The sequence below is a fragment of the Caballeronia sp. Lep1P3 genome (genome assembly GCF_022879595.1).
Taxonomy (GTDB): domain Bacteria; phylum Pseudomonadota; class Gammaproteobacteria; order Burkholderiales; family Burkholderiaceae; genus Caballeronia.
Map to the genome: position 1 here is coordinate 112,471 of NZ_CP084269.1, position 110,300 is coordinate 222,770.

Below are 110,300 nucleotides of genomic sequence, written 5' to 3' on the forward strand. Positions count from 1 at the left end.
CGCGTGATGTCGAACTCTTTCTTCGAGAGCCAGAACCGCGTGCCGGTGAGCCTGCCGCGCGCCAATGCCACGGTCTGCATCGCCGAATACGCCTTCTGCAGCACGTAGATGGAGTTGGTCGGCAGCTCGATCAGCCCAAGCCCCTTCACGTCGGGAACTGCAAACAAGAAGTTTGCGGTCAGGTTGCACTTGCGGTCCTGATACTGCGGACAGACGTGAGGATCACAGACGCCATCGGGAATGTCGTCGTCTTGCCGGTGAACGACCAGTCGGCCGCCGAAGGATCGACGCGCCCGCTGTGCACGTGCGTTACGCTCGACCGGCGCGTACGTCTTGCAATAGCGTTTGCCGTCGCGGTCGTACTCCGAGAAGTACTGTCGCCCGGTAGTCGTGTACGCGGCCATCTGATTTGGCACGTTGCGCAGCCAGTCGTCGAACGCAAACATGATCGGGAAACGGTAGAGCCGCAATCCTTGCCCGCGATCCTCGCCATACAGCCGCAGGATTTCGTCGGCCGTGTCCGGATTGGAGAAGTCGGAGCGTCTGCAAACGAAGTAGTCGACGTTTCGCGGAATCAGCGCGTTGCGCAGCTTCAGCGAAGTTTCGAGCAGCTTGCCGATGGCTTCGAACGACTCGCCCGCTGCCACCATGTCGTTGTACAGCTTGACCGCTTTTTCGTTGGACTGGTGCGCCCGCGTGAGCACTTTGATGCCGGGCCGAATTTTGCCGATCGTAGGCGGGCGAATAGCTCGTTCTTCAACGAGGCTACGCGGCGCGTGATCGAACATCTGAACAACTGCATTCATGACAGTTTCCTTGCAAGAAAGAAGATGGCGTTGGTCCGCAGTGATTCGGCCTGAGATTGCATCTCTCGGGCTGCCGCACTGCCGCGACGTTCGCTGATATGGGAAATGAAGACAGAGCGCTCTGCGTCGCTGAACATCGCGACCCGAGCTACTTCGCACCGCTCACGCCAAACGGGGGACGTGGTGTCCGCCTGCTCGCGCTCGGTATTGATTTGATGCGTGATGGCCTCGGCGATACGTTGATTGAGGCGGTCGGGCAACAACATAGAACAGCACCTCCGTTGAGAAATTTCCGGCCGCAGGAAGCGACAGGCGAAAAAAAAGCCCGCTCCCGTGAGGGAGCGAGCTTCTTGAAATCGATATAGAGACCTACGCGCCACGTCCCTTCCGGGGACGTGGCGTGCAGGGAGCGGCCGGCATAAGCCGGTGTCGCTCGGTCAGAGAACGTAACGTCGTTCTCGCGCAGCATGGTCACGCCGCGCAACAGCCCTTTTCGGATTTACTTCCGCCGCAGGAATCACGGATCAGCCAACTTCGATCGTTCTACCCAGATCAGGCTCTGGAGAGAGAACACCCGAAAACCCGGGTTCGAACGATGTACCGGCGCAAATGAATGCGGCTCAGGTACGAGTATCACGGCTGAAATTGGGGAGTGTGTAGCGAGCACACTCAGCACAAGAAGATTTCCACACCGGTAGCTATCCGGTCGGAGCATGCCAACGCGCGAGGCGGGCACGACTTGCAGAAAAAAGATGGACTCCGGGCTTGGAGTCGAGGTCGATGCGTCGGTGACGCGGGGAATGGAGTTGAGTATCCGGGTTATCGACGCGAGCGTGCGGGTGAAAGCTCACGAATTTGACCTAGCTTTCGCCGTCTTGACTCTTGCCTAAACAATGAAAATCTTATGTGAGAGAGAACACAGACATACCGAAACCGATCATGGCTGGTACCGACATGGAAGCACCTGAAGACGGATTAAGACCAAGCTCACCTCCGGTCGCGCCGACTGGCGAGAGCGGTCTTCGGCGGCTCGACCGCCTGACCAACGACAGCCGGCTCGCGCGAATCCATGCGGATACACTGGCTAAGACCGAACTGCCATACCACTCGGGATTCGCACGTGAGTTTTTGCGGGGCGACTTCAACTTTGCAGCAGCGAAGATGACCGTCGCTCGCGGCGGCAAGCTCATCGCTATCGAATCTGAATTTCGAGTGGCCGAGGGCTGGTTCCGCAAAGCAATGTCTTGGGCCAATGAACTGCCCAAGAGGCAGACTGCGACGTATCCGGAGATAGTGACGCTCGAAATCAAGCACGCGATGTCTGGACGATTGGTACGCCTGCTGACTATCTATGACCAGCTCTTCTTACTGACGATGGGCGCACTTATCGCTCGATCGTTGGGCTCGGAAGCTCGCCAGAGCACCCTCGATGCCGCTCAGACGCGGATTCGCAAGATCGCCTATCTCTGTATTTTCGACAACGATCGCTTTGCCCCCGAAGGTGTGTTGCTTCCCGACCCTGGTCAAGCCCACTAAACCGTCTTGAGCGCGCGCATGCGCTCTCTGTCTTGACTAGCGGCAGCGCTGGTTACGCTCGACCTAATGCAACGACGAGAGGACCTCACATGGACCTACGCGATATTCAGCGACTGCACGCACAGTTCGCACCCGACTCAATGACCATCGATCTGCCGCGGCAGATTGCTGCGCTTCCGGCGCCGGCGGACTTGGCGTCTCAGGACAAGGCGCCCTCTATGAAGGTGCGCCTGCCGAAGGCAGCGCCCACCGCCCGCCAAACGCTCGTTGCGGTGGCCGTCGCCGCTGTGGTCGGTATGGCAGGAATGGGAGCCGCTTCCCTCTTCAAGTCGTTCGGCGCACCGTCGGCCCACCGCGCCGCTCGCTCGGATTCCGGTGCAGGCAAGCTCGCCGGAACCGAGCAACCAACTGCAACAACGACGCGTCCGATCGACGCGGAACCGCCTCATCCGGTTGCCGTGGCACCGATGCTCACCGCGAAGGACCTCGCTCCGTCGGGGGTTGGCTTGACGGCTGACCAGTTCAGAAATTCGCTCGGAAGCAACGCTCCCGCCGTTGGCGCGACCCCTTCTAAGTTGGCCCCGGTTTCGACGGAGGAGCAGCGAGCGGCGGTGTCGCCGATTCATCAAGCCCGTCGTGACGCGGACACGACACAGCAGCCTGCAGCCAACTCCCTCGCGATGAAGGCGGCCGCACCGGCAGCGCAAAGCGCTGCGCAGCAACCGACGACGTCGGCCACGACGGCAAAGCCCGCCGCGACGACGCAAGCCACAGACGGCGCGACGACCGAGACCTCCACGCCGTCGCACTCGCACAGCTACCGCCACCACGCAAAGCGCGCGCGCGACGAGCAGACCACGGACTCCGACGGCGCAGCCGCATCGAATAAGAAAGCGGCACCCGCGACCCGCGGCGGGTCGAACGAAGTGCAAATGTTCTAGGAATCGACACACCATGAAAACCGAACTCAACATCACGCTTATCGCGCGCGGCTGCGCCATCACCGGCGACATGGTCGTGGATCACGGCATTTCGTCTTTCGGCCTGCTCGACGGCGGCATCATCTCCACGCAGGGTCTGCTGCACATCGGCGAAGGCGGCCTCGTTAAGGGCAGCGCACAGGGCGAGCACGTTCGCATTGACGGGCGCGTTGACGGCGATGTGCACGCGCGTGGCTCGCTGGAAATCAACGGCCAAGTCTCGGGTGACATCTTCTACTGCGGCACGATCCGCCTCGGTCCGCGTGCGTCGCTCAACGGCACGCTCAAGCGCGTCGCCAGAATGCTGACGATTGAGGCCGATTCGACGCCGGACGAAGGGCCTATCGCCGGTCCGCGTTTGGACGACACGAAGGGCCAGGAACGCACGGAATCGAACGTGACGGAGATCTCGCGCGCCATCGCCTGAGCCCTGAATAAGCGTGATGATTTGCCGATAACGGGTCAAAGTCCCTAAGAACCCTGATAATGAAACCCGTCGAACCGATCTTCGATTTCGTCACTAAGACGTGGGACGCGGCAGCGCAAGAAGCCGCGTTCGAAGGCCATTGCTTTTGCATGCTCGACACTGGCCGGCTTGTGAACAGCCATGCGATGACAGCCGGCACGCCGCACTGGAACCGGCCCGCGTACAAGTCCGTCGTGACGTACAAGATGGCTATGCGCCAATAACCGTAGGGTTTATACTGATCACGTCTCCTCCATGTCTCGACCGATATGGATTGCAGCCCGCCTTGAGCGGGCTTTTTTTTGGCTGTAGCCACGAGAATCAGCGTTTCATCTGACGTTGAGCGACTATGCGGATATGCCGACCGCTTTCGCCACGGCGTGCACATGGACTGCAAGCACTTTCACTCTTCGACTTCACTGACTGAGGCGACCATGCCTGACACCGTCCCGAAGCCTGAGCACGAGTTCCTCAACGCGCTCCGCAAAGAACACAAGCGCGTCTCAGTTTTCCTGGTCAATGGAATAAAGCTGACAGGCCGCATCGAGTCCTTTGATTCGTACACGGTCTGTCTGAACGCGGCGACGGGCCCGCAGGTGATCTTCAAGCACTCCATCTCGACGGTCAGCGAGGACCGCGGTCGCCCTCAGAACTCTGAGCGCCACGAGCGCCCTGATCGGCGCCCACGCCCCGGGCAGAAGGTGCCATGAATAGACACGGCACCGAGAGTAGCCGAGGCGGATCAATCGGCGCTCGAGAACCGTGGCAACAGCCCAATCACACTCTTAGGCCGCCGCCGCTACTTGCTGAAGTTGAGCTTCGACGACAAAACGAGACTCGAAATTTTTGGACGTGCCCGAGATCATCAGGGATTCACGTGCGCGCGTCATCGCGACATAGAACAGACGACGTTCCTCCGGCTCCGTCGACTTCGCATCAGGGACGATCGTCTCTTCGCTGCGCGCGATCCACACGTGATCCCACTCCAGCCCTTTGGAGCTGTGCATCGTTGTGAGGATGAGCGCGCCGGGCGTCGGCTCGTTGTTATCCTGACGCAGGAAAAGAAGCCGCTCAGCGAAGCTGCCCGACAAGCGACAGAGGACTTCATTCGTCGCCTCGATCGCGCGAATTGCAGAATCCTTCTTCGCGTACTTCAGCATCCATTCAGCGACGCCTGAGAGCGTCAGCGAATAAAACTTCCGATCGCACAAACTTTGCCATTCCGCCAGCCGCTTCATGAACTCACGGTAGTTCGTCGCGACGTCCTCGGGCAATCCCAGCTCGACTAACTCGGCGCGGCCCTTCTGCGTCAGTTCCGCGCCGATCTCGGCATGCAATGCGCGCAAATGCTGCGCGGTCAGGCCCAGGTGTGCGAGAACGGCGTCAAGACCGGTGTCCTTGATGCGCTCGACAATCTCGAGCAGGTTGCACATGAGCGCGCCCTCGGGGCGGCTCAGCACCGATGCGCCGGATGCGCGGTAATACTTGATGCCGTGAGAGCGGCAGACGGATTCGAGCGGATCAAGGATGCGGTTGGTGCGCGCAAGGATGGCGCACGATTGTCCTTTGGCGAGCAGTGGCCCCAGCACCTCGACTGCAGCGGTCGCTTCTTCGTACTCGTCCGGGTGCCGCGATGTCAGGACGCTCCCGCCCGGCCCCTTCTCGGCGCGCAGCACCTTCGCAATCCGGTCGACGTTATTGCGGATCACTCGGTCGGCCGCGCCGAGAATCTCGGCACGACAGCGATAGTTGCTGCCGAGCACGACCGGCTTCGCGTCAAACGCTTCGATGAACGATTCCATGCCGCGATAACCCAGCGCCTCGCGAAACGCGTAGATGCTCTGGTCATCGTCGCCGACGACGGTCACGATCGAACCGGCCTTTGCATGAAGCTCGATCCACCTGTATTGCAGCGGGTCGGTATCCTGAAACTCGTCAACGAGCAGATAGGTGAACGCGTACGGGGCGATGGTTCCGTTTTCCATCCCCTCCACGGCGAGGCGCAGCATGTCCTGGAAATCAATCTTACCGTTGCGGGCAAGCGCGTCCTGATAGGCGTGGTACAGCTCGCCGTCGGCAGTGTCCGGATCGCACCGCCCGAAATTGGTTTTGATCTTCTCGATCGTTGGAATGAGGTCTTCTGCCTTCCCGTCGCGGCCGAGTTCCTGCATCACGCGGATGAGCATACCGAGCCGGTCACCATCCGAGGCGATATCGAGCGCACGTGCACCGGGGCGCTTCAGTTGCTTGAAGGCGAGCGAATGGAAGGTGCCCGCGATCAAGCGCTTCTTCACGGATTCGCCGGCGGCCGCCAGGATGCGCTCCCGCAGTTCGAGCGCGGCGTCCTTGGAGAAAGTGACGGCGCCGACCGTCGCGGCGCTGTCTTGCAGCAACAGGGCCGCTTTCGTGGCGATCGTTTTCGTCTTGCCCGCGCCCGGGCAGGCGATCGCCACGCAATGCTGGCGCAACTGGGCGACTTCCCGTTGCTGGGGATTGAGTTCGGCCAGCATCGCGCCTCCTTAGTTGCCGCGGACCGTCGTCATCAGCTTCAGGTGCGTCATGTACCCGCGAATGCCGAGCGGATTGAAGCGCTTGAGGAAGTTGACTGCCTCGTCGTCCACGTCGGACTGGTCGCGGATGCCGTTCCAGACCATGAAGTCGAAGTGATCCATCGTGCGGTCGAACTTCATGATGGCGCTCAGCACGCGCATCGAGAAGCGCGAGTACGCCTCGACCTCGATGTCCATTGCGGGCATCGGAATGGTGGGCTCGAACACGAATTCCTTGTTGGCGCGAAGCTCCGCTTCCTTCTGCTGCCGGAAGCCTTCGGCGACGCGCAGTTGCTCGTCCACGTAGCTCTCGATGCCTGCGAGCAGCTTTTCGAGCGCACTGTTGACCACTTCCTTGTCGCTCTCGCCGAACGTCGAGCGGCCGAAACGCTGCATGTTGATGCTCATGCGGTTGATGTACGGCCACCACTGCTCGAACAGCGGCTTCAGGCGGGTATGGTTCAGCCGCACACGGGCGGTCACGACTGCTGCGCCGGAAAGCTGGCGGTCCAACAACTGACGGCCGATCTCACGGCGGCGCTTGATGATCGCAATACGCTCGGCCGCAGGCAAGTCGCGAAACAGCTTGCGCGTCTTCGCCACTTCCGCGCGCTTCATCTGCGCGTCGTCGGACGAGATCACGCCTTCCTTCTGGAGGCGATCCGCATCCGCCTCCATCTGCGTCAACTCGCGCTCAAGCTCTCCGTCGTCCGCGCCGTCGGTCGTGAGCGGCGCGTCGACCGTACCTTGTTCAAGTGCGCTCAGCGCGACTTTCTCTTCACTGCCGGGTTCGACAACCGTGCTCATTCGCCATTTCTCCTGTCTGGACCGCATGGGTCCCGTTTCATCGTGGGTGATCAGGCAAGCAAAGCGCGTTGCCTATGGGGTCCATTGTTGCGGTCTGGGGCACCGGTCAACGTCCGAAACAGCGACTATTTCGCGCGCCTTTTCGACGACGGACGCTAGTGGGGAGCACGTTTGCGCGCAGTGCCCGGTAGGGCATACACGCACGATACGGTCATCCGCGCGTTCAAGAATGGAGGTCGGTGAGAGCAAAGACCGGCCGGCTCGGGGCGAGACGGCGCTTCCCGGAGGGAGCGCTCAGGAGGGAGTGCTGGTGGCTGGGGACCGTATCATGATGAAGCCCTTTCCCCACAAAGACGCTGTATTTTGCGAGCTTTCCGGGCTTCGCCTTACTCTTTGCTTTCTACCGCGCAGATTGGAACGACTCCGCTGCTTTCCACAGTAGTGCGCCTAGCAGCGCTGCGGCCGCGACCCAGTATCCCGCCAGCACGGGTAACGGGGCAACGAGCACGGCCAATAGCGTGCCGAAAACCAGCAAGAGGCCGTGGCTGGCGAGGTGGAAAGACAGTGGGCTGACGAAGCCCGCCGCCGAGGCTTTGATCTTTCGCCTAGCGGTGCCATCGATGAACATTCCGATCGCAAAAAGGATTGTGCCCACGATCCACAGCTTCATCACCAGCGCTCGAAAGACGATTCGATAGACGAGCAGCCAGAAATTCTCGGTCCACGTATCCGCGAAGCTGGAAAAGCCTCCGTCGTTCATTCCGCCGACGCTCCCCGACGCATTCAATGTCCGGTGAAGCAGGCCTGTATCAACGAACGCATGGCGAAATATTCCGTTTGCCCGGCTCACAGCGGCATCAACCTTCTGCTGCCCAACGGTAGCCACCAACGACTGAGTCTCGACGTCCGGCACCTCGAATAGCTTCCGGTCGGGCACCGCAGGCATCACGGCGATTGCCAACACCGGGACCAAGAGAAACCAGATCTTCAGGTGCGAACCGAAGCGGCTAGCCATGTAGCACCTTTACTGCCGCCAACACGGGTATCAGAGCTACGGCGAACAGCCCGCACCAAAAGAGCGCGGGGCGATACTCAGCGATGGTCGCCAGTGCGTAGCAACGCGCTCCGGCGCCATGGGTGAACTCTTCGGGCACGGCAGCGTTCGCATCGCCGTCGAATGCCATGGCGGTCTCGAGTGCTCGCTTTGCCGTGCGGAAATCAGTCTGCGACAACTTCGCTATTATCGTAACGGTGAGCGACATCGTATTCCTCGAAGTAGCGGCGGAACGTCTCGCCGTGCAGCACGCGGGATGCGAGCTGGAATGCTGCGGTACGCTGCGTGATATGGTCCGGACAGCGCTCGTCGACCATTTCAAGCTCGTGGTCGGGATGGCGCTGCTCAAACGCGGTGATCGCCTCCACCATCGGGCACCACACTTCAACCTTCTCGCCACGGCGCGCAATGTAACGACGCGCGTAAAGTGCCTGGGCCGGCTCAAAGAGACCTTGCATGAATGCCACGTACGGTTCGCCGTTGCGCTTGGCCCGCCTGTAGCTGTCGAGTGCCGATTCAATCATCTCAGCAGCCAACGGCCGCTTGTCTCCCATGAATCGTTCGCCGATGAAGTCGGCAACGCGGGAGCACGCGAGCTCGAGATCCGGCGACACGTTGAACACCGGCATGAGCCGGTGCGACAGCTTGTGATCGCGGATGATGTGTTTGTATGCAGCGGACATAGTTTTAGGTTTAGCCTTCGATGATGGGAATTCGACCCTGATACACGGCACCTCCCGAGATGCGCATGAAGTACTGCAAGTTCGGCAAGCTATGGAGGAGGCGAACCGGGATCAATGGCACCTTCTCAAGCTGAAGCGAGCGCGATTGCGAGCCGCTGAATTCCAGTGCATGCGCCTCTGTAGTCGTGTTCAAGCTGTTCGAGACGTTCACCACGCGGATCGCGGTTTCGCCGACCTTGTCGGAGAACCACTTAGCAGTATCTGAGTCCTCCAGTCTGAGGACAATCTGGTTGTTCAGGTTACCCAAAACCTGCAGCATTTTTGCTGCGTTTCCGAGTTTTGCTTCTAGGTCGGCGCGCGCCTGAAAAGCGACAAACGCCTTGAACCCGGCCCCGCGTCCCTTGTTGAGGATCTGAATCACCTGCTCGTTGATGGCCTCGGCGATCTCGTCGATGATAAGCACGACGTCGGGCTTCTCCGCGTAGAAGTTGTAGATCGCACCGCACACCGCCGCGACGTCAGACAGCGCCATTGAGGCGATCGCTTTCTGCACGATGTTGTTCGACAGGGAATCCAGGCCCATGTAGAGGACCGCCTTCTGCTTGATGATCTTGTCGATGTCCCATATTTCACGCTCGTCCTCGAAGTCATCTGCCTTCGGTGCGAGCATCAACCCGGTTTCCCCAGTCGCCAGCATCTGCAGCAGCGGCAGCGCCGAGGCGATGATTTTCATATAGTGCTCGCGGTCGTGGGTGTGCGTCGCGATCAATCCGTCGATCGTCTCGTGCCCGCGATCGTGAGCGGCAAACCGGTCGAGATAGAGCTTGACCATCCCGTCGACCATTGACGCGTCGTTGCGACGCTGAGCGTCTTTGACCGTCGCCGTGACTGTCAACTCTTCCCAGTCCGTCAGCCCGTTTTCGATGAAGAAGCGACGCAGCCCGCGCTCCAGAAGGTTGGAAATCCCCGACTGCGCGTACTTGAGAATCGATCGGAGGTTGGGCTTGTCGCCGACGTACAGCTCGCCCTTCACGGCGCGGTCGATGAACAGAAACGCGAAATCCCGGAACTGGCCTTCCTCCATCAACTGCGCAATCCGCGACGGAATTTCAGACGGCTGCGACCAGTTTTCCAGCGGGTTCAGGCGAATCGACTCGTGCGGTTTGGCCTGATTGAAGTAGAGGAACTTGCGGCCGGTGCGGGCGCACTCCTTCTCGACGCGCTTTTTCCACTCGTCGTCGTTTTTGGGGTCGACGATGATAAGAACGTCTTTGGGGTTATGGATCACCTGCGTGGAAATGACTTCATACGTCCGGGTCTTGCCCGCGCCCGTTGTACCGGCCACGAGCGTGTGACCGCCCATTGCCTTGTAGTGAAACGGCACCTTCACCTTCTGCGGCTCCATGCCGTGGATCCACGATGATCCCTGGGGCATGCGATCCCGGATGCTGTCGCTCGGTCCGAACAGCCGTTCAATGCGCGCCTCGACGGTCCGACCGATCTCGGTTTTGGGCAGCCACTTGGGCAACGACGGAATATCCGTCACCGGCATGCGAAGAATCTCGTGGGCGATCTGCGTATGCTTCTGCGTCCATTCGTAGCCCGTGCCCAAGTACATCGAGTCCGCTTTTTGCCGCATCGTCTTCTGCGTGGCGAGCAGCTTGTCGATATGGATCTTGCTGAGCCACTTCGTGGAAATCGCCATTCGAAAGCTCAGCGCCTTCCAGATTTGCAGTGCGCGTATCGAAAGCAGCAGCACACCCGCCAGAGCGAATGCCCAGCCGTACGGCATCCCCGAGACTAGGATTCCAACGATGACCACCGGCCAGACGACGAATGGCCTGAACTCGTAGATGGGTCGGAAGTGGTTGACGTAGCTCATGCCGCTGGCCGCTCCATGATGAGACGCCCTGCTCGCTCAACGATGCAGATATCGGTGCCATGAGCGCGCATGAGTAGCTGCCGCTTCTTAAGTTGCTCGACGAGCGTATCGCTCGTCATGCCGTACGCGCCGACGAGGCGCTTTTGCACGGCAAGCCCTTTTTCTTCCCAGGTGACCTTCGCCTTTCCCGATGCGACGTCGCCCGCGAGTGCCTTGAAGAACTCTTTCATCATCGCGGCACCCGGCCCCAGCACCTCCGTTAGTTCCTCGTCTGACGGCCCGGTTCGGCTGCCGGTGCCACGGCCGGTATGAGCTACCGCAGGATCGATCGCTGCCGGGCGTTGTGGCGCAGGGGTCGGGCGTGTGGAGGACTCATTCGTTGCGGCTGCATCGCCCGGTGCTTGGCCGCGCTCCAACGCGTCACGCAGCGACTGAGACAATTTAGGCGGCACTCCCGAGACCTGCTGGTCAGCCGAGTTCGTTGCGGCGGCGCTAGGCCTCGCGGCCGCGCTGGGCGTTGTCGAAGCCGGGGCAGTTGAGGCCGCCATGTCGCCGGATTCCGGCGCTGGCTGCCGATGTGTCTCGTTCGGAGACGTCTCGCTGCCTGCCGCGGTCATCGATTGAACAAACTGCGGCTCGAGCGCGAGGGCGACATGCACGGCGGACGGAACATCGTATTTGACCGGCGCAAACACCGCCTTCTGCGCTTTGCGCTCAAAGTCCACGGCAACGTCCATCGCCTGCCGTACCACTTTATGAACGAGCGGCTCGTAACCTTGCGGACTGCGCTCAGGATTGATCGCGTTGAAAAGGTCGTCAAGCACCCCGATGTCAAACCCCGAGAGCAAATCCGGCGCGATGACAGTCTGGGCGAACATCGCGGTGCGCATCCGCTCGTTCTTGAGCGGCGCTGCTCGCCGTTCCACCGTGTATTGGCCGCCGCCGAGCCACGCGCCGAATGCGCCGTGTGCCGCCGGATTCCACTTCGACCGGTCGGACAGGCGAATCATCTCGAAATGACGGAATGGCTCGTCAAGCAGAGAACACGCAGCCGCCAGGAAGACCGCATAGTTGTATTGCGGCTCGAGCCGCCGCCGCTTGTCGGACGTGAGGTCCGCGGCGAACTTCTGCGCACCGGCCAGCCGCATCGCATAAAACGTTGACTCGATCGTCGCCCGGAAAGCACCGCCCGGCTCACAGTGCAGCTCCGGCGTGAGCGGCATGGAGGAGAACCAGCTAGCGCAGCGGCGCAAGACGGACACCCACTTCCGTGCGAATTCCGCTTCCGTGCTCTCATTGGCGCACTGGCGAACGAGCTCAATGCGCTTATGGTGCGTCGCGAACAAGTCTTCGATCGCGATAGCTTCGTGAGCGATTGTCATGGAATGAATTTGCTCGCCAGCTTCAAAGCGCCAGTACCGGTCGCCGTCGCACCGCCACCGAAGATCGTTGCCAGCTTCGGAATCTCGAAGGACAGCAGCAGCACGAACACCGCCAGGTCGAAGACATACGCCCCGTTGACGGTGGTAGATCCGCCTACGTGGGTCGCCTTGCTCACCGCGTCTGAAATGGACGTCCCGACAAGCTTTATCAGGACGGCCACCACAACGGTGTACATCCCCGCGCTGATCATCCAATCGAGCCACTTCTTAAAATAGCTGCGCGTGTACGACGAGAAGCCGAGCGCAATCGCAATCGGGCCAAGGACGATACCGACGGCGGCCTGAATCTGGCCAATCGCGGTGTAATAAACGAATATGATTGATGCGAGAACCATGAGCATCCCCGCGAAGGCGAGAACGATGACATCGGTCAACAGCGCAGGAATGTCCCACAGCTTGACCGTCTTTAGCTTCGCCGTGAGCGCGTCGATGATGGTCCCCGCTAGAGAGGCCATCTGGGAGCCCACCGACCCGTTGTCGGAATCGCTGATATGTGCCGCCAACTGCTCAAACCACGTCCAAAAGCCAGCCGCCGACGACGTGTAGCCAAGGTACAAGGCGACGAAGATGCCGAGGACAGCCACTTCCTCGAACAGGTCGACCCAAGCGGAAATCGGATGGTGGGTTCCGGCGAACCTCACTCCGACGAGAACTAGCGAGATAACGCCCAGGCCCCACGCGAACTTGTTGGCCTCGCTCATCACGTTGGAACTTGCATCCACTGCCGTCGTGACGACGTTGCCGAGCAGGACATGGATCTGCTGTGCGGCGCTGCTTGCCCCCTTGCTAAAGTCGCCCGCCTGGCTTGCCAGCAGTGCAGCCGAGCTAGTCGACGACGCCGGCACAGCGGGGGCCGCTTGCGCCATTGCGCGGCTAGAAGTAAAGCCGATGCAGCAGATCACCGCCAGAAAGACGAGGAGCGACCTCATGAGCGAAATTGCTGATCGCTCCATCATTGCCCCAGCACCTTCGAAGATCCGATTTGCGCGTCGAATGCAGCGCGTTCCCTGTCCTGTTGCGCCTTGATGGCCGCCTGACTCGCGTTGTTCGCCTTCTGATCGGCGACTGCCGCCGAGTCTTTGACAGCGTCGTTGCGTTGCTTGGCCGCCATCATCGTCAGAAGGTCGCTGTTCTGACTGGAGATGATGTCCAGCATGTGCGTGGTCAACTGAGCGGTGGCCTGCATCGTCGGCGACATGTTCAGTTGGTCCTGAATCTCCTGCCGGCGCTTGGCGAGCGTGCTCACATGCGAGATGACGTCGTTGCCCTGTTGGAAAAGTTGCTTCGCCGTCTTGTCGTTGTTCTGCAGTAGCGTGTTTTGGTCCGTGAACCACTGGTCGGCGGTCTTTCCCGATTGCGTGATCAACGCCTGCACCTTGTTCGCGTACTCGGCGTTGCTCTGCAGGCCACCGTAAAGATCCTTCAAAGCGTCGGTGTACTTGCTCAGGCTCGAGATGTCGCCTGTGATGCTTTTGAACTGCGCAAGCATCGCGGCCGGATCGAGGTTGGTCGCCTGCTTGAGCTGGTTAAGCATCATCTGGTACTGATAGACCAGATTTGAATCCTGATAAACCTCACCCTTCACGGCGGCCGCTGCCGTCATGGTGTTTTGAATGAAGTTGGATGCGTCGAACACAGGCATGTTTGCGTAGGTCTGCTGGACGAGACCAATCGTCAACACACCGGTTGCGGCGACGCAGCGGAGCAATTTTTTCATCATGGCGGTACCTTGCTGATAGAGCGTTAAGCGTTGACGAGTACGTCGCGCACGTACTCCTCCTGCCACTGTGGGCTGCCGGACTTGACGTGCTTGTCGAGAAGCGCTTGCGCGCGGCCGTCCGAGCGGAGATAGGCGAGCGCTTCTTTCGGGAACTGGGCCTGCAACATCCGGCTTTGTTTGGCCGTCACCCACAGGTAGTCGCGATTGGGCACCGCATCGGAGATCATCTTGATCTGATGCGGCGTGAGGCCGAATACATCGCGGTACAAGCCTTGGTTGTTGATCGCGTCGCTGTTTGGCAGGTAGATGATGTTCGGGATGTTCTCTTTCAGAATCTCGAAGTTCGGCACGCGTGCGAGCTGCCCAAGCGACTGCGTGGCCATCACCAGCGCCGCGTTGAGCTTCCGGATCGTCACCGCCCATATTTCGAGGCGCGCGTAGAACTTAGGGTAGGTGAAGAAGAACCCTGCCTCTTCGATCTCGATCACCGTGTAGCGCTTGCCGTCGAGGATCTGTGCGATCCGGTAGAACGCGTAGTCCATGAATAACGCGGCGGCCACCGGGAAGTTCTGGAACAGGTCGCCCATCTCGATTGACAGGTCGTCGGAGATGGCGAAGCCGTCCTCGGCGTGGTCGAAGAACTTGCCGTTCTTGTTGCCCTCGGTCCAAACCTGCAACCGCTCACGCAAGTCCGCGGGCAGCAGCGTAATCAAGCTCGACAGACGCCACTTCTCAGGCGGGAACCCCAGCGCCAGCGTCTTGATCCGGTCGTAGATCTCGGTCTGTTGCTGCGGCGTGCAGGTGTAGTCCTCGCCCTCGATGGCAAGCTGCACCCAGTCCGCCACGTAAGACCAGTGCTTCTGGTCGCCGATCAGCGAGAGCGGATTAACTGAGGTCGCCGCCTCGAATCGCCCCGTGGCATCGATGAACCGGCCGCCGCCGAGCAGCGTCGGGATACGGGTCGAGCGGTCCTTGTCGAAGCGGATGCGGCGCGCGCCGTGGCGTCCCGTCTGCGTCATCAAGTAGTTCAGAAACACCGACTTACCCGCGCCAATTGGACCGACGACAAGTGTGTGCGCCTTGCCGCCCGGATGGTGCAAGTCGAAATACTGGAGCGTGCGATGTCGGGTAGGCAGGCAGGTGAGCGGACCAGTTTTGATCCCGGACTGCTGCGTGAGCCACTCGTTGACCTTCGAACCCTCGCCCACACTGCACAGTGGGGCGATGTCGGAGACGGCAGGCGTCTCGACGAATTGCAGGCGCTTTTGCTGATCCCAGCGACCCGGCAGCGTCGCGCTCCACGAGGCGAACAGGTTCGTCTTCTCGAGAATTACGCCGAAGCCAGCGTTGCCGATGACGCCAACCACCTGACGCGTCGCGTCCTCGCACTCTTCCGGCGTGCTCCCATAAACGACCACCGAAATATTGGCGAAGCCGTACTGCTGGCCTTCGGCGTCCAGCTTTGCGAGCGCGTCACCCGCCTCCTTCGCCAAGATCTCACGGCCTTCGTCGTTTTTCTGCTCTTCCTTCGTTGCCCACTGCTTGAGGATGGCGACCGGGTTGAAGGCCGCGACCTTGTAGAAGCCGCGAATCTTTTTGATGTACGCGCTCGCCCGCGAGGTGTCGAGGAAACGGAACATCACGCAGACGTCCAGTTCCGCGTCTACCTGCGAGAGGACGTCGAGAGCCGCTTCCTGAAAGCCCATCCATTCCTTGATGCCGATGATCCGCGCGTACACCTTGCCGTGCGCCGATTCGAACATCAGTTCCGTGGCGCCGATCGTGACTTCCGTCTCGGTCAGGTGCGTGTCGAGCATCGTGACCGGATAGCGCACGCGGCGCTTGGGCGACGACGGATTCGCGCGCTGATGCAGAAACGACAGAACATTCTGAAGCTGCAGCCGTTTCATCTTCAGGCGCGTGACACCGCCAACAAAACCGTCGATCACCGACTCGAACCGCTTGATCTCATTTTGAACCTTCGTGAGGTCGAACGCGAAGGCGCTGCGCGCGAGAATCGTGTCTTTCACCGCTTCGAACATCGCCACGGCCAGGTTCTTGCCGCCGACTGTCATGTGATAGCTGATCTTGTCGAAGATCCGCGAGATTCCGGTTTCGGGCGTGAATGCGAGCGCGAGCGAGTGCGAGTTCTTGAAGTACTTGCCGCTGCCGATGATTGCCTGATTGATCGCGTCGACGCGCGCATCGGCCTCCGACGCGAAGGTGCCGTCCATGCCACCGCGCACGCGCCGGTGCGACATGCGCCACCACCCGGTCACGCGGTGATCGAAGTTACGGCACGCGTGATCGAGGTTGTCGCGGGCGGCGGTGATGTCGCCGGGATTGGGCGAGTCCGCGTCGATGCCTTCGAACTCGAACACGGTCAGCAACGACCCGTCCTTATCGAGCACCAGTTCGGGCGTGACCATCGTCGCCCACGGCGCGATCTCCTGCACCGCGCGCTTCGTGAACATCATTTTCAGCATGGAAGGTCCTGATCAAACCCATACGGGCGCTTGAAGCGCGCGCTAAAACGGCTGCTCGGCCCCGGCTCATAGACGTCCGGGTAGCGGTTGTACACCAGCATCACGATTCGCCACCACGGGTCAGTCGAGCTCTTCCATCGCAAAAACACATGCACCACCACGCCGACAAGGAGAAACCCCGGTGTCCAGCTCGTGTAGGTGAGCAGCGCCGTCATCGTCCCGTTGAAAATGGCGAGCCCCCGGTCTGCCCCGCCCATCTGGCGCGGCAGCGAAAGGCCCCGACTAACCTTGTGTTGGCGCATATCAGCAGGCGTTGGCCATGTGGAAGTGGCTCTGCATGATCGGCACGGCCACCGACGCGATACCGAGGCCGACGAGCACCACCGAGAAGGTCTTCGCGATGTTGCTTTCCGAATTGGCCACCGCGACGCCGCCCAGCGTGATGAGCACGATGCCGATGCCATAGAGATACGGGCCGCTGATCAGGTTGCTGATCGTGCAGATAATGTCGGTCAAACCCGTCAGATTCGAAAAATCGCCCGCTGCCATTGCCGCAACGGAGACGACGCTCAGAAGTGCGCCGACCAGCATGGACTTGCCCGGACGCAGACGTTTTGCCACCGTCGCGGCTCTGTTGAGTACCTTCTTGCCCTTCATTTGATGCTCCCGTTAAAAAACGCGTTGTAGGTCGTAATCGTTGTTTTTGAATCCCCGGATTTCGAGGATCTCGGAGACATGCCGCATCTCGCCGGTGCGCTTGAAATGCACGACGTAGTTGAAGCAGTCAGCGATGTTTTTGCGCATGTCCTCCAGCTCCCACCGCGATCCGGTCGGGATGCCGAGCATGGCGAGCGATTCGAGGCGGCTCAGCGCCGTGCGCCCGTTGTTTGCGTGGATGGATGCGAGGCCGCCATCGTGGCCGGTATTGAGCGCCTGCAGCAGGTCATATGCTTCGCCGCCCCGGACTTCGCCAACGATGATGCGGTCGGGGCGAAAGCGCAGGCACAGCGCGACCAGCAGCTGCGTCGTCACGTTCGTGTCGGCATTGGAGAGCAGCCGCACGCGGTTGGGTACGTGCAGCTTCAGTTCCATCGTGTCCTCGATGGAGATCACGCGTTGGTCGGACGGGATCTGTTCGATCAGCGCGTTGAGGAACGTGGTCTTACCTGCTGACGTGCCGCCGGCGACGAGGACGTTTTTGCGTGATTGAACGAGCGCGACGAGCGCGCGCATGAGCGCCTCGTCTTCGATGCCTTCCTCAAAGTGAATGGCTTCCGCGAACTCCGGCCGAGCATTCGCGGCCGAGAACGCGCCCATGCTCACGTAGTCTGAGAGCGTCAGTTTGGACTCGCGGTGCTTCCGGATGCTCAGCGCATGACCGTCGATTGAGGTCGGGCTCATGACCGCCGCAATACGCAGGTTCTGGTGACCGGCGTTGATGATGCCCTTGTCGCTGCCCGCCTTCGCCGACTTCTCAACGGACGAGGCGAGTGAGTGGATCGCGCCTTCGAGCTGTTCCGGGCGCAGGTCGATGTTTTCGCGTGTCATCACGCCACGACGCTCCACCCAGACGTTGCGGTAATCGTTAATCATGATTTCCGCGAGGTCGGGCGATTCCAGCAGCTCGCGCAGCGGCGAGAGCGCATGGAAAAACATGCGCACGGCTTCCGCTTCGAGCGGGCGCAGTTTCAGCAGTGGGTTATCGGCAGACTCGGACACGCGATGCTCTAAGGGCGATCTAACATGTCGGGTATTGTTGGCGTTGCAACGTACCTGCGGATCCGCAAAAGACGCCTCAAATTCATCGGCTTTTAGGGTATTGCCAGCTATCGCCCCCGGTAATTAGCTCCTGGCCTGCCAGAAGGGCCAAGTGAATTATCATGATGAAACGCATTTGCCAGAAAGACGCTAAAAATGATGCAGCTTTCCGGCTACTGCCCGCGGCGAGTGACTGTTAAGCATTTCCCATCGTCCGCGGCGGCCGTTGCTCGTAGCGTTACGCGCCTGACATTTCACGTGTCGCCGTCGCCCGCCGTGAGCCGCTTTGTTCGTTATTCCCGCCCTGAGTCATCGGCGATGCGCATCGGAAAACCAATCAAACCCCTTCCCCACCCAAATTGCGACTATTGCGGCAATCCAGCCGTCCTTGCGCGCGCAGGCGACGACGCCTACCCTTACCGAGATGACCACGGCCCGCTGTGGCTCTGCCAAAACTGTCAGGCGTGGATCGGCGTGTTCCCGCGCAGCACGCGAAATGTCCCGCTCGGACGCCTTGCCGACGCGCGCCTTCGGGAACTGAAGGCGAAGCTCCACGCGGCGCTCGAACCGCTGGTGGCGGCGAAGGTCCGCCGCGACGGCTGCAACGTGTTCGAAGCGCGCGCGAAAGCGATGAAATGGCTCGCTGACGAGATCGGCGCCGACGTCGAGAAGTGCTCGATTCATACGCTCAACGCGGACCAATGTGAGCGCGCGATCGCTGTTGTCGAGCGTTTCCAGCGCGCTCGCACCGCTAGCCCTTCAGAACCGGCGTGGGAAGATCGTTAACACGGGCAATCAACCAAACGTTTGCTATGTCTCGCAGCCTTCCGTTCCAGCGCTCCTCTCAGGCAGCCCGCGCGCGCCTTAACAAAGCGCAACTGCTCCCGATCCCGCGCGCCGTCGCCGGTGACCTCGCGCTTCGTGCCCACCTGTCGTTGGAAGCCATCCGCGGCGCGTGCGACCACATCGGTCCCGCTCAGCACATCACCGAAGTCGTGTTGCTCGGCAAGTTTCTCAGCGAGGCGGGCCACGGCGAGTTTTCGCATGAATCGCTGCTGGCGGCCGACCGAGCAATGGCCGAGGTGTTCGAGGGCGGCCGGGAGAACGGAACGTGGGGGGTGTCGTCGGAGTCAGCCTTTGCGCTGCTGGCTGCGATCGTCAGCATGTACGACCGGCAACTCCATAGCGCGACGCTCGGCGCGCTAACCACGGCAAGCGACCGTCTGGAACGGTTCAAAAGCGGCGAGGCTTACCAGCCGCTGCAGAAACGCCGGGCCTGAGCCTCGCGCGCAGTCGAAAAAAAAAGCCCGGCAGATGCCGGGCTTCGTTTTTCAGGGAATGCCCGACCAAAGCCGGGAACTAGCAAATAACCTCCATCGTTTCGCCAAACGGCGCTTTCCGCGCCCGTGTCAGAGGCGTGGTTGACGCCCACAGCACCGGGTAGTGCGGCGCGACCGTCGGGAAGCGCCCAACCATATCTGTCAGATAGACCAGAAAGGCAGGGTTCATACCGTCTTCCGCGACTCGATTGAACGGGTCGACGAACGCCGTCCCGCCCCCACCACGCACGGGCTTGATCTCTGGCGAGTCGCCTCGCTCGAAGATCTGCACCTGCGTGACGCGCGTGTCGCAATCCATCACGACCAGTCGCGCGGGCTTCAACGAGTGGAAAACCGCGAGGATCTCCGCGTCAAACTGCGCCTGCGTCTCGTCGAACACCGAACCGCTGGAGTCACGCACGAAGACCGCGTCGCCGATCGCCGGTGTATGCAGCGCGGGCAGATAGAACCCGAGATGCAGATACCGGCGGTTAGGCGCCGCGAAGCTGTAGTCCGACGGCGACGACTGCTGGGCAAAGCGATGCAGCACCGCGCGCCAGTCAACGATAGGCCGCACTGCCTCGCCCGCCATCGCCTGCAGGTCACCGGGAAGCTTGCCGCGCATCGCGGCCGCTTTCGCGGCTTGCGTGACGGCAACCTTCCACTCCGCCTCCTTTACCGGCTTGTCCGGACATTTGTAGGGCCGCACTTCGCCGAAAGAGCCGGGCTTCGCTGGCTGGGCGGCGGGCGACTGTCCCGGCGCGGTGCCGTTCTGGCCACCGGGCTTCGGAGTCTGCCCGCCGTTCGGCTGCTGCTGGTCTTGCGGACCCGGCTGCGGCTGCTGCGGCGGCTGTTGCGGCGGCTGATTCGGCTGCGGAGGCTGTTGCTGCTTTTCTTTCGCCTCCTGCGTCAGCAAACCGTAGACCTCCTCGGCCGACTTGCCCGTATAGCGGGGATCGACTAGCGCCCCTTTCGGCAGAACCATGCCTGACGACAAGACGATCGGGTTGATCGCGTAGTCACAGGCATCGTTCCATCGGTCGGGATCACGCGCGCCCTGACGCCAGCAATGGCCGTTGGCCACGTGCAGCACTTCATGGGCGACGACACCCCTAACTTCAAGGTCGCTGAGCGATTCCATATACGTCGGGTTGTAGCCTAGCGTTTCGCCATCCACCCAGAACGTCTTGGTCGACGGATCCTCGCGAACGTTCAATCGGAGCGCGAGCGCCCCGAAGAAGGGTTGCGAGAGCACGAGCTCGGTCCGCTGCCGGGCAATGCGCGGATGGACCGCGCTACTGCCCAACACCACATCGTTGCGGTCCATGACGCCCCCTTACGCGACGAGGCGCAGTTGGCTCGCGTGCGCCGATTCGACTTCCATCGGCTCCGGCTGCATGCCCATGAACGCGGCCATCAGCCCTTCAATCTCCTGTGCCTTGCTGGCCACCTGAGAACGAAGCACGCGGGAGTCTTTCAGTTCTGCGCCCGTGTGCACGGCCAGATGCGTCTTGGCCTGCTCGAGGATATGCGTGAGCTGCGGGTCGTTCGCGAAGTTGAGCTTCGGCAGCAACGCGCAGAGCTCCCGCACGTTGTTGGCGACGTCGAGTCGCACGTTGCCCGTCGCGTACAGCCGATTGGCCATTTGCGACACGGCTTCGTACAGACGCCGCACCAGGTCCTCGTTCGCGGTTGTGATCGAGGCCAGAACGTGCTGGTCCAGTTCGCTCTTGAGCGTGTTCAGCACGTTCGCCGGCAACTCGACGCCAAACTGGCTGGCGTCGGGAAACGGCAGAACGGCCATCTTCACGCCGAACTTCGTGGACAACTCAGCGAGGGTCGGATAGTCCGCCTCGTTGAACAGTCCGTTCAGTTCTTCGCGAGCCGCCTCCTTCAAGTTCAGGTAGTCGGTGAGGAACACGGATACCGCCAAGTCGAACTCGTCTTTCAACGAGCGCATCTTTTCGGCGAAGTCCATGTAGACCATCGTCGGCAGCAGCCGCACGCCCAACTGATCGTACTTCAGGGTGTGGTCGTAGAAGTACGAGCGGATACGGCCGGCGAGCGTCACGACTTCTGCGAAGCTCGGCGCATGCTCGGGCAACAGGCGTTTATTGAATCTGCCGATGCCCTTCGCGTGGTGCTTGCTCTCGACTTCCTGCGTCACCTTGCCGTCGAAACGGCGGGCAACCCAGGTGGAAATCGTGACCGAGCAGAGCATGACCTTCGATTGGATGGAAGTGATGTCCATGAGAAACCTCGTAGAAATGGAATGGATGAAGCAAAACGAAAAAGGCCCTGTGCGTCCGAAGACACGACAGGGCCAACATGGGTGATGCAGAGAAAGCAGATGTGTGGGGAAAGCGTCTTACTCGCCGCGGATGATCTTGCCGATCTCCCCGCCTTGCGCGCCGATGAAGGCATACGAGTTTTGGATCTGCGGCGTGCGTTGGACAGCGTCTCGCACCAGCAGCGCCGCGAACTCGCGGTGCCCTTCACCGATCAGACGCTCGGTGTAGCGCACGACGCGATCGAAGTTGTTTTCGTTCGCGCGTGCCGCAAGCGCTGCCGCGATCGCATACAACGCCGAAGGCGTCGTCGGGATCATGGCCGTATCGGGCGCGAGAAGAATCGCGTCCGGGTTCGGCAGCTCGCGGAAGATCTGGAGGAACGCGACCAGTTCCGTCGCGGCACCCTCTCCGACCGAACCGGCGTAGGAAATGTGCTCCAGGTGCTTGGGGACTACATCCATGGTTTTCGCCACGAACCCCCAGCTACGCGGGCTCGGCGCGTTCTCGATATCGCGCGACGTCTTCTGCACGGACAGCAAGTCCGGACGGAAGCGCAGGAACGCGATGAGCGCGGGCGGGATGTTTTCGCGCACGGCCCACTGCGTCCAGTCGTCGATGGTCGGCTCCAGCTCGACCACCGTGGCGAAACGCGAGATCACCGGATCGAGAATCCCGGAGACACCCGCGTTGTCGGTCCGGCGGTTCGTGGCCGCGAGGAACGTGACCTGCGGCGGCAGGACGTGCTCGCCGACGCGCCGCGCGAGCAGCAACTGCATCTTCGCGGCTTGCACAGCGGGCGAGGCCTGCCCGAGGTCGTCCAGAAACCAGATCAGCGGGCGTCTGGCCGTCATCGCACGTTCCAAGTCCCCGAACGGCAGGAACTTGGCGGTCGTGCCATCGGGCGAGGGAAACGGCAACCCTTTCGAGTCGGTCGGATCCTCGACCACCGGGTGGCTGATGAGCAGTTCGTGATCAGTCGCGTGCGCGGTCTGTTCGACGATGTCGCTCTTGCCGATGCCGGGGCGGCCAGTGATGAGCACCGGCAGGCGCTTCGGCACGTACAGCGAGAGGAGTTCGGTGAGTTGAGCGGGCGTGACTTTCATGATGGCTTCCTAGGAGAAGCCCCATAAAGACTACGCCCGTAGGGACGTGGTCCCTGTGGGGCAAGATATGAAAATGCCGGCTTGTAGCCGGCTGGGTCGATGCGTCAGTGACGCGGGTGATAGATGCAGTGTAGGGGTCGGGCGATCAGTCAATCCGTGCAAAGGTCACTAATTCATAGTGCCTTAAGCCATATCGACGGCCGACGCGACGAAAAAAAACCCGGCACGTAGCCGGGTGGGTTGAAAGTGAGTTAGCTTGCGCGCTGTTCAAGCGCCACGCGCGCATAGGCGAGCGTACCGTCGTTGGCGCGAAGCGATACCTGCAGATGCCGGATGGGGTCAGCGAGCTCATAACGCACGCTAGTGCCCTGCCGCACGCTCACGATCTCCGAGAAGCCTTCGGCGATCGTCCGCTCCACCCACTGCGCGCCGGTCACGACTGCACCGTCTTGCATGCGGATGCGCGACATTTCGGCCGCCTCGCGAGCGCGTGCAACCTCGCGGGCGACGCGCCTTGCCTCGCGTTGCGAGACCGACAGCGCTTCCCACTCTGCTTGCTGTGCGGCGTCCATCCCCGCCAGTTGGAAGATGCCCCGGCGCCGAGCCGCAGCTCGAACGCCGATGAGCTTGATGCCGAACACCTCGCGGACCGCTTGCTTGGTCGCGCGGTTGGCGTCGTCTGGCCGGTCCAGGATGCTGAGGAGATAGGACATGTCGGCCGTCTGCACTGCCTTCGCAAACTCATTGGCGAAAGTGTGCGTTTGCCTGCCGTGTTCGAGAATGGCCATTTGCGAGTCCAGTTGGAAGCGACGGGCGCTGATGCTGCCTGATTTCCGCGCCTTTTCGAGCTCCGCTAGCCGGTTGTCACGCGCGCTGTCGGCGAGCGTGCGCCGCAGCACTTCCGCAAACTGGCAGGTCGGCAGGCCGACATCGACGGGCTTCAGGTACACCTCGGGCAAAGGATGCGCTTCGAGAATGCCCTTCGCGTACAGCAGGTCGTCGACTTCGACCGTCGTTGGCGAGTGCGGCACGAGACCCATCAGCATCGCGAGCAGCGCGGCATTGTCAGAGGTGATCGCCTGCTTCGAATGGCGCATCACCGTTGCGAGCGGCACGAGCTTCGCAAGCGGCAACGCACCACGCAACTCCGGCACCCCGAGAAGCGGCTTGGCCCATTGCAAGTCGGAATCGAACTTCGACAACGAAGCGTAGTCATCGATCACCGCCTGCGGAACGGGCTTGCCCGCCGCGAGCGCGTAGGCCACATGAACCTCGTGCCGACCGTTGCTCTGTCGATTGTCCAGAACCGGGCCCGCGTAGCGAAACCCGAACCGGCGTTGCGACTCGTCTTGCAGCAGCTCGAACAAGTCCAGCCCGCGACGGCCGGTCTTAGCCGCCTCTTCGTTGGCTTGTGCCACCTGATCAGACGAGAACAGATACAGCGGCTCGCGCGCCAGATCAAAAGCCAGATAGAGCAGTTGCCAGTGCTCACGCCGCATTTGCCACGGCTTGAGCGCGGCGAACGACGGTCTGAAGTAGGCCGCGTCGATTTCGTCGATCAGCGACAGAAAGAGGCTCGTCGCCGTCCCGGGCCGACGAACGGTCAGTGTGCCGTTATAGCGAGTAACGGATACAGGGTGGCTGAAGAACGTGAGCGCGATCTCTGCCGCGTCGACTGCTCCGACGCGCGTGTCGTCTCTCAGAAAACGCAGCACTTCGAGCATCGTACTGAAGGAGTGGGCGAAGCCCGAAAAGGAAAGCTGATACATGGTCGATTGCCTCGGAAAAATTGCGGGCAATCGCTCCCTGTCGGGTCGATGCCCGGCAAGGGTTAAGTGCGCCGAATGGGCGCTGGATGAAGTTGAGAAGCTGTTACGCCGCGTCGATTAGACGGGCAATCAGACGAGCGAGCGACCACGCGTGGTCAGTCGAAAACACCTTCGCGCGGAGCAACGGCATGATCGCGTAGGTTCGGTCGAGCGAGTCGCTAAGCTGCGGTCGGCTGATGAAGTCGACATGAATAAGCCAGCCCTCGCTGTTTCCGATGCACACGGAAACGGAGATTCGTTCGTATGACGACGGCTCGGGCCACGGTCTGCTGTGGCGCGCTCCGTACATGGCTTCGTTAGCGTCGTCCTGCAGGTTCGCGTGACAAAGCCACTCCGGTTCGAGCTCCGTTCCGCGCATGAAGCGGCACAGATCCTGGAAGACCTGATCGACCGTCTTGCCGTCGGTGTCCAGCCGGGCGACTGACCTAATATCGACTGCACCATCGGCGGTGATACCGTTGGTGACAGCGCCCGACAGCACATCTGCGTTTGCTTGAGACATAACCAGCTCCTGAAAATAAAAAGCGCGCCCGAAGGCGCGCCAGAAAAGGAAAACGGTAAAAAAAACCGCGCCTCGGAAGGTGCGGTTTCGTCTTTGGACTCAGCTTGCGCTGCGTCGAATCATTTGCCCCACTCGCGCTCGCGATCGCGCTTCTGTCCATTGTGGTTGGTCCACATGAAGAAGCCCGCGATGGAGAGGCCAAGTACTACCGTGAAGATGGTCGCGCCCACGTCATTCTCCTTTCATATGTAAGAAGCCGGCATACCACAATACTACTCCAAGCCCGACAAGAGCGGCGGTCCCGACAACGGTCGGCCCATTCCAAGCAGCGGACGAATGTGCATAGCCAACGGCGCCGCCGATGGATGCCGCCGACAACGTGTGCAGGTAACGGCCATTCTGCTGCCGTTGATCCTTCGACGGATTAGCAATTGCGTAAAGTCTATCGCCCAGTCCGGGGCCCAGATCACGCGGAACCGGCACGACGTAAGTTCCGTCCGGATGGGCAGTCACCGGCAAGACATGGCCCTTATATTCCAAGGTAAACGACGGAGAACACTCGGACTCCTCCATCTTGCTGAGTAGCCCAAGTACGCGCGGCGCGAGATGAACCTGACCTGATGTTGGATCGAGCGTAACCCGGTCCACGATCGTGGTGCCGGAGCTGTACTCGATTTTCACTTTCGCCAGCTTCATCGACGACCTCCGCACTTCAGATCAATGCCGCCGGCCAAACGTAGGCCGTCCAACATCGCTCGATAGCCCGCGGGCGTTTCGAGTTGCGTCAGGGCGACGTGGTTCTCACCACCGCCCGTCAGGTCGGAGCGGCCGCGCCGGGTTCTGAAGCTCAGCGCGACACCTGAACTTTCTTGACGCTCGAGAACGTCGACAAACAACGTCTCCGTGCGCAACGACACCCGTACCGCGGCACCGCCGCGGCGCGTATCGGTGACGATTTCGTGAGCATGCGCCGGAAGACGCAAGTCCTGAGCAACACGTCGCAGAACGCGCGCCGCATGACGTTGCAGAGCCGCTTTCGCGCCTGCATTGGCACTACTGCGGTCCGCATAGAACACTCGGGGAAATTTCATGATTGCCTCATTGCAGACGAGGCAGGTCCCTTGCGGGGGAGCCTGCCCCGCAAGGGTTGGCGCGGTTTTCACCGCGGATTCAAAAGATGCGTACTGCGATGCCCGGTTAGACGAATCGCGCCTTGTAAGCGTCGAGCGCAGGCTTCAAGCGTATGAAGCTCGCGTCGCCGTAACCGTCGCTGATTCGCCCAACCTCGGCGAACATATGCGGCCGCGCGCCCGATGGGTTGAACTCCGGGTGAGACACGATCGCCGTAAACTCGTCAACGTCGCCCGCTTGCGCAGCGACTTCCACCGGACGCATCCCGTAGAAGTTTTTGCCGTTCACATCGTTGGTCGAAGCGTCCCAGCCGCTGGTCTGCCCGTGGGTGATCAACTGATAGTGGTTCATTGATGGTTCATCCAGTCGGTCAAGCCGTTGCCGCCAGTTAGTGGGTAATCCGGTAGCCGGACCCATTTGAGACGAGAAACACCTGCTGACCAGCAGCGAACTGCTGATCGTCGACCTGTGTAACGACCACGGTCTGACCGTTGGCGCGACGAAGGAAGACTTCGACACCGCTGTGGCGAGACATAGCCGCGCTTACGCGCTGAGCCACCAACCCTGAAACCGAGCCGGAAAGCGCGCCAGCGATATAGCGGCCACTACCGTTGCCGATGACTTGCGAGCCCAGGAAGGCACCTGCCGCTGCGCTGACGATCGATGCAATGCCCGACGAGCCCGAATTGCTCTCGATGGTGATCGGACGCACGCGCAGGATGGTTGCCTGCTCGAACTGGCCGATGCGTTGAACGTCGTAGCGCTGGTAGGTATCCGGTGAGCCGAAGTCCGCCGTGGCGCAGCCAGTCAGAACCGAAAGAAGCATCACGGAACAGAAAAACTTGATCATGGATCACCTCGATTGAATGTGAGGCAATCCATTCCCGAAGGGGCTAGTTTGCCCCAAAGGGAAGAGAAGCGGGAAGTACGCAGCGTCAAGCTACGTGAGTCAGTGGGTGAACGAGGCGATTGCCGTCGAGACGTACACAACGACAACGAGAAACGACAGCATCTTCCAGGCTTCCGCGTCCTGCTTGGCGTACCAGGCGAGGCTGCTGAGAGCGTGTTTGATCATCGGAAACATGGGCAACTCCTGAGAAAGGTAGGAGCCGCCCTCGATGGGCGGCTCCCATCAAGGAAAGATTTGGATCTGAAGAAACGGCGTCCAGCGAACTGCACTGGACGCGTCATTTACGAAGACCTACGAGGCGGTATGGCTGAGGTGATGCAGTCTGACACGACCGCTTTGCACCAAATGCCGTTCGGCTTGATGGTTGAGCGAATAGTCCCAATCCACCATCGCCGTGCCGTCGCTCCACACCGAATGAATGCGTCCGGTGTAAAGCTGCGGCGGGTTGGCCTCGACGTCTTGACCGACCACACGCTGATTCGCCATGAAACCGTTCTTGCTGGAAACTTTGACGACAGGTGCGAGATTCCGAGACATAGACAACTCCAAAAAAATAATGGGAGCTGTCTCCCGGAGGGATAGGCTCCCAACGGGACGAAAAAAGGCGACCAACGAGGGTCGCCTAGAAGATTGCCGTCATAGACGGCTGGAGAGAAAATGGTCCTCCAGCACGCTGGAGGGGTAGGTCGATGCGCAAAAGCGCGGGGAATGGAGCCAGTCTACGGAGTCCATCGCGCAGTCCAAGTCGGAAAGCTCAGTAAATCGCTATGCCTTTCGCTCCAATACGGCGACGAACACTTCTCGGGCGGTCGCTTCCCGCGCGACGAATCATCGGGAGCGGGGCCGGCAGCACGAAGCCGGGACGAAAAAAGCGCCAGCTCCATTTCTGAAGCGGCGCTAGAAAGTCCGTCGCAAATCCGAGGGCCGTCGACGAACCTGAGAGAGACGCCATTCTAGCCATCGATACCGTAGCCGATGCGTAGAAAAGGACGCTAAAAAGCGTCGCTATTCGAAATAGACACGTTCCCAATACGGGAAGCAAAGTGAGAGCATTCCGACAGACGCGTAAGGTGCAAGGAGACGCTGGTAGCTGCGCACTTCCCAGGGCGAAGAAAAGGCCACCCAGGGACGCGCCCTGGATGGCCTCAGTTTTCTTGTTTTTGTATTGTCTGGTCTCTCAGCACCCTTATTAGCGGGTAGGGTCAATATAAACTGACAAATAAAAACCGACTGTTGGATAGATCACTTTTCTGTCTCATGCGATCGTTCTCTTGTGCATCGGAGATTAGCAACTAAGCTATTACTGCGTGTCCTCTTGGCTGTGGACGCGCGCTGTTGTAGATCACATCCAGCTAGCCCGCTGTCGTTCGGCGCGACGCGGGCTTTTTTTCGGGTAGCCAGTCTCGGAGCCCCGCCCAGCTTGACTTTGCGCTGTAGCTGCGAAGATGAATCATCTACCTCGATTCTTTTCTTCGACCATGCTCCAGACCATCGACCTGTCCTCGCTTCGCACCCGTTCAAGCGCCTACCTTCCGGCGCGTGCCCGCGACGTCGCACTTACCCCTGAGGTGGCGTCGCTGCTCACAACGGACGCTGTGGTCGCTATCGGCGTGAGCGGCGGCAAGGACAGCGTCGCCTGCGCACTCGCGGTCGCCCGCCACCTTGACGCCATCGGCCACAACGGACCTCGTATCCTTGTTCATTCCGACCTCGGCCGTGTCGAGTGGAAGGACAGTGGTCCCGCCTGTGAGCGGCTTGCCGCTCACCTTGGCTGGGAGCTGCTCACGTTGCAACGGAAAGCCGGTGACATGCTCGCCAGATGGGAGAAGCGCTGGTCGAACAACGTCGAGCGCTATCGCGATCTCTCCTGCGTGCGGCTGATCCTGCCGTGGAGCACGCCGTCCATGCGCTTTTGCACCTCAGAATTGAAAGGAAGCCTAATCAATTCTGCGCTGAACAAGCGTTTTCCGACGCACAACATCGTTAGTGTCACCGGTGTGCGCCGTCAGGAAAGCAATGCTCGGAGCAAGATGGCTGTCGCCGCCCCGCTCGCTCCCCTGTCGACCAAGGGCCGTACCAGTGTGACGTGGAATGCGATCATCGAATGGACCGTTGACGAAGTCTTCACTGAGATTGCTGCGGCTGGACTGGCGCTGCATGAGGCGTACACGGTCTACGGCGCGTCGCGCGTCTCATGCGCGTACTGCATCATGAGTTCGCTCGACGACCTGCGCGCCGCGGCAAGCTGCGCTGACAACCACGACGTCTATCGAGAAATGGTGCGCCTGGAAGCTGAATCGACGTTCGCCTTCCAAGGGCAACGGTGGTTGGCCGACGTCGCGCCAAATCTCCTGCCGCCTGAACTGGCCGCGGACGTCGCGCGTGCGAAGGCTGCCGCCATCGAGCGCCAAGCGATCGAGGCGGAGATTCCTGCGCACCTACTCTTCTCGTCTGGGTGGCCGACGGCGCGCCCGACGCCCGACGAAGCGGAATTGCTCGCGAGCGTGCGCCGCCGCGTCGCCCAGACAGTTGGCATCGAGGTCGGCTACACCAGCGCGGCCGACGTTATGCGCCGGTACGACGAACTGCTGGCACAGCGGCAAGGCGCGGCCTCTTCTCCCGACGCAAATGCCACCGCACCCGCAGCCGCGTCAGTCCCGGCGCAATCGAGCTTCGCCTTCTAGCGGGCGAAAAAAAAGCCACGCCCCGAAAATCCGGGGCGTGGCGTTGATCAAAACAGCACTAGGCGAGGCACAGCGAGAGCTGAACGTCGGCCGCAAAGAATGCAGGATCCGGCTCGGCGCCTGCGCGCGTGACCGGCACCTCCCACTGAAGTTGCGCATCGCTGAAGGAACCCAGACCGCACAACAGCCGGTCTGTGTCTTCGCGATTAAGCAAGTCGCCGAACGCAAAGCTGAAGACAGCCGGCGCACATGCGTCCTCAGCCACAAGGCCGAGCGTTCTCGCAAACTCGTCGGCGCGGCGAACCTTCCACTCCTCCGTGCCTTCGGGCGCACGCGTCACGGTGATGCGCGTCGCCGAAGGAACCTGCGGGGCGTTGCTCACGGCGTCGCGGAACGCTGGAATCGCCTTCTTGGCGAACCCCGGCGCTTCCATCTCCACCGGATAGGCAACCTCCGTGACGAACGAACCGACCGCGCTGTACTGCCAGCCAGCGTGACGCCACGGAGCTGCACCCATTGCAACCAACACATTGTGCTGGTCGATGGAATGACACCGCACCTCGGGCATCCGCTCCATCGCCGTCTTCGTTGTGGGCGGCACCGGCACTTCGATGTGTGCGGTCCCACAGTCGTACTCCTTGAGCACTCGCCAAACGCTGAGCGGCCCGCTGTTCCCATAGATCGAGAGCAGCAGGTCGATGTCCGCGTGCAGCGAAACGCTCAAGCTGCCCCCGACCAACTCATCGATGCGAGACTCGAAGCCAGCGCGGATCAGCGAGAGCCGGACATCGTCCAGCTGCGACTCAGGCACCGCCGAGTAGCATGAGGAGCCGACCGTCAGATCGATCGCCCGATCCCGAAGCAGCGTGGGCTTGGCGAGTTCACTTCTCCAACTCGCTATGTAGTTCTCGGGCCGGATTGATCCGTTGCGGCTTCGGAGCATCCCGCCTTCGCAACTGGTCGCATGCGAGAAGATGCGGCGCATCACCTGCGCGTAATTGCCCAGTGCCACCGCCGACCAGTGGTCGGTATGCGGATAGACGTTCGACTCATAGCCACGTTCGAACAACGCGTAGATCCACTCGCCGTCGGCCTTTTGCATTGCGCCTGCGCGCTTACCCGTCAAAATCGAAGAACCCATGTTTTGCTCCAGTGATACGCGGAGCAGCCCCAACGGGCTGCGTACCCGCTGAGGTGAAAGAGAACCGCTCCGCGAGGGAGCGGTTAATGCTGTTACCGCAGACGCGGCATAACGGAGAAGGCCGTCAAGCACTGCATGCAGCACATGACAAAGCCGAGCCAGGCGCCGAACGCTACGCCGAACAGGACGCCGTGTGCGCCGAAGGCGACGCTTGCGCCGATGACCACCACGACGCCGCGCGCAAGGTGCGACATCAGGAAGCGGTTCACGACCCAGTCGCATGCACGGGCAAAGAACCCTGGGCGGGCGCGGTCTCGCTGACCGGCCACCCGCCATGCCAGCGAGGTCGCCAGAACGCCAAGGACCGCGGCCATGATTCGGCCAATGCCCGATGCGTCGTGCAACAAGTGCTCGTACGCGAACCTGACGGCCATGCCGACGTAGCCCGCCGGCGGGAGCAAATTTGCGGCCGTGGCGACAACAAAGGCCGCACAGCACCACCAGCGCTCTTGCCACAACGCCGCCGCCACTTTGAGCGGTGCCGAAAATACGATTTCAATGTCTTCCGACATTCGGATACTCCTGTTGAGGTTGTCGTGCCCGTTGAGCACGAGAAAAGAAAATGCCGACCCCTTGCGGAGGTCGGCAGTGATGGAACAGCGACTACCTACGCAGCGAGCTTGGCCTTGCGGCTCTTCCTCGCTTTCTTCACGGGCGGCTTCGGGACTTCGTACCCAAAGCGCGCCCACGCGGCCGGATCCAACGGAATCGGATTTGTGCGCCCCGTTGCGAGGTTCACAAACACGCCCGAGAACGGCACCGCGCCGGTTCGAAACATGGTCCAGAGCATGTTGAATGCTTGGACGGCGATCGCCTGATTGATGACCAGCGACTGCTTGCGCAGCGCCTCTGCCATCGAACAGGACGGAGTCTCGTCTTTCGCATCGAGCTTCGCGTCGATCAATTCCGGAAACAACTCGCCCACATGCGGCAGCCGTTCCGGATGTTTCAGCGCGTAGCTCTTGCCACAGACCTGACCGATGACAACTTGGCCGCGATCCGTGTCGTTGCCGCAATCGAGGTAATACGCCCCGCTGTGCTGGGCTGCGCCAACAATCGCGGCCCGAGCAGCACGCGTATCGACGCAGCCAATCACGAGATCGACGTTGTAGAGCGGCTCGCCCGGACCGAATCGCCGGGTTTCCGCCCGCCAGTTCGTGCCCATCAGTGCGTTGAGCCGATTGACGATGAGCGAGGCTTTGTACTCGCCCACGTCGTTCGGATAGAAGCCCTGCCGGCCGACGTTGGTCGGGCTGACGGTGTCGTCATCGAACACGGTGCAGTCGATGCCGCCCGGGTGCCCCAGTTCCAGCATCGCGTGGTGCAGCCGCGCCAAGCTCGGGAGCACAGCACTTCCGGTGCCGCCCGCGCCTACTACGACCACATTCCAGCTTCGCTCGAGCATCCGCGAAGGAAGTTGATGTCGGATAGTCCCGTTCATGCAACCTCCTGCGCGCGAGCCGCCGCGTACCAACTGCTCGGCACGCGTTCGACGTTCTCGAAGATGCCTTTGGCACACAGTCGCATCGCCATACTCGGCACCGAGGACGCGCAATTGCCGACGACGAAGGCGAACTTCGTCTCGTGTCGGTCGTCTTCGTTGTCTGTCGGCGAGAAGTACGCGGGATGCGCGCCGTGCGAATGGCAGTCGATCACCCGCAGTTCGCTCGACAGAAGATCCGGCCGCTCGTACTTCAGCGACCCGGTCCCCTGCGACAGCACCTTCACAGGCGCGAGGCGAAACTGCTTCGTCTCGACGTTCCAGACGATCCAGGCACCGGTTTCCAGCGGATGCGCGGCGCGTGCCATCGCGACGAACTCGCCGATCAACTCGGGCGGCACCGCACCGCAACGCAACTCGGTCGACTCTGCCACTTTCCCGTAGGGGATTGCGGTCGGGACCGTGTAGTGCGCAATGCGGCGAACGACTGAGAGCCACGGCAGATCAATTTCAAGAAAGACACCGTTCTCACCGATCAGCAGTCGCTCACCGGCCGACTGCATCGGCGCGACCGACTCACGCCGGGGCACCATGACGGAAGGAAATGAGCGTTGAAGCGCGGCATCTGCAGGATTCAAAGCACCAGCGTTCATCATCGAACTCCTTGTTTGCCAGCGATTAGCTCAGCGAGGGTAAGGTCCATAGGGACGAGCGCGTCTTTCGGGAATTGCTCGCCGTACTTGCCGTCGAGCATTTCCTTCCAGAAGGCGAATTCACCATTGGGATGCGAAACACGTTTGTTCCCGTGGTTCGGGTGCGTGAAGGCCGATTCGAAGAATCCGCCCTCCCATCCGCCGATCGACTCGATATCGATCCGCTTAGGAACGTGCGCCGAGCCGATGCAGATCCGCCCCCAGTCCCAGGTGTTAAAGTAAGGCGGTTCGTGCAGCTTCGATTCAGGCGTTGGCCGGCTGTCTTCCTGCAGCGCGAACACGGAAAACCCGCTCGAAGCTGCACGGAACACCAACCCTGGATGCGGGACGACCGCACTGCGCCGCCCGATCTCCTGACAATCGAAGAAGACTCTTCGCATCGCCGGTCTGCACCACCACATCACCGCCTCTTGCGACACCGCGAGCACCGTCTCAGGCAGAAACTCGGCCTTAGGCGCAGCGTTCTGAGCCAGCTCGCGCAGGCAATCGACGAGCGCCATGCGGTCGATCGGCCTTCCGGCACCGATCGTTGCCCGGCCGCTCTTACCCTGCGTCACCGGATGAACGGTGCCGTAGACCGCGCTGCGATCCTGACGGCCGTACAACAAGATGGCGCTGATCGCCGCGAGTTCGTCAACGCGGTCCGAGCCGATATCAAGCCCTTTCATACAAAGCTCCTAGTTATGCCGCGAGACACGCGATGACGCGGTCCAATTGGCCAAGAATGGATAAGCCCTGCGACCAGTCCGCGTACTGCTTGCGGATGGCGTCAGGCGTAGAGGCAAGCGGCGTAAAGCCGAGGTAGGTGGTGCCGTCGCCGGCGCTGGCGAGGTACTCGTAGTGCGAATCGAGTACTTCACCCACGCGGCCGTCGTTCTGCACCGTGAGCGTGGCTGCTGCATACGCGCACCGGGGCCGATACTCGCAACCAAAGAGGTCGCGATTACCCACCCGCTGCAGCATCAGCGAGAGCTTTTCAAGCTCCGCGCAGATGCGACGCGTGCGCCCGGAGGTGAAACGCTGTAGCCGCCTAAGGGCCGCGACACCAAGCGCCCGTTGAGGCAGATAGCGGCGGCTCTTTGCGTTCCAGCGGTAGACGTCCATGTCGTCGGGACAAAGCTGCGGACGTACAACGGAAGGGAGGTAATGCTCGATCTCCGCTTCGTCGTCGCCGAACCGGTCCGTCAGCATCTCGCGCGCTTCCTCGTCGGTTGCGTTCGAGTCGCCATCCCAGAACCATGAGGCGAACTCGCCCAGGAACTCGTCGGGCGTTCTGACCCACATCGTGCGGCCTGCTGCTCGATTGATGAGGACCATCGCCGTCGATACCAAGCGAGGATGCACATTGCGAAGGTCGGCGGCACGCCTGCCGATCTCGTAGATGTTCTCCCCTGGTATTTCGATGCCGAGATAAACGGGCGAAGTCGGATTGAAGTCGCTGCTGTCCTCCTGGTACTGGACGACGTCTTGCACCGCTTGGACGTCGCACAGTACGAAGTCGAAACCGAGGCAGTCCAGACGCGGCGTATGACGCTTGGCCCACGCAAAAAAGCCATGAGCAAGCGCATCACCCGCGCCTTTGAACTCCGGTACGTCGCGCGGCCTCAGCACGCCCGAGTTGAACTGAGCTGAGATGAGACCGGCGACATCCTTTTCGGCTTGCCAACGCATCACTGCGCGCGTTTTGACGTCCGAGCCGATGGCCGGCAGGCTTAGAAAATCATTGGGAGGTCGACGTCGGGCAGAGGGAGCGCATCGCGATTGCCAAGACTCTCCCGAGACAGTGACTTCTGCACCAGACGGGCGAGGATCGAAGAACATTGCTCGATCTCCTTGTCATGAAAAAAAACCGCCCTTCCGGGCGGTTGCTGATGAGAAAGAGCCAAGTCCGGGTCGGACAAGGCTTTGAGGAGGTCGCGCTTACGCATGGGCGCCGCAGGGCATGACTGCACCCTTCGCACCGGCCGCACGCACGAACGTGAACCGCATGACCTCGCCTTCCGTCGTCGGCCCGTCGATCGCCGCGGTCGTCAGCTCCGGGTACTGCGCGGAGTAGAGATCGCGAACATCGTCGGGCGAGAAGGTCGGCCCGGGATCGGGGAACGTCACGCCGTTGTAGACGAACTCGCGCGTGAGCTTCGCAACTTGGATAGCCATGTCTGCTCCTTAGTCGAAAAGCGATGCGAGGTTGGTTCCGGTGTTAGCCGGTTCCGCCGATGCATCAGCTGCGGACGATGCCGAAGACGCAGTCGGGGCGGTGCTCTGTCCTTCAGCAGCGTCGTCACTTGCGTCGTCGTCATCGTTGTCCGCGTCGGTGCTCGATCTGCCGGGCGCCGGCAATGCCGGCTTGCTGCCGCCCTTAGCCAGCGTCTTCGTCGCCTTGGAGACTTGCGTCGTCTTGGCGGCCTCGAGGATGGCGGTGGTCGCAGCAACCTGCTCGGCGAGCGACGCGTGCGCGCCGGTGTAGGCCACGAGCGCGTCGATGAAGCCCGCTTCCAGCTCTGCGGCCGTCGCGGTGAGCGCGAGCGGCTGCAGCATGGCGGCGTCTTTTGCCGTGCCTTGCGGCATGACACAGACGACCATGTCGTCGCCCTTCATCTGCAAGGACAGCGTGAGCTTCGTGCAGTGACGCAGAAGCGGTTCAATAGCTACAAACATGGGAAAACTCCTGAAAAGAAAAAAGACCGCCATCCAAAGGATGGGCGGTCTATAAAGGATGGGAACTACGGTCGATGCACGGGCGAGCCGCGCGTTAGAACTTGAGCACCTTCGGAATCTTGCCGGTGTAGTCGAAGCCTTCGACCGCCAGAAGCGCGTCGATGACCTCGGACTTGGACTTGCCGAAGACCTTCTTGAAGCTGTCGCCGAGCGCGGCACGAATGCCCAGCTCGTCAGCAACCACCATCATTTCCGACTTCGTGATCAACTCCAGAAATTCCTTGCAGAGCTTCCAGTGCTTCGCGAGATCGAGGTGATGGTGCTTACACAGACGCGTGAGGTGCTGGACGTCGAGGCCCTGGATCGCGGCAACCGTCACACCGGTGACGGCATGCGCAAGCTTCGCGTCGTCTGCGGCTGCCGTCGAGGCTGCCGCTTTAGACACATCGCCGGACGCGACTTGCTCCTCCGTCAGCTTTTCCCAGATGCCCGAGAGCGTCTTTTGATCGACGCAGCGCATCTGGTCGGACAGGGCAATCGCAACGAGGTATCGCTGGGCGAGCGCGGGCTCCGCACCCACCTCACGGCGCAGGGCTTTACGCCATAACGCCACGCGATACGCTTTCATCTTGTCCGACTCGGCCACCACCGTCGCCGGCGGATTGCTAGTCGTCGATGCCGCGGACGAACCGGCCGCGCCCTTCGCTGCTGCCGGCGTCGCTTTCGCGCCCGGCTTGGCTGCCTCGGGCTTCGGCTGCGTGGCAGCTTTCACCGCTTGCAGTTGCGCCGCCACCTTCTTCATGTTGCAGACGGTGTCGAAGCACTGGCCGCGATAGACCTTGCCGATCGAGTCAGGCAGGCCGCTCACTGCCGCGCCGTACTTCTGGCACGCGTGACACGCCTTCGCCTGCTCTTCGCCGACGCCTTTGGGGCCATCGACAGCGAGCTGCACGCGCGTGTGGTTGTCGCCAGCGCGCACGATGCGCACGACCGGATATTCGTCGCGCAGGCCTGTGGCCGTCGCGTCGAGCATCTTTTCGGTCTTCTCGTTGTAGCAAGTGCGGTTGGTGCAGTTTCCCGTACCGATGGACTCGCCGAACATCTCGCCCTGCGTGGACGAGTTGTGCGGGCATCCGGCGCAGTCGGCTTTGTCGAAGATCGCGGCCGCCAACGAACAGGCAACCTGTTCGATGGTTTTCTTGACCTCAGCGACCGCCTTGCCTTCCTTGATGATCACCGGCAGCAGCTTGTCCTGCGTCTCTTTCGGGAGCGCAGCAAGCAGCTCGGCGTGACCGAGCAGGATCTGCCGCGTGCTCAATGCGTCGAGCACGGGAGTACTGCAGTTCATCAGCGCGAGACGCTTATCCAGCGTCGCACGCGACCAGCCGAAGATACGCGCGACTTCGTCGCGATCCCCCTTGCACAGCCCGACTTGCTCGGCTGCAGCAATGGCTTCTTCGGCGGGCGACATGTCGGCTCGCTGGATGTTCTCGATGATGGCGAGTTGCTTCGCTTCGACTTCATCGATGTCTCGAACGACGACCGGGATTTCATAGTCTTCGCCGTGCGCCGCGAGCGCCGCTTTGTATCTGCGGCCGCCAGCGACGAGGCTGAAGCCGCCGTCAGCGAGCGTGCGCACGATGACAGGCTGGATGACGCCCTTTTCGCGCACAGACGCGGTTAGCTCTTCCATCTCCGCCGCATCGAAGTACTTGCGGGGATTGACGCTGACCTGAATTTGCTTGAGGGCGAGAGTAGGTTGTTGTTGCATGACAGGGCTCCTAAGAGGGAACCTGCCCCCTTTGGGAGTGGTTCCCAAAGGGTTGAACAACGTGGGCTGACGAAAGTCAGCGCGGGGTCGATGCGTCAATGACGCGGGTGATGGAGCAACAATAGCGGTTTACTTTGCGGGCACGCCGCGCAAAAGCTCACGAATTCATGCCGTCTTTCAGAGCCAGGCGGGTCGCGGCTCATTCTCGTCCGCATCCAATGGCTTGCCTCGCGCCCACGCAAGTCGGTGAACCGAGACAAGATCCGCCGCTAGCCGCTCCGAATCGGCCGCCGAGAGAGCAAGGCTGATCGACCGAATCTCGTCGACCCCGACTGCCACTTTGACGACCAAGGTCACGTCGCGATAACCCGGCGCATCGAGCTTGCTCTCGTACTGGCAGGAGTGCACGACGTCATCATCGGGCAGCGGCGTGTGCGCCGGTTCGTCAGCCAGCCCCCATCGTCTGATCATCGCCAGCCAGCGGGCTTCCCCATTGGGAAAGTAACGATGCACTTCCGTTGCGTGCCGACTGTCCAGCCGCAGTACCTGCATGCAGTGCTCCAGCAGATCATCGTCGAGCCGTCGAAAGTCAGTGAGACTGAAGGGGAAGTCCTCGCCGTTATAGAGGCCTGCCAGAAGCTGAGCAGCGACGCGTCCCTGCCCAGAACTGCCCTCGGCCACGTCAAGGAGATAGGCAAGCGAATCCAGGCTGGCGTCGCGATCCTGAGCGCGTATCTCGGCCGCTCGCTGCGCGGGAGTCGTTCCGCCCGCCGCTTTTGCGAGGAAGTCGTCAACGGTCTCTTGGAGTGCTTCGGCTAAATGCGTTGGGACGGTGAAGTCGATGGATCGGGTGCTGGGTGTTGGCGAATTACTCATTGCATTGTCGTGGCGGAACGGACGCTCCAAATTGCGCCTGTCCGCAGGATGCCACGAGTGAAAAAGTGCGCCGGCAGAAAGCCGGCGCACAAGACAGTCGGCGCATAACCGGGGGACACCAGACCGCGAACGAAGCGTATTGGCTCCAAGGGCTCGATGATGCGGCGCAGCGAACACTTTCGCTCGCGATGGCGAAAACGCGCCGACGCGTGGCCGAACAGTCGTTAAAGCCGGGAGTGCGGGCTTGGAAAAATCGTTCCGCGGATATCGTAGAAGCCGTTTTGAGAACTGCCAGTAGTCGGCCCAATGGCGGAACGCTCACCTGGTGAGCGACTTATCCCTCCTACCCCGCCTGCAGACCCGCTGCTCTTCCCGTGAACTGACTGGTGGAGCACGGTGACATGGTCGACGTAGAATGCGACGAATGGGCGAGAGACGGATTCCGTGGATCGCTCCCTTCCTCGTCAAAATCAGGCGCTACGAAGCACTTCGGCTCTGACACGACTCCTCCGACAAATACGAATCTAACGCACGAAGGCGAATGAAAACAGAAGGCGTCAAATCACTGGTGCAAGAAGTCTTGGACAGCTTGCCTACTCCGTACACTGAAGATGTCATCGATGAGGTATTCGGTGCAATTGAAACGAGCGCAGCGTGGAGGCGGCGTTACGACTCGCTGTGCGATGAGCTCGGCAAGGCCACCGTTAATGCGTGGGGCGGCTACTGGATTGCTAATGCGCTTGGCAAGTCGGGAGAGCGCCAAGCTTCGGCCAAGCGAAGCACGCTGATCGGCTCGTACTCGCTGCTCGACACCGATGCAGTGCCTAGCAAACGCAAGCCGAACGAGTCCGAAGCCCGTGAGTTGGTGTATGGTCACTTTCACGCCTACAAGGCAGATTTGCCTGACGAGATCCGCAACTACCGAGAAGAGTTGGTGCTCTTGGTAATGGACGGTAAGACCACCGACGAGGCGTTTAACACGGTCTCCGAGTTCCACATGCAGGGCTACCAATCCAAAAAAAAACCCGGCTAGAAAGCCGGGTTGTGATTGAAGGATGTGAGAGCGGCACCCGAGGATGCCGCTGTGTTTCAAGCCGCCGCGCCAGTCACGGGCGGCAGCGATCGTGACAACAAAGTCGTGACTGCCCCTGCCAACGTCCACTCGCCAAATTGCTGCTCATGGCTTTCATGGACGAGACGGTCAAGGCACAGCACCTCGACGCCATCGACTTGTACTTTGCCGAGGACGTTCGCCAGCACCGCGCGATTGGAGCCTTCACGTTTAACCGTGACGACGCCCTCTCCGACCACCACATACACGTTCGAGTCCTTCGGCATTTACGCTGCCTCCTTCAAAAGTTTGCGCATGTCACCGGACGTTTCCGCCGACAGCAATGCAAGGTCGTCGACGAAGCGATCCAGTAGGGAATCCATGTGCAAAAAAGTCTCGTCGTCGAGTTCCGGCGTCGCCCAGTCCAGCCCCGCCTGCGTCGCATCACGTTTGTGCGCGACCATTTGGTCCTGATACTCGTCGATGCTGCCCGGCAAGTGGAAATACAGCACCTTCAACACGCCCTTCCGGTTCCATCGCAGCGCGCGCCGCATCGCCTGATACTCGATGCGCCACGTCCACGAACGGTCGTAGAAGAGGATGTAGTCGGCGTTCGGCAGGTTGTAGCCCGCGCGGCCCGATGCCTTGGTGGCCATCAGCCCTGTTGCCAGTCCGCCCAAGAAGCGCTTGTCCTTATCGGCCACGCGACGCTTGATCGGAATCTCCCCATGAAACGGGACCGTCTGCACACCATGCGCATCCAGCTCGCGCGCCAGAAGATCGAGCACGCCGGGGTTCTCGGCAAACACGATCGCTTGCTTGCCTTCGGCCGCGATCGCACGCATGCGCGCCACAATCGCGCGCTGCTTGCTCGTCAGCCCGCCGATGTATTCCACGCCCTCCATCCCGAACTGCGGGTAGTTGGCAGAGAAGTGAACAGCACGAATACGAGCGAGGATCGTCACCAGGTTGCACGCCTTCTTGTCATCGCGCGATGAGCGATACCAATCGGCGAACTCGTCGGCAGCCCGCAGGTACGCGGCCAGATGCCCGCTATCCCAGTCGACCGTCTCCACCTCAAACTGCGGCGGCTCGATCTGGATGTAGCGCGACACCTCTGGCTCGGCGACAAGCCGGCGCTTGATGTGCGGCGCGAGCATCGCCCGGTACAGATGCAGATTGCCGATCTTCGGCACCTCGCGTTTCGCTCCATCCTGCAGGCTCTCCGCGAACTGCCACGTCACCCACTCAAGCACCACGAAGTCATCCCTGAATCGATCGACGCCGCGCATCGCGTACTCCACCGAATTGATCCAGTTCTGCTCAAGATAGCCCACCCGGTAGCCGTAGGGCTGCGCCGCCGTTCCATCACCGCCGGAGAACGCGATCAGACCGAACGCATCTCTCGGGTAGTTCGGGATGGGCGACCCCGTCAAAACGAACCTTCGCCGCGCCGAAAGCTGCCAGAGCGCGCGGCTCTGATCGCTTGTCGGATTGGCAAGGCGCTCGCCTTCATCGGCCACCAGCAGGCCGATGCGACGACGCAGCCGGTGCGCATAGGTCACGCGCGATGAAACCGCCTTGTCGACCGGCATGCGCAGGCGCTCATACGAGATGAGGTTGATTTGTCTAAGGTCGCCAAGATCCGCCGCCGATTCGATTACCTTCATCTGCTCAGCCGAGATGGGCAACTGTCCCACCTCCTTGAGCATCTCCTCGATGAGCCGGGACTCAACAACGATGAGGCCGTGCTTCACACCCGAGACGAGGATCAGCGCCAAGGCGAGCCGGGACTTGCCACAGCCCTGCTCCCACGCGACGACACAGCCGGTCGGCTTCAGCAGCGTTTCGATCAGATCATCAACCTGAAACTCCCAGTCGAGCCACTGATCGACGCCGAGCGCCTTGACGCGCGACCTTAGCGCTGCGGCTTGGTCAGAAAAGCGCGCGCACAGACCTTCGTGCACGACTTCCCATCCCTCGCTGACGTTATCGACCGCGAACCGCGCATTGAGCTCGTCGACAGACAGGTGATACCAAACGCCATGCAGCGCGTATCGGTAGCGCCCGTCGGCTTCGCGATCAAACTGGACTTCATCGCCCGCCTTGATGAGCGGACTGGCCCAGCGAGTCGCGTCGACCTTGTGGGTCTCCTTCGCGATGCCCGACACCTGATCTCGCGATCCAGCGCCGGTGGTCCAGGCGACGTGCCGCAGTGGTACCGCCTGTCTCACGCTGCGTCGCATGCGTCTGTTGAAGTGCTCCATAAAGCCGGCTGCGAGTTGCGGCTCGCCACCGACGCTGCGGATTCGATCCAGCAACTGATCGAAGGCCGCGACCGGGTTGTCTTGCACCAGATACGTTTCCATATCTAGCAAGCCTTGCCCCGAGTAACGGAAGCCACGCGGCAGCCGGTGGCCGTCGCGCGAGTAGATGCGCTTCACGAGAATCGCGTTAAGCACCATCGCTTCGTTGAAGCCACACGCAAAGGACAAGCGAATGCGCCGGCCATCGTGCGAGACCTTGACCGACTTGTCGCCCGTGACCGCACGCGTGATGAACGGCACGCTGTCATCGAGCTTTTGCAGCCGCAGCCGAGCTTCGCCGAACGAACGTTCCTCGAAGTGCAGCCCGAGATTCGGCCCGGGTTTCGCAAGATCGTCGACGACCGCGCGTACGAAGTCCGACGGACGATCGCGGTAGCGGTCGAACACCACGACGGCCGTGCGCACGTTCGCGCCTTCCAGCTTGAACGCGTCCGCCGGCAGTTCGAAAAGACCTGCCGCGCGGCGTTTCAAACGGTCCCCTTGCTCGCCCCCAACCATCGACTCGGCGGTCGTGATCGGCAGGAGCGCGACGACGATGTTCGCCGCCTCAAGCGCCTGATGCACGGCGTAGTCGTGGCTCAGCGCGCTGGTGTGCGCGCCGTACCGGCCCCACGTCGTGCATTCGAGCGTCTGCAGATGTGGCGACTCGAGATGGATCGAGAACGGCGGATTGATCAGTGCGATATCGAAGCGCACCGGATGGTTATCCTCCATGCCGGCTTGCCGGAACTCGCAATCAAACCCTGCGTCCTCGAACACCTTCTGGCACTGCTGGATGACATCGGCGTGCACGTCGACGCCGTACACGGCATGGCGTTCCGGGTCTGCGTACTGAAGCAGCCGGCCGGAGCCGACCGAGTTATCCAGGATGCGGATAAACCGATTGACCTTCCAGCCGCTCACGAAGCTCCACATAAACGCCGCAATGGCGTCGGGCGTGAAAAACTGCCCGAGGTGCTGACGCCGTGCCGCGGCCAGCTCGCCCTGATGGGCGACCGACGGCGCCTGCGATCCCAAACTTCTGATCGCACGCAACGGCTCATACCAATCCCGTTCGAACGTAAACAGCTCTCTCTGCATGAAATGCCTCTAGAAATGAAAAGACCCGCCGAAGCGGGTCGAAAGGATGGACGGTGGACGCTTAGTAGCGGTCGCGCGAGGCGAGGTACTTGGCGCCGAACTCACTAATGAAGAGGGACAACGCGTCACCCACGTCGTGAGCGAACTTGAACTGCCACTTGTCGTTGAACAGCACGACCTCCAGCCCCGTGAACGACAGCTTCTCGCGAGTGGAAAAAGTCAGTCGGTGGACGCTGAAGTTGCGCAGTTGCATCGCCAGCGCGCCGAACTGATGCTTCTTCGCGAAGGTCGCCAAGCCGTCAAAGGTTGTGGCGACCGCCTGCTGAGAGGAGTAATAGACCTCGCGTTGCCCCTTCGAATGGAAGCACGACTGGGACGTAACGCGCTTTTCGAGAATCACCGCGCTGCTGGTGCGCTTGATCTCCGTATCGGGCTTGAGCCAAAAACCGTCGATGATGGCCTTGGCTGCCTGCTCAAACGCAACGCGCTCGCCGGCCTCACCGCCGAACGTTGGCTCGAGGTGTTGCCAGAAGCCGTCCAAGTCAGGGATGTTGTTCTTGCTCAGATCCTCCTCGATATCGAGACCGCATCGGTCGAGTTCGCGACTCTGGTCGATCTCGATTCTGCCGCCGGCGGGGGCGAACTTTCGGCTTGCCTCCATCACAAGCCGCGAGAGCAGCCGTCGGCAGAACGTGTTGAGCTCGCGCTCGACTTTGTATTCGCTTCGAACTTCCATCGCCGAATACTCGGTCAATCCGTCAGCAAAGACGTCGCGCTCGGCCTGAACGACAGCGCGATACGCCACTGCTGCTGCCGTTTGGGCCGTCTTGAACTGCTCGATTAATTGCGTGTACATGCGATTGCTCCATGGGGATGAGCAGGCGCACGCCCGCAATCGGGGACATGCCCCTGCGGGTTAAGGTAGACGTTGCGGGTGCGGCGAAGTTGGTCGCCGAGAGTCGATGCGCTAGGACGCGCGGGTGATGGTTCAACGATACCTGCATGACGTCGCCGCGTTGCGGGGAAAGGCGAGCTTTTGATAGCGCCTCTTCAGCCAGCCGCTTTCAGTTATCCCCAGTTTTTCTGGATAACCCTGGGGATAACACGTCACCGCCGCGCACATTCACCCACACATCTCTCGGGGTTCACGGTCCGGGGGCTTCATCATGATGAAGCGCGTTTGGCGAAAGACCCCCTAAAAACGATAGCTTTCCGGTCAATTTGCCGGCAAGGAATTCCGGCTCAACTACGTGTGCGCACGGTGAATGGAAAAGGCGATCGAAACGACGCATCTTTCTCCTTCGCTAATGAATCGCTGATCGCGAGAATTGCGAACTGCGCTAGCCGCGTCAACGATTCCATGAGCACATGAAACTGAGTCACATAGCCACTGTTGCCGTCCTCATCGCTTCGTGCGCGACCTCGGTTGCGGCGATCGGCCTTGTTGTGCACGGGTTCAAACTCGAGCGAACAGCCGTACCGGTCGTTGCAGGCACAGGCCTCGTAGAGCGCATGCAAGGCGTCTCTGATGCGCTCCAGCATGTTCCGGCCAACGCGCAGGCGACTGTGCTCCAAAACTATGGGTTTCGCGACCGTCAGTCGTTCGACGACGCGCTGGATTCGCAGCGTGTCGACCTCGCGAGGGCGCAAAACGTCCGCGCCGAAGCGCTAGCAAGCAACGAAAAGAGGTTGGCCGCACTGCTCATCGCACTCGTATACACAGGAGTCGTCGCGGCGATGGGCGCGCTCGTCCTTTGCGACAAGGCTTTGGCGAAAGCACCAACTTGCAACTGAGGCAGCTCCCATCCGCCTCTTCGCCCGTGACTAAGGACGATGGACCTCATCATTATCAGCTTCGAAGACATCAGAGATGACCCGGCAGGCGCACGCGCAGATGCAGAGCCGGCCGCTGGATTCCCGGACTCATGGCTGGACGCACTGATCGGCGCTGGCTCGGTATTTTCTCGTGACTATGCCGCTCCTGGCGCTGTGTCGACCGTCGGCGTTCGGTTTCCCAGCACTTTCCACGCAGAGCAGTTCTGCTTGAGCGTGCGCCAGATGGCCAATCTGCTGGGCACTCGCGCCCATGTTCACAAGGTCCCGAGCCACCAGGCGCGTTCCACCCTGCGCGAGGCCGAAAGACATGGTTCACGTCTCCTTTGACAATCTCACCGTTTTGCTTAAGGACGTTCAGAACAGCCCGGCACGCTACGCGCGCCAGCTTGAGCGTGCCAAGAAGTCGCCGGGATATGCGGTGTGTCGATGCAACGCTGCGGGTGCGGGCCAACCGCTGCGTCTCGTAGTTCGTCGCTACGGCGCGCTCTTTCATCTTGCGCGATGGCCCGACGAAGGGCCGCACCACAACTCGAAGTGCCCTTTCTATGCGGCGGCCGCTGCGACCGGCAAGAGCAAGTCCGACGCCGCTGATGCAATCCAGCACACGCCTGCGGGTCTGAACGTCAAGCTCGACGCCTCCCTATTTGTCAAAACAGTCGAAACCTCTCCCCGCCTGTCCGCGAACACTTCAGGCACCGGCAAGACGCGCCGTGCGGCGCCGCTGCTCGGCTTCCTGCAGCGTCTCTGGATCGAGGCGGATTTGCATACCTGGACGGGTGCCTCTGCGCGCAGTTGGGGGCAATGCAACGCTCACCTCGTCGCCGCACTTGGAGACGGCAAACTCAACGGTAAGCCGATGCAGAGCGTCCTGCATGTCATGCGTCGCTATGACGAAAACGAAGCGCAATCCATCGTCGCGGAGTTCGATGACTTTCTTGGGCGGATTGAAACGACGCCCACGGCGTCGCAACGTGGCTTGGTCCTTGGCGAGTTGCGCACGGTCGATGCTTCCAAGTATGGCTTCGTCGTCAAGCTTCGCCAGACGAAGCGCACCTTCTTCGCCTCAAAGCAGTTGCTTGCGATGGCGGCCGCATCATTTCGATCTGCGTGGGCCATGGTCGGCGACGCGAGCGCGCGGATCGTGGTGTTAGCGGTAATCGAGCGGACCAAAGAAGGCAATCTTCGAATCGTCGACATCGCCCTGCAGTTGTGCAACAGCAGCTTCTTACCTTGCGACTCGAGCTACGAAGTCGCGATGGCCAACCGGCTGGTCGCGGAGCGCCGGCGGTTTACCAAGCCGCTCAGGCTGGAGAACGGCGATGCACAGCTGCCGGACTTTCAACTGACGGACACCGAGGCCCCGACCGCGATCGAAATCTATGGCATGCAGGGCAACCCGCAATACCTTAAGCGCAAGAAGGAAAAGCAGGCGCGGTACGCGCTCACTGCAACGCCTTGTGTCGAGTGGATACCACCGGCAGAACTAGCGTCGGTACGACTGCCGGCCGCCGCTTGACTTGACAGCGGGCATCACCGCGATACCTTGACCCAGTTCTCAACTTCTCGATACAACACGTGAGCTCGAACTCGTTCTTTTTGAAACACGCGACGGCTCGCGATGCCGACTGGCAGGTGAGCTACCCCGCGCTCGCAATGGCAAGTTTGATCGACCCGGTCGATGAGCGGCGCAAGCAGATCGTTGTCGCGGCCGCCGACGACACCCATGTGCGCATGGTGTTCTTCAGCACCCTTGGCGCGATCCTCGACTTCCGGGCGTCGTGGGCAGAGATCGATAGCTCAGCGCGTAGCTGGCTAGCCTTTACCGTTCGTTGGAACAGGTGGTGGCTGCCGGATGGCGGACACGCGCGAGCACTTGAACAACACGCGTCGACGCCGACCGATTTACGGCTCGCGCATTGTTCGATTGAGGGGCGTCTCACCGACGACGCAGCCTTTCGGCGATATCTTGATAATGTTGAGCGGCACTATCGGCGAGATGCGAGAATTGCTCGGATTTTGTTTCCCGACAACATTGCTGGCGACACTGGCCGTTGGCCGCCTAGGGACGCGGAGCACTGGTTGACTCCTGAATGAGCACCATCCTTCCATTTACGCGTCTCTCTACCAATGATGCGCGCGGTCACGGCAACGGCTGCGCGCATCGTCATATACGGCTGGCCAAACACGGCGGCACCGTCTCTTGCTCTGACTGCGGTGCGGCCCCTGGCGCCCTTTTCCGCGCTTTCAATGCTCGCGGAGCAGTACGGTCTCGCTCTCTCGCAGATCGAGCACCTCAAGAATCGTCTGGCTCTTGCTGATGCCCGGAATCTCGAGCTTTCCAAAACCCTCGACGCCATCGATAACCTGAAAAGAGCACCGAAACAGCCTTCAACGGAGACTTGACGGAGCGTCGATCGGTGGTGCAATAGGGTATCAGCAACAACAGAGCACCAGCACCATGAAGCAGTCGTTTGCATGCGGCCACACCGGCAAGGGGAAGTAATGCCACACCTGCGCCAACGCAGAAAAAGAGAAAGCGGAGCAGCGTCTCGCGATGGAACAAAAGCGCGCGGCAAAGAGACGTTCGACTGCCGACGACGCCATCGACCTGTCGATGGTTCGCCATCTGTCGTCCGTTCAACGCGAGGCACGCGACCTCCTCGCGAAGGTCAGCAACGGAATCCATCCCTTCTCGCTCGACGGCAAATTCCTGAAGTCGTCCGCCGGCAGGCTCCTATCGGTCCCCGTTGGCAGATCGTATCGGTTACTTTTCGACGCCCCATCTTTGAGGCCTATCCGCTTGGTCAGCCACGAGGATTACAACGCAATCGCCGCCAATCGCGTCGCCGCGTAGTCTGAAAGGCGTTGTAAAGTTCGGGGTTGTTTCCTAATTTGGCCGGGAAACGAGCGTCGTTATAATGCATCCGCCCACACCCTTTTCGCCGACGATCGGCGAACGCCCCGGACCACGCTGCCATGACTGACGAGCTCTTCCCCTGCGACCATTGCGGCGGAAAATGGGCCTTTGGCTACTCGCACCGGCTATTGAAGCGCCTGTCGGCGCCCGCGAGTGACTATCTGAGCGCCGACGACCGAGCTGCTCCGCAAATGAACGACCTCGAAGCGCGCTCGCTCTTTGCGATCCCGCAAGAAAAGGTTTGCTGCATCTTTTGCGAAGACTGCGGCATGCAAACGCCTTGGATCGCAATCGGCGACGACCGGCACGCGGCCCTAGAGAAGGCGGGGACGATCTGGAACGCTCGGACGCGGCGCCCCCCTGCCAAGGAAGGCGATCTCCTCAAGCTGATCAGGAAGGAAGTCAGCGCCCTGGATGCGCCGCTCCTGATCAACCTCTTGGCACGAACGGAAGGCGACTGGGAGAAGCGCGGCCCAGTTTTCGCCATGCTGGCTGCGAAAATCGTCGACAGCAAGATCACCTTGAGCGATTTCTGGCCTGTCGACACAGTGCTCAACGATGCTGCGAGATACCGGAAGCTCCAGCAACTCGCTAAACGCGTATACATCGACGGCATAGCCTCGATTCAGTTTCCGCGCATTCCTGCGACGGGCGGTGATGAGGGCAGTTTCGAGAACAGCGTGAACCTCGCGGTTGACGATCTGCCGGACCGCAATCGCTGGTAACTTGACTTCGGGCTTATGCGTCCATACTGGTTTGGTGCTGGCGAGTTGACGCCAGCGGCAACCACCACCACAGGAAACGCATGTCCCCCATCGAATACCTTCGCGCCGCTTACCGCCTGCGCTCAAAGCTCGCACCGCAAATCGCTGTGGTCGTCGCCTTGGCCGCCATTCTCACCTATCACGCGATGACAAGCCGGTCGCTGGATTGGCTCTTGAATTGACCCAAAAGCGCGGGACTGAACCCACGGGCCATATCACTGATATGGCGCTTTGCGCGGGTGCCTCTCCGCTATCTCACTGACGCCAAACGACAATTTCAAACTTTTCGCGTGTGACAAGTTAGGACTTTCTGCTATTTGTCACACTCACGGCTCTTCCCTCGAGGATCCGATACACGCTTTGCCTTGAGATCTGAAGGAAGTTTGCGGCAGCCTTTTTGTTGCCGTTGAACTTAGCGATGGCATCATGCACCTGATCGAGGGTAACGTCCGTCGCCTTTTGCTGCTGGACCCTGTGCGTCGATAGATACGCGTTTGCAATCGAGGGTCGGCTGTGACCTGCCGCTTCGACCACCTGACGCCTGGCCTCCTCGTGCTGCGCCTTCGGCGCAATCTCGCCTGTTCCCTTAACCGGCGCTTTAACGCCTGCCAACGCTTCGTACATGGTGTGGAAGTTTTGGTGACGTAGACCGTGGGCAGTTATTCCGAGCGCGCTCTTCCGCACTCCGTGCTTGCGTAGCACACGGTAGAACCGGTCTTTCCACTGCTGCTTCGTATATCCGAGCGGGATCGTGGTCTTCGAAACCGAGTTCGTCAGCGCTGCCGCCTCCTTCAGTACGTCTAGGCCGTCACCGATCGGGACGACCCGGTTTCGACCGCCTTTTGTCCCCCGTGTGACGTGGAGCATCCCGTCATCGCCGACTGACTCAACAGGGCGCAAGAGGAAGCTTTCCTCGACGCGCAAACCGAAGGTCAACTGCAGGCGGAGTTGGACAGCGACATACCTGTCGGTATGCGCGATCTCCGCCATCTTCTCGATCGAATCGACTCCATTGCCGTCCCACGACTTGTCCTCGGTGGCGATGTACGAGCGAACAAGACCGTGCTCTTTGCGGTCAACGTAGCTTTCCAACGGGCCGATAAGGTTTGGCTTATGCATCCACTCGGCGAGTGCGCGAAGATAGGTCAGCTTGTTTTCGATTGTTCCGCCCGTCAGCTTCTTACGAACCCAGATGTCCACAAGTGCCTCGACGTGCTTCTGCTTCAGGGCCCACGGAGATTTCAGCGCGTATCCGTTCTCGCGAAGCTCCACGAATGCGTGGCAGATCTTCTGAATCCGATATGCCTGTGTCTTCAATGACAGCGGGTTTCTACTTACGCGAGTCCGGCTGTGCACGCGAGCGACGTTGTCCTCAAGAAGCCGTTCCAGTTCGATTTTGAAGTCCTCTGGCAAATTGTAGCGACGAAGTTCTGAGCGGACGTTGACGGTGACCGACATTAGCAATTCCCCTGTGCGTTCGTGATCAAGTGATTAGTTGCATAGCAGAGCGCCCGTCCTGTCTCGAACGATTGGCGTAACTCGGGCGACCGCGCAATATGGCCGGATATCTCAATCACACCTGCCGCCGCAGATTCCCAGCCGGCCGCCGCCGCATGCCTCAGCGCAGCCCGTCGAGCATTCAAATCGTCAAAACCGTATCGCATGGACAACTGCCACATGGACCACGCTAGGTCAGCCTCGAGCGGATGATTGACCCACGGCTCCCGGGCGGCTTTATGCGCACCTGTGGCGGCGGCGCCACCCGCCGTCAGCGAGACGAACCGTCCATGCGGCTCGATCCTCCTCAGCGACGGCTCAAGCAGGATTTCTCGGGCACTGAAGCGGAGTGCTTGCGCAATGTCTCGCGTCCATGGCGAGCTACGCTCGATGCCCGCTTCGAATGCCCGCAAGTACAGCGGCGGCGCAGGTGCGAAAACTTCTATCCAAGGGGTGGCTCGTGCCCACTCAGCCAAGGCCCCCCGGGTGACGGAAAAGTTATTGCACAGCGAGGCAAAGTCGCCTGTGGCCACGCCAGACTCGTGATAGCTCTCGTCGAGCTTCGATAGAAAGCCATCTATGTCGACCGTGTCGCGCTCAAAGCGATGGGCGCGGTCTAGGTTCAGCGTCAGCCCGCAATGCCGTTCGATCGAGTGGACTGCGTCTAGGAAAACTGGCCCCATGACGCGGTGGTACGAGCCGACAATATATGAGCCCGTTACTGCCTTCCGAAGCACGAATACGTCCAACGGCTCCTGCATCGTTTCCTCGTTGATCTGCGCTTGGTCCGCGGACACTGACATGTGCCCGATCCCTTTTTCGCCGGGCGAGAACCGCAGGGAGCCTATCTCCTCGTCTCTTCGCGCTGCGCGCCGCGTCACCCCGCCGGGTCCACCCTTCCTCGCCTTTAGCGATTCCATTCGATCAGCCCCGCACGTGGAAGAGACGTGCATCGACCGTCCGTATTGCTGCGTGCTGCCGGTCTCACGCTTCGCGTGTTGACCGCCGCCGACTAGCTGCCGGGAGACATCAACGCGGGTCCGCTTCGCAGAACCTCTCGCCGTTGATTGCTCTCCCCGCTACTGCCGACAGTCCAGTCGCGCGCTTTTCGCTGCGCGATTGGGCTGTGCCGCTGCTACGGCTACCGCGCCGGCCTTAGCACTGATGCGCTGCGGCCAATTGCTCGGTAATTGCTTTTGCGCTGTTTTGTTCCGGTTGCGCCGACCGTTCGTCTTCCGTACAGGGAGCAGTCGCCTATTCGGCTTGCTCGCTCCCCCATCCCCAAGCGCGTTGAATCCGCCGCGGTGTGTCGGGCCTCATGCAACGTACCCAGCTTCGTGTGCTGTAAGGATGCGTCCATGCTTGTCGAATGCGTCGGTGATCGCAGCAGCAGACTGTGTCCGTGTCCGCGCGCACCTCGACTCAACTTGCTTTCTCGGGCTGAACTGCCCGCAAACCCAATGGATATCGCGTGTCCGTGTTCCTCAACTTGGCTCACGGTGCGTTTGATTTGATTCAGAAAAAGGCCGCATGATTTTGCGGCCTGTGACAGAGGGGATTTTCGCTAGGCAAAGCGGTCCCCTCGATGGTCCGTATAGGAGGTTCGATGCGCTGGTCGCGCGGTTGGTGATTGGAATCATAGCCGCTCGGAAGACAGCGCACATTTCGAAAGCTGCCTAAATGTAGCGAGCTTTTGCTTCCTTGACATTGCGGCGTTCCAGATAGATTAGGCCCGTCAGCAGCAGCTTTGGCCCCTAGTGGGTACCTGTAGGTTCCCTAACGAAACTTGCCGCTGAGTGCGCGTCCCTGCTTGGCCCCGACGAGGGTCAAGCAGGGACCAAACAGGGGACTTACGAGCAGCTTCACCCTTCAGAATGCTGCTCTTGGCCCGTGTAGCGGCCACGCAGGGACCTGCCAGGGGCCGGGCAAACTTTGCTGGCAACGGCTTAACTGAACTCTGGAGAGAGAATCATGAAAACACAGGTTTTTGCAGTTGATGTTGGTTACGGCAATACCAAATGCGCGTTTCGTATGGGCTCGGACCTCGCGACGATGATGTTTCCTTCGCTCGCCCCGCTTCGCGTCAGCGAGGCGGTCTCGAGTTTCGCCAACGGTGTGCTGTCCGATCGCAAAGTGGCTGCCATTGAAATCGATGGAACAGTGTATGAAGTCGGTCCCGGCGTTGAAAGATCGTCAGCTTATGGGAACGCAGGCCGGACGCTGTCTGAGGACTTCTGCACAACGCCGAACTACGCGGCGCTGCTCTACGGCGCCCTTCACTTCGCCGGCGTGACGGACGTCGAACGTCTAGTTCTGGGCTTACCAGTTCATAGCATCGGCAAGTACGCCGACTCCGTGCGCGACGCGTTCAGCGGCACGCTGACATTTGGTGAGCACAAAGTGCGTATCGGCAGCGTGAAAGTCATCCCGCAGCCTCTCGGTTCGCTCGTCTCTTTTTCCGAGTACGGCGGCGATGCTTTCGATCGGGAAAACGAACACATCGTAATTGATGTCGGCTATTTCACGACCGACTGGGTGGTCGCAAGTGGCTTCACAATGAACGACGGGCGTAGCAACGGGGTTCCTGGCGGTGCATCCCAGGTCTATAAGCGCATCGCATCGCTGATTGGCGAAGAAAAGGGCGAGATCGTTACCGACATTGAGAAGCTCGATAAATGCCTGCGGATGAAGAAGCCGTTCCTTTTCTACAGCGACGAGATTGACCTCGCACCGTACTTGGAAAAGTCGCAAGCAGTGATCCGGAGCACCGTCAAAACAATCCAGGAAAAGGTCGGCAACACCGGTACGGTTCGCTCAATCGTCTTGAGCGGTGGTGGCGCAGCTCTCTACGAGTCAGCAGTACGTGAAGCGTTTCCGAAGAATCGAGTTCAATTGATGGACGCGCCGTGCTTCGCGAACGTGAAGGGCTTCTTGATCGTCGGTGAATCGACGCTTGCGCGTGAGCGCAAGCTGGGAGTGGCAGCATGACAAGAAAGATGCTGATCAAGGTGACGGTGGACGAGGCTCTCTTCCCTGAGCTGTATCAGCGTCTGGATGAACACGGTCCACGATTGCGCGCGGCCGTGCTCCGCTCACTAGCCAACGACACAGCGCGGACAGCGATCGGCGGGCGCGAGTTGACCTCCGCGGGCAAAAATGGGCGGTCGCCGGCCTACGCTGAACTGTCGGTTGAAGCGGTCGCTGCTCTAAAAGCCTCTGCTCTTCCTGTATCGTCTACCACGATGATCGCGGCCAATTCGGCAGTATCTTCGGGCGCAACCGACCACGATGTCGTGACGCAGCTTTCTCATCGTTTCAATGTCGATGAAATCGCTGACCAGTTCGCTGGGTTTTAGTCAACCGGTGCCGTTGGCCCGAGTATCTGTTTGTCGCGCCGATAAAGCATGTCCGCTGCGGCTTGACTTCGCCGCGTATCTGCCAAGATGGGTTTTATTTGCAGCCAGTGCACCTATCAAAACCAACGAATACTGAGGCGTTTTATGGACATTCTCAACAATCTGGCGCAAGCCGACTGGACGCGCGGCGTTCGCATGTGGATTTTCGTGGCCGCCGCGCTGGCTGCGTGGGAGGCAGCTTATCTGTTGCATCGCGCGTTGTCCCGCTCAGCCGAAGGAACCGATGATGTACGCTAGATTAATGGCGCTGCCATTTTTCACGCGACGCATCATTATCGTGATGGCGTCCTTCTTCGTGATGTGGGTTTGCGCGTACCTGCCGAAGAGCGGCCTCACTCAGGTGTTGATCGGGTCCTGTGCGTTCGTGATGTGCTGGGCAACTGGCATCCTCGTTCCGTTCCTGAAGGTTACGTTTTTCGTCTTACGGTGGCGTTTGTGGTACGTGGTGCGCTACAAGTAATCGCTGAATTGCGAGCCACAAATAGAAAAGCCCCGACCAATGGTCGGGGCTTTTGTCTTCAGGGGGTACTCAATGCAGCAGAGATACACCTTGTGCGCTCGCCTGTCGGCGAATGCAGTAAAACCAGGCGGTGTCCAGTGTGACGCCTTGTTTCTCCAGTCGGGCATGACCGCCTCGCTTCCGGTCGATGACGTCATACGCTTCGGCCTGCGACTTCCCCACTCTGACCGAGCCGTTCTCAACGCCGGAAGTTGCCACGATCTCATACCGGCCGACAATCATGCTGAAGCTCATTTCCTCTTCTCCATTGGAAAAGCCCGGGCGGATTGCGGCCCCGGCGGGGACGAATCCCCACCGGGCAAAAAGTTACTGTTAGCGGCCAGACGGCCGCGGAGTCAAACAATCAAACGTGCAGCGCTTCGCGTTCGTCGCGGCGCACCACCATTGCTACGGACGGGCGATGTGCTGCCTGTGATGCACACCACTCGTCGGCAAAATCGGTTTCCCGCTTTTTCGGCCGGTGAACCATAGCCGTGTAGCCTTCAGCTCGCAGCCGCTTCGCCAGCTTCAATGCGGCATCGACGCCCGGCGATTTACCGGTGCGGGGATCGACCGCATCGAAGTCCGCGAAAATGTGGACGACGCGGATTCCGAGGCCGTCCGGCACAACGAAATCGGCGAGAAGGATTCGATTCAGGCAGTACCAGACCGGCACACCGAAGAGCATGTGCGCGGCATACGCCGTCTCGAGACCTTCCGCGACGCCGATCTCGCCATCGACTGGATCCATCAGCCGGACTGCGCCGCCGTTGAGCTTATGAAGCGTCACGTCGTTCAGCTTGGCTGGAAGGATCTCGCCATCGTTAGTGACGATCGACGCCTTCGCAGGTTTCGAGCGTTCAAGGAACGTTCGGTGCAGCGTTCCGAGTCGGCCGTCCGGCAGCGTAAAGCGAGCGAGGATGCCCGGCCACTGACCGATAACTTTCTTCTCGTGGCGGTAATCGAGCATCGCCATGCGCAGCGCCGCGGACGGGGCCACAGTCAGACCCGGCACCCGCTCGCGCAGGTACCGCGGAACTACGCCGTCGGAACCGACCAGCGTCGCTCGATCCCACATTGAGTCGAGGCGCTTGCGCGCCCACTCGGGATCGACCTTTCGGCCAGGCGCCGGGGCTGCCGGGGCTGCCGGTTGTGCTCGGTTCTGCCGCGCATCGGCCAGGCTGCCGCCTTCGAGCTCGATCATGAGTTCGCGGAAGGTCATTCCGGCGGCCTTGCAGATGAGCTCGAAGCCGTCGCCGGCTTTTCGGTCACCGTCGTTGCACTTGCGGCAGAGCCAGTCGCCGCGGCCGCGGTTGTTGTCGTAGGTGAAGCGGTCGTTTCCGCCGCAGATGGGACAGGGTGCGCCCTTCCCGGTCAATGAGCTTGCGGGCACTCCATACTTCTGGAGCAACGCAACCCACTGTTCCGGGGACAGCTTAATGTCCTTGATATTCATTGGCACTCCAGTAGTGGTGTGGTTGAGGTCGATGCCTGAACAGGCGGTGAAACCGTGCTCAAAAAAGCCGTCCGCCTCGCGCATGGCGAGCAACGGCGGGCGGCTTTTTTCAGCAGGGGAAGCGAAAGGTGGGTGTAGCGACAGCGAGGGCGCGTCGTGCACCGGAAGAGACGCTTCGCGGCTTCGCCGACCGTTTCCGGTTCGACGAAGCAACGAAGGTGAGAAGAAACAGGAAGCGAGGTGAGCAGTTACGGGATCAGATCGCAGCCCACTCGCGTCGCGTTAGGTAAGCGTTGAAGGGAATGTCATCCATGTCATCAAACCCACCGCCTCCACCATACGACGTCGATTGCGGTTCGCGATTCGCCGGCGTCGGGTTGCTCGATCGCGGCTGCTGCGACCGTTCTTGACGTGCGGGGCGCTGGCTCTCGAGACCGTCATTGGACGAACGATCACCGGTAGAGCGGCCGCCGAGCATTTGCATCTGGTCTGCGACGATTTCCGTCGAATACCGCTCTTGCCCAGCTTGGTCCGTGTACTTGCGCGTGCGGATTCTGCCTTCGATGTACACCGACGAGCCCTTCTTCAGATACCCGTTGACGATTTCAGCCAGCCGACCGAAGAAAGAAACGCGATGCCACTCGGTCTGCTCCTTCATTTCGCCCGAGGACTTGTCCTTGTAGCGATCGGTCGTTGCCAGTCGAATGTTTGCCACCGCGTCGCCGCTCGGCAGATAACGCGTTTCCGGGTCGGCTCCGAGGTTGCCCACGAGGATGACCTTGTTTACTGATGCCATAAAAAGCTCCTTTAAGATTTCTTGGAAATCGCCCAAAGCCACTTGTCCCAGAGCACTTGCGCGCCGCTGGAATCGAGCTTTGGTCGACCACGTTTATCGACGGCAGGTACCTTGATCTTGCCAAGGCGCCTGACCTCTATGCGATCGCCGACTTTGCAATGTGCCTCTGCAATCGCGTCGCGAAGACCCTCGCCTTGCAGCACGTCCACACCTGTACGGTGCTCAAGTGTGATGCAGAAGGATTCGTAGGTCCGCCCCGGTCGCTTGCCGTCCGGGAACTCCCTCTCGCCCCACTCTTTCAGCACGCCATATCGCGCGCGCTCACTGGGTCGATGCGATGGCTCGGCGGCCCGCGCTGGCGACGACGCTACGGTCTCGACGATTTGCTTTGTCGGTCGCGCGTCGCTCGCGGCGGCTGGGCGGGTTGGTGCAACCGAACGCTCGGAAGGCGCCTCTGTCGGCTGAACGTCCCGGACGGCAGCCGCAATCGCTTCTGTGAGCGGACCCTGGTGCTCTCGCAGCACTTCCCAGTGCGGAGCGAGCGCCGGAATCAGCTTCATTCCGACTGCAGTTGGCCGTAGCTCATAGTCGAACGCCGGGCGAAACTGCACCACGACATCGCCGTCGTCGCGAAAGAGCATCGGTTGACCAGCGATCGCGATGTGCCGCTCGTTCGCTCCGCCTTTTCCGACTTCGACGGGGGATGATTGCTTTGCGGGGTAGCTATTCCGGGCCTGCGTCGCCGACTGCACTCCGAAGAGCGTTCCCCGCAGCCGGCCGAATGTTGATGTGCTCATAGTCGACCTCCTAGAGCAGCGTGCCGAAGCACTCGCTACGCACTTCTTCCATGTCGCGTTTGAGCAAAGGGTTGCTCAAGATGACGTCCTGCAGGATCTCGGGATCGACGCCGTTGATCTGGCACACGAACCGATACGGCAAGGCGCCCATCCAGAACTCCATGACCCATCCGAGCGTGGCCCGGTAGTCTTCGAGTTCCATCTTTTTTCGGTTTTTGAGTCGCTCGCTGAACAACGCAGCGCAGTCCATTAACGACTCGGGCATGTTGTCGCCGCGTCTGCTGTCAGTCGCGAGACTGATCAACGCGTCGACCATCTTGTCTTTAACGGCCCCGCTCCACAGGTGCGGATCGGGCAGCGGATCGGGCTTGGCTTGGACGCGTGTGATCGGTGCTTCGGGAGCGCCGAACATGTCCAGTTGCCATGCGGCTACTTCTGCTTGCATGGGAATCTCCGAATGAACGGGAACCCATGCCCGCAACGGGATGGTTTCCCGTTGGGGTGAGGGGTCAAGACCGCCCGTGCGGGCAGTCTTGACATTCAGGCGTAGCGACTAGTTGTCGGTGCCTGTCTTAAGTGGAACGACCACTGCGGACTTGGCGTACTGACGTTTGATGGGCGTGACGTTGGCGTCGGCGGGAGCCGGAGCGACAACGGCGTGCGCGGGCGCCTTCGAATCCTCAGCTTTCTCCTCTTTCAGCGCCGCCTTGATGGATCTCTTGATCCATACAGCGACGGTGGCAGAGACAAACAGAAAGGCGAAGAACGAATGCGCCGCAAACCACAGGGCAAAGCAAACAGCGACCAACCAGCCGGGCGACTTCATCGCCTTCATAACCAACTGCTTCGGCATTTTTCTCTCCAGAAAAAGACGCACTAAGGGATGTCCAGCCAACACAGCGCTGGATGATTTTCGATGCTCGGGTGAGCAGGGAAAAACGGCGCGCGGAGAGACGCTTTCGTCACGGCTCGAATGAAGGCGTGGCGGAAGCAGCTCAAAGCAGGGGAAAGTGGATGCGAGCGCGCGGCCTATCGGTATGCGCAACTCGGGTCGATGCGTCGTGGACGCGGGGATAGATGCGAATTTACGCCCTGCCAGCGAGGTGCGTGCCTTCGAAAGCTCCCGATTTCATACCGCCTTTTGCTTTTTTCGACACATCTGTGACTGCGAGCGGGCGGCCTTGACTTCGCGCATGCCCTGCCATGCTTGGAGCATACATACCAAGGAGCCAGCACATGCTTATCAAACTACTGATCGCCGTCGGCGGCTACTACCTATATAGACGGTCTAAAGCACGGCGTCGCCCGCGCACTTCGCATTCGGCGCGGACAGTGCCACGTTCGGCGGACGCGATCGGCGCTGCGGGCGAGGCTGCGACGCAGGCGAAGCTGCGCAAGACCCTCCGCTGCCTGTGCGGCGAGGAGTTTTATCTGCATGATGGTCCGTTGGTGATCGAACACGCACCGGGGACGGCCTTTCCAACGGCAGAAATCGACCACCTTGCGGTCACGCCCTTCGGGATTTTCGTTTTTGAGACGAAAAATTGGTCCGGGCACATTGCGCCGTCAGCGATGCCCGGGAATCTCACCCGAACTTCGCACAACGGTGAAACGGACGATAGGCGCTCCCCGATAGCGCAGAACCGGACCAAGCTCCGATTTCTTCGTGAACAACTGCCAGGCATGTGGCCGGTTGCCGGTGCCGGCATTTTCACATCGCCCACGGCCGTGCTTCACCGGGACCTGTCGACCGATCTGCTCTCGCTGGAGGAGTTGCCCTACTGGCTGCGACTCAAGCGCGATTCGTTCAAAGAAAGATCGCCGGTGGACGTCCGTCGCGCCACGGCGGCCGTACTGATGTACGCCGACACCTCACCAAAGGCGCTTACTGCCCACAAGGCGCGGGTGGTCGCGTAACCAGAACTTTCGACCGAAATCAAGCCCTGAATTAGGAAAGGTCTTCCACATAATCGTTAAAGTGTTACATATGTGAACCGTTAAACGATTGCTTACTCGCGCCTGTGCGGCTTTTGTCTGCAAGAGCTTGCGCGAAAGAGGGGGTGAAATATGCGTCTTTTCACCCTCGGAACGTGTAACAAAGAATTTACGATCGGTTACTTAGCCGATCGGTCGTTCGATACGTTGCGGGGATGAGAGCCCCGCGCATGCAGGGCAGCGCCGTCAGCGCTGCACACAACGGAGAGAAGAAATGCTGTCAGGCGAGACGTCCGGAAACGTTCCGAATAAGTTCAATCCCAATCTACCGGTTCCGTTCGGTGACGATTCCATGTCCGATTTCATCGTTCCGCGCGACGATAACAAAGGGATCACCCGAACCACCATCGAAAAAGCCGCTAAAGACGCTTTTGGCGCAGAGGACGAGCTCGTCGCGAGACTGACGGACTCCATGATGGCCGTTTCCGAGTCCCGGGAACGCATCTCCGCAGAGATGATCGCGCTCGGCAATCAACTTTTTCACGCCCACTACCTCATTCGTAACAATCTGGTGGCGAAGGGCGGCGACACGGTCTCGATTCACCGCAAAGCGGCGCGCATGGCGTACGACTTCTTCGAGAACTCGCTGAAGATCAAGGAGTCGGCAGCCCGCCAGTACATGCGATGCTGGGAACGCTTTGGTAACAACGAGGAGGCTATCCGCATCTTCAATGTGGGCGAGCTCGACATGCTGGCCTCCTCCACCGTCAGCGACGCGCACATTACTGAACTAATGGCTCAGAAGCAAGCCAAGCCTGATATGACGCGCGCAGACGTGAAAAAGCTACTCGACGCGCTGCAGAAGCAAGAAAAGGCGCTTGTCGATAGTCAGAAGCAAGTAGACAACGTCACGTCCGTACTTGAGGACACGAAGACCGCACTCGACCTTGCGCAGCGCGAGGCACAGCATCTCAAGGATGAACTCGACACCAAGGCCCGGGCACTGACCGCAAAGCAGCAGCAACTGGACGGCTTGGATGACCTCTACAACCGTCGTACTGCAGGGATGAGCGACATGCAGAAAGACCTTGCAGACAAAGACAGGGAGATCAAGCGTCTGCTTGACGCGCTCGAGAACAAGAAGCCCGAAGTACAAGTGAAAGAGGTGCTTGTTACGCCTCCCGGCTTCACCTCGCTGGTCGAAGCGCTTGAAGAGAAAACAGCCGAATTTAAGAAGACGACGCAAGCCTTGGACGCACTGAAGCAAGAAGTAACCGAGGTTGAGAAGAACCGCGAGAAAGCCAAGGCTGCGCTCGCTGCCGCAGAAAAAGTGCATAAGACGATGGAAGGCGTTTCCGCCGCGTTCGAGTCCTTCGCTGGAAAGCTCACCGCCGCGCAACTGGCCGTCCAGGCATGCGACAGCCCTGCCGAGCATCGCACGATGCTGGAGACGTTGTCCGCGATGATGCGCAAATCGCAGAGCGAACTCGACGCATGGCTCGCTAAGTAAAAAGGGCTAAGACCGACCACGTGGCTGTGCGCCGTGAGGCGCACAGGATGACAAAAAAATTGATAACGACAATGTCAAAAAATACTCTAGACGCGATTGAGACCAACATCGCGTTACCGGCTTTCTTGGCCGAAAAGATCCAGCGCGAAAACTATTCGCTCACTGACGCAATGCACAAGGTCCTTGCGCGGTATCCCGACGCGGAGGGCGTGCTGGGCCTATCGCTGGACAATATGGAACTGTTCGATACGCACGCCGATCCGAAGGCGACGCTCATGAACATGCCGTTCCTAGCATTGTCCCCTACCCTGCCGGACCCCAGAGACTGGGATACGTTCGTCAACGGCGTCCTGCGTTCGCGAAAGGTGGAAGAGCTAACGGATAAGATGCCCGAAGTCGATGGCATGACCGGACGCGACATATTTCACAACAACAGCTCCTATGTGACGCTGCTTAAGGACGTGCTGCACATGAACGTCCTGGCGGCACCGCTGCTAGGTCTCTCGCTCGAACTCGCGCACTACCTCAAGGGTCTGCCGATGCGTCGCATCCAATCGGCGATCGGTGAGATCAAGTTCCCGCTCTATAGATGGCGGTTCGACGACAACATGTTCTGGACGGAATACCGCACGGGATGGCTGTCAAACGAGGCGGTCGCCCATTACCTCATGCGTACGGCGCAGCTCCCGCCGTCCACCTTGCCATTCAAGCACGCGTGGTCGGACCTTCGGCTTGACCGGGCTCAACGCGATGTCTACGCGCGGGCGCTTATGACACAAGGCTGCCGCGCTGCGACTGCGACCAATCTGTTCACGCTGAACGCAACAAAAGCACGGAACACCTACAGGGAGATCCACGGCGTCAGTTCACCGTGCGGCTGCAACCCGACGTCGCTCATCTGGTACGTCGAGCACCCGACACATCGTCTGCAGGGAACGTTCTTGGCATGGCTTTATCGCGCAGCGCTGGCCAACGGAGGCAACATCCCTGAGGCGCTTATCGCCTCTATCGACGTCGCCGAGAAGATGTTCGGCAAAGAGTTGGTCATTAGCCCCGACCGCGCGATCCACCTCACCCGAGCAATGGCGATCCACTCCCGGCTAACGATGACCCCGTGCCGGACCTGTAAGACCGAGTACATCCTCTCCAACGAGCAAGGAAGGATCGAACTGGCGAAAGACTTCTTCTGTCCGGGCTGCAGCTACAGTCTGAAGTCACGCTCCGCCAAAAAGCAGGCGAAGTCGAAGACCGAGTAACGATAACCACAACGGAGGGAGTTCGATCAATGTCCGAACAGTTTAGCGTTGAAGCTGGACTCGTCGTTTTCTCACGCGACGGCCGCGTGCAGTTTGGCTGGCTGGACCTTCAAACCGGCGCGTACTACGGCGAGGCCGATGGTCTGTGCATTGCCGATGCGATCGGCGCGATCGAATTTCACTCTGACGTGACGCACTGAGCCATGCAGGACTTCGCTTACCTCTTTCCGGACAGTGTCGCCGCGTGGCTCGAAGGCCGCGGCGACGCGAGGTTCCACCGGTACGAGAGGCACTACCGCGCTGATCGCGCGACCGTGCAGTCGCTGGACGCGTTCGACCTTGAGCAAAGCAACGTTCGCTTCGCGCAAAGATTCGGGTCAGGCAGGCGGCAGTTCGCGGCCGTGTCGAAAAGCAAGGCATTCGGCGCGCTCGCGACCTTCCTCATTCTCCTTTGGGGCGGCACTGCACTTCTCTCTTCCGTCGGCGCGACACAGCCCGTCGCCGTTGCTGCGGTGCTCGGCGTCGTCTTTATCGCCTTGCGGGTAAAGCACTTCCGAGCCCGCGGACAGCGGCGATAGCAAACGGTTGCGACCAAACAACGGTGCCGAATTTCAACCCATTACTGGGTATTACAATGCCTGCGCCGCCATTGGCCAACGGCATTCCCCAACGAGGAAAGCGGTTTCGCGGCGGACTTCCAAGTCGCCTTGACTTCGAACACCGCTGGATAAGATGAAAGTAAGCAGATCGCGGGGGCGACTGCAACAACTAGATCGGAAACAACAAATGACGATTCAGAAAAACTTCAAACTCTCGATGGCCGCGATCGCTGCATCGCTGCTGGTGGCTGCTTGCGGCGGCGGTGGCGGTAGCTCAAGCTCATCAGCTGCGCCCGCTACCGGCGCGAGCAGCCCTGCGAACACGGACACGACAAGCGGCGTTGCGCCGCAAACGTCGGCCAACACGCCCAGCTATGTCGCCGATTCCTTCCAGCTTGCTGCGTTCAATCAGATCAACGCCTACCGCAATGCGATGGGCGTTGGCATGCTAAATCAAGATCCGGTGTTGGACACGGCGGCACAGGCGCATTCGCGATACTTGTTCAGCAATCTGGCTAACGGGATGCTCACGGCATTGAGCCATGACGAAGTGGCGAGCAACGCCAATTACTATGGGGACACGCCGTTGCTTCGTGCACAAAAGGCTGGCGCACCGACGACTGAATGGATTGGCGAGAACATCGCGGCCGGCGTGCCGGGCGGAACCCAAGCCGCCGACGCCGCTGACTGCATCGGACGAGCGCTCGCGTCGGTCTACCACCTGGTCGATCTCACCTACACGCAGCAAACGGTCGGCATCGGCTACACGCCGGGAACCTCGTCCTACCCGATCTATACTTGCACGACCGATTTTGGAACGACAGCCGGTGTCAACGGCGCACCTGGAGCGAACACACTGTCGTCCGTTGGTGGACAGCAGATTTCGGCCACGGCGGTAGTTCATTCGCCATATAGTAACGAGACTGGCGTGGCTCTGGCGATGCGCGCTGAGGCTACGAATCCTGCTCCTGACTTGTCGGCACCCGGACGTCCGATTCTTGTCCGCGTGAAAGCAGCACAAGGCGTCGATACGCTGACGGTGAGCCAGTACGCCCTTACCGACAACACCGGGGCTGCGGTGGCTGCGCGTGTATTGGTGCCGTCCGCCGCCGTGGCAGGCTCGACGGCGACGACCGTGGCCGATCCGAACAAGCTGCTGCAAAGTGGAACTGCGGTTCTCCTTCCGCTGACTGCTCTCAAGGCCGGCACGACCTATACCGTGAGGTTCGCGGGTGCGCGCAACGGTACGCCCGTATCCACGTCCTGGAACTTCACGACAGGCGCCGGTCAGCAGAGCCAGTAAAAAGGGTTCGGCGAAGCGCACGACGCGCTATCGAACTTAAGCCCTAAGATGCAAGAAAACGCCCCGCTGATTGCGGGGCGTTTGCCTTTGTGAGTGCTGAATGCTTCGGGCTGGTCAGCCGCCGCAAGCTCCACCGCCGGTCATGCAGTCTTCGTTCCTGAAAACAGCGTAGGGACCGGCCCCGCCAACGTTCGCCCATGCTCCAGTGGCGTCATCCGTGGTACAGACGACTTCATAGACATTGCTTCGCGTGTAACCGTCAGACTTGGTCCAGTATTTCGTGCCGATAGAGTTGTTGTAGTACCACTGCGAATAGCCACGGGAGCTGTACCGAATGCGATTCGTCAAAGGACCCAGCGTGATCCCGTCCTGCGCTGCGCGCGCCGCACAGTTGGCTTTTGTGACGTCGTCGGGAGTCGTAGGGTTGTCCTGTGCTGGTGGCGTCACCGGCGGAGGCGGAGGCGGTGCATTGCATGAATAAATCCATCCGCTTCCGTTCCATGCCGGGCCCGAAGCGAACCCATACTGGCACGAAGGCTGCGGCGTGACGCACTGATACCTCACACCGACCTTCTGCCATGAATATCCGGGATCGCAACCGGGGGCGCGCGGAACACCCATAGGATTTTGCACCCACTCGGCGTTAGAGCTGATAGGAGCCGTCAGCACACCACCCAGCGTCGCAAGCAACGTCAGCGAGATTGCCGTCTTGATTCGCTTCATCTTCTTATTGGTTGGGGTAATTGCAGCCGACGTCGATCTGCGCCTGCAGGCCAAGCTGGTCTTGGACGAGGGTATTCGCTCCATCTGCGAGAACGTCGTATATCTGGAGGACCCATTGCGACCCGCTCCAGCCCATCGAAAAGCGCGCACCGGCGATCGGCGGATTATGGTTCGAGTAGTCAGTCGTTACTGATAGCGGCGTAATTCGGTACCACGCTGAGCCGCCGGGACCACATGCGGGCGGATTTACGCCCCACCCGTTGTACCAACCGCTGTACTGCGCGTCGGCCGACTGGTTACTAACGAGACTGCTGGCGCCGACCCAGTTTCCCCACTTGTTGCACACGTACATGAGGTTGTTGCGGATGGTCACGCCGTTCCAGCCGCAGTTGCCGGCGGCAGCGTTGATATTCGCGACGTTCGTGTTCACGACATTGGCGTTCACAGTTCCGCTGGAATTCACGTCGCCGACATTGATCGGTGCAGCGCCGGTACCTTGATAGTTCTGGACGTACAACGCGCCTTTTGTACGAACCGCCGCATTCACGCTATCGCCGTAGTACATAGCGCCGTTGTCGATCTGAAGACTGTTCCCCGCTTGCAACCTCATAACCTTGTTTGCGCCCAGCGTCACATTGCCGACGTTTTGCATGTCCTGATTATTGGCGTTCATCGTGCCGGTCAGCGGTAATGCGCCATCGCGCCGGTAGTACGGCGAGTTACCGTCCGCGCCAAAGCCATTGATCGCGAGCACCATCCCAGGCTTGCTCCCAACGGGATTGGGCACCGTCCACTGTCCATGAATCCCGGTAATCGTGGCTGGCGTGCGGTTTGTCGAGTAGCCGAACTGTGCTCCCCCCGCAGCCGTGAGCACGCCTGCACCGGCGATGTCAGCCGTCTTGTCCTTCATGCTGATCAGCGGCAAGCTCGGATAGATCTGCGATGCAATATGGCAGTTGCCCGCTGCGGTGGAGCAGTTGTCGGGCACGATCGACAGCGCTATCTGGTAGGTTCCACCCCAAAAAGGACCGTCCTTGAACGAGACCTTGTTGTTAGCCTGCGCGCTCAACTGAGCGAGCGTGGGCGCGGCTATCGCAGTCGACGTCGTCTGCGAAAACCCTGCGGGGATCAACGACGCGTAGTTGTTAGTGATGTAGCTGCCAAGCGCCGAGTTGATCGACGCAATGTTCTGCCCTTCGATCTGGAGCAGGTTCTGGCGCTTGGCAGAAATGTCTTCCTTGATTCCCTGTACCGTCAGCAAGGCCGCGCCGACGAGGACGATCAACATCTCAAGAATGCTTCCCATGTCGGCGGCCTGCGCTTAGGTACGGGTGGTCCAGAGCGCCATCGAAGCCATAGAGCCATTCGAAGCGCAGGCGGTCGCAACCGTCGACGGGTTAAACGTCGTGGTCGGCGAGAAGATCGTCGTGCCGTTCACCGTCACCTGCGTGTACACGGTGACGAGCGCGGCCGCGCTCAGCGAGCAAACCGTCGATGTCACCGGGTACGTCAGGACCAACGAATCGTTGGAGGTCACGAGCGTGCCAACGGCAGCCGTCACCGTGCCATTAAACATCCCCTTGACCGACGACTTATCCGACGCGACGCGCGAGCCCGCCGAATCAAACGCGTGGTTCTGAGCCAGCACCGTAAGCGTCTCGGCCGAGAAGTCGGCGTCGTTCTGCGTCGCGTTCAGGATCCCGGTGTGGAACATCTGCGCTTCGCTCTTGAACTGCGACGAATGAATCAGATCGAGCACGTACTTGCCGCCGGCATAGACAGCCAGCGCGAGCAACGCCGCACCAGCCATCACTGCCCCTGCTTCAATCATGGACAGCTCGCCCGACTGCTTGGTCGCGCGCGCCATCTTGAGCATGCGTGCGCGGCGCGCCTTGATCGGGTCCATCTCAATCGCGTCGATCGCGACTGCTTGTTTGTTCTCGTTGGTCATTTTGTTTTTTCCTTAATTGCTAGATGCGGCGGGATTTCCCGATGTGAGATTGACGGCACCCGTCACCACGTACGAACCGATGCCGAGGGTCAGAAACAATGCAGCGGCGAAGCCGAGAAGCATGAAGTGCGTCATTCGTGCGTTGCGCTTGACTGCTTCAACGACGCGATCAAGTGACTCACGGCCAAGGCTCTTGATAGCGGCTTCAAACTGATCGCGGCCTGCAGCGTCAGTGATCGTGTCGACAATCGTGACCGAGAAGATGCCGGTGTCGAGGGCGCGCATCGGCTCATCGGACCGGGCCGTCAAGCGTCGATCCATGATCTTCAGATGCCAGCGCAGCCACGGATCGGCTGTCTTGAGCAGCCTGTCGAGCGCAGCTCGCAGCGTAAGGTTGGAGTCGAATAGGCCTGCAAGCGAAACGATGAGCAGCGCCGCGCGAAGGTTGCGACGATTTCGCCAAAGCAGCGGCATGCGGTCGAACTTGTCCCGCAGAGGCCCGGACCAACGCTTTAAGCTCGTGAAGTAAGCGAGCACAAGGCCGATGATGGCCGTGAGCGTGAGCCACCAGTACTGGTAGCAGAACGTGTCGACGTGATACAGGAACCGGCCAAGATCGGGCCATTCGTCGAGCGGGCGGACGTCGAGCACCTGCGGGAAGATGACGCCGCCAAACAGCATGCAGTACGCGTACATGTAGACCAGCAGCAACGCCGGGTAGGCCATCTGCACCGAGGTTGTTGACGACAGCACGCGCTTAGCCTTCGCCGCCATTTCCGCGAGTTCGAAGCCACGCACGACGGAGTCTTGGCGCGAAGATTCATCGGCAATGTCCAGCAGCGCGTACTCGTCGCCGGGGATGAATGGCTTGATAGCGAGCGAGAAGCTCTCCCCGCGCTGCATAGTTTCCCGGATGCTGGAGAACACCCGCCATTCGAGCTTGCCGCGCGTGCGGCTGCGCTTTTCGTACGTTTCAAGCCGGTCGAACAGCGTCTCGGTGTTGCGCAGGCCCTTTGCGGCGATATCGAGACGCGTCTCGCGGTAGAAGTCCTCGCGGACTTTCTGAAACCGCCAGCGCGCGACGACCAACTGCTGCCGCTTGGGCAACATCTTTGCGAACGTGGTGAACATGGAGGACCAGTGTTAGACCATCAAACCATCGACGCCGGGCATCACGCGGTACTGCGCGAACGACTGCATCGAGCGATTAATGAATTGTGGGTCAATCAAACCGCGCGAAGCCTTGAAAAGAGCGTGTTCATATAGCGTCTTTCCATTCATATCGGCGTTATCGAACCCGGTTCGCCGCGCACCGCGCCAAACTTTGCGGGCGCCGGCCCAGTCGCGCTCGGCTACGCGCTCCAGAAACTCGGGCGTCGGACGATAGAGTTCGGCGGCCAACGAGGGGCGCGTTGTGCCCCCCGCGGCCTTGCCATTGCGCGTGAACAGCCCTTTCAGTCGGCAGTGCTCGCAGCCGTCATAGTTGCGGCACGCCATCCGCGAGGTGTCGAGGCCAAACTTCGTGCGCAGCAATTCGAGGTCGGCTTTCGGCATGACGTCTTCGGCCGGCAGCTTGCAGTGCTCGCAAAGCGTCGGAATCAGCTTCTGGTTACCGACCGCATTAATGAACCCTTCCGAAGCCAGCTCGTCGATCGGAAGCTGCAGCCGCCCGCCTGCCATACGCATCACGGCCGCGATGATGTCGCCGGCGTGCAACGAAAAACGCACTGGGTGACCGGTCAGCGCTAGTTCGGCCACCAGCCCCATCACCACTCGGTCACGCACTTCGCCGATGGTCAAATCGTCCGGGTCCTGTCGCATCAGCGTCCGAATCACCTCCGCGTACTTGCGGTTCGCCTCGTCGTCGGTCTCGTCCGGGCGGCGAATGATTGAGTAGTCCGACAGCCACGGCATCGGATATTCCGACGGCTCGTTCACCGCGAACTGTTTCTTCAGTTCACGATCCGGCAGCATGTAAGAGAGCGCGCGCAGCGTCGTTGTCTTGCCTGAGCCGGTCTCGCCAGTGAGCGCCGTAATGCCGCCGCTCACATAGTTGAGCGTCTCGATCAACTCCAGCTGGCTCTTCTCGAATCCCATGTCCTTCGGCAGCAGCACCGAATAGTTCTTGAAGTTGCCGTCGAGCAGACGCAGCGTGACGTCATACCCGCCCACCAACGGCGACGACTGCCAGCGCAAGTTGACCGTGTCCGTCTTGACGACCAGCGGGATCATTGCCGACTGCGGCGCGCTCGGCTGAAAACTGTTGCCGGAGTTGGTATTGCGCTGAACAAGATCGCTGTACGCAGCAAACAACGCGCGACGCACGATCGCCTTGGGCATGCGGCTGAACGTGTACATATCGCCGTTCACGCGGAACCGGATTTCGACCTCGTTGTGGAATTCGCGTGGTTCGAAATGAATGTCGCTCGCGCCGTATGCGTGTGCGGCCTCAACGATGTCGCGGAAGTTGCCGATCGCGCGGCTGGATTCGCGGACTGTGGAGTTCGCGGCAGTCGCGGCCTTACCCGAGTAGATGGCGGCGATCACACTTTCCGTCGCGATCATCTCCTCGCGCACAAGGATGTCGTTGTTGCCGAGATCCTTGATGAAAGTAGCGTATTGGGCCTTCTCCGCAAACCGTGCGGTGGCCACCGTGATCGCCACGCCCGGTTGCAATTCGACGGCGACGAACTCCTTGCGCGCAGCCGCCGGAATGCGCAGCGCGGCGTCGTCGTCAGCGACGGTCAGCACGCGCTTGAAGTCAGGCAGCGAATCGGGCGACACGAGTTCCGGTCGACCCGATGCTAGCCCCCCACTCGCAGTCTGCTCGTAGTCGTCCGCTGCGTATTCCTGCGCGGCCATAGTCGGCGTAGCCACGGCCTTATGTTCGCTCGGACTTGCTGGTCGGTGTGGCGCAGGTTCCGGTTGCTCACGGAACCGCTGGGCGTTAGCGTCGCTCGCGGCGACACCCGCGTGCCCGATCGATTCCAATGGCGCTCCTGCAGAGTCGGGCTGCGGCTGTTCGATCTCGGGTTCAGCCTGAGGCTCAGTTCGACCTTGCGCACCAGACGGCGCAGCCTGTGCCGTCATGGTTTCTTCGTTCACCAAGTGACCGCCCTCCCTAGCGGCCATCGCAGCAGACATGCTCGCGTAGCTCGGTCGCTCAAAGCTCGGCGGGACGAACGGGCTAAAGGCCGGCTCGTCGTCGGCCGCGTCACCTTCAGACCCCGACTGCGTCTGCACAGGCGGCACCGGCCCGCGCCAGTCATCGTCAAGCTCAGTGCTCTCGACGTCTTCCACATCGCCGCCCGATAGGGCGCGACCAAGAAACATGACTTGGGGATTCACCGCACGGGTGCTCAGGGGCGACTCATCACTCCTCGGTTCTACAGAGGCTCTGCCTGCCGCTTTCCTCTTCGCCGCGACCGGCTCCGGAGACCGAAACTTCGGCTCCGCACTGCTACCCGGCTCGACGAAGCTCGAACGCGGCGCGCGAAACCGCTTCAGGAAACCACCGCGGGGAGCGTCTGGCGCGCCCTGCTCTTCTTGTCCAAACAGACCCATTGCTTATTTCCCAAACGGTACGAAGGTGGAAGCCGTCGATGAGACGCCGCCCGGAGGAAGCGGCGACGACAGATCCGTGATCGCCCTGACGGCCGGCGAATCCGGGAGCGCGACGGCGGGCGCGTCCGCAGGCGCTACGATCGTCTCCGTCCACTTGTGCTTGCCGTCAACTAGATTGACCGTGAAGCCGTCGATGGACGCTACCGTCCAACCGTTCAGCAGTCGACTTCCTTGGCGTGCCGTGTAGGTCGTGCCTTGGTAGTCATAGAGCACGTAGGACCCGGACATGTCGGAGTACGCCCCAACGAAGGTCGCGGGAATGACGCGCCTGGGCGGCGCACTGGGCCTGCGCTCTGCTTTGGGCGCTGCCGGTGGCGCCGCGGTCACCGGCGCAGGCGTCGGCGCACCAAGCGGCGAAGCAAGGCCGACGCCGTTGCCAGGTGCCGCTGATCCGCCTTGGCCACCTTGACCACCCTGCGGACCGCGCATCGAGTCGACAAGCTTTGCGCGCGCGAGCTTGTCAATGTCGTCCAGCGTGAGATGACTTTCCTGCGAGATTGCCGCGCCCGCCACGAACATGAGCACACCGAAGCAGGCGGCTCGTGCAGGCCACTTAGTTGAGAACATAGTATTTACCCTTCGCAGTGAAATGCACCCCGGTACCGTCCTCTTTCAGCTCGACGTCGAGGGTGTCCAGTGCCATGTTGTCCGGCAGGCGCGCGAGCAGCGCGCTTTGCCATTTGTATCCGTCGATCTGCCACGTGCCGCGCTGTACGAGCGGCCCCTGCACTTCGCCAGCCATCGGCTGACGAGCGATAAGGCGCTCCACCGGCTTGATATCAACGATGTAGCCGTGGCTATCGAGCGTGTCGGGCTTAGTGGAGAGTTTCTGCGGGTCGGTCTGCAACGCTTTGATGAGCGCCTGCTGAGTCGGCCACGTCTTTTGCTCAGCGAGCGCGACCCGTTCCGCGACCGTGACCTCGGGCCCACGCGCGTTCAGATGCCAACCGTCGGGGTTGAAGACGACCGGACGCAGCGACTCTGGCGCGCGTGCATCAAATTCCTTGAAAGTGCCGCCCTGCCGCTTGTAGGTTGCGACGCAAGGACCCGCGATCGTGCAGGAGGCCTTCTGAAACTGCCATCCCGCGACGTTCGTTTCCTGCGCGCCGAAACTCGCCAGCAGCTTCGGGGCAAGCTGGCTCGCAAGCGGAGCAGGCGCGGCAAGCGTGCGCACCACCGCCGACTGATATTCCTGCATGAATGTCGGCGGCGGCGCTGGCGGCGGTGGCGGCGGATTGAGCACGTCAATCAATTGCTTGCCGCCAAAGAACACCGCCGCAAGGATGACCAGCAACGGCACCGTCGTCGGCACGGCGACCGGGATCTTTTTGATGAGGCCGACTTTGCGTGCAACGATCAGCTCGCGCAGATCGAATACCTCATCGACCGCATGGAGTTGCGCGCCATGGCCGAGCGTCGCGAGTTCGAGCCCCGCCTTCGCACAGGTGTCCTCGATTGCTTCGCGCTTGTCGGCGAGCGCGTTGAGTGCGACCGCCTCGTCAAGCGCCACCGCGCCGCGTTGCACCAGCACCAGATGCACGAGTTCATCGTTCTGGATGAGGACAAGCACGGCGGGCCGTCGCCAGACGCGCTCAAGCGACGCGATGCGCGCGGCGGCGGAATAGAGCTTCCCGCCCTTGCGCTGCCCTGCGTCAAGCTCGCAAAAGCCGACAATGGTCTCGCCCTTCGACTTGAACTCGGCGTAGTGCGTCGCGCCGGACTCCTCGACGTAATGGCGGCGCTCGGCGCGGGCACCCTTAGCAGAGTAGGCGCGCCAATCCAGCCCAAATACGAGCTTCGCGCCCTTTTCTCCCGGTAGGGATTCGAAGTGCATAGGCATGCTTACCCCGCGCTCACATCGACGGGACGACGGTCGCCGTCAGCATGATCACCTGGAACGTGCGACCCTTATTCCACGCACCCGACAGACCCCCGATGCCGTTGTTGCTGCTGCCGTCGTAGCGATTGCCCACCGCGCCGTACAGCACAACCGTCTGTCCATCGGACAGCGCAATGGTCTGGTCATCCTTGTTGCCGATGATGTCGGGCAACTGAATTTGCTGCAGTGTGTCGCCCGAGCCGGTGCTGATGGTCGTGAACGGACCATTCAGCTTCGAGCTATCGCTCCAGTAGGACAGGATGATTTGGTTATGGTCGTTGACCGACGGCAGGATGTTCACGAAGTCACCGACCGTCACCGAACCCGGTTGCAGACCCGGCACGCCAGCAGTACCGCCCGAGATGGAACCGAGGCTAGGCGTCGTCGCGGCGAGGTAGCCCTTCGTCTCGAAGGAGCCGATGGACACCGGCAGGCCGTTCAAGGTCAGCTTCGTCTGGGTGTTGTCCTGAACCGTTTTGCCGAACGCGTTAAGGCCGCTGACGATGGCGTTGGTGCCTTCCATGGGAGAGCCCGGCTTCAAGACGGACAGGCCGACAGTGCCCCCAATCGCGGTGGCCAACGACGTAGGCGAAGCGACCGTCACGGCGTAGCGCTTCAGCCCGTCCGAGATCCGGTTGAACACGATGTCCGCGCTCACGCCCGCTTGCGACGAATTACTGAGATCAACTTGCAGGGTACGGACGCGCAGGGCGACTTGACGCGTCGAGATCGCGTTCTCGCGCGCGAGCAACGCGCCCATGCGATCGACGGCTTCCTTGGTGTCGTGAACCATCACCAGGCGGCTTTGTGGATTGACCACGACTTCGCCGAGCGGCGACTTCAGCTTTTCCAGCTCCGACTGGATGATCGCAATCTGGTCAAACGTGCCATCGCGTCCGGTCGAAGTGATCGACGAGAAAGACCCGGTATTGCCCGACGTGCCGCCCGTGGTGCCACCGGATGCCTGGTTGCCGGTCGACGTATCCGTGCCCTTCGACATGGTGGACTTGATGGACACCTTGCCCGGGATCGCCGCGATCGTGAACGTCTTGGTGACGAACCGGCTGATGGAAATGGTGCTGCCATCGAACGTCCAGTCAAGGCCCAGGTTTTCCGTTACGCCACGCAGATACGCGCCGACCTTGCAGTTACACGCCTGCGCATAAACCGGCTCGACATTGGACTTCCCCATCGCTTGAGCCGGCATCGGGGCACCCTGCCCGCCACCATTGGTTCTGGGAATCAAGGCGTCGCGCGGAATGAAGACGTCCGGGCTCAGATGCACCGGATAACCGGTAGCTGTCGAAACCAGCGTCGCGATTTTGGACAGCGGCAGGTTGCCCGGAAAGACAACCGACTTTTCTCGGAAGACCGCGGGGAGCGTGGCTTCATAGGCGACCGGCACCAACCGGTCGCCGAGGAACGCGGTCGGCACTTCTTCAACAAGCGACATCGACTCAGGCCCGTTGCCCATTGCGCGCGTGGCTTCGGCGTTCGTCGCGTCATAGGCATGGTTCACATCGGATTGCGACACGGCGCAGCCAGTCAGCGATGCAGCCACGAGAATGGCAACGGCAGATTTGATTTTCGTGAGACGCATGGCGGTTACTCTTGACAGTTGGCTGCGCGTGCGACGACGCGGATAACGTTGTTGGTGTGCTTACAGACGCGCGTCGGAGTGCGCATGTGATTGGTCGCCTGCATCACCTGCGTGAGCACAGACTTGAAGTCGCCTGAGAACGTCGCGTTGAACTCGAGTGGCAGGTCGTCATCGATCTTCCAGGCGAGTTGCCAGCCCTGCTGCTGCAGCCAGCGATCGAGCGCGTTGCGCATGTTGATGTCCTGCGGCGTGATCGAGAAAGACAGAACTCCGCCGGGCGCCGTTGCTCCAGCTTGCGACGGCACAACTACCGGAGCGACATCGAGCGAGCCAACCGGCGACGGCGCGGGCGCACCGGGAAGTGCAACAGGAGCGGAACCGCTGGTTGCGGCCTTAAGTGCAGCAGCCGCAGCAGGAGCGGTCGCGGCAAGATCAACGGAAGGACGAGCAACCGGTGTCACCATCGCCATTTGAGCAACAGGCGGCTTCGCGGCAGGCGCGGATAGCAGCTGCCAGCCGTCGCCGGGCGGCGGTGCAAGGCGAGACTGGTCGGGGTCCGCTGCGGCAAGGCCCGACACCGTCGTGAGTGCGAGGCACGCGAACAAGTGAGCCACCATGCGCGCGGTGCGATGCGTTTGAAGAGAAAAAGTAGGCGTCATGTTGGTCAGTTCGCGCGTTGCAGGCGGCGGTAAATGTTGTTGGCGTAGATAAGCTGCTTGTTCGAGGAAACGGCGTTATAGGCACCGACCGCTTTCCATGTCGGACCGAACTGCTTGATGTTCGAAGCCAGGATCCAGGTCCCCACATAGGCGTTCACGCAGGCATCGAACAGGTGTTGCCGGGTGATGCCGAAGCGCCCCAGTTTTGGAAGCCAGGACGAGTTGATCTGCATCAACCCAATGTCCTCGCTTCCATCGGTATTGCGGTTCGTCACATACGGGCGCATACCTGACTCCTGCTGCGCGATGGCGCGTACCACTTGAACGCTGACGCGGTGATAGCGCGCGGCATCGTCAAGACAGTCGGCACGCGCATGCACGGAGACGGCCGCGCAAAGCAGCGTCGAGATGCGAATCAAAGTCCGGTTCATGACGCGGGCCGATCGAAGAACCGCACATCATGTTTGCGCAGCACGTTGACAACGTTGCCGTCGGCGTTGACGATGAACTGGTCGGCGGTGCCGTTGAATTTGTAAAAGCGGCCCTTCTGCTCGCCCGAGCCCATGTGCGCCACGTCGGCGACCGTCACTTTGCCGACGGTGTCAGCGAACTTGAAGAACGTCGAACCGTTTTCATCAAACACGCTTTGCAGAGCCGCCTTGTTCGCGGTGTCGAACTCATAGACGGTTCCGGCGACACGGGCGACTTCGACCTTGTCGGTGCCGTTGGAGATCGTGAAACGCTCAGCGCGGTTGAACGTCACCACGTCGGTCGCGTCATCCCACTTCGGACGCAGCGACTTGCCGTCTTGTCCGGTCACCTTCAGATCAGTAGCGGGCTTGGCGGAGAACTTGATTTGAATGTGGCTGTCGTCACCGTCGCGGATCGCCAGCGCGCCGAGCTTCGCGGCCAGGACGGACCCCGATGCGGCGGGCGCGTCCGCGTCGGCTTTCTTTGCGATATCTGCGATCGGGTCCGCACCGGGAGTCACGCTCGACGAGGCGGCGGCCGTAGTTGCAGCGACCTGCGACACGGGCGCAACATAGTTCACAGCGACCGACTGCGGAGCCGAGCGGCGAAGTGTTACATGGTGAGAGTTGAAATCGACGTCGGCGTACAGGTCGGACGCGGCCACCAACCGATCGAGCGACTGCATCCAGTTCTCGCCATCACGTGTGCCGAAGCTCGCCGAGGTCGTCAGATCGATGTCTTTCTGTGCCGATCCCGTCCAGCCCTGCGGCACCAGCGCTTTAACCAGTTGCGCGAGCGGCAGCGTGGCGTTCAAAGGCCGCGTGCTTTCGAGGCTGCTGCGCGGTCCGATGAGCGCAAGGCGGCCAGAGAAGCCAGAGAAACCGGAGGGCGTGTCGCTGCGCGCCTTGTCGCCAATGAAGCGATTGGCCTTCTTCCAGTAAGCGGTGGCGCTCGAGCCGCCCGCCGAGTAACGGATCACCTCGGGCGTGCCCGGCACAACGATGTACGGTCCTTGGCTGTGCCCACCGTCCACGCGCAGGGACTGCCCCGCACGCGGCTGGAAGTAGGTGTCGCTGCCATCGTTGAACACGAGCGCCGGTCGCTCAAGCACATTGCCCGCGATCTCATAGTCAAAGTCGAGCGGGTCTGTGCCAGCGGCCGCTGCATTGAGCGTGACTGCGGCAAGCGCGAGAGTGAGAAGAGAGAGCGTGTGCTTCATAGACCGCGTTCGATTTGAGAGAGGTGCTTCACGAAGCGCGCGAGGTATTCGCGGCCCGGGGCGGGATTGGCGCTGTGGTAGTACGCAACGGCCTTCACCGCGGAGTGCGTGAGGCGGTAGTTCTCGTTGAGGATGTCTTCGGCGATGCGGATGTTGGTCGCCGGCGCAAGGGCATCCCATGCACTCGCGAAACGCTTGCCGTGGTATCCCCAGTTCACTTGCATGATGCCGACGTCGAAGTTCGATCGGCCGTTGCTGATCAAATAGCGGACCGCGCGATACGCATCTTCCCGGGTGCGAAAGAAGAACCCGCGACCGGCGACGTTCAACGTCCACGGCCATGCACGACCGTTGTATGCGGACTCATTGAGTGCGATACCGGCGAGAATCTTCGGATCGACGGACGTGTGCATCGCGTCGAACGGCGCCTGAGCAGACGCACATGCCCATCCCCCACGCCGCTCCGTGATGCTCGCTTGGGCCTCATCAGTAAAAGTCGCGGGGCGCAGCCAGCCCGCCTTCACGAACAGGCTTTCGAGGTTGACAGCCGATCCGTCGATGCTGATCGCAACACCGCTAGCGGTGGCCTCGACCGTTTGGCCCTCGAATCGGTTAGCCCACGCGAGAAACGGCTTCAGCCCACATGCGTACACCGGCTCGCCCGGCAGCTCGACGATTGCGCGTTTGATGCCGTCATCGAGCACGATGCGCGTCGGGCTGATGATCGAATCGATGATTGCGGCATGTGCGCCAAACGCCGCGACGGACAGGCATGCCGCCGCAAGAGCCTTAGTCATGGTACGGCTCCATGACGATGTCCTGCGTTACCTGCACCAGGAACTTCTGGCCCGGCTCAACAGTGATGGTCGGCGGGATATTCTGGTTGCGCTGCATGACGGTTTGGGCCGTCGCGGCCGCCACCTGCCCCGCCGTGTCACCGTAGGTAGTAACGCCGTTCGGGGTTGCCGTCGTCGCCGTTTGCGAACTGCTGTCGAACGCCTTCAGCAGAATCGCCGTGATGAAGCCCGCGCCGAAGATCTTCAGAAAGTGGTTGTTCACATCGCCCGAGAATCCGGCGTAGCCGTTCTGGTCGGCACCTTGCATGCCGTTTAGCGGCACGCTCTTGCCGTTGGGCAGGCGCAAACTCGTCGATGCAACAAGCAGGCGCTCCTGGCCAACTTTGACGTCCGCGCTGTACATGCCATTGATGAACGCGCCCTTCGGAATCATCAAGCAGTCGCCGCGCAGGCTGTCATACACGTCCTCGTCCACCATCAACGCCACGCGACCCGGCTTGTCCGAGTTCAGCCCTTCGACCGTCTTGACGTGGATGACGTGCGGCGGCGTCAACGTGCAACCGGTCGACCGGCCATTGAAGGTTGTGCGTTCGATGCCGCCGCGCGAACCCGCATCGCGCAGGAAGGCGCGGTCGCGATCTTCGGGTGCTTGGCCCTGCTTCGCCAAGGCGATCGCCATCGCATCGGGGGTGTTGGCTCCCGCAGCGTTACGGGCAGCTCGTACCTCGTCCAACGAAGGGACGCCAGCGGGCAGTGCACTAGTGGGGTTCGCCGAACGCGACGCGCCTGCCTGTTTGAAGATGGAGGACGTATAGATCGCGTCTTGCGCCGCTTGGCGCGAAAGCTCGCGCGTGTCCGTGCCCGAGCCTGCGACTTCTTCCTTGAAGTCCGCACCCGTTAGCATCGGTTTGACGGCGGGCTTCGGAGCCGCTGCTTCAGAAGCCGCGCGCGCGGCAGCTTCCGACGCTGCTGCGTCGCGCTGCTGACGGATCATCTGGTCGATGTCGTTATTGTTCGCGGCAGTGGGCGCTTCCGTACTCGACTTAAGCGCGGTCGCCTTCTTGATGCGCGCCTCTTCGTCGGCTTTGTTCGTCGCCTGTAGCTGGTAGTAGAAGCCGAGGCCGCCGATCACAACCGCAGCCAGAATGCCGATGCTCATGATCGCATTGCGCGGCGTCTTGCCTTTGACGAGGGTTTCTTGCTCCGCGGTAGGCGTAGCCGAGTCCGGTTTCTTGGCCACGATCAGAACACCCCAAGCAATCGGCGGCGGCCGCGCGTCACCTTGACTTCGTCCTTGCCGGAACGCAAAACGATCTCTTCGGCAAGACGCTGCAAGACAAGAAAGTCTCCGCGGCGAATGAAGTTCGCAACGACGCGATCGCCATGATCGAGAATGAACGGAACCGGCCACTCCTGCGCTTTGGCAGGCATGCGCATCCAGACCGCATGGCCGTCGTCAAAGACGGTCTCTGGCGTGAACTCGGCGCGGCCATCCACGCTGTAGTCCCAGTTCAGCTTGTCCGGCGCCACACTGATGCTTCCCGAATCGGCACCGCCGCGAGCACCGTCCGCCGTCGCGTCGTCGCGCGCGCTGACGCGGGCCATCGGCGCGCGCGGGTATTGGAAGCGCACGGTCTGATAGAACATCCCGCCCGCCGGCGATGCGATAAGCGTGAAGTCGTACTCGCGCAGATTCGTGGTCAGGTGCAGCGTGTTGACGAGGTCGGCCTTGTGGGGCTTGATGAACACATGATTCATCTTGTCGTCATCGATCTCCCACTGGACGCTGTCGCCCATCGCCGGGTCGGCAATCAGCTTCTCGCCCTTCTCGAGCTCGATCGTCGTCAGCTTGAGCGGTGCGGTCAGCACGCGGTAGATCTGGTCGCGGCTGTACGGAAACACGCCGATGCGCGCGTCGCCCGGCATTGTCAGCGGGGCTGCCCCGCCGTTGAACGGATTGATTGGGCTCATCGGGTCGCCAGCAACCATCGCGGCATTAAACGCCGAGTCGCTTGCGGCTTTCTTGGCCGCAGCCGGTTGAGCAAGGAACGCCGCGCACGCAGCGAGAACGCACATGCCGATGACCGGCCGTTTGTGGATAGTGGTTGCGGTCATGCTTATGCGGTCCGCTCAAGGCGGAAGAACGGAATGAAGATGCCGAAGGGGTTCGTCGTCAACGCCTGCTCAGCAGTAGGCGCGACGATTTGATAGCGCAACGTGAGTGCGTATGACTTCACGTCCGGCTTGCCGGTCGCGCCAGCCTGCGAGGTGGTCGTCGTGAACTCAACCAGAACCGTCGAGTCTTCGAGCAACGCGATATTGCGCACGTCGACTTCGCGGATCAGCTTCGGGTTGGCAGTGATCTGCTGGAACGGGGTGTCCGCCTTCAGCCAGTCGCGGAATTGACCGGCTGCCGCGCCGATCATTTGCGCCTTTACCGCATTGATGTTGGCAGTCATGCGCGATGTCTCGAGGCGGTCCGACAGCACCGGCTCGATCGTGAACCAGCGAACGGCCATGTCCTTGACGGTCGTCCGCACAGCTTGGGAGTCGGGCTTGTAGGCGACGAGCTCGGTCACGATCGGGTGACCGCCGGTATCGGCCGAGACGCCCACAACGCGAGTGACCGAAGGCGGAGGTTGCCGCGTCCAGACAGCACCGGCCGCGACGATGGCGAGGCCGAACGAAATCAGCATCCAGCGGTTAGCTTCGAGCGTGAGCCTCGTGCTCGTCTCGAAAATCACCTTGCTCGGATCTTCCTCGGCATATGAGCCGGGGGCCGTGGACAGCGCGGCCCGACGCTTGTTCTTGAAAAGACGCATGGCAACCCTTTGGAATGGTCACCATTGAAACAGCGCGAGCGTCCTTTTTTTAGCGGAAAGGCGGGTGGTTTTGTGCGTCATTGCACGGTTACCACCGACGACCTCTGTTAACCCGTCATGTAGGGGGGGGTTATCATGATGAAGCGCATTTTCGGAAAGGCGCTGTTTTTTGTGCATGTTTTAGCTGCACAACGGGCCGAAAATAGGGGTGTGATCCTCGCGACCGCCGTTCAAAGTGTGACAAATTGCAGAAAGTCCTAACTTGTCACAGTTATTCGCCCAGATTTTCCCTTTAAAAAACAAAGTGTTACGAGAATCCGCCGCTGGAAAGCGGCATATCAGTGATATGACGCGCTCTGTTGGGACAGGCCGGCGCAGACTTACGACCTTAGAAGCCCATAGCTAGGCAGCAGGGCACTCGTTGTCTTCTAACTTCCACCTTGTGAAGCCGTGCACGTCAAACAACCACTGACCAAACAACAGTTTCTCTTTTATCGCGCGAAACCGTCCGGAACTGTATGACGATACTGAACCGCCGCTTTCAGCATAGGCCCCCACCAGCGCATCCAATTCACGCCGTCCGAATACCTTCAATTCAATTGCAGAATCATCTTGGGCAGGACCGGCCTGTTTGTCGGCCGTCGGCCATTGCTCACGCTTCGGGAGGTCCACGTCGGTCACGTCATTGCCGCTCTCCCATACGGCTCGCATGTACCCACCCGCGTTCTTGATGTTTCGCTTCTTCTTAACCTGTCGCTCGACGTATTCGACCGCGCGGGACACCTTGTCCTGGTCTTCCTGCAACCACGCAACCGCGAGGCGATCCGCAATGTTCAGCGCGCGAAGTCGTGCGTAGAGTTCCGACTCCTTCAATCGTTGTACATCTTCGGAGTCGGCATTGTCGTACATTGACTTCTGCGGGTTCTCTTCCACCAAGAACCGAATCTTCGTCACCTTCCTGCTTTCTCGTTGATACTCTGGCTGCACAAGGATGTTGGAAACAGCATTAACTTCGCTGACTGCTCGACCGACGACGTCGCGGTTGAAGTGCTTGAACGTGTCGTATACCCCGGCTTCCGCATTGAGCAGCTTCCGCCAGACCTCAACCGGGATCCAACCAGTCGAGCCCGTCTTCTTGAATCGCAGGCAGTTCTCCCATAAGGCCAATCCGAACTTTCCGTTGAAGCGCTTCTGCATCCCGACGTTCACGATTAAATACACGTCCGGATTAGCTAGTCGTTCGGAGAGCGCGCGGCTGTACTCATAAGTACAAATGCCGTCGCGAATGTCCGCAGCACTCAGCATGGTCGTTACGCCCCATGGAGAGTCGTCGACGGCGTTCAAAAGGTCGAACTCAACCGGCGTCGTCGCTATCTGTTTTAGTGACTTTTTCAATGCGGCGGTGTTCTTTGAGTCGAACCCGAGCATTTCGCTGAGCAACGCAACTGGGATACGGTGAACCTGTTCCTTGAGTAGGTTGTCGTAAGCGTTCGCCAGCAGGACGTTCACCAGCTTGCGGTCTAAAAGACCAAGTGCCCCACCGACGTGCACCGTGCCTACGTGCTTGCGCAGTTCCAGCGGGAGCGCCTGCCGTTCGGCGAGCATGGTTAACGTCTTGGGAAGTCGCTTCCTGGTGTCAATGGTCGGCACGATGTGTCGCATTTACGATTTGTACGTCCGTGATTCTAGAACGGAAAGGTCGAGATCTCAAATAGAGATTCCCGACCTTTGGATAACGTAAATGTTCTCAATACATGCCCGATGATGGGCGTCGTGCCGAAGATGCGTAAGGTCGGGGTTTGTGGGGCGAGCTTGGCCCTTTGCTGCCCGCGATGCGGATATTGTCACGAGGTTGACACCTGCTAAGGCCAAAACACCCCCATAAACACCGACCTTTCCATTGAATTGCCCAGAGTAACGTATGCTAGCTCCCCATAAACCCCGACTTTACGAGGCGTTTGACTCCTTTTGGGCCGAAGGCTTGCCCACAAACACCGACTTGAAGCCGCCGCTCGGACGCGATCGGGGGCGCAAAAGCCTGCCGCTAGAGTTCAGTTCGTGATGCCCCACAAACCCCGACCTTTCGCGGTCCGCCGATGATCGGCATAAACGCCCCATAAACCCCGACTTTTCAGACCAAATCAGTAGATGTCAGACGGCTTTCGCGCGGCCGGTGCGAAGTAACGCTGCTCCCCACAAATCCCGACTTTTGGGCTCCGGCCTCAGTTTAAGCAATCTCCCGCCGCAAATCGGCCTTGACCGACGGGCAACTACCGCACGTCGGCTCGAGTCCGAAGCGTCGCCCCATAAAGGCCGACCTCTGCCCCACAAACCCCGACCTTTGAGGTCAGGACTGTGCCGACCGGCGGAAAGCCTGATGGCGCAAGGGCAGCTGCGTTGGACAGCCGTTAGGAAAGTCACCCCATAGACGCCGACCTTTCCCCATAAACTCCGACCATTAGTTCTATTTTGGCCCCATAAAGCCCGACTTCACACCCCACAAAGCCCGACCGTATCGGCCCGAAAGCCGCGCCAGTAGAGGCTACGGCGTGGACAAAGGTTTACAAGGTGTTGTTTTATTAAACAACACCATTGTTGGCCTTTGATAGATTGCTTTTGGCTCACACCGTCTCGCCGCCCGACTCTTCGACGTCTCAAAACCGTTCCAAATTCGTCGAAGCTTGTTCGCTTCAGACAGCGAATTAATCCTGCGTTTCAGGCGCCGTAGAGAATTCACTGGCAACGAACTCTCTCACGACCGTTTCGAGCTTCCCTACGATAAGCGCTTGCTGTTGCTCAGAGAGTCCGCTTAGTTTGAGTTCAGTTCGCCCGTCCCGATACTGCTTCAACGCTCCTATCTCGCGCCCGTCGGGGGCCTGGAAAGGCACGTTCCCACTATAGTGGGTCTTCTTAGAACCTCTCGGCGGCGAGGTGTTGTCGAGCTTTTTGACATGCTCTTCCAACCGACGCACAGACATCTCGCCGGCCACAACCAGCTCAAGGATTCGCTCAGCTGCGGCGTTGCCTGCCTTGTCGATGATGAGTTTGATGTTGTAAGCGTGACCCAGACCTACGCCTTCTGTTGCCGCCATTCTTTCAAGGAACGTTTTCGGCAGTTTGGCAATGTGCAACGCCTTTGAAACCGTCGACTTGGTCACTCCGAGGCTCTCGGCGAGCGCGTCTTGGCTCGCGAAGACATTCTGAGCGAGTACTCTCTCCCACGCGACTGCGTCGTCGAACACCGTTTGTTCAGCACGATTTCTGTTGATGCTGCTTGCGAGTATGTACAGCTCTTGATCAGTTAGTTCTTCTACAAGCTCACAGTCGATCGTTGTCTCGCCAAGGCTCTTCTTAGCGCGAAACCTTCTCTCCCCATCAACAATGACGTATTTTCCCGGAAAGCGGGAGTTTCTCGTAACGACAATGGGGACATGCTGCCCTTCGCGACGCAAGAGAACAGCAAGCTCGTCGATGTCGGACGGCTTGTAAAACTCTCGAGGATTAAGCGGGTTCGAGACCAACTCTTCGAGCGCGACTTGCAGCCTCGGCGAGGACATCGAAATGTCTGCGGGCGAGCCGTGTCCTGTATCCGAAACTGGGGCGCTACCGGAACCGTTAGTATTGAAAGCGTTGTCCCCAGTTCTTGCATTCAGGCGACCGTCCACGTCTACCTTCTCGCTCGCCATTCCTTTTCGAATCGAGGCACCCAGACCTAGCTTCGGCGCGCTGATTTTTTCCCTATTCGCCACCCTACGCCTCCATAAGTCCTTTGATGGTGAGGATCTCTTTCGCCACGGCCAGTATCTCCTGCTTCGCTACCTTCGCAGTCCGCTGTCCTTTGACGGTGAAGACCGTGGCGCCGACGCCGATCGCTGTCTTATAGATCTCTCGTTGCGCGATAGTGCTTCGCAAGATGGGATATGGATTGTCTTCCTCCATGGCCGCCCGAACCTCGCCGTATCCAGTCGTCTTTGTGTTGACCTTGTTAAAAACGACGCCGCAGGCTGTCGCATCGCTCCCGACCTTCCTGCGGACTAATTGAAGCATCCCGACTGTGCTCCACGCGTCTAAGGCTGAGGCATCCATGGGGACAAGAACGAAGTCGGATGCCGCGATCGCCACCTCCGTATTCTTGTCGTGCACGCTCGGCGGACAGTCGACCACGATCAGGTCGTAGTTTTCCGCCATCCTCTTGATTTCACGCCCAAGATTCAGCCCGGCCGCAGCTAGGTTGACGACAGTGAAGGGATACGGCTCCGTGCCGGCGCTCGTCGCTCTCATGGATGAATTTTGAGAGTCAGCGTCTATGACGAGGACCCTTAGGCTCGGGTCGTCATCGCAATAAGCACCGGCAAGATTCAGGGCAATCGTCGTTTTACCGCTGCCGCCCTTTTGATTCGCTACTGCTATGACTAGGCTCATTGCGCAACCTTTGATGTTTTCCCATACATGCTATATGTATTGAATATCAGTATCAAGAAAAATGCTGTCCTGCTTACCGTTTCCACGTGGAAACGGCGCCTAAAGAGCGCGGAGCGGGCTGCCGACAACATTCAGAAGGGAGAAAAAAGTGGATAGTTACGTTGGGAAGCCGTTGCCTCGAAATCCTCTCGCACTTGCTGCGTTGTACAAGGAGGGCTTGGGACGGCTTTGGCAGAACCAGAAGCAGGCAGCGGACGCCTTGACAAGATTCGGCGTCAAACGCGAAGACGTCAATAGAGCATTGCGACTCTCGTCTATGCCTACAGATGCACTGATGCTGTTCGCCGACTGTGGGATCAATGGCCGGACAGCGCGGGAGCTTATTCGGATCGAGCGGGCTATCGGTCGAGCGGCGCTGGAAGAACGGGCACAGGCGATTGCGAAGGAAGGAAAATCGCGGACAGAGCTCGTACAGATGCTGGATGATCAATCGCCGGTCCCGCCAAAGCGCCGTCGCACACCGCAGGTCGATTTGCCGTCCATCCGAGCACAGCAATATGTGAACGGAATCGCTACGAATAAATGGTCCACGATGACGGAGGCGGCTAAGACTGAAGGATGGGGGAAGGAGATGCTTTTCAAGTCCACTATGCTGGCCGGCCTTCCGCCCGTGATTACCAGCCTCTTCGAGCAAAAACGTTTTTCCCTTCGAAACGGTGAAACGTTGCTCGCGCTCATTGGAACCTTGGGCATTTCAAAGGTCACCCAGAACGCTAGGAAGCTGGCGGAGCAGCCCGGTCGTCGCTCATCTGAACAGATCCTGAACTATCTTGCTGGCGGCCCTGCTGACGCTGACTGCAAGGTAAAGGTACAGCTAGTCGGGGACAAGGTTACCTTTTCTTTTAGCTTCAAAGCGCGCGCGACCCGGCGCGATCTAGTCGACGTCGATCAACTCCAATCACTTGCGTCATTCGCGTTGGGCAACTTGGTCGAGCTGGGTCGTCGCTGATCGAGTCGCATGGTTTCCACGTGGAAACGCGGTGTAGGAAGCCGCGCGCAGCTGCATCGTTGAGAAATGCATGACGTGGGCCGCGACTCGGCTTAGGCTCCCCAATCGACTAGCGCGACGCCATAAGCCGCGGCCGGATAAGTCGCTTCACTGACTTCCGATTCGCCCTTACCTATACCGGAACGGCCGTGGGTGAGCACTTATCCCTTTGGTAGCCAGAACGAGCGAGTATGTCTATACGGTATGTCCAGACAGTATAGGGACTCTTGTATGCTACTCCCCGGCCGGCGCTCACGCGCATTGGCGCACGTTTCCACGTGGAAACCGGGACGCTAGTAGGCTTAGATAGACGAGCCCGACGCCCGTTCGAAAGGCAAGCGCCGTTTCATTGCGTCGGCAACTGGCTGCCTGGGTGGTGGCTCGATACTCACCCATTTCGTCCCGAAAACTGTCAGTTCGGCCAGATCGGGATCAACGGTGGCGGGCGTTTCCGTCCTTGCGGTGACAAAAATCACCGTTATCCGGCCGTTTGCGCCCAGGGCGAGCAGATCCGCCCCCCCGCAAATACGAACGCGCCAAACGCAGTCTCACGCGACCATTACCCGAGGAGTCGGTTCTCTAATAGAGACAGGGAGCGTGACGCCAGTCTTCCAAAGAATGATGAGTTCAAAAAAACGGCCGCTATTGCAACCGAGCACACTCAGCCCACCAGGCCCCACTGACTAACCGGCATTAACATCGCTTCTTCGGAAAAGGCCGGCGAGACGTTTGCAAGAACCGACGAGCAAAAGGCAGACTCTGCCGAAGAGGCGGCGCAAAGTACCGCGAGCAGCCAAGTGTCCAGAGCTGCTAGCCGCTTCTGAGGGATTGAAGCGACATAGAGACGAAATTGCTTGGGTGGGTTAGCCATGATTCTCCTTTTTGCTTGATAGATCTTTCGCGCGCCGATGTTCGGATAAAGCACTACCGTTGGCTGAAATAGATATACTGAATTTGTGCCCTGGCGCCAGGAATTGGCGGCAAGTTGTGCCCGGCGCCGTGACCTTGCGGCGAAATACGGTTAGGATACTGTATATATATACAGTACTCGGCCGTTACCATGTCCCTTCCAACCTTCCTGCCTGTCAGTTATCACGAACTCAGGCTTCTTTGGAGCCGCTACCGAGGGCGCGACGCTGACGTACAGCGTCTGGTTCTGGAGGTACAGCGGTTCCGCGGAGTAGTCGATGAGGCGTATCAGCTTCAACAGGTGATTGACAAGTGCTGGCGAGAGGAAGGCCATGGCCAGCTCGTCGCTCTCGAAAAGCTACGTCTCTTATTGAACAACGAGCGGACCCGGTAGGAAGGCCTGCGTCTTCCCACGGTTTCAACCTGGAAACAGGGGTGCCGTGTCGGGGCCATCCACGGGACGAAGGCAAAGGTGACTAGCGTGCTCGGCCCAGGCTGCGGCCTTCCAAGGGCCCGGCCTTTCCGTTGGAAGGTCGCGGGCCCAAAGGTGGTCCCGGCAAGGGTCAAGGCGCACGGGGCGGATGATCTGGAACCAGCGCCGCGCTCCCCGTCGGCGTGCGGATTCGAGCCAGAGGTTTGTCTCGGCATCTCCCTCCATCGCCCCGGGCTGCGGCTGTATTAGCGGTTCGGCGCTTCCGGAACGTAGCGAACGAAGCCCAAGCACTGCGGCGGTCATCGAAAAGTGTTGGCGCGAGGAAGGATATGGCCGCCTGGTTGCTCTCGAGAAACTTCGCTTGCTCCCAATCAACGAACGGACGCGGTAATGGCGGTGGCGGCTGCACGGGTTTCCACGTGGAAACGGGGACCGCTAGTCTTGGATGAAGACCCGATTGCTCGGTTGTAATGGCGGTGCATTCCAACATACCTTCAGTAATTGGCCGCCGCTCAGCAGCCTTGCTCGGTACTCACCGATTTCGTCACGATAACTATCAGTTTGAATAGATCTGGGGCCAACTGCGGCGAAGGTGTTCGCCGTTGCGGTGAATAACAACCGCTATCTGGCAGTTAAGGGGCAGAGCGATCGTGCAGACGGAGTTAGGGTAGGGGAGGGGGTGTATTGTTGGCGTCCGGCTGCTAGCGCAAGTAAAAGGGCTCCGCCTACCAACTGGACCACTTTCAAGCTCCGGCACATTGATGCCGCGATAGCAAACGCGAGGAGCGATTCCCTGCAACGGCGGCCGTCAGGCCGTGTCGAGCAAAGCGAAGGGGATAGCTCCCGGCAGGGCGAAGCCAGATCTCCCTGCATTACGCTAGGGCGTACCCCCTTAGCGATTTCCATTCGACTGAGCATTACTGGGTGCGAGACGCGCGTTTACGGCGGCTTGGCGATGGCTAACTTTGGATTAGAGCCGGTCCACCGAAAGGCGCATTCGCCGGAGTGAGACGTTGAAAGTGAAGCGGTTTCTCCATACGATCATGGTCGCTGCATCACAGCGAGCAACTCGAACAGGAGCCTATGAGCATCGACGCAGACGCCTATCTAACGGCCATCCTCAACCGTGAAGCCGTCGATACGAGCATATTTTCGCCCCTCTGGAACGTCCAGGCGGCGCTCCAGCCGCTTCTTAATGAGTGGGCAAACCGGTATCTTCTCGATGTCCGGCCGAGCGGTTCATTTTCCAAAGGCACGGCCAACGCCTCCGGGACTGACATCGACCTTTTCATATCGTTATCGGATCAGACGCCCGAGACGCTGAAGGAGGTCTACGAAAAGCTCTTCGCGCATCTCGGGGAGAAGGGGTACGCGCCGAAGCGGCAAAACGTGTCTATCAATATCAAGGTCAATGGTTTCGACGTCGATCTGGTGCCGGCGAAGCGGCAAAACTATCTGACGAGCGATCACAGCCTCTATGTCCGTCGCAAAGACACCTGGAAGAAGACGAACATCGATACGCACATTGCGCATGTCACCGCGGCCGGAAGGCAACAGGAGACCCGTATCCTCAAGCTTTGGCGCAATCAGAAGGGCCTAGAGTTTCCTTCGTTCTATGTCGAACTCGCTGTCATTAGCGCCCTACAGCTTGAATGGCTCGCGCCCTTGTCTGGCCGCGTTGTGAAATGTCTGGAGTATTTCCGCGATTACCTGCCTACGGCGCAGATCGTCGATCCTGCCAACACCAACAACATCATTTCCGACGATCTGACCGCGGCTGAAAAGCGGGCGATCAGCAAGGCTGCCGCGATATCGCTGCAGGGGTCTTGGGAGCACGTGGTCCGATGAGTGAATGGTCCCTTCAAACGCTGCTTTCAGGCCTGCACGACAAGGTGCAGCAAAGCCTTGCTGTGTCTCGGCAGTCTTTCGGCCACCCCGGAACCAAGGGTGATGCGAGCGAAAAGGCGTGGCTGGATCTGCTTGAAACGTATCTGCCGCGCCGGTATCAGGCGGCTACGGCGCACGTCGTCGACAGCAAGGACGGGTTCAGCCAGCAGATGGACATCGTCATTTTCGACCGGCAGTACACGCCCTTGATCTTCGAGCACAACGAGCAGCTCGTCATCCCGGCCGAAAGCGTATATGCCGTATTCGAAGCAAAGCAGTCGATCAATGCAGGGCAGGTGAAATACGCCCAGGAGAAAATCGACAGCGTTCGGCGCCTGGAGCGAACGAGCATGCCCGTTCCCTGGCTGAAGGGCGTCGCGGCTGCCAAGCCGCTCCACCATATAATCGGCGGCCTATTGACGTTCGAAAGCGACTGGAAGCCGCCCCTGGGTCAACCGCTTGCCGACGCGCTCCAGATTCAGCCTGAGAACCTGCACAACCGGCTGGATATCGGTTGTGTGGCCGCTCACGGTCTGTTCAGCTGTGATGCACAGGGGGCCGTGACGATTTCACCGCAGAGCAAACCTGCGACGGCGTTCCTGCTGGAACTGATCGCAAGGCTGCAGGAAATCGGGACCGTGCCGATGATCGACATTCGGGCCTACGCGCACTGGCTTGCGGAGTAGGCGTAAGCGCTTGGTCGCGGTTGACCCAGGGGTAGCATGAAGGCCGCAGCCCATGCGAGTACGGTCCGCGCACCATCGATTCCGGGACACCCTGGACAGCCGGTTCAAAGGTCGAATCCAGCACTCTGCGACCGAGACCACGGTCGTCTTTCTGGTTAAGTACACGGCCGCATCACCGCGACAGTTTGAAACGATGTCGCTGCCCGGCCAAACGGTGCAAGTCAAAACGCCTGTGTCGAAAGACGGCTATAGGGTTATCCCTAATACGGCAATAATCTGTTGTTCACTCGCTCATTAATCTTAAGCGGACGCTTACCTAAACTGAGATCACTGAAACGCAAACAGGGCTGTTTGCGAAGAACAAAGATCTGGAGGTAAGCATCATGAAACTCGCAACTCTTATCGTCGCCGCTGCACTCGCTGTCCCCGCAGTCTCGTCTTTCGCGCAAAGCCAACCAGTGACGCGCGCGCAAGTTAAGGCAGAACTTGTGCAGCTCCAACATGCTGGTTACAACCCGAGCACGGAGCGGACGACGTACCCGGCAGAAATCCAAGCTGCCGAAGCAAAGGTCGCCGCACAGAACGGCCAGAATAGCTACGGTGGCGTCGCCGACACTGCATCGGCGTCGGGCGGCCCGGCTCACACCGGCAATAGCATCGCTCCCGTTTATTTCGGTCACTAATCGACCGAGCGAGCCAAGTAGCTCGCGCTAGGTACTAGAGAACTGGCCGCTGCCGGGATACCGCAGACGGCCAGTTTGCTTATTAGCACCTCCGCCACCGGCATAGCCGATGGCTTGCCCAGCACCGGCGAGGTCCTGGGCTTTTTTTGCGCTCTCGACTTCTTCGTGTGTCTACGGGAAGAGGATAGCGGCGACGTCGCGGGCGCTATGCAGGACGTGAATGACGTCGATGCGCTCGGGGTGCCCGGTGACACGGTAGAAAATCTGGTAGCTGCCGTGAACACGATGTCGCACGCCGCGATGTTCGTAGCGAGGCACGAGCGGGTAGGCGAGGGGCATGTCTGCGAGACTCATGCACTTGTCGCGCAGCTCGCGAACGAAGCTCAAGGCACGGCGAGGGTTGTCGCGGGCGATGTAGTCGCCGATGGCCTCAAGCTCGGCCTCGGCGCCAGGCAGGATGCGAACAATCATGCCTTGCGGTTCACCATCGCCTGATACTTGGCTTCGAGCCGGTCGAACACCTCTTCGGCGGCTTTTCCTTGACCGGCGTCTGAATCGGCGATGCCCCGCTCAATCACGGTATCTAGCGCGGCAAGCTGCGTCTCGCGATCCTGAATCAGTCGCACGCCTTCGCGGAGTACTTCGCTTTTCGAGCCGTAGCGTCCTGACTCAACGAGCTTCGTAATGTAGCCCTCAAGCTGCTGTCCAAGGTCTGCGCTAATCATGGTTCCTCCTAGTCGGTGCTAATAGTGCAACGCTTATCAACTATTATCAAGCGGGTTGGAGGCCTTTTTGAAGCCCTGGCTCTTGGCCAGTCCCATAGCGAGCTTGAAGAAAAAAGCCCGCCCCATAAAGGGCGGGCTAATTCCATGTCCGGGGGCAGGACCATGGAGGAGACGCTCCTCCGATCGCAATCGTCGTCCTATCAGCGGCTCATAGGCTCAGTAGCCGTAGTACGCGCGGCGCCGCTCGTACTCTTGGCGCTCCCGCCATTCCCGACGCTCGCGCCATTCGTGCTCGCGCCATTCGCGTTGACGCCAGTCTTCGCCGTAGACGACCGGTGCAGGCACGGTTTGGTAGACCACTGCCGGCGGAGGTGGCGGGGCGTAATAGACCGGCGGCGGAGGCGCGGTATAGACGGGCGGGGGCGGCGGCACATAAACCGGCGGCGCTGCATAAACGGGCGCGGCGACAAAGCCGACACCGACGCTAACATGCGCCGATGCACTGATGGACGCGCTGGCGAGACTGATGCCGATCGCCGTTGTGAGCAACCCGGTGAGACTCATCGCGTGAAGTGGTGAGCGCGTCTTTTTGTTGCTGCTGGCCATGTCGGCTCCTGGAGGTGATAGCGTCTTAACGCTTCGCCAAGATTCTCGTGGACAGCGCCGTTCGGGACAGTCCTCGGCATAGCAGGGGCATGGGCAGTTTGTCTCACTGGCGGCGCTGCGGCTTCGCCACAACGACGAGTGGATTCGCAATGTTGCGTCGGCCGGCTTTAGAAGTCGGTTCCGTTGCCGATAGTAGGTAAGCGATCGCGCCGGAAGTCATGCTCCCCGTTGATCGCAGGTTTTACTCGTCACGCATATCTGTGAGTACGCTTTGAACAATCGTCAAAACCGTTTCTGGAAGACCGCTATTGCTGCAGCGCTCTTTACATCATTGGCGCCCCGTGTCATGGCGGGCGACGCTTCGTCATTAGACGTTGCTGGAATAAAGCTCGGGATGTCGCCGTCACAGGTGCAATCCAAGATCGCCCAGCATTTCGGCGTGCCAGTCACTAAGCTCAAGACCTACTCGCAAGCCGACTTTGTTGTCGGCAACAAGCCGGTCATACAGTCCGTTAGCTACGGAGCCAACGGAGAGAACCTGTCGGTCAGCTTCACAGTAGTAAGCCGGGATCCCGCCGCTCCTCCTGCAGCCAGCAACGTTACCTACGAGGTCCCTTTCTCTCGTGAGAACTCCGACCGCATGAAGGCCGCAGCCCTCGCGAAATATGGTCCGCCCACCATCAATTCTGGAACGCTGGACTGGTGCGTTCAAAGTTCGAATCCAGCACTCTGCGACCAAGACCACGGTCGTCTATCTCTCGCACAAACCAAAATTGAGCTACAGGACCCGCGGATCACCGGGACATATTCGAAGCTGTACGATGAGGCGCACAGCACGCAGCCTCGCATGTGACGTCCGTTGCGTGAGTCAGGGCGCTTGATGTCCGCGTCCGGTGCATCCCGAGCATGTTGCTAGCGTTATGCGTATTCGCCTTCACCGACGCTTGCCGATGAGTGGAAAGCCACGCCGACGCGCATCCAGCACGCGGGGCGCGTCGTGGCCGTCGCAGAACGCGGGTGATACAGGAAATTGGCGCGGGCCCGCATGTCGTTGGGATCTCACAAGGTTGAAAGACGCAAGCTCTGCAGTCGGAGGAACCGCAACGATTGGCGAGGACGGCAGTGCGAAACTAACAGCCCCTCCGACAAGGGCAGGATCGGACTCGCTGACAAAAGCGTGCGGCAACGGGGAAAAGAGTGTTTGAAAAGAAAGTAGTCCAACGTGAGATCATCGTCGTCCAGCGCGGCTCGCGCTTCGGACGGGCGATCCTGTTCGTCGTATGGGGCCTTCCAGCGATTGCGCTGATCGGGCATTGGATAGACGACGCGATTCGCCACCACGGGGCTCGGCCTGTGCTCGGGCACGCACATCATCGCTCCGCGGAACAAAAGCCGGCTACGCCGGGCAAAGGGGGCTGACGTGCGGACCTTTTGCATAGTGGCGCTCGCGTCACTCATTTCAGCGTCAGTCGCTGCAGAACCGTTGCCCGTACCACACAGTCAGCGGGGCATGAATTGCTACATCGAATCGAGCGGCGTGGCGACATGGTTTGACCGCCTGGAACGCACCGGTAAGACCGCTGACCAATTAATCGCCGAGTTGGCGGGTAGCGCGGCCGTCAGAAAGGCGATCGCGCACGAGATCCGTCGTGCCGACGACTTGCGCAGGGAGTGGCCGCGCACCGATGACAGAGATACGCCGCAGCCGTTGCGCGACCAGATCACAGCAGACCGTGCGAGCACAGTGGGCGTCAGGCTGGCGATTCAGTGCATGGAACATGGCGGTTAGCCAAGCGACTGCGCTAGGACGAACCCGCGATCGATGCACGAAGAAGCTGGCCGCTGCCGGCGACGCTTGTTCTATGCACCGCACGGAAGCGAAGGATTAGCGAGGACCGCGCGCACGCGACGCCCTTGCCGCTCGTGGGTACTTAGGAAGGGCGCTGTGCCGATGCGCACCAGGGTGCCGCCATTTGCGGCCGTAAGGCGCAGGCGGCCGAATTCAGTGCGGAACGGGTCAACGACTCTTGCAGATGGAATGTATCCGACTCGCACCCTGCGAGGCTCGCTCAGGCACCGGACGCCGGAGGAAGCCCCCGGTTGTGTACTCATCCATCTACAGGGGCGTACTGGTAGCGGCCGGCAGCAGGCCATCTATGCGGGAAGAGCTTAGTTCAGTCAGTCGCACGTTCGTCGGGCTTCGGCCTGCGGTAGAACTGCGCGGCTTCGCGCAACATCCGCTGCTTCTCCGCTTGCACGTAGATCGACGTCGTCTGGAGCGACGCATGTCCCAGGATCTTTTGGACGACGTCGAGCGGGACGTCCTCGGCTGCCGCGTGCGTGCCGAACGTATGGCGAAAAGCGTGTGGCGAGGTGCCCGCCAGTAGCTTGATTTCCTCCACAGACAAGTCTTTGCTCATCTCGGCAATCAGCCGCCTCATCGCCCACTCGATCATCTTATTGATGCCGTCGACGTGGTAGGCGAGGGCGGTGCCGTCGGCGTACTTCTTTTGGCCTCGCGTTGTCCGAGGAATATAGAGCGTCGATAGCAGCGGGCCGTCCTTTGCCGCTTCGAACTCAAGCCCGCGATCCCGCCAATGCGCCGTCAACGCCGCAATCGTCGCGGGGCTGACCGGAACTGTCCGTTGTTTGTTGCGCTTGCCCACGACGGACAGTTGCCAGACCGTTTCTTCGTCGTCGCCGTGATGCGTCGGGGACATCGCCTCGCGCCTCGCGTTGACCAGCTCTTCTCGACGCAGGCCCGAGTCGCCGCTCAGGAGGAGCGCAACGCGGGTCGAGCGCCAATAGGCGCCGTCTTCCCGGCCGCACTGCGCGTCGATGTGCGCGCGGATGCGCTGCCACAGCGAGGGCGGAAGGGCGCGCTCAACCTTGATCAGGTCCTCCCGCTGGACGACGATGGGGTCGGAGACGGCCGTCCACGGATTGCCGGCGAGGTAGCGTACGTTGACGAGCCACGCGAAAGCCGCGCGCAACGCCCGCACCGCATACCGTTGGCTCTCCAAGCTCAGTTCCGTGGTCGCGAACGGCTTCCAGCGGCCGCTGGCTCGCGACACACGAGGACCCACGAAATCGGGCGCGGGCGCGCGCAAAAAGTCTTTGTAGGCCTCGCAGTCGTCGGCCAGCAGCGAACTCAGCGGTTTGCGCCTGACGGTGACCGACCAGAGCAGGAAGCGCTCCAGTTCCTTGGTATACGCGCGGAGCGTCTTCGGTTGATCGCGGTAATGATGGAGGTACGCCCGCACGGCATCAAGATCGTGGCTCGCCCGGATGTACGGAAAGCTACTGTGGCGGTTCACGCCGTTCCCGCCTGCGAGTTCGTGCGCCAAGCTCAGGCGTTCAAGGGGTACGAGGGTGCGCGAATCCGTATCAAGCGTGACAATCTCCGCCTCGGACGCGCGCAGGGGATCGTCCAGCACGACGTCGGGCTCGACATGCAGTCCGAGTTCGGCCTCATGCCGTCGCAGCCACGAAACGACCCGCTGCGCGCGGCCCGGTCCGATGCGCGGCACCGCCCGCCACCAACTGCCGCCTCGGCGGTTACAGAAGTCCACCAGTTCGGCCAGTGTGCCGATACCCGCGTCTTTCAGCCGTCGCGCCACCAGCGGCCGGAACCACATGCCCACGCCGTGCGTCGGTTCAGGCTTGGCAACGGCCAACAGCGCCGCCTGTTCGACCATCTTGAGCGTCACGGCCGTCAGCTTCGCGCTGCCGTGCGCTTTGGCCGAGGACTTCAGGTGATCAGCCAGCACCGACGAGCCGTGCTCGAGCGCCAGCTCGACCAACTCCGCCTGCATGCGCCGCAGGAACGACTCGACCCAGCCGGGCGTCGCCTCGTTGCCATCGTCGTCCTCGGAGAAATACAGCCGCGTGATCGTCGCGGCGGGCACGCGCTGAACGAACGCCCGCAACGCGGCGAAGTGATTGCGCGTGTACGCGGCGCGGCTTTTCGTGACGATTTGCGGCTTGTTGGCCATGGCGGCGGCTTCTTGTCGTTGTTCGGAGGCCCGTCGGGACGGGGCGTAGGCGCCCTACCCCCCAATTTTACCCATTAAACGTAATCCTGATAATACGAGTTATCAGGATTAGGATGGGGAGAGGACGCCCCCCGAAGGTCGTCGTTCAGCCTGCCGACACAAATCCGGGCCACCTCACTAACTGGTTGGCGCGGGCTCGTTCAACCCGCACTGCCCAGCGTTTGCTGGGCGACTGTATAGCCCTTGCCGCCTGCCCGGCGCAGCGGCGCAGCGGCGCATTTAGCGACTGCCTTTTTTGGCATGAGCCCGCGCTTGCCGCCGAGATTGGTAGCCGCCGCAGCCGGAGTGGTGCTGGTGGCCGTGGCGGTTACGGGGTGCGAGGTCGTGGAAAAAGAAGATCTCGGGGTGCCCTCAAGAAAGGGATTTTTTCGTACGTTAAGCCTTCGCGCAGGTCGTTTTCGCGGCGCGCAACGGCCTGAATCGGCCTTTGGCGACGCGTTTGTTGGCGTGCCACACGTAGTCGCCCGTCAGGTTGATGTGATTCCAGCCCAGTGGCGCGATGTGCGGGATAAGGCTTTCGTCGATCTCCCGCTGCTGCCGAGAGGCGGCGATCGCCCGCTCCAGATACACGGTGTTCCACAGCGTGATTGCAGCTACCACAAGGTTCAGGCCACTGGCCCGGTATCGCTGGTTTTCGTAAGAACGATCCCGTATCTCGCCCAACCGATAGAAGAACACCGCCCGTGCCAGCGAGTTGCGGGCTTCGCCCTTGTTCAGTCCGGCAGACACACGGCGGCGCAATGCCGGGTCTTGGAGCCATTTCAGCGTGAACAGCGTGCGCTCGATGCGGCCGAGTTCACGCAAGCCGATAGCGAGGCCGTTTTGGCGCGGATACGCGCTGAGTTTGCGCAAGATAAGCGACGCCGTCACGGTGCCTTGTTGGATCGACGCGGCCAGGCGGACCACGTCATCGAATTCCCGTTCGATCAGTTCCCGATTGATCGAACCGCCAATCAGCGACGACAGCGCTGGCCAGTCGCCTGCCTTGCCCGGCACATATAGATTCTTGTCGGCCAGATCGGCAATACGCGGCGCAAACTCGAATCCCAGGAAGTGGCATAGCGCAAACACGTGATCGGTAAAACCAGCGGTGTCCGTATAGTGTTCTTCGATACGCAGCTCCGACTCGTGATACAGCAAGCCATCGAGCACGTGGGTGGCATCACGCACCGGCGAATTGATGACCTTGGTGTGGAACGGCGCGTACTGGTCGGAGATGTGCGTATAAAACAGCACGCCGGGCTCGTTGCCATACTTTGCGTTGCGATATCCTGAGGCTTGACCGTGCCCACCGGCGCGGAACCGCTGACCATCCGATGACGAGGTCGTGCCTTCGCCCCAATATGCCGCGAAAGGCAAGCCATGCTGATAGTTGACTAGCTCGGCCAACCCCTTCTGGTAGGTCTCGTCGCGGATATACCAGGCCACCAGCCACGAAAGTTTGGCCACGCTCGTGCCTGGACAGGCATCGGCCATTTTCTCCAACCCGAGGTTAAATGCGTCAGCAAGGAGCGCGGTCAGTAACAGTGTCCGGTCCGGCGGCTCCGAGTCGCTTTTCAGATGGGTGAAGTGCCGGGTGAAGTCGGTCCACTGATCGACCTCGAGCAGCAGATCTGTGATCTTTACGCGCGGCATAAGGTCGTAGACTTGCTGCGCGAGTATGTCGGCCGCCGCCGGGGTTGCGTCGTCAAGCGGCGTGATCTTGAGTCCTTTATCGTTCAGTTCAACGTCGGTTAGCTCGCCGGCCGCTGCGAGCCGTGCCGTTTCGTCAAGCGCCTCGCGCAAGCGGGCGAATCGCTCGTCGAGATAGGCGGTCGCCGAAGCCTCCACGACCAGCCCGAGTCGGTTCTCGCGATGTTGATCGTCAAACGTTGCACGGGGTATCAGATATTCGTCGAAATCCTTGAACTGCCTGCTACCGATAACCGATACGTCGCCCGAACGAAGCGCGTTCTTCAATTCGCTCATCGCGGCAAGCTCGTAGAACCTGCCATCGATGCCGCCTTCCTTAAACACGAACCGCCCCCAACGCGGTTTGACGAAGGCCGTTGGCGCATCGACCGGCACTTTTCGGGCGTTGCTCCGGTTCATCTCGCGTAAAGCTTCAATCGCGTTCATCAGGTCCTGACGTGCCGACGCCGCGCGGAAATCGAAGGTTTCAAGGAACGTCGGAGAATAGCGCCGCAACTGCGTGAAGTGGTCGACGAGCAATGCCATGGAGTCAAACTCCGCGTCGCGAGAAAGTTGTTCCGCTTCCCGCACGCTCGCTGTAAACGCATCCCACGGCACGATGGCCTCGATCGCCCGGAACGGATCCTCGCCGGCCTCCTTCGCCGCGATAAGTGCTGCGCCGACCTTTGCATAGAGGCGTACCTTGTCGTTGACAGCCTTGCCATCGGCTGCAAAGCGCTTTTCGTATTTGTGTTTGGCCTTGGTGAAGAAGGATCCGATGAGCCGATCGTGGAGATTCAGGATCTCATCGGTCAACGTCGCGGCGGTGTCGAGTAGAATCGCCACTAGCGTGGCGTGACGTCGATCGGTTTCGTATTCCTCGAGCTGGTAGACAGCAGTCTGGCCGCCTTCACGTGCCAGACGAAGCAGACGGTTCTGATGGATCGTATGGCCAATTCCTTCCGGCAGACCGAGCGATCGAATTGCCTGCAAGCGCTCAATATGTGCGAGAACGGCTTTCGCACTGGGCTCGCCCGGCGATTGCCGTAACCAGGCGAGCTTACTGACGGGGCGATCGGTGAGCGGCAACAGGAGTTGGTCGAGAGCCGAGCGCTGCTCACCTGATAACGGCGTCGTCAGCAGGCGGTGCACTTCGCGCTGTGCACGTGTGGCAACGGCCGCGCATAGTTTCTCGAGCGCAGGTACCGGAGGCAACAGCACATGCCGACGCCGGAGTTCGTCAACGGCAGCCTGTGCAAGCACGATGCCCTGCGTGGTCTGCATCGCGAGCGGTAATAACAGCTCGACCAGCTCGCGATAGTGTTGCCGACTGAATTGCACCAGACCCAGCCGGGCCAGGAGCTCCTGCAGATGTTCCCGGCGCGTTTCGTCACGCGCAGCGTCCACGTCCCACACCGCCGGCGTAACGCCCAGTTGCGCCGCGACGATTCCAATGATCGGCGCATGTGGTTTCTCGGCAGGTCCCAGCACCCGGCCTGGATAGCGCAGGTAGACCATCAACACCGCGATGCCGAGGTGGTTGTGGCCACCTCGATGCTGTCGAACAAACGCGAAGTCCTCCGTTGACAACGTGGCCATGCGGATCAACTCACTTTCATCCGCGGGGAACGCGAGTAGCTGGATTCGCTGGTCGGGGGTGAGCAGTTCTCGGCGGGGCAAGATTCACCTCGTCGAGCGCAGATACTGATACAGGGTTTCGCGGCTGATTCCGAACTCGCGAGCGGCCTGGGCTTTGCGTTCACCGTCGTCTACCCGACGGCGGAGGTCGGCGACCTGGGCGTCGGACAACGCCGGCTTGCGCCCCCGATAAGCGCCGCGTTGCTTTGCCAGGGCGATGCCCTCGCGTTGGCGCTCACGAATCAGCGCGCGCTCGAATTCCGCGAAGGCTCCCATCACCGACAGCATCAAATTCGCCATTGGCGAGTCCTCGCCCGTGAACGTCAAACATTCTTTCGCGAACTCAATGCGCACCCCGCGCTTGGTCAGCACCTGGACGATGTGGCGGAGGTCGTCCAGATTGCGAGCTAGACGGTCCATGCTATGCACGACCACCGTGTCGCCGTTGCGCACGAAGGTGAGCAACGCGTCGAGCTGCGGCCGCTTCGTGTCCTTTCCCGATGCCTTCTCAGTGAAGGTCCGGTCAAGCTCGATTCCGTCGAGCTGGCGCACGGCGTTCTGCTCGAAGGTGCTGGCCCGCACATATCCGACACGCTGGCCGTTCATGACGGATTTCCGGTAAAGATGTCAGATTGAAATCTATGACTTTCCGAATCGATCGTCAAACAATCGATAATGCGGCCCTATCCTGACGTTTCTGACAGGGCTTCCCTGACATCAGGATAGGGTATGCCTCAGCCTGACGCGAACGGTGGCTGAGAGCGCCGATGCACATGTCAGCGGGGCGCCCGGAACGCGCGCAGCGCCCGTGTGAGCGACAGGGCAAAGAGCGCCAGCAGCACAACCACGGCGATGCCTTTATGCTGGCTGACGAGTGCTCCGGCCGCAGTGCCGGACAGCACCAGCAGCACGATCGGTAGATGGCATGGGCAGGTGAGCGCCGCGAGTGCACCCAGAACAAGGCGCGCCAGCGGGCGCTACGAGACAATCCGACTGCAGTGGGGTCACGCACGGTCTGTGCTCCCCGCGTTTCGCAGACAGGTGGCCCGCAACAGCCGTTCGGCACGCTCGCATCCCACGGCGAAGGCATCGTGAACGCTCACAACCTCGATGCCGGGGTGCGTCGCGGCCCATTGCTGACCGGTGGCGGCAGAGGCAAAGAAATGCACATGACAGCAGAAAGCATGGCGGATGTCGGGCGTGTCCTGCGGCAGGATCAGCGACACGGCCGCGCCCGCCGGCGCAACATCCTCTATCACCGTGGGCGTGACCGTAAGCGAGACCGGCACGCCAGTGGCCGCACAACGCGAAACCACTTGGGCCGTCCGGTCGATCAGCGCCGGGAAAAACAATGTGTCGAAGGCGCACCACGTGTACAGGCGTCGGCCGCCGACTTCGAAAGTGTGCGGGGTCTCACGCAACGTCAAACCGTAGCCGACGACTTTGCCATCGTCGTCCCACTCGGTGCTGACCGCCTGTTCGAGTGCAGCCGTCACACGCCCGACGGGCCAGTCCAGCGCCAGGGCCAGCACGGCGGGAGAAACCGGCGCCCCCTTGCTGAGTTCACGCAGCAGCGCGACAAAGAGATCCGCAAAGCCTTCCGACCGGTTACCCATCGTCAGGCGCTCGACCAGTTCGGCCGTGCAGCGGGCAAGGTTCATCGTTGTCCCCCGTGGGTTATCCGGCGCAGCACGAGAGCTGCGTAACGTCCTTCGAGAAGGTCTGCGCGGCGAGCTTGAGCCCCTCCACCATCGTCAGGTACGGGAACAGCTGGTCAGCGAGGTCCTGCACGGTCATTCTTGCGCGGATCGCGATCGCGGCCGTCTGGATGATTTCGCCCGCCTCGGGCGCCACCGCCTGCACGCCGATGAGGCGGCCGCTGCCGGCTTCCGCCACCAGCTTGATGAAGCCATGCGTGTCGAAGTTCGCCAGCGCGCGCGGCACGTTATCGAGCGTCAGTGTGCGACTGTCGGTCTCGATACCCGCCTGGTGCGCCTGCGCTTCGCTATAGCCGACAGTTGCAACCTGTGGTTCGGTGAAAACGACCGCCGGCATCGTGTCGAGATTCAGCCGCGCATCGCCGCCGGTCATGTTGATCGCCGCGCGCGTACCGGCGGCCGCCGCGACATAGACGAACTGCGGTTGATTCGTACAGTCGCCCGCCGCATAAATGTCCGGTGCGCTCGTACGCATGCCGGCGTCGATCACGATGGCGCCGTGCTCGTCGAGCTGCACGCCGGCACTTGCCAAGCTCAGACTGCCGGTGTTGGGCGCGCGGCCCGCTGCCACCAGCAGCCGGTCAGCCTGTACATCGCCGTGGTTCGTGGTGAGGACGAACTTGCCATCAGCATGCGATACGTGGTTCGCCTGGGTCTGCGTCAACACCTCGATGCCCTCGGCGCGAAAGGCCACCGTCACCGCTTCACCGATCGCAGGGTCCTCCTGGTAGAGCAGTGTGTGACGGGCCAGGATGGTGACCTGACTGCCCAGCCGTGCAAAGGCCTGGGCCAGTTCCACGGCCACCACCGACGAGCCGATCACGGCCAGTCGTGCGGGAACCGTATCGCTCGCCAGCGCCTCGGTCGATGTCCAGTACGGCGTCTCCTTCAGTCCCGGAATCGGCGGCACCGCGGCCGTTGCACCGGTGGCAATCAGGCAGCGGTCGAACGACACCGTGCGTTCGCCGCCATCGGTCAGCGTGACGGTGAGCGTATGGCTCTCAGTGAAGCGCGCCTCGCCGCGCAGAACATTGATGTTCGGGCTCGTGTCGAGAATGTTTTCGTATTTGGCGTGGCGCAGCTCGTCCACGCGCGTCTGCTGCTGGGCGAGCAGACGCGGCCGGTCGATCACCGGCGCCACTGCGCTGATCCCCGCATCGAAGGGGCTTACCTGCCGCAGATGCGCGATATGGGCGGCACGGATCATGATCTTGGACGGCACGCACCCGACGTTCACGCACGTGCCGCCGAGGGTGCCGCGCTCAATCAGTGTCACCCGAGCCCCGCTTTCGGCGGCCTTCAACGCAGCCGCCATGGCAGCGCCACCACTGCCGATCACGGCGACCCGCAGCGTGCCGTCATCGCCGCTACGTTTCGCACGAGCGCCCGCCGGGCCGAACACCCTGTCGGGCAGACCTGCGGAGTGAGCCGGCACGTCGGCAACCCTGGTGTGGTAGCCAGCCGTCGTCACGGCGGCAGCCAGCGCGTCGTGGCTGACTCCGTGATCGGCCGTCACATCGGCGAGCGACCTGGAATACGAGACCGCTGCCGAGCGCACGCCGGGCACCTTTTCCAGCGCCTGCCTGACGTGCTCCGCGCAGGAAGCGCAGGTCATCCCGTCGATCTTCAAGGTCATCATGGGCTTGCTCCTTTCCGCCATGGATTGGGTTGGGTGCGTCATCGATCACCTTTTCGCACATTGCTCGCGCCTGGTTCACGCGTATCGGTGGGACAGACGCGGCGCGCCGGGGAGAACAGGTCCCAGATCGATGTCGCCAGCATGATGGCGAGACCGGGATAGAGCAGCCAGCCGCTGCGCTCGCCATAGGCGCGCATCACAAACACGGCTGCCAGCACCAGCAGCGGGCCGATCAGGCCAGGCGCGGTACGGCGCCACTGCCGATGATTGAGCCACCCGATCAAATTGGCGAGCAATGCGACGCCGGCAAAGACTGGTAGCAGGATGCGGATGAATAACCCTTCATACTGGCTCAGGAAGCCCAGTCCAATGGTCGCACCCAGACTGGCGATCGCGGGGAAGCAGCTCGCACAGCCCATCGCCGACACGATGCTGCCGAGCAGACCGGCCTTATCGGCCGCGCGTGTGACGAACGACATTGCAGTACCTCCGTAGTTTCACTGTTTGACCGACGACGGATAGCCCGCGTCCGCGGTGGCCTTGGTTAACGCCTGGACGTTGGTCCTGCTGTCGTCAAACGTCACGATGGCTTCCCTCTGGTCGAAACGCACATCCGTTTTTTCAACGCCGGCAACTTTGGAAAGCGCCTGTTTGACTGTGATCGGACAGGCTGCGCAGGTCATGCCCGGCACCGACAACTTGACGGTCTGTGTGGCCGCCCAGACCGGGACCGCGAAGACGGTGAGCGCGAGTGCAGCAAGTAGCTTTTTCATGATGAACTCCAGGTTCAATAGAACAGGGGCAGGACGTAGGGGAAACCGAGCGCGATCAGTACCAGCGCCACCACGATCCAGAAGATGAGCTTGTACGTGGCGCGCACCTGTGGAATCGCGCACACCTCGCCGGGCCTGCACGCCGCGACGGGCCGGAAGATGCGCCGGCCGGCGAAGAACAGCGCAACCAGCGCGGCGCCGATGAAAACCGGCCGCCAGGGTTCGAGCAAAGTCAGGTTGCCGATCCAGGCCCCGCTGACACCCAGCGCGACGAGCAGCAGCGGCCCGAGGCAGCAGGTCGACGCGAGGATCGCGGCCAGTCCGCCGGCAGCGAGCGCGCCGCGCCCTTTCTGTGGTTCCGCCATACGCTTGCCCTTCCGGATTTCCGATGAGTAGCGTAACCTTACTTCCGTACCTATGTACGGAGTCAAGCGGTATGAAAAACGGTTGCGAAAGCCTGACCATCGGTGCCTTCGCGAAGGCGGCCGGTGTCAATGTGGAGACGATCCGGTTCTATCAGCGCAAGGGATTGCTGCTGGAGCCGGAGAAGCCGTACGGCAGTATTCGCCGCTACGGCGCGGCGGACGTCACCCGGGTGCGGTTCGTCAAGTCGGCCCAGCGGCTGGGCTTCAGCCTCGACGAAATCGCGGATCTGCTGAAACTGGAAGACGGAACGCACTGCGACGAAGCGAGCAGCCTCGCCGAACACAAGCTCAGGGACATACAGGGCAAGCTCACCGATCTCCAGCGCATGGAGGCCGTGCTGACCCAACTCGTGTGCGCGTGCCATTCACGCAGGGGTAACGTGTCGTGTCCGTTGATTGCGTCATTGCAGCGAGGTGAAGAATCAAGTGACGCCGGCGCCGTGTAAGGGGTATTCGGCCTTAACGTACGAAAAAATCCGTTTCTTGAGGGCACCCCATTTCGGCAACCGCGACGCCGACACGTAAATGCAACGATTTACCTGAAAAGTTTTCATCCAAACGTTGACATTTTCCTAATCGGGGGATACGGTCATTCGCTATTCGCAAATAGCGAATGTGAGGAACTGGGCAATGTTAAAAAGTCAAGATATTTTAGTTGCGTTGAAGCTCACCAGCCTCGCGCTCCAGAGCAAAGCAAAGGCAAATGAGAGAATTCCGTTGTCGACGTGGAGGGGCTGGGAAGAGCAGTCCGAGGAAGTCGGCCGCCAAGAGATCGATGCCTCTCGCTTCTTCGCGGACAATGGCCAATTGCGGTGGACGTACGCTGATCTTTCACAGACGCTACGGCTCAGCGCGTCAGAGTGCAACGCGGCCGTGAAACGGGGACTCACTAGTGGACTGCTATCGGTGTCGCTGAAAAGTTCGCAGCCGCGCCCTGCGCCTAAGCAGCTGCTCGAATTCATTGTTCACGGCGTGAAATATGTATTCCCGGCTAAAGAGGGACGACTTGCAAGGGGCGTCCCGACCGCTTTCGGTGCCCCGGTACTGAAGGGAAGGATGCTGACCGCCGGTGAACATGAGTACGTATGGGAAGATGCACAAGGGCTTTCGACCGGCCTGAGCATTGAGCCGTTGCATAAGTCAGTGCCTTTTGCAGTACGCGCCGACCCCGTCTTATATGAGCTGCTCGCCTTGACTGACGCCATAAGGTTCGGCAAGGCAAGGGAAAATACTTTGGCCACGGAGAGCCTGAGCAAGAGAATGCTGTCTATATGAATACCTTCGATAGACTACAGATGATGCTGGGAGCCGTCTCGACTGCGCTCGGGGACGACCTACTCGATCGCGTCGCGTTCGTCGGTGGTTGCGTAGTTGGGTTGCTGTTGACTGACGCCTACAGCCGTCAGCAAGTGCGGGCGACCGATGACGTTGATCTGGTCGTTGACGTCGTCTCCTACGCGGAGTATGCAAAGCTCGAGGCGATGCTGCGTGACAGAGGATTCGTAGTCTCCCCATACGATGATGTGAATTGCCGCTGGCGACTAGGGGAACTCATCGTCGATGTAATGCCAACGGATGAAAAGATTCTGGGATTTTCCAACAGGTGGTATCCGCAATCGCTCGCTACCGCACAGTGGCATCAGTTGGACGGAGGGGCCAAGCTCAAGGTCGTACAGGCCCCTTACTTCCTAGGCACAAAGCTGGATGCATTCGAGAATCGAGGTGCATCGGATCTTCTCGCCAGCCGCGACGCAGAAGACATATTCAATCTCGTGGACGGGCGCGAGAGCCTGGAGTATGAGATCGCGGCGGCAGAAGCTCCGCTGCGAGAATTCGTCACTGAATCGATCTCGCGATTACTCGAACACTCGGACTTCGAATACGCGATCCAGTCTGCGACAAACGGAAACATGGAACGTTCGCAGATGCTCTTTGACCGGTTCACGACACTGGCTAAAGCCAAGCGTAGCGATGCCGTTTGACTTCCGTTGGAGCAGCTCTCAGGGACGCACCTCACCCAGCAACGATGACTACGCGGGCCTCGCGGTCCTTCGCTCGCACGCGCTGGCAGTAGTCATCGACGGCGTATCGTCGCGCGCCAACAGCGGCGCGCTCGCACAGGAGCTATGTCGTCGAATCGTCGACAAGGCGGTCCAAAGTCGTTCTCTCCCCAGTGAGCAACAGGCCAGACTGTGGCTCCGAAAGACCCATGAAGAGATCGTTCAACTGCGGCTTGGGCCTGCGGCCGCCGCGTACATGATTGCCTGCTTCGACGAAGAGTCTGTGTTATTCACCTTGCACGCCGGAGACTGCAGGTTCGGACTCGTAGGGGTGGACGGGACTCCCGACTGGAAGACGCCGATCCACTCGCTCGCGACGGCTCTAACGCCTGTTCATGAAGACGTCCTTGCGCAAGCTGAGGGGCGCAACCAACTGACGAGAACGTTCGCGACGCGGCGGTTTGCGGAACCGGAATACCGAGAGTGGCGCCTCGCTGTTTCCAGTGCCGTCGTTTTAGGGACGGACGGTTTCTGGGCATCGACCGAACCAGAAGCGCAAGCGCTGGCGTGCGCGTCGGAAGCGGTTGACCTGGCATTTTGCCAAGAGGAAGACAGTAGCGTCCTTCTTGCTGCCTTTTCCAGCTCGTTTTCCGTTCACTTCCCCGATGGCACGCCAAATCTGTATGTCAAATTTAGCGAGTTCTAACGGCGGGCCGCCGCCGTTTTGAGTTGCGGCGACGCGCGCAAGCAATCTGCCGCATGTCGTTGTCGACGAAGCATTGAGAAAGCAGCGCGCCGGTAATTCTCGGCGCGCTGGCTTTAGACTTTGCCTTCAGGCCCTCCCATCCGCGTTGCGGTTAGGGCTTAGACGCGTCGTCCGCCGCATCTTTCAGGTTTTCCTTCGCGTCGGCCAGATCTTTGCGCGCCTCACCCGCGACCTGCTGAGCGTCGCCCTTGGCTTCCTGTGCAGGATCGTCCGTCATCTTGCCGACGCCCTCATTAATTTTGCCCTTGACCTTCTCGCCGACCCCTTTCACCTGATCTTCATTCATGGCTGTCTCCTGGTTCGCCTGCAGCGCGCAGGCACATCGAGGCGCGCAAAAGTTATGCCGGTCCTCTTCCTCTTCTGTCGGATTACCCGTGAAGCCGAACATAACGGCCTCTCAGAGAGACATGACGCACGCGCCGACGCCTTTGGTCGAACGTCGGCTTGACTCTCCCACGCGAACCGTAACCTGTCACTTGCACTGCGCGGGCTAAACAATCCGAACGGGTTGCCGTTATGCACAGTTGCGCCCATATGCGGCAGTCGTGCGCATTTCACAATCTGCGACAAGAACAAGTGACAAAGGAAAAAACATGTATTTCACCACGCCCGAATGGTGGGAAGACGCCCGACAACTGGCCGAGATCCAGCGCAACGTTACTGCCAAGATCGTAGAGTCGTCAGTCGCCGCCGGAATGACCGACCTGGAAGCGAGGCGCAAGGCCTATGGGATGTTTCTCGACCTTGCGAAGGCAGAGATGAATTTGAGCAGCGTGGTACTTCGCCAGACTGTCGGTATCTATGAGCGCTTTGGGCAGTCGGAGATGAGGCCCGAGCTGACGCGACTGTTCGGACTTACGGACATTTCTGCGCTCACTTCGAAAAGCGACGAGGAGGTGAAGCTTGCGCTGACGCTGAAGAAAGCCGATCCCCATATTACGCGCCATGAACTGATGAGCCGTCTGTCGATGCACTAGACTCACGGGTGACCGTGCGGCGGGCACGGTCGAACGGTCTTTTCCAAATTTGTAAGATCACGCAACGATGCTCGAATCGTATAAGAAGCTGAACACGTCTGACTGGATGGAAATCGGTCGGGAGCTACTGGCCTACAAGAAGCAAGTGCGAGCCGCGTACCCGGCTAACTCCATGTACCACGAAAGGCGCGCTGCTCAACTCTTCTATGACTACGCCGAAGTCACCCACAAGATCAAAGAGCAAACGGCGAGAAACCTGATCAGGAACTACGAACGGTTTGGCGCGTCTCATATGCGAGACGACCTTGAACGTGCTTTCACCACTAGCGAGTTGACTATGCTGTCGGCGAGGACAGACGATGAGGTCGCTGCCGCACTCAGGTTCAGGCTGGCGAATCCCCAAGCTGGCCGCGAAGAACTGAGAGCCTATCTCAAATCGACGACTGCACAGCATGTACTCGATCACTGACGTTGAGCAGGGCATCAACTATTGGCGGGGGCGCCAAGCTTCGACGGACGATTTTTCCATCTGCCCGCGCGGCCGCGTCCTCGCTGATGTCTATGGCTCGATGATTTTCCACCAGCAAGAATTCGTTGAGCCACGGAGCCTCACACCGGAACAGAACGAGGCGCTGAGCCTAGCCCTCGCCCAGAAAGAGCTTTTCTAGGTAGTACGTCTAGCGGAACGGCGTGTCGGAAAGCTCAGCACACCTACCCTGTCAAGTGAGCGCCCGTCTGCCGTTAATTGAGCCATTGCAAATCTTCCACGGCTCACACGGCTCACATGTTCTCTTCTATTCGCAGTCGCGTCCTTGCCGCCTCTGTTGCTATCGTCGTTGGCGGACTTGCCGTCAATACGGGCGTCAATTATGGCGTCGCTCATCGCTATAACAGCGAATCTATCGACAACAGCCTCACGGCCCTCCTGACCGGACACGAGGCCGGTATCGAGGAATGGGTCACGTCGAAAACGCAGATGATCGTCTCTGTTCAGGACGCTGCGCTAAGTCCTGATCCGGTACCGTTCCTCAAACAAGTCGCATCCGCTGGCGGGTTCACGAACGTGTATGTCGGCTATGCGGACAAGACGGCGAAGTTCTCCGATTCCACCGGTATTCCTGCCGATTACGACCCAACAGGACGGCCTTGGTATAAACAGGCGGTCGAGGCCGGTAAGCCGGTGGTGACACCACCCTACGTCGACGTTGGCACCGGCAAGCTGGTGGTCGCATTCTCCGCGCCGATCATCCGTGACGGCGCGGTCAAGGGCGTGGTATCGGGTGACGTGGCGATGGACAGCGTCGTTGCGAACATCAAGTCGATTCATCCGACGCCCCCAAGCTTCGGCATGTTGGTTGACCGTAGCGGCCAGATTGTCGCCGCCTCGGATGCGAAGCTCACACTGAAACCGGTGACTGAGGTCTCCAACGAACTGACGACGGACGCGATCAGCACTGCCTCTCAGGAACAATCGCATGCCATTGAAGCGACCGTCGATGGTGCGACGAAGCTGGTACGGGCTCGGGCAGTGCCGGGAACGAATTGGCTGACACTCGTTGCGCTCGACAAGTCGGAAGCGACGGCGGGGATGCGTTCCCTGTTGACTGGATCAATCCTCTCGCTGGCAGTGCTCGCCGCAATTGCCGCCGCTATCATCGGCGCCGTCACTGGCGTGGCCTTCAGGGGACTCGCGAAGGTGCGCGACGCAATGGAGGCCATCGGTTCGGGCAGCGGAGATCTCACCCAGCGCCTGCCGGCGACCGGCAACGACGAAGTGGCGCAGATCGCCCGCTCGTTTAATACATTCGTCGGCAAGATTAACGGCGTGATGGTGCAGATCCGCGACAAGAGCGAGGCTGTGCGTCATGCCGCCAACGAGATTGCTTCGGGCAATCACGATTTGTCGCGTCGCACGGAATCGGCCGCTGCAAGCCTCGAGGAAACCGCTGCTTCTATGAAAGAGATCACTTCTACCGTGACGCAATCGGCCAGCGCAGCCCGGCAGGCTGACCAAACCGCGACGACCGCAGCGAGCGCCGCGTCTCGTGGTGGCTCCGTCGTCTCCGACGTTGTCTCAACGATGAATGAGATCGAGGGTGCATCCGGCAAGATCGCCGACATCATTGGCGTGATCGAGGGGATCGCCTTCCAGACGAACATCCTTGCGCTGAACGCCGCGGTTGAGGCCGCACGCGCAGGCGAGGATGGTCGTGGATTCGCTGTCGTAGCCGGTGAAGTTCGAACGCTCGCTCAGCGTAGTGCCCAGGCCGCAAAGGAGATCAAGGAACTGATCGACTCGAGCGTGACGAGCGTGTCGACCGGCGCGTCGCTGGTTCAGCAGGCGGGCGAGACGATGACCGAAATCGTAGGCCGGGTCTCAAGCGTAACCACGATCATCGGCGAGATTACGAACGCGGCCGACGAACAGACGCGCGGCATTCAGGAAATCAACCGTGCCGTGGCGCAGCTCGACGAGATGGTTCAGCAGACGTAGGGCAAATTAAGTCTGTCAACGCGGAATCCCGGCGTGGCAAGGGCGCGCGGTTCGAAAGTGACCACTTTGTTTCCACTCCGAACGAAATAGAGTCGTCATCTCGCATAAGTCCGCATTAAATTTGTCAATTCACGTAGACTTCGAATCCCGTCCGTAAGCTGTTGATCTTATGGAAAATTCCCCGCACATCCCGGGGCCAATCGCGCTTGCCCGTCGCCCGCATGGCGCGCACCGGCTCGAAGCCTTCAGCCCGAAGCTGGCCCGGCGCCTGACCTTCTACCGGCGCGCCCTGCTCGATCAACGGGTGCTGCTGGAGGCGGACCCCGCCGCAATCACGTTTTGCGAACGCCCCGGATTCGTTCAGTTCGGCGGGCAGCGGTACCTTGCGGACTTCTGGGTGCGTTACGCTGATCGGCAGGAATTAGTTGTCCTCACTGATGCGGCCCCTGCGATCGACCTAGTACCGGAAGCGGGTTCCGACGCGAGTGCGCTGGATGTCCGATCCGTCCAGGCGGCAGAACTGGCGGCCTCTCGCGTGTGGGTTGAAAATTGGCAACGCATGCTTCCCTGTATTGTCGCGACGCGGCGCCTTGTGTCCGCGTCGCTATCCAACGCCATCGAACGCTTCGCCGGCAGCCCACAGCCTTTGCTCACGATCGAGCGTGAGTTCTCGACGGGCGATCCCATTCTTGTGCGTGCGGCGGTCTTTGGCTTGTTGCACGCCGGCCGTATACGCGCTCCCGATCTTCGAACTGACGCGTTGTCGCTGCTCACGTCGTTTGTTGCCGCCGGGCAACCGCAATGAGCCGCCGGAAACCTGCGTTGCAGGCGCTCGATATCGCGGCGTGGCCCAACGTTGCCTGGACGGAGTTTGACCCGGAAAAGCGACGCGCCTTCGAGGCAGGGATGCAGGCAATCGAACGCTACGCTCGTGGCGAGTCCGTCAAAGATATCGAGCTGGCGACGGGCGTCAATCGGCGTCAGCTCTATCGCTGGCTCGAACGTGGGCTGTCGCTGCATCCCGACGGTCGCGTGTATGGATTTCGCGCACTGGTGGCGCACGTGCGCGTCGGCGACTATGTCCGTGTAAGCCCCGTCACCGTGCGGGGCGAACGCGGCAGTCGCGGTGCGGTAGGTGCACTGTCGCAGTTGTTCCAGCGTTATCCGACGCTCGCGGCGTGGTTGCTGCTGCAAGTCAGGCAGCGTCGTGTGTTGCTCGAGCAGGTCAACACCGATGGACGGTTGCGCACGCGTTTGCGGGGTCTGCAATCGCTGCACGATGAGTTCCTGCGACAGTGCCGCGCGGTTGGTATCCCGGCGGCAGATTATCCTTTCAATACCGCGGGCCACGCAGTTCGTTCGC

At 60.5% G+C, this 110,300-nt stretch carries 121 protein-coding genes and 1 pseudogene (2 of these 122 only partly in view); 43 read left to right on the forward strand and 79 right to left on the reverse strand.

Features of this window, described 5'->3' with window-relative positions:
• Together LDZ27_RS27055 and LDZ27_RS27060 are read right to left on the reverse strand one after the other, a co-directional pair.
• Positions 1–806 carry the 5' portion of a hypothetical protein gene (locus tag LDZ27_RS27055; protein WP_244818614.1) on the reverse strand. It extends 520 nt beyond the left edge of the window, so 806 of the gene's 1,326 nt are visible here — the first part of the coding sequence; its start codon is at positions 804–806; its stop codon lies off the left edge, out of view.
• The gene (locus LDZ27_RS27060) at positions 803–1,069 is read right to left on the reverse strand and encodes a hypothetical protein (RefSeq protein WP_244818634.1); all 267 of its coding nucleotides are present in this window, start codon (positions 1,067–1,069) and stop codon (positions 803–805) included. The genes LDZ27_RS27055 and LDZ27_RS27060 overlap by 4 nt, the downstream gene beginning before the upstream one ends.
• 676 nt (positions 1,070–1,745) lie before the next feature.
• Here LDZ27_RS27060 and LDZ27_RS27065 point away from each other — a divergent pair.
• From LDZ27_RS27065 to hfq, 5 genes are all read left to right on the forward strand, one after another.
• Positions 1,746–2,342: a DUF1845 domain-containing protein gene (locus LDZ27_RS27065; RefSeq protein ID WP_244818615.1), complete on the forward strand. Its 597-nt coding sequence runs from the start codon at positions 1,746–1,748 to the stop codon at positions 2,340–2,342.
• Between the two features lie 89 nt (positions 2,343–2,431).
• Positions 2,432–3,283, forward strand: coding sequence for a hypothetical protein (locus LDZ27_RS27070; RefSeq protein ID WP_244818616.1), 852 nt, complete (start codon positions 2,432–2,434; stop codon positions 3,281–3,283).
• A gap of 13 nt (positions 3,284–3,296) precedes the next feature.
• Complete coding sequence (locus LDZ27_RS27075; RefSeq protein ID WP_008343235.1) at positions 3,297–3,749, forward strand: polymer-forming cytoskeletal protein; 453 nt, start codon at positions 3,297–3,299, stop codon at positions 3,747–3,749.
• Positions 3,750–3,808: 59 nt separating this feature from the next.
• On the forward strand, positions 3,809–4,012 hold the full coding sequence (locus LDZ27_RS27080) for a hypothetical protein (protein WP_244818617.1): 204 nt from the start codon (positions 3,809–3,811) through the stop codon (positions 4,010–4,012).
• Between the two features lie 210 nt (positions 4,013–4,222).
• Positions 4,223–4,498 (forward strand): RNA chaperone Hfq, encoded by a 276-nt coding sequence (gene hfq / locus LDZ27_RS27085; RefSeq protein ID WP_244818618.1) that lies wholly within the window; start codon positions 4,223–4,225, stop codon positions 4,496–4,498.
• 75 nt (positions 4,499–4,573) lie between these two features.
• On the opposite strand, the gene LDZ27_RS27090 is transcribed toward hfq, so the two are convergent.
• The 13 genes from LDZ27_RS27090 to LDZ27_RS27150 all read right to left on the reverse strand — a co-directional run bounded on the left by LDZ27_RS27090 (position 4,574) and on the right by LDZ27_RS27150 (position 18,130).
• Positions 4,574–6,298, reverse strand: coding sequence for an ATP-dependent helicase (locus LDZ27_RS27090; RefSeq protein WP_244818619.1), 1,725 nt, complete (start codon positions 6,296–6,298; stop codon positions 4,574–4,576).
• A gap of 9 nt (positions 6,299–6,307) precedes the next feature.
• Positions 6,308–7,144: an ATPase gene (locus LDZ27_RS27095; RefSeq protein ID WP_244818620.1), complete on the reverse strand. Its 837-nt coding sequence runs from the start codon at positions 7,142–7,144 to the stop codon at positions 6,308–6,310.
• A gap of 400 nt (positions 7,145–7,544) precedes the next feature.
• A complete protein-coding gene (locus LDZ27_RS27100; protein ID WP_244818621.1) occupies positions 7,545–8,159 on the reverse strand; it encodes a DUF4400 domain-containing protein in 615 nt (204 codons plus the stop codon).
• Positions 8,152–8,406: a hypothetical protein gene (locus tag LDZ27_RS27105; RefSeq protein WP_063786815.1), complete on the reverse strand. Its 255-nt coding sequence runs from the start codon at positions 8,404–8,406 to the stop codon at positions 8,152–8,154. The genes LDZ27_RS27100 and LDZ27_RS27105 overlap by 8 nt, the downstream gene beginning before the upstream one ends.
• On the reverse strand, positions 8,363–8,881 hold the full coding sequence (locus LDZ27_RS27110; protein ID WP_244818622.1) for a hypothetical protein: 519 nt from the start codon (positions 8,879–8,881) through the stop codon (positions 8,363–8,365). Before LDZ27_RS27110 ends, LDZ27_RS27105 begins: the two co-directional genes overlap by 44 nt.
• Before the next feature lie 10 nt (positions 8,882–8,891).
• The gene (traD, locus tag LDZ27_RS27115; RefSeq protein WP_244818623.1) at positions 8,892–10,763 is read right to left on the reverse strand and encodes a conjugative transfer system coupling protein TraD; all 1,872 of its coding nucleotides are present in this window, start codon (positions 10,761–10,763) and stop codon (positions 8,892–8,894) included.
• On the reverse strand, positions 10,760–12,145 hold the full coding sequence (locus LDZ27_RS27120; RefSeq protein WP_244818624.1) for a TraI domain-containing protein: 1,386 nt from the start codon (positions 12,143–12,145) through the stop codon (positions 10,760–10,762). The genes traD and LDZ27_RS27120 overlap by 4 nt, the downstream gene beginning before the upstream one ends.
• Positions 12,142–13,134: a type IV secretion system protein gene (locus LDZ27_RS27125; protein ID WP_244818625.1), complete on the reverse strand. Its 993-nt coding sequence runs from the start codon at positions 13,132–13,134 to the stop codon at positions 12,142–12,144. The genes LDZ27_RS27120 and LDZ27_RS27125 overlap by 4 nt, the downstream gene beginning before the upstream one ends.
• Positions 13,135–13,157: 23 nt before the next feature.
• Positions 13,158–13,925, reverse strand: coding sequence for a type VI secretion protein (locus LDZ27_RS27130; protein ID WP_244818626.1), 768 nt, complete (start codon positions 13,923–13,925; stop codon positions 13,158–13,160).
• A 23-nt stretch (positions 13,926–13,948) separates the two neighbouring features.
• Positions 13,949–16,411 (reverse strand): VirB4 family type IV secretion system protein, encoded by a 2,463-nt coding sequence (locus LDZ27_RS27135; RefSeq protein ID WP_244818627.1) that lies wholly within the window; start codon positions 16,409–16,411, stop codon positions 13,949–13,951.
• A complete protein-coding gene (locus tag LDZ27_RS27140) occupies positions 16,405–16,668 on the reverse strand; it encodes a conjugal transfer protein (RefSeq protein ID WP_053572942.1) in 264 nt (87 codons plus the stop codon). The genes LDZ27_RS27135 and LDZ27_RS27140 overlap by 7 nt, the downstream gene beginning before the upstream one ends.
• A 46-nt stretch (positions 16,669–16,714) precedes the next feature.
• The gene (locus LDZ27_RS27145) at positions 16,715–17,068 is read right to left on the reverse strand and encodes a hypothetical protein (RefSeq protein ID WP_035967777.1); all 354 of its coding nucleotides are present in this window, start codon (positions 17,066–17,068) and stop codon (positions 16,715–16,717) included.
• 12 nt (positions 17,069–17,080) lie between these two features.
• On the reverse strand, positions 17,081–18,130 hold the full coding sequence (locus LDZ27_RS27150; protein ID WP_053572962.1) for a CpaF family protein: 1,050 nt from the start codon (positions 18,128–18,130) through the stop codon (positions 17,081–17,083).
• A gap of 357 nt (positions 18,131–18,487) precedes the next feature.
• Here LDZ27_RS27150 and LDZ27_RS27155 point away from each other — a divergent pair, with 357 nt between their 5' ends.
• Entirely contained in the window at positions 18,488–18,955 is a 468-nt protein-coding gene (locus LDZ27_RS27155; protein ID WP_244818635.1) for a zinc-finger-containing protein, read from the forward strand.
• 26 nt (positions 18,956–18,981) lie between these two features.
• A complete protein-coding gene (locus LDZ27_RS27160; protein WP_244818461.1) occupies positions 18,982–19,449 on the forward strand; it encodes a hypothetical protein in 468 nt (155 codons plus the stop codon).
• Positions 19,450–19,528: 79 nt separating this feature from the next.
• Here LDZ27_RS27160 and LDZ27_RS27165 read toward each other — a convergent pair whose 3' ends face one another.
• The 11 genes from LDZ27_RS27165 to LDZ27_RS27210 form a co-directional block, all read right to left on the reverse strand.
• A complete protein-coding gene (locus tag LDZ27_RS27165) occupies positions 19,529–20,815 on the reverse strand; it encodes a VWA-like domain-containing protein (protein WP_244818462.1) in 1,287 nt (428 codons plus the stop codon).
• Between the two features lie 9 nt (positions 20,816–20,824).
• A complete protein-coding gene (locus tag LDZ27_RS27170; protein WP_244818463.1) occupies positions 20,825–21,739 on the reverse strand; it encodes a hypothetical protein in 915 nt (304 codons plus the stop codon).
• Between the two features lie 117 nt (positions 21,740–21,856).
• Positions 21,857–22,882 (reverse strand): ATP-binding protein, encoded by a 1,026-nt coding sequence (locus LDZ27_RS27175; RefSeq protein WP_008343193.1) that lies wholly within the window; start codon positions 22,880–22,882, stop codon positions 21,857–21,859.
• A gap of 251 nt (positions 22,883–23,133) precedes the next feature.
• A complete protein-coding gene (locus LDZ27_RS27180) occupies positions 23,134–24,651 on the reverse strand; it encodes a hypothetical protein (RefSeq protein WP_244818464.1) in 1,518 nt (505 codons plus the stop codon).
• A 103-nt stretch (positions 24,652–24,754) separates the two neighbouring features.
• Entirely contained in the window at positions 24,755–25,213 is a 459-nt protein-coding gene (locus LDZ27_RS27185; RefSeq protein ID WP_244818465.1) for a hypothetical protein, read from the reverse strand.
• 231 nt (positions 25,214–25,444) lie between these two features.
• Entirely contained in the window at positions 25,445–25,909 is a 465-nt protein-coding gene (locus tag LDZ27_RS27190; RefSeq protein ID WP_244818466.1) for a hypothetical protein, read from the reverse strand.
• A complete protein-coding gene (locus LDZ27_RS27195; RefSeq protein ID WP_244818467.1) occupies positions 25,906–26,304 on the reverse strand; it encodes a hypothetical protein in 399 nt (132 codons plus the stop codon). Before LDZ27_RS27195 ends, LDZ27_RS27190 begins: the two co-directional genes overlap by 4 nt.
• Positions 26,305–26,410: 106 nt before the next feature.
• The gene (locus LDZ27_RS27200; protein ID WP_244818468.1) at positions 26,411–26,695 is read right to left on the reverse strand and encodes a hypothetical protein; all 285 of its coding nucleotides are present in this window, start codon (positions 26,693–26,695) and stop codon (positions 26,411–26,413) included.
• Between the two features lie 37 nt (positions 26,696–26,732).
• Positions 26,733–27,194 (reverse strand): glycine zipper 2TM domain-containing protein, encoded by a 462-nt coding sequence (locus LDZ27_RS27205; protein WP_053572901.1) that lies wholly within the window; start codon positions 27,192–27,194, stop codon positions 26,733–26,735.
• A 99-nt stretch (positions 27,195–27,293) separates the two neighbouring features.
• Positions 27,294–27,428, reverse strand: a complete 135-nt coding sequence (locus tag LDZ27_RS28920) for a hypothetical protein (RefSeq protein ID WP_255751473.1) — start codon at positions 27,426–27,428, stop codon at positions 27,294–27,296.
• A 117-nt stretch (positions 27,429–27,545) separates the two neighbouring features.
• Positions 27,546–27,791: a hypothetical protein gene (locus LDZ27_RS27210; RefSeq protein ID WP_244818469.1), complete on the reverse strand. Its 246-nt coding sequence runs from the start codon at positions 27,789–27,791 to the stop codon at positions 27,546–27,548.
• A 941-nt stretch (positions 27,792–28,732) separates the two neighbouring features.
• Between LDZ27_RS27210 and LDZ27_RS27215 the strand changes: the two genes are divergently transcribed.
• Positions 28,733–29,938, forward strand: a complete 1,206-nt coding sequence (locus LDZ27_RS27215) for a phosphoadenosine phosphosulfate reductase family protein (protein ID WP_244818470.1) — start codon at positions 28,733–28,735, stop codon at positions 29,936–29,938.
• Between the two features lie 58 nt (positions 29,939–29,996).
• Here LDZ27_RS27215 and LDZ27_RS27220 read toward each other — a convergent pair whose 3' ends face one another.
• The 10 genes from LDZ27_RS27220 to LDZ27_RS27265 form a co-directional block, all read right to left on the reverse strand.
• Entirely contained in the window at positions 29,997–31,079 is a 1,083-nt protein-coding gene (locus tag LDZ27_RS27220) for a hypothetical protein (protein ID WP_244818471.1), read from the reverse strand.
• A gap of 92 nt (positions 31,080–31,171) precedes the next feature.
• Complete coding sequence (locus tag LDZ27_RS27225; protein WP_244818472.1) at positions 31,172–31,651, reverse strand: hypothetical protein; 480 nt, start codon at positions 31,649–31,651, stop codon at positions 31,172–31,174.
• Positions 31,652–31,746: 95 nt separating this feature from the next.
• Positions 31,747–32,580 carry a PRTRC system ThiF family protein gene (locus LDZ27_RS27230; protein WP_244818636.1) on the reverse strand — a complete coding sequence of 278 codons (834 nt, stop codon included), beginning with the start codon at positions 32,578–32,580 and terminating at the stop codon, positions 31,747–31,749.
• Positions 32,577–33,233 carry a PRTRC system protein A gene (locus LDZ27_RS27235; protein WP_244818637.1) on the reverse strand — a complete coding sequence of 219 codons (657 nt, stop codon included), beginning with the start codon at positions 33,231–33,233 and terminating at the stop codon, positions 32,577–32,579. Before LDZ27_RS27235 ends, LDZ27_RS27230 begins: the two co-directional genes overlap by 4 nt.
• Complete coding sequence (locus LDZ27_RS27240; RefSeq protein WP_244818473.1) at positions 33,233–33,961, reverse strand: PRTRC system protein B; 729 nt, start codon at positions 33,959–33,961, stop codon at positions 33,233–33,235. Before LDZ27_RS27240 ends, LDZ27_RS27235 begins: the two co-directional genes overlap by 1 nt.
• Before the next feature lie 13 nt (positions 33,962–33,974).
• The gene (locus tag LDZ27_RS27245) at positions 33,975–35,114 is read right to left on the reverse strand and encodes a PRTRC system protein F (protein WP_244818474.1); all 1,140 of its coding nucleotides are present in this window, start codon (positions 35,112–35,114) and stop codon (positions 33,975–33,977) included.
• 99 nt (positions 35,115–35,213) lie between these two features.
• Complete coding sequence (locus LDZ27_RS27250) at positions 35,214–35,450, reverse strand: PRTRC system protein C (RefSeq protein ID WP_008343165.1); 237 nt, start codon at positions 35,448–35,450, stop codon at positions 35,214–35,216.
• 9 nt (positions 35,451–35,459) lie between these two features.
• Positions 35,460–35,951, reverse strand: coding sequence for a PRTRC system protein E (locus LDZ27_RS27255; RefSeq protein ID WP_244818475.1), 492 nt, complete (start codon positions 35,949–35,951; stop codon positions 35,460–35,462).
• A gap of 94 nt (positions 35,952–36,045) precedes the next feature.
• Positions 36,046–37,722, reverse strand: coding sequence for a PRTRC system ParB family protein (locus tag LDZ27_RS27260; RefSeq protein ID WP_244818476.1), 1,677 nt, complete (start codon positions 37,720–37,722; stop codon positions 36,046–36,048).
• A 177-nt stretch (positions 37,723–37,899) separates the two neighbouring features.
• Positions 37,900–38,598, reverse strand: coding sequence for a hypothetical protein (locus tag LDZ27_RS27265; protein WP_244818477.1), 699 nt, complete (start codon positions 38,596–38,598; stop codon positions 37,900–37,902).
• 541 nt (positions 38,599–39,139) lie between these two features.
• On the opposite strand from LDZ27_RS27265, the gene LDZ27_RS27270 reads away from it, so the two are divergent.
• Entirely contained in the window at positions 39,140–39,631 is a 492-nt protein-coding gene (locus tag LDZ27_RS27270; protein ID WP_244818478.1) for a hypothetical protein, read from the forward strand.
• A 56-nt stretch (positions 39,632–39,687) separates the two neighbouring features.
• Here the strand turns inward: LDZ27_RS27270 and LDZ27_RS27275 are convergent, their stop codons facing one another.
• From LDZ27_RS27275 to LDZ27_RS27285, 3 genes are all read right to left on the reverse strand, one after another.
• Positions 39,688–39,936, reverse strand: a complete 249-nt coding sequence (locus tag LDZ27_RS27275) for a hypothetical protein (protein WP_244818479.1) — start codon at positions 39,934–39,936, stop codon at positions 39,688–39,690.
• The gene (locus LDZ27_RS27280; RefSeq protein ID WP_244818480.1) at positions 39,937–43,056 is read right to left on the reverse strand and encodes an SNF2-related protein; all 3,120 of its coding nucleotides are present in this window, start codon (positions 43,054–43,056) and stop codon (positions 39,937–39,939) included. It abuts the gene before it with no gap.
• Positions 43,057–43,117: 61 nt separating this feature from the next.
• Positions 43,118–43,912, reverse strand: a complete 795-nt coding sequence (locus LDZ27_RS27285) for a hypothetical protein (RefSeq protein WP_008343151.1) — start codon at positions 43,910–43,912, stop codon at positions 43,118–43,120.
• A 512-nt stretch (positions 43,913–44,424) separates the two neighbouring features.
• Here LDZ27_RS27285 and LDZ27_RS27290 point away from each other — a divergent pair.
• From LDZ27_RS27290 to LDZ27_RS27325, 8 genes are all read left to right on the forward strand, one after another.
• Positions 44,425–44,850 carry a hypothetical protein gene (locus LDZ27_RS27290; protein ID WP_244818481.1) on the forward strand — a complete coding sequence of 142 codons (426 nt, stop codon included), beginning with the start codon at positions 44,425–44,427 and terminating at the stop codon, positions 44,848–44,850.
• A 39-nt stretch (positions 44,851–44,889) separates the two neighbouring features.
• Positions 44,890–45,219: a hypothetical protein gene (locus LDZ27_RS27295; protein WP_035472815.1), complete on the forward strand. Its 330-nt coding sequence runs from the start codon at positions 44,890–44,892 to the stop codon at positions 45,217–45,219.
• The gene (locus LDZ27_RS27300) at positions 45,200–46,408 is read left to right on the forward strand and encodes a DUF1173 family protein (RefSeq protein WP_244818482.1); all 1,209 of its coding nucleotides are present in this window, start codon (positions 45,200–45,202) and stop codon (positions 46,406–46,408) included. Before LDZ27_RS27295 ends, LDZ27_RS27300 begins: the two co-directional genes overlap by 20 nt.
• Positions 46,409–46,467: 59 nt before the next feature.
• Positions 46,468–46,986, forward strand: coding sequence for a hypothetical protein (locus tag LDZ27_RS27305; RefSeq protein WP_244818483.1), 519 nt, complete (start codon positions 46,468–46,470; stop codon positions 46,984–46,986).
• Positions 46,987–47,019: 33 nt separating this feature from the next.
• Positions 47,020–47,295, forward strand: coding sequence for a hypothetical protein (locus tag LDZ27_RS27310; RefSeq protein ID WP_244818484.1), 276 nt, complete (start codon positions 47,020–47,022; stop codon positions 47,293–47,295).
• 151 nt (positions 47,296–47,446) lie between these two features.
• Positions 47,447–47,746, forward strand: a complete 300-nt coding sequence (locus LDZ27_RS27315) for a hypothetical protein (RefSeq protein WP_244818485.1) — start codon at positions 47,447–47,449, stop codon at positions 47,744–47,746.
• A 122-nt stretch (positions 47,747–47,868) separates the two neighbouring features.
• On the forward strand, positions 47,869–48,534 hold the full coding sequence (locus LDZ27_RS27320) for a Lar family restriction alleviation protein (RefSeq protein WP_244818486.1): 666 nt from the start codon (positions 47,869–47,871) through the stop codon (positions 48,532–48,534).
• A gap of 80 nt (positions 48,535–48,614) precedes the next feature.
• Entirely contained in the window at positions 48,615–48,755 is a 141-nt protein-coding gene (locus LDZ27_RS27325) for a hypothetical protein (RefSeq protein ID WP_244818487.1), read from the forward strand.
• Between the two features lie 118 nt (positions 48,756–48,873).
• Here LDZ27_RS27325 and LDZ27_RS27330 read toward each other — a convergent pair whose 3' ends face one another.
• Together LDZ27_RS27330 and LDZ27_RS27335 are read right to left on the reverse strand one after the other, a co-directional pair.
• Positions 48,874–50,031: an integrase domain-containing protein gene (locus tag LDZ27_RS27330; protein WP_244818488.1), complete on the reverse strand. Its 1,158-nt coding sequence runs from the start codon at positions 50,029–50,031 to the stop codon at positions 48,874–48,876.
• Positions 50,031–50,873: a hypothetical protein gene (locus LDZ27_RS27335; RefSeq protein WP_244818489.1), complete on the reverse strand. Its 843-nt coding sequence runs from the start codon at positions 50,871–50,873 to the stop codon at positions 50,031–50,033. The genes LDZ27_RS27330 and LDZ27_RS27335 overlap by 1 nt, the downstream gene beginning before the upstream one ends.
• A gap of 1,168 nt (positions 50,874–52,041) precedes the next feature.
• Between LDZ27_RS27335 and LDZ27_RS27340 the strand changes: the two genes are divergently transcribed.
• The 4 genes from LDZ27_RS27340 to LDZ27_RS27355 all read left to right on the forward strand — a co-directional run bounded on the left by LDZ27_RS27340 (position 52,042) and on the right by LDZ27_RS27355 (position 53,946).
• Positions 52,042–53,058: a PRTRC system protein D gene (locus tag LDZ27_RS27340; RefSeq protein ID WP_008343135.1), complete on the forward strand. Its 1,017-nt coding sequence runs from the start codon at positions 52,042–52,044 to the stop codon at positions 53,056–53,058.
• Positions 53,055–53,426: a hypothetical protein gene (locus LDZ27_RS27345; protein ID WP_244818490.1), complete on the forward strand. Its 372-nt coding sequence runs from the start codon at positions 53,055–53,057 to the stop codon at positions 53,424–53,426. The genes LDZ27_RS27340 and LDZ27_RS27345 overlap by 4 nt, the downstream gene beginning before the upstream one ends.
• A gap of 144 nt (positions 53,427–53,570) precedes the next feature.
• Positions 53,571–53,723: a hypothetical protein gene (locus LDZ27_RS27350; protein WP_244818491.1), complete on the forward strand. Its 153-nt coding sequence runs from the start codon at positions 53,571–53,573 to the stop codon at positions 53,721–53,723.
• Complete coding sequence (locus LDZ27_RS27355) at positions 53,710–53,946, forward strand: hypothetical protein (RefSeq protein WP_244818492.1); 237 nt, start codon at positions 53,710–53,712, stop codon at positions 53,944–53,946. Before LDZ27_RS27350 ends, LDZ27_RS27355 begins: the two co-directional genes overlap by 14 nt.
• A gap of 69 nt (positions 53,947–54,015) precedes the next feature.
• Here the strand turns inward: LDZ27_RS27355 and LDZ27_RS27360 are convergent, their stop codons facing one another.
• From LDZ27_RS27360 to LDZ27_RS27385, 6 genes are all read right to left on the reverse strand, one after another.
• Positions 54,016–54,240 (reverse strand): hypothetical protein, encoded by a 225-nt coding sequence (locus LDZ27_RS27360; RefSeq protein WP_008343128.1) that lies wholly within the window; start codon positions 54,238–54,240, stop codon positions 54,016–54,018.
• A gap of 109 nt (positions 54,241–54,349) precedes the next feature.
• The gene (locus LDZ27_RS27365; protein WP_244818493.1) at positions 54,350–55,441 is read right to left on the reverse strand and encodes a primase-helicase zinc-binding domain-containing protein; all 1,092 of its coding nucleotides are present in this window, start codon (positions 55,439–55,441) and stop codon (positions 54,350–54,352) included.
• Positions 55,442–55,697: 256 nt separating this feature from the next.
• Entirely contained in the window at positions 55,698–56,237 is a 540-nt protein-coding gene (gene ssb, locus LDZ27_RS27370) for a single-stranded DNA-binding protein (RefSeq protein WP_244818494.1), read from the reverse strand.
• 11 nt (positions 56,238–56,248) lie between these two features.
• Positions 56,249–57,034, reverse strand: a complete 786-nt coding sequence (locus LDZ27_RS27375; RefSeq protein ID WP_244818495.1) for a hypothetical protein — start codon at positions 57,032–57,034, stop codon at positions 56,249–56,251.
• Between the two features lie 10 nt (positions 57,035–57,044).
• The gene (locus tag LDZ27_RS27380; RefSeq protein WP_370653502.1) at positions 57,045–57,479 is read right to left on the reverse strand and encodes a hypothetical protein; all 435 of its coding nucleotides are present in this window, start codon (positions 57,477–57,479) and stop codon (positions 57,045–57,047) included.
• Between the two features lie 108 nt (positions 57,480–57,587).
• A complete protein-coding gene (locus LDZ27_RS27385; RefSeq protein WP_053572386.1) occupies positions 57,588–57,887 on the reverse strand; it encodes a hypothetical protein in 300 nt (99 codons plus the stop codon).
• A gap of 383 nt (positions 57,888–58,270) precedes the next feature.
• Between LDZ27_RS27385 and LDZ27_RS27390 the strand changes: the two genes are divergently transcribed.
• The 6 genes from LDZ27_RS27390 to LDZ27_RS27415 all read left to right on the forward strand — a co-directional run bounded on the left by LDZ27_RS27390 (position 58,271) and on the right by LDZ27_RS27415 (position 63,637).
• On the forward strand, positions 58,271–58,951 hold the full coding sequence (locus LDZ27_RS27390; protein ID WP_244818497.1) for a nuclease-related domain-containing protein: 681 nt from the start codon (positions 58,271–58,273) through the stop codon (positions 58,949–58,951).
• 292 nt (positions 58,952–59,243) lie between these two features.
• Complete coding sequence (locus LDZ27_RS27395) at positions 59,244–60,479, forward strand: hypothetical protein (protein WP_008343116.1); 1,236 nt, start codon at positions 59,244–59,246, stop codon at positions 60,477–60,479.
• Positions 60,480–60,526: 47 nt separating this feature from the next.
• Positions 60,527–61,735 carry a FlhC family transcriptional regulator gene (locus LDZ27_RS27400; RefSeq protein ID WP_244818498.1) on the forward strand — a complete coding sequence of 403 codons (1,209 nt, stop codon included), beginning with the start codon at positions 60,527–60,529 and terminating at the stop codon, positions 61,733–61,735.
• A gap of 29 nt (positions 61,736–61,764) precedes the next feature.
• The gene (locus LDZ27_RS27405) at positions 61,765–61,935 is read left to right on the forward strand and encodes a hypothetical protein (protein ID WP_244818499.1); all 171 of its coding nucleotides are present in this window, start codon (positions 61,765–61,767) and stop codon (positions 61,933–61,935) included.
• A 3-nt stretch (positions 61,936–61,938) separates the two neighbouring features.
• Positions 61,939–62,313 carry a hypothetical protein gene (locus LDZ27_RS27410; protein ID WP_244818500.1) on the forward strand — a complete coding sequence of 125 codons (375 nt, stop codon included), beginning with the start codon at positions 61,939–61,941 and terminating at the stop codon, positions 62,311–62,313.
• A gap of 208 nt (positions 62,314–62,521) precedes the next feature.
• Complete coding sequence (locus LDZ27_RS27415; protein WP_244818501.1) at positions 62,522–63,637, forward strand: CAP domain-containing protein; 1,116 nt, start codon at positions 62,522–62,524, stop codon at positions 63,635–63,637.
• 114 nt (positions 63,638–63,751) lie between these two features.
• Here LDZ27_RS27415 and LDZ27_RS27420 read toward each other — a convergent pair whose 3' ends face one another.
• From LDZ27_RS27420 to LDZ27_RS27505, 18 genes are all read right to left on the reverse strand, one after another.
• Complete coding sequence (locus LDZ27_RS27420) at positions 63,752–64,360, reverse strand: hypothetical protein (RefSeq protein WP_244818502.1); 609 nt, start codon at positions 64,358–64,360, stop codon at positions 63,752–63,754.
• Between the two features lie 4 nt (positions 64,361–64,364).
• Positions 64,365–65,666 (reverse strand): hypothetical protein, encoded by a 1,302-nt coding sequence (locus LDZ27_RS27425; protein ID WP_244818503.1) that lies wholly within the window; start codon positions 65,664–65,666, stop codon positions 64,365–64,367.
• Positions 65,667–65,681: 15 nt separating this feature from the next.
• Complete coding sequence (locus LDZ27_RS27430) at positions 65,682–66,311, reverse strand: hypothetical protein (protein ID WP_244818504.1); 630 nt, start codon at positions 66,309–66,311, stop codon at positions 65,682–65,684.
• A 12-nt stretch (positions 66,312–66,323) separates the two neighbouring features.
• The gene (locus LDZ27_RS27435) at positions 66,324–67,442 is read right to left on the reverse strand and encodes a type II secretion system protein (protein ID WP_244818505.1); all 1,119 of its coding nucleotides are present in this window, start codon (positions 67,440–67,442) and stop codon (positions 66,324–66,326) included.
• 12 nt (positions 67,443–67,454) lie between these two features.
• Positions 67,455–69,173 carry a GspE/PulE family protein gene (locus tag LDZ27_RS27440; protein ID WP_244818638.1) on the reverse strand — a complete coding sequence of 573 codons (1,719 nt, stop codon included), beginning with the start codon at positions 69,171–69,173 and terminating at the stop codon, positions 67,455–67,457.
• A gap of 705 nt (positions 69,174–69,878) precedes the next feature.
• Positions 69,879–70,454: a hypothetical protein gene (locus LDZ27_RS27445; protein ID WP_244818506.1), complete on the reverse strand. Its 576-nt coding sequence runs from the start codon at positions 70,452–70,454 to the stop codon at positions 69,879–69,881.
• A gap of 34 nt (positions 70,455–70,488) precedes the next feature.
• Positions 70,489–71,769, reverse strand: a complete 1,281-nt coding sequence (locus LDZ27_RS27450; protein WP_244818507.1) for a hypothetical protein — start codon at positions 71,767–71,769, stop codon at positions 70,489–70,491.
• A 19-nt stretch (positions 71,770–71,788) separates the two neighbouring features.
• Positions 71,789–73,414, reverse strand: coding sequence for a type II secretory pathway protein (locus LDZ27_RS27455; RefSeq protein ID WP_244818508.1), 1,626 nt, complete (start codon positions 73,412–73,414; stop codon positions 71,789–71,791).
• A gap of 5 nt (positions 73,415–73,419) precedes the next feature.
• Positions 73,420–74,073 carry a toxin co-regulated pilus biosynthesis Q family protein gene (locus LDZ27_RS27460; protein WP_244818509.1) on the reverse strand — a complete coding sequence of 218 codons (654 nt, stop codon included), beginning with the start codon at positions 74,071–74,073 and terminating at the stop codon, positions 73,420–73,422.
• A 5-nt stretch (positions 74,074–74,078) separates the two neighbouring features.
• On the reverse strand, positions 74,079–74,504 hold the full coding sequence (locus tag LDZ27_RS27465) for a lytic transglycosylase domain-containing protein (protein WP_244818510.1): 426 nt from the start codon (positions 74,502–74,504) through the stop codon (positions 74,079–74,081).
• Entirely contained in the window at positions 74,501–75,763 is a 1,263-nt protein-coding gene (locus LDZ27_RS27470) for a hypothetical protein (protein ID WP_244818511.1), read from the reverse strand. The genes LDZ27_RS27465 and LDZ27_RS27470 overlap by 4 nt, the downstream gene beginning before the upstream one ends.
• Positions 75,760–76,560: a transglycosylase SLT domain-containing protein gene (locus LDZ27_RS27475; protein WP_244818512.1), complete on the reverse strand. Its 801-nt coding sequence runs from the start codon at positions 76,558–76,560 to the stop codon at positions 75,760–75,762. Before LDZ27_RS27475 ends, LDZ27_RS27470 begins: the two co-directional genes overlap by 4 nt.
• Complete coding sequence (locus tag LDZ27_RS27480; RefSeq protein WP_244818513.1) at positions 76,553–77,800, reverse strand: TrbI/VirB10 family protein; 1,248 nt, start codon at positions 77,798–77,800, stop codon at positions 76,553–76,555. The genes LDZ27_RS27475 and LDZ27_RS27480 overlap by 8 nt, the downstream gene beginning before the upstream one ends.
• 2 nt (positions 77,801–77,802) lie before the next feature.
• Complete coding sequence (locus LDZ27_RS27485; RefSeq protein WP_244818514.1) at positions 77,803–78,675, reverse strand: TrbG/VirB9 family P-type conjugative transfer protein; 873 nt, start codon at positions 78,673–78,675, stop codon at positions 77,803–77,805.
• Between the two features lie 2 nt (positions 78,676–78,677).
• Positions 78,678–79,382, reverse strand: a complete 705-nt coding sequence (locus tag LDZ27_RS27490; RefSeq protein WP_244818515.1) for a type IV secretion system protein — start codon at positions 79,380–79,382, stop codon at positions 78,678–78,680.
• A gap of 402 nt (positions 79,383–79,784) precedes the next feature.
• Entirely contained in the window at positions 79,785–81,044 is a 1,260-nt protein-coding gene (locus LDZ27_RS27495; RefSeq protein WP_008343078.1) for a replication initiation protein, read from the reverse strand.
• A gap of 1,040 nt (positions 81,045–82,084) precedes the next feature.
• Entirely contained in the window at positions 82,085–83,131 is a 1,047-nt protein-coding gene (locus LDZ27_RS27500; protein ID WP_244818516.1) for a ParB/RepB/Spo0J family partition protein, read from the reverse strand.
• A 1-nt stretch (position 83,132) separates the two neighbouring features.
• Positions 83,133–83,804, reverse strand: coding sequence for a ParA family protein (locus LDZ27_RS27505; RefSeq protein ID WP_008343076.1), 672 nt, complete (start codon positions 83,802–83,804; stop codon positions 83,133–83,135).
• Between the two features lie 148 nt (positions 83,805–83,952).
• Here LDZ27_RS27505 and LDZ27_RS27510 point away from each other — a divergent pair, with 148 nt between their 5' ends.
• Positions 83,953–84,813, forward strand: coding sequence for a hypothetical protein (locus LDZ27_RS27510; RefSeq protein ID WP_244818517.1), 861 nt, complete (start codon positions 83,953–83,955; stop codon positions 84,811–84,813).
• Positions 84,814–85,513: 700 nt separating this feature from the next.
• Here the strand turns inward: LDZ27_RS27510 and LDZ27_RS27515 are convergent.
• Entirely contained in the window at positions 85,514–85,723 is a 210-nt protein-coding gene (locus LDZ27_RS27515; RefSeq protein WP_244818518.1) for a hypothetical protein, read from the reverse strand.
• 1,554 nt (positions 85,724–87,277) lie between these two features.
• Between LDZ27_RS27515 and LDZ27_RS27520 the strand changes: the two genes are divergently transcribed.
• The 3 genes from LDZ27_RS27520 to LDZ27_RS27530 all read left to right on the forward strand — a co-directional run bounded on the left by LDZ27_RS27520 (position 87,278) and on the right by LDZ27_RS27530 (position 89,450).
• Entirely contained in the window at positions 87,278–88,042 is a 765-nt protein-coding gene (locus LDZ27_RS27520) for a nucleotidyltransferase (protein ID WP_008343069.1), read from the forward strand.
• Positions 88,039–88,767, forward strand: a complete 729-nt coding sequence (locus LDZ27_RS27525; RefSeq protein WP_008343067.1) for a DUF6602 domain-containing protein — start codon at positions 88,039–88,041, stop codon at positions 88,765–88,767. The genes LDZ27_RS27520 and LDZ27_RS27525 overlap by 4 nt, the downstream gene beginning before the upstream one ends.
• Before the next feature lie 383 nt (positions 88,768–89,150).
• Positions 89,151–89,450, forward strand: coding sequence for a DUF4148 domain-containing protein (locus LDZ27_RS27530; RefSeq protein WP_008343065.1), 300 nt, complete (start codon positions 89,151–89,153; stop codon positions 89,448–89,450).
• Positions 89,451–89,621: 171 nt separating this feature from the next.
• Here the strand turns inward: LDZ27_RS27530 and LDZ27_RS27535 are convergent, their stop codons facing one another.
• The 3 genes from LDZ27_RS27535 to LDZ27_RS27545 form a co-directional block, all read right to left on the reverse strand.
• Positions 89,622–89,921: a type II toxin-antitoxin system RelE/ParE family toxin gene (locus LDZ27_RS27535; protein ID WP_008343063.1), complete on the reverse strand. Its 300-nt coding sequence runs from the start codon at positions 89,919–89,921 to the stop codon at positions 89,622–89,624.
• Complete coding sequence (locus LDZ27_RS27540; protein WP_008343061.1) at positions 89,918–90,175, reverse strand: type II toxin-antitoxin system ParD family antitoxin; 258 nt, start codon at positions 90,173–90,175, stop codon at positions 89,918–89,920. The genes LDZ27_RS27535 and LDZ27_RS27540 overlap by 4 nt, the downstream gene beginning before the upstream one ends.
• Before the next feature lie 216 nt (positions 90,176–90,391).
• The gene (locus LDZ27_RS27545; protein ID WP_035472786.1) at positions 90,392–90,739 is read right to left on the reverse strand and encodes a hypothetical protein; all 348 of its coding nucleotides are present in this window, start codon (positions 90,737–90,739) and stop codon (positions 90,392–90,394) included.
• Positions 90,740–91,052: 313 nt separating this feature from the next.
• On the opposite strand from LDZ27_RS27545, the gene LDZ27_RS27550 reads away from it, so the two are divergent.
• Both LDZ27_RS27550 and LDZ27_RS27555 read left to right on the forward strand, forming a co-directional pair.
• On the forward strand, positions 91,053–91,634 hold the full coding sequence (locus LDZ27_RS27550) for a hypothetical protein (protein WP_244818519.1): 582 nt from the start codon (positions 91,053–91,055) through the stop codon (positions 91,632–91,634).
• Positions 91,635–92,291: 657 nt separating this feature from the next.
• Positions 92,292–92,570 carry a hypothetical protein gene (locus LDZ27_RS27555; protein WP_244818520.1) on the forward strand — a complete coding sequence of 93 codons (279 nt, stop codon included), beginning with the start codon at positions 92,292–92,294 and terminating at the stop codon, positions 92,568–92,570.
• A 385-nt stretch (positions 92,571–92,955) separates the two neighbouring features.
• Here the strand turns inward: LDZ27_RS27555 and LDZ27_RS27560 are convergent, their stop codons facing one another.
• The 9 genes from LDZ27_RS27560 to merT all read right to left on the reverse strand — a co-directional run bounded on the left by LDZ27_RS27560 (position 92,956) and on the right by merT (position 102,640).
• Positions 92,956–94,776 carry a site-specific integrase gene (locus tag LDZ27_RS27560; protein WP_008343052.1) on the reverse strand — a complete coding sequence of 607 codons (1,821 nt, stop codon included), beginning with the start codon at positions 94,774–94,776 and terminating at the stop codon, positions 92,956–92,958.
• Positions 94,777–95,211: 435 nt separating this feature from the next.
• Entirely contained in the window at positions 95,212–98,187 is a 2,976-nt protein-coding gene (locus LDZ27_RS27570) for a Tn3 family transposase (protein WP_008343050.1), read from the reverse strand.
• A gap of 3 nt (positions 98,188–98,190) precedes the next feature.
• Positions 98,191–98,751: a recombinase family protein gene (locus LDZ27_RS27575; RefSeq protein ID WP_244818521.1), complete on the reverse strand. Its 561-nt coding sequence runs from the start codon at positions 98,749–98,751 to the stop codon at positions 98,191–98,193.
• Between the two features lie 170 nt (positions 98,752–98,921).
• The gene (merE, locus tag LDZ27_RS27580) at positions 98,922–99,116 is read right to left on the reverse strand and encodes a broad-spectrum mercury transporter MerE (RefSeq protein ID WP_244818640.1); all 195 of its coding nucleotides are present in this window, start codon (positions 99,114–99,116) and stop codon (positions 98,922–98,924) included.
• A gap of 33 nt (positions 99,117–99,149) precedes the next feature.
• Positions 99,150–99,806 carry an organomercurial lyase MerB gene (merB, locus tag LDZ27_RS27585; protein WP_008343607.1) on the reverse strand — a complete coding sequence of 219 codons (657 nt, stop codon included), beginning with the start codon at positions 99,804–99,806 and terminating at the stop codon, positions 99,150–99,152.
• A gap of 16 nt (positions 99,807–99,822) precedes the next feature.
• Positions 99,823–101,502, reverse strand: coding sequence for a mercury(II) reductase (merA, locus tag LDZ27_RS27590; RefSeq protein ID WP_008343605.1), 1,680 nt, complete (start codon positions 101,500–101,502; stop codon positions 99,823–99,825).
• Positions 101,503–101,540: 38 nt separating this feature from the next.
• Positions 101,541–101,981: an organomercurial transporter MerC gene (gene merC / locus LDZ27_RS27595; RefSeq protein WP_008343603.1), complete on the reverse strand. Its 441-nt coding sequence runs from the start codon at positions 101,979–101,981 to the stop codon at positions 101,541–101,543.
• A gap of 18 nt (positions 101,982–101,999) precedes the next feature.
• Positions 102,000–102,275: a mercury resistance system periplasmic binding protein MerP gene (gene merP, locus LDZ27_RS27600; RefSeq protein WP_008343600.1), complete on the reverse strand. Its 276-nt coding sequence runs from the start codon at positions 102,273–102,275 to the stop codon at positions 102,000–102,002.
• Between the two features lie 14 nt (positions 102,276–102,289).
• Positions 102,290–102,640, reverse strand: a complete 351-nt coding sequence (merT, locus tag LDZ27_RS27605; RefSeq protein WP_008343598.1) for a mercuric ion transporter MerT — start codon at positions 102,638–102,640, stop codon at positions 102,290–102,292.
• Positions 102,641–102,711: 71 nt separating this feature from the next.
• On the opposite strand from merT, the gene merR reads away from it, so the two are divergent.
• The 4 genes from merR (at position 102,712) to LDZ27_RS27625 (ending at position 105,406) form a co-directional block, all read left to right on the forward strand.
• Positions 102,712–103,146 carry an Hg(II)-responsive transcriptional regulator gene (gene merR / locus LDZ27_RS27610; RefSeq protein WP_008343596.1) on the forward strand — a complete coding sequence of 145 codons (435 nt, stop codon included), beginning with the start codon at positions 102,712–102,714 and terminating at the stop codon, positions 103,144–103,146.
• A 184-nt stretch (positions 103,147–103,330) separates the two neighbouring features.
• Positions 103,331–103,975, forward strand: coding sequence for a hypothetical protein (locus tag LDZ27_RS27615; protein ID WP_008343594.1), 645 nt, complete (start codon positions 103,331–103,333; stop codon positions 103,973–103,975).
• Positions 103,972–104,682, forward strand: a complete 711-nt coding sequence (locus tag LDZ27_RS27620; protein WP_008343592.1) for a hypothetical protein — start codon at positions 103,972–103,974, stop codon at positions 104,680–104,682. Before LDZ27_RS27615 ends, LDZ27_RS27620 begins: the two co-directional genes overlap by 4 nt.
• Positions 104,672–105,406, forward strand: a complete 735-nt coding sequence (locus tag LDZ27_RS27625) for a protein phosphatase 2C domain-containing protein (protein ID WP_008343590.1) — start codon at positions 104,672–104,674, stop codon at positions 105,404–105,406. The genes LDZ27_RS27620 and LDZ27_RS27625 overlap by 11 nt, the downstream gene beginning before the upstream one ends.
• Before the next feature lie 151 nt (positions 105,407–105,557).
• Here LDZ27_RS27625 and LDZ27_RS27630 read toward each other — a convergent pair whose 3' ends face one another.
• Positions 105,558–105,752 carry a CsbD family protein gene (locus LDZ27_RS27630; RefSeq protein WP_008343588.1) on the reverse strand — a complete coding sequence of 65 codons (195 nt, stop codon included), beginning with the start codon at positions 105,750–105,752 and terminating at the stop codon, positions 105,558–105,560.
• Between the two features lie 307 nt (positions 105,753–106,059).
• On the opposite strand from LDZ27_RS27630, the gene LDZ27_RS27635 reads away from it, so the two are divergent.
• The 6 genes and pseudogenes from LDZ27_RS27635 to LDZ27_RS27660 form a co-directional block, all read left to right on the forward strand.
• Positions 106,060–106,443, forward strand: coding sequence for a hypothetical protein (locus LDZ27_RS27635; protein WP_008343587.1), 384 nt, complete (start codon positions 106,060–106,062; stop codon positions 106,441–106,443).
• 67 nt (positions 106,444–106,510) lie between these two features.
• On the forward strand, positions 106,511–106,912 hold the full coding sequence (locus tag LDZ27_RS27640) for a hypothetical protein (protein WP_008343585.1): 402 nt from the start codon (positions 106,511–106,513) through the stop codon (positions 106,910–106,912).
• The gene (locus LDZ27_RS27645; RefSeq protein WP_008343582.1) at positions 106,896–107,111 is read left to right on the forward strand and encodes a DUF3717 domain-containing protein; all 216 of its coding nucleotides are present in this window, start codon (positions 106,896–106,898) and stop codon (positions 107,109–107,111) included. The genes LDZ27_RS27640 and LDZ27_RS27645 overlap by 17 nt, the downstream gene beginning before the upstream one ends.
• 116 nt (positions 107,112–107,227) lie before the next feature.
• Positions 107,228–108,931 (forward strand): annotated as a pseudogene (locus LDZ27_RS27650) (methyl-accepting chemotaxis protein); the annotation flags it as partial.
• Between the two features lie 175 nt (positions 108,932–109,106).
• Positions 109,107–109,742, forward strand: a complete 636-nt coding sequence (locus LDZ27_RS27655; RefSeq protein ID WP_008343579.1) for a hypothetical protein — start codon at positions 109,107–109,109, stop codon at positions 109,740–109,742.
• Positions 109,739–110,300: the start of a DDE-type integrase/transposase/recombinase gene (locus LDZ27_RS27660; RefSeq protein WP_035472923.1), read on the forward strand. It continues 1,445 nt past the right edge of the window; only the first 562 of its 2,007 coding nucleotides appear in the window; its start codon is at positions 109,739–109,741; its stop codon lies beyond the right edge, outside the window. Before LDZ27_RS27655 ends, LDZ27_RS27660 begins: the two co-directional genes overlap by 4 nt.

Excerpts from the sequence above, each read along its gene's own strand:
- LDZ27_RS27065 (WP_244818615.1), top strand. The coding sequence starts at position 1,746 with ATGGCTGGTACCGACATGGAAGCACCTGAAGACGGATTAAGACCAAGC.
- LDZ27_RS27070 (WP_244818616.1), top strand. The coding sequence starts at position 2,432 with ATGGACCTACGCGATATTCAGCGACTGCACGCACAGTTCGCACCCGAC.
- LDZ27_RS27075 (WP_008343235.1), top strand. The coding sequence starts at position 3,297 with ATGAAAACCGAACTCAACATCACGCTTATCGCGCGCGGCTGCGCCATC.
- LDZ27_RS27080 (WP_244818617.1), top strand. The coding sequence starts at position 3,809 with ATGAAACCCGTCGAACCGATCTTCGATTTCGTCACTAAGACGTGGGAC.
- hfq (WP_244818618.1), top strand. The coding sequence starts at position 4,223 with ATGCCTGACACCGTCCCGAAGCCTGAGCACGAGTTCCTCAACGCGCTC.
- LDZ27_RS27090 (WP_244818619.1), bottom strand. The coding sequence starts at position 6,298 with ATGCTGGCCGAACTCAATCCCCAGCAACGGGAAGTCGCCCAGTTGCGC.
- LDZ27_RS27095 (WP_244818620.1), bottom strand. The coding sequence starts at position 7,144 with ATGAGCACGGTTGTCGAACCCGGCAGTGAAGAGAAAGTCGCGCTGAGC.
- LDZ27_RS27100 (WP_244818621.1), bottom strand. The coding sequence starts at position 8,159 with ATGGCTAGCCGCTTCGGTTCGCACCTGAAGATCTGGTTTCTCTTGGTC.
- LDZ27_RS27105 (WP_063786815.1), bottom strand. The coding sequence starts at position 8,406 with ATGTCGCTCACCGTTACGATAATAGCGAAGTTGTCGCAGACTGATTTC.
- LDZ27_RS27110 (WP_244818622.1), bottom strand. The coding sequence starts at position 8,881 with ATGTCCGCTGCATACAAACACATCATCCGCGATCACAAGCTGTCGCAC.
- traD (WP_244818623.1), bottom strand. The coding sequence starts at position 10,763 with ATGAGCTACGTCAACCACTTCCGACCCATCTACGAGTTCAGGCCATTC.
- LDZ27_RS27120 (WP_244818624.1), bottom strand. The coding sequence starts at position 12,145 with ATGACAATCGCTCACGAAGCTATCGCGATCGAAGACTTGTTCGCGACG.
- LDZ27_RS27125 (WP_244818625.1), bottom strand. The coding sequence starts at position 13,134 with ATGAGGTCGCTCCTCGTCTTTCTGGCGGTGATCTGCTGCATCGGCTTT.
- LDZ27_RS27130 (WP_244818626.1), bottom strand. The coding sequence starts at position 13,925 with ATGATGAAAAAATTGCTCCGCTGCGTCGCCGCAACCGGTGTGTTGACG.
- LDZ27_RS27135 (WP_244818627.1), bottom strand. The coding sequence starts at position 16,411 with ATGCTGAAAATGATGTTCACGAAGCGCGCGGTGCAGGAGATCGCGCCG.
- LDZ27_RS27140 (WP_053572942.1), bottom strand. The coding sequence starts at position 16,668 with ATGGGCGGGGCAGACCGGGGGCTCGCCATTTTCAACGGGACGATGACG.
- LDZ27_RS27145 (WP_035967777.1), bottom strand. The coding sequence starts at position 17,068 with ATGAAGGGCAAGAAGGTACTCAACAGAGCCGCGACGGTGGCAAAACGT.
- LDZ27_RS27155 (WP_244818635.1), top strand. The coding sequence starts at position 18,488 with ATGCGCATCGGAAAACCAATCAAACCCCTTCCCCACCCAAATTGCGAC.
- LDZ27_RS27160 (WP_244818461.1), top strand. The coding sequence starts at position 18,982 with ATGTCTCGCAGCCTTCCGTTCCAGCGCTCCTCTCAGGCAGCCCGCGCG.
- LDZ27_RS27165 (WP_244818462.1), bottom strand. The coding sequence starts at position 20,815 with ATGGACCGCAACGATGTGGTGTTGGGCAGTAGCGCGGTCCATCCGCGC.
- LDZ27_RS27170 (WP_244818463.1), bottom strand. The coding sequence starts at position 21,739 with ATGGACATCACTTCCATCCAATCGAAGGTCATGCTCTGCTCGGTCACG.
- LDZ27_RS27175 (WP_008343193.1), bottom strand. The coding sequence starts at position 22,882 with ATGAAAGTCACGCCCGCTCAACTCACCGAACTCCTCTCGCTGTACGTG.
- LDZ27_RS27180 (WP_244818464.1), bottom strand. The coding sequence starts at position 24,651 with ATGTATCAGCTTTCCTTTTCGGGCTTCGCCCACTCCTTCAGTACGATG.
- LDZ27_RS27185 (WP_244818465.1), bottom strand. The coding sequence starts at position 25,213 with ATGTCTCAAGCAAACGCAGATGTGCTGTCGGGCGCTGTCACCAACGGT.
- LDZ27_RS27190 (WP_244818466.1), bottom strand. The coding sequence starts at position 25,909 with ATGAAGCTGGCGAAAGTGAAAATCGAGTACAGCTCCGGCACCACGATC.
- LDZ27_RS27195 (WP_244818467.1), bottom strand. The coding sequence starts at position 26,304 with ATGAAATTTCCCCGAGTGTTCTATGCGGACCGCAGTAGTGCCAATGCA.
- LDZ27_RS27200 (WP_244818468.1), bottom strand. The coding sequence starts at position 26,695 with ATGAACCACTATCAGTTGATCACCCACGGGCAGACCAGCGGCTGGGAC.
- LDZ27_RS27205 (WP_053572901.1), bottom strand. The coding sequence starts at position 27,194 with ATGATCAAGTTTTTCTGTTCCGTGATGCTTCTTTCGGTTCTGACTGGC.
- LDZ27_RS28920 (WP_255751473.1), bottom strand. The coding sequence starts at position 27,428 with ATGTTTCCGATGATCAAACACGCTCTCAGCAGCCTCGCCTGGTACGCC.
- LDZ27_RS27210 (WP_244818469.1), bottom strand. The coding sequence starts at position 27,791 with ATGTCTCGGAATCTCGCACCTGTCGTCAAAGTTTCCAGCAAGAACGGT.
- LDZ27_RS27215 (WP_244818470.1), top strand. The coding sequence starts at position 28,733 with ATGCTCCAGACCATCGACCTGTCCTCGCTTCGCACCCGTTCAAGCGCC.
- LDZ27_RS27220 (WP_244818471.1), bottom strand. The coding sequence starts at position 31,079 with ATGGGTTCTTCGATTTTGACGGGTAAGCGCGCAGGCGCAATGCAAAAG.
- LDZ27_RS27225 (WP_244818472.1), bottom strand. The coding sequence starts at position 31,651 with ATGTCGGAAGACATTGAAATCGTATTTTCGGCACCGCTCAAAGTGGCG.
- LDZ27_RS27230 (WP_244818636.1), bottom strand. The coding sequence starts at position 32,580 with ATGAACGGGACTATCCGACATCAACTTCCTTCGCGGATGCTCGAGCGA.
- LDZ27_RS27235 (WP_244818637.1), bottom strand. The coding sequence starts at position 33,233 with ATGAACGCTGGTGCTTTGAATCCTGCAGATGCCGCGCTTCAACGCTCA.
- LDZ27_RS27240 (WP_244818473.1), bottom strand. The coding sequence starts at position 33,961 with ATGAAAGGGCTTGATATCGGCTCGGACCGCGTTGACGAACTCGCGGCG.
- LDZ27_RS27245 (WP_244818474.1), bottom strand. The coding sequence starts at position 35,114 with ATGTTCTTCGATCCTCGCCCGTCTGGTGCAGAAGTCACTGTCTCGGGA.
- LDZ27_RS27250 (WP_008343165.1), bottom strand. The coding sequence starts at position 35,450 with ATGGCTATCCAAGTTGCGAAGCTCACGCGCGAGTTCGTCTACAACGGC.
- LDZ27_RS27255 (WP_244818475.1), bottom strand. The coding sequence starts at position 35,951 with ATGTTTGTAGCTATTGAACCGCTTCTGCGTCACTGCACGAAGCTCACG.
- LDZ27_RS27260 (WP_244818476.1), bottom strand. The coding sequence starts at position 37,722 with ATGCAACAACAACCTACTCTCGCCCTCAAGCAAATTCAGGTCAGCGTC.
- LDZ27_RS27265 (WP_244818477.1), bottom strand. The coding sequence starts at position 38,598 with ATGAGTAATTCGCCAACACCCAGCACCCGATCCATCGACTTCACCGTC.
- LDZ27_RS27270 (WP_244818478.1), top strand. The coding sequence starts at position 39,140 with ATGAAAACAGAAGGCGTCAAATCACTGGTGCAAGAAGTCTTGGACAGC.
- LDZ27_RS27275 (WP_244818479.1), bottom strand. The coding sequence starts at position 39,936 with ATGCCGAAGGACTCGAACGTGTATGTGGTGGTCGGAGAGGGCGTCGTC.
- LDZ27_RS27280 (WP_244818480.1), bottom strand. The coding sequence starts at position 43,056 with ATGCAGAGAGAGCTGTTTACGTTCGAACGGGATTGGTATGAGCCGTTG.
- LDZ27_RS27285 (WP_008343151.1), bottom strand. The coding sequence starts at position 43,912 with ATGTACACGCAATTAATCGAGCAGTTCAAGACGGCCCAAACGGCAGCA.
- LDZ27_RS27290 (WP_244818481.1), top strand. The coding sequence starts at position 44,425 with ATGAAACTGAGTCACATAGCCACTGTTGCCGTCCTCATCGCTTCGTGC.
- LDZ27_RS27295 (WP_035472815.1), top strand. The coding sequence starts at position 44,890 with ATGGACCTCATCATTATCAGCTTCGAAGACATCAGAGATGACCCGGCA.
- LDZ27_RS27300 (WP_244818482.1), top strand. The coding sequence starts at position 45,200 with ATGGTTCACGTCTCCTTTGACAATCTCACCGTTTTGCTTAAGGACGTT.
- LDZ27_RS27310 (WP_244818484.1), top strand. The coding sequence starts at position 47,020 with ATGATGCGCGCGGTCACGGCAACGGCTGCGCGCATCGTCATATACGGC.
- LDZ27_RS27315 (WP_244818485.1), top strand. The coding sequence starts at position 47,447 with ATGGAACAAAAGCGCGCGGCAAAGAGACGTTCGACTGCCGACGACGCC.
- LDZ27_RS27320 (WP_244818486.1), top strand. The coding sequence starts at position 47,869 with ATGACTGACGAGCTCTTCCCCTGCGACCATTGCGGCGGAAAATGGGCC.
- LDZ27_RS27325 (WP_244818487.1), top strand. The coding sequence starts at position 48,615 with ATGTCCCCCATCGAATACCTTCGCGCCGCTTACCGCCTGCGCTCAAAG.
- LDZ27_RS27330 (WP_244818488.1), bottom strand. The coding sequence starts at position 50,031 with ATGTCGGTCACCGTCAACGTCCGCTCAGAACTTCGTCGCTACAATTTG.
- LDZ27_RS27335 (WP_244818489.1), bottom strand. The coding sequence starts at position 50,873 with ATGTCAGTGTCCGCGGACCAAGCGCAGATCAACGAGGAAACGATGCAG.
- LDZ27_RS27340 (WP_008343135.1), top strand. The coding sequence starts at position 52,042 with ATGAAAACACAGGTTTTTGCAGTTGATGTTGGTTACGGCAATACCAAA.
- LDZ27_RS27345 (WP_244818490.1), top strand. The coding sequence starts at position 53,055 with ATGACAAGAAAGATGCTGATCAAGGTGACGGTGGACGAGGCTCTCTTC.
- LDZ27_RS27350 (WP_244818491.1), top strand. The coding sequence starts at position 53,571 with ATGGACATTCTCAACAATCTGGCGCAAGCCGACTGGACGCGCGGCGTT.
- LDZ27_RS27355 (WP_244818492.1), top strand. The coding sequence starts at position 53,710 with ATGATGTACGCTAGATTAATGGCGCTGCCATTTTTCACGCGACGCATC.
- LDZ27_RS27360 (WP_008343128.1), bottom strand. The coding sequence starts at position 54,240 with ATGAGCTTCAGCATGATTGTCGGCCGGTATGAGATCGTGGCAACTTCC.
- LDZ27_RS27365 (WP_244818493.1), bottom strand. The coding sequence starts at position 55,441 with ATGAATATCAAGGACATTAAGCTGTCCCCGGAACAGTGGGTTGCGTTG.
- ssb (WP_244818494.1), bottom strand. The coding sequence starts at position 56,237 with ATGGCATCAGTAAACAAGGTCATCCTCGTGGGCAACCTCGGAGCCGAC.
- LDZ27_RS27375 (WP_244818495.1), bottom strand. The coding sequence starts at position 57,034 with ATGAGCACATCAACATTCGGCCGGCTGCGGGGAACGCTCTTCGGAGTG.
- LDZ27_RS27380 (WP_370653502.1), bottom strand. The coding sequence starts at position 57,479 with ATGCAAGCAGAAGTAGCCGCATGGCAACTGGACATGTTCGGCGCTCCC.
- LDZ27_RS27385 (WP_053572386.1), bottom strand. The coding sequence starts at position 57,887 with ATGCCGAAGCAGTTGGTTATGAAGGCGATGAAGTCGCCCGGCTGGTTG.
- LDZ27_RS27390 (WP_244818497.1), top strand. The coding sequence starts at position 58,271 with ATGCTTATCAAACTACTGATCGCCGTCGGCGGCTACTACCTATATAGA.
- LDZ27_RS27395 (WP_008343116.1), top strand. The coding sequence starts at position 59,244 with ATGCTGTCAGGCGAGACGTCCGGAAACGTTCCGAATAAGTTCAATCCC.
- LDZ27_RS27400 (WP_244818498.1), top strand. The coding sequence starts at position 60,527 with ATGACAAAAAAATTGATAACGACAATGTCAAAAAATACTCTAGACGCG.
- LDZ27_RS27405 (WP_244818499.1), top strand. The coding sequence starts at position 61,765 with ATGTCCGAACAGTTTAGCGTTGAAGCTGGACTCGTCGTTTTCTCACGC.
- LDZ27_RS27410 (WP_244818500.1), top strand. The coding sequence starts at position 61,939 with ATGCAGGACTTCGCTTACCTCTTTCCGGACAGTGTCGCCGCGTGGCTC.
- LDZ27_RS27415 (WP_244818501.1), top strand. The coding sequence starts at position 62,522 with ATGACGATTCAGAAAAACTTCAAACTCTCGATGGCCGCGATCGCTGCA.
- LDZ27_RS27420 (WP_244818502.1), bottom strand. The coding sequence starts at position 64,360 with ATGAAGCGAATCAAGACGGCAATCTCGCTGACGTTGCTTGCGACGCTG.
- LDZ27_RS27425 (WP_244818503.1), bottom strand. The coding sequence starts at position 65,666 with ATGGGAAGCATTCTTGAGATGTTGATCGTCCTCGTCGGCGCGGCCTTG.
- LDZ27_RS27430 (WP_244818504.1), bottom strand. The coding sequence starts at position 66,311 with ATGACCAACGAGAACAAACAAGCAGTCGCGATCGACGCGATTGAGATG.
- LDZ27_RS27435 (WP_244818505.1), bottom strand. The coding sequence starts at position 67,442 with ATGTTCACCACGTTCGCAAAGATGTTGCCCAAGCGGCAGCAGTTGGTC.
- LDZ27_RS27440 (WP_244818638.1), bottom strand. The coding sequence starts at position 69,173 with ATGGCCGCGCAGGAATACGCAGCGGACGACTACGAGCAGACTGCGAGT.
- LDZ27_RS27445 (WP_244818506.1), bottom strand. The coding sequence starts at position 70,454 with ATGTTCGTGGCGGGCGCGGCAATCTCGCAGGAAAGTCATCTCACGCTG.
- LDZ27_RS27450 (WP_244818507.1), bottom strand. The coding sequence starts at position 71,769 with ATGCACTTCGAATCCCTACCGGGAGAAAAGGGCGCGAAGCTCGTATTT.
- LDZ27_RS27455 (WP_244818508.1), bottom strand. The coding sequence starts at position 73,414 with ATGCGTCTCACGAAAATCAAATCTGCCGTTGCCATTCTCGTGGCTGCA.
- LDZ27_RS27460 (WP_244818509.1), bottom strand. The coding sequence starts at position 74,073 with ATGACGCCTACTTTTTCTCTTCAAACGCATCGCACCGCGCGCATGGTG.
- LDZ27_RS27465 (WP_244818510.1), bottom strand. The coding sequence starts at position 74,504 with ATGAACCGGACTTTGATTCGCATCTCGACGCTGCTTTGCGCGGCCGTC.
- LDZ27_RS27470 (WP_244818511.1), bottom strand. The coding sequence starts at position 75,763 with ATGAAGCACACGCTCTCTCTTCTCACTCTCGCGCTTGCCGCAGTCACG.
- LDZ27_RS27475 (WP_244818512.1), bottom strand. The coding sequence starts at position 76,560 with ATGACTAAGGCTCTTGCGGCGGCATGCCTGTCCGTCGCGGCGTTTGGC.
- LDZ27_RS27485 (WP_244818514.1), bottom strand. The coding sequence starts at position 78,675 with ATGACCGCAACCACTATCCACAAACGGCCGGTCATCGGCATGTGCGTT.
- LDZ27_RS27490 (WP_244818515.1), bottom strand. The coding sequence starts at position 79,382 with ATGCGTCTTTTCAAGAACAAGCGTCGGGCCGCGCTGTCCACGGCCCCC.
- LDZ27_RS27495 (WP_008343078.1), bottom strand. The coding sequence starts at position 81,044 with ATGCGACACATCGTGCCGACCATTGACACCAGGAAGCGACTTCCCAAG.
- LDZ27_RS27505 (WP_008343076.1), bottom strand. The coding sequence starts at position 83,804 with ATGAGCCTAGTCATAGCAGTAGCGAATCAAAAGGGCGGCAGCGGTAAA.
- LDZ27_RS27515 (WP_244818518.1), bottom strand. The coding sequence starts at position 85,723 with ATGGCTAACCCACCCAAGCAATTTCGTCTCTATGTCGCTTCAATCCCT.
- LDZ27_RS27520 (WP_008343069.1), top strand. The coding sequence starts at position 87,278 with ATGAGCATCGACGCAGACGCCTATCTAACGGCCATCCTCAACCGTGAA.
- LDZ27_RS27525 (WP_008343067.1), top strand. The coding sequence starts at position 88,039 with ATGAGTGAATGGTCCCTTCAAACGCTGCTTTCAGGCCTGCACGACAAG.
- LDZ27_RS27530 (WP_008343065.1), top strand. The coding sequence starts at position 89,151 with ATGAAACTCGCAACTCTTATCGTCGCCGCTGCACTCGCTGTCCCCGCA.
- LDZ27_RS27535 (WP_008343063.1), bottom strand. The coding sequence starts at position 89,921 with ATGATTGTTCGCATCCTGCCTGGCGCCGAGGCCGAGCTTGAGGCCATC.
- LDZ27_RS27540 (WP_008343061.1), bottom strand. The coding sequence starts at position 90,175 with ATGATTAGCGCAGACCTTGGACAGCAGCTTGAGGGCTACATTACGAAG.
- LDZ27_RS27545 (WP_035472786.1), bottom strand. The coding sequence starts at position 90,739 with ATGAGTCTCACCGGGTTGCTCACAACGGCGATCGGCATCAGTCTCGCC.
- LDZ27_RS27555 (WP_244818520.1), top strand. The coding sequence starts at position 92,292 with ATGAATTGCTACATCGAATCGAGCGGCGTGGCGACATGGTTTGACCGC.
- LDZ27_RS27560 (WP_008343052.1), bottom strand. The coding sequence starts at position 94,776 with ATGGCCAACAAGCCGCAAATCGTCACGAAAAGCCGCGCCGCGTACACG.
- LDZ27_RS27575 (WP_244818521.1), bottom strand. The coding sequence starts at position 98,751 with ATGAACGGCCAGCGTGTCGGATATGTGCGGGCCAGCACCTTCGAGCAG.
- merB (WP_008343607.1), bottom strand. The coding sequence starts at position 99,806 with ATGAACCTTGCCCGCTGCACGGCCGAACTGGTCGAGCGCCTGACGATG.
- merA (WP_008343605.1), bottom strand. The coding sequence starts at position 101,502 with ATGATGACCTTGAAGATCGACGGGATGACCTGCGCTTCCTGCGCGGAG.
- merC (WP_008343603.1), bottom strand. The coding sequence starts at position 101,981 with ATGTCGTTCGTCACACGCGCGGCCGATAAGGCCGGTCTGCTCGGCAGC.
- merP (WP_008343600.1), bottom strand. The coding sequence starts at position 102,275 with ATGAAAAAGCTACTTGCTGCACTCGCGCTCACCGTCTTCGCGGTCCCG.
- merT (WP_008343598.1), bottom strand. The coding sequence starts at position 102,640 with ATGGCGGAACCACAGAAAGGGCGCGGCGCGCTCGCTGCCGGCGGACTG.
- merR (WP_008343596.1), top strand. The coding sequence starts at position 102,712 with ATGAAAAACGGTTGCGAAAGCCTGACCATCGGTGCCTTCGCGAAGGCG.
- LDZ27_RS27615 (WP_008343594.1), top strand. The coding sequence starts at position 103,331 with ATGTTAAAAAGTCAAGATATTTTAGTTGCGTTGAAGCTCACCAGCCTC.
- LDZ27_RS27620 (WP_008343592.1), top strand. The coding sequence starts at position 103,972 with ATGAATACCTTCGATAGACTACAGATGATGCTGGGAGCCGTCTCGACT.
- LDZ27_RS27625 (WP_008343590.1), top strand. The coding sequence starts at position 104,672 with ATGCCGTTTGACTTCCGTTGGAGCAGCTCTCAGGGACGCACCTCACCC.
- LDZ27_RS27630 (WP_008343588.1), bottom strand. The coding sequence starts at position 105,752 with ATGAATGAAGATCAGGTGAAAGGGGTCGGCGAGAAGGTCAAGGGCAAA.
- LDZ27_RS27635 (WP_008343587.1), top strand. The coding sequence starts at position 106,060 with ATGTATTTCACCACGCCCGAATGGTGGGAAGACGCCCGACAACTGGCC.
- LDZ27_RS27640 (WP_008343585.1), top strand. The coding sequence starts at position 106,511 with ATGCTCGAATCGTATAAGAAGCTGAACACGTCTGACTGGATGGAAATC.
- LDZ27_RS27645 (WP_008343582.1), top strand. The coding sequence starts at position 106,896 with ATGTACTCGATCACTGACGTTGAGCAGGGCATCAACTATTGGCGGGGG.
- LDZ27_RS27655 (WP_008343579.1), top strand. The coding sequence starts at position 109,107 with ATGGAAAATTCCCCGCACATCCCGGGGCCAATCGCGCTTGCCCGTCGC.